The following is a 115,343-nucleotide window of genomic DNA, read 5'->3' as shown; positions in this document are numbered from 1 at the left end:
ATCGATCAAATCAAGACCAAAGGTTTCTTTTCGGATAGAGCGCAGCATTGTCGTATTGGGAAGAAATGACCCTGTTTCAATCAGTTTCTCCCAGTTTGGAATGCGTTTGCGAGATGCTCCCCAGATATCCCGGCTTACAATCGTTCCTTTCCCCCGCAGGCTTTCTACAATACCGGAAGCACGCAATTCTTCATAGGCAGCTACTATTGTTGAACGGTTTACATCTAATTCCTTGGAAAGTAAGCGTTCGGAAGGAAGGATTGTACCTGAAGGATATTCTCCATTCGTAATACGCTGTTCAAGATATTGTGAAATTTGCTTATATATTGGTATTTGACTTTTACGATTGGGTTGCCATTCCATACAAGATTTCACTTCCTTTCAAGTCTTTAGGCGTGGTGGATGGTCATAATATGATGGGACTGGACGGTTCATTTCAGATGATACATTTTTATAATGTAGAAATAGTTCTTTATGTTACTAAAACATATTATACCTATTCTTACAATTATCAGGAGCACTGAGAGGAGAGAAGATTATGAAGTATCGAAAGTTTCCGGGTACAGATTCTCTAGTATCTGAAATTGGCTTTGGAGTATGGACAGTAGCAACCAAATGGTGGGGGATAACGGATCGAAGTGTGGGGGAAAAGCTTTTGAAGTCTGCCTATCAAGATTACGGAATCACCTTTTTTGATACAGCTGATGTCTATGGTGATGGCTATGGAGAAGAAATCATTGCAAAGACATTAGGCGGTGTACGTGACAACCTATTTATAGCCACTAAATTTGGATATGATATATACAAAAATAGGGGGGAGAGAAAAGGACACACAGAGCTTCCTCAAAACTGGTCTAAGAAGCATATTATAATGGCCTGTGAACAAAGCTTGAAACGACTTGGTACAGATTATATTGATTATTATCAGCTTCACAATCCTCGGATGGAGGCAATCCAAAACGATGAAATTTTGGAAACTCTTGAGCAACTAAAATCTCAGGGGAAAATTCGTCATTATGGAGCGGCGATGGGTCCCGATCTGGGGTGGAAAAACGAATCCTTAGAGGCATGGCAAAGAGGATATGAAGCGGTTCAGGTCATCAACAATATAGTGGAGCAGGAGCCGGCTAGGGACCTATTGCAGGTAGCAGCAGAAGACGCACAAACATTAATCGTAAGAATCCCTCATGCGTCAGGGCTGTTGGATGGCACGTACGATCCCAATCTGCATTTCAGTAGATCAGACCACAGAGCTCATCGTCCCGTAGAGTGGATGAGGGCGGGCAATGAGGTGGTGAATGAATTAAAGGAGAAGGGAATATTTGACAGTAAAAATCGTACATTGGGACAATTGGCGATCCAATTCTCTCTCTACCATTCCTCTGTTCTCTCTGTTATTCCAAACATTACGAGTGAGGATCAGCTAAGAGAGTTTGCACTAGCTTCTGAGACGGCTCCCCTTTCCAAGGAAGAATATGAGCAATTGGAGCTACTTTGGGTAAATGGATATAACGAGCGTTTACGACAACCCTTATCCGATTCAAGTAGTAAACCAGCTCCTAAGCAGTAAGATACTACCTTTATCTATCTAGCAAAATGATCAAATGGTTATTACGAAAACCAGGCCCCAAAGGTTGACGAGAGCTTTACTATGTCGATCTTTGGGGCTTCTTTGCGTTGTGTATTTAGGTGATGGAGCTGGAAGTTAATTTTGTGACTATTTCTTGTCAATTTTGTTGCGAAGTATTGAACATGGATGAGAGAAATGCTATCCGACTGGATGGCGACTTTTTGGGGATCATTCATTAGGATAGGAATGTGGATCGGTTGTTATCAATTTTAAAAATCAACAGGAAAGGGGTACTTGATAAAAATGAAATGGGCTCTATATGCTTTTATTTTAGCTACTATTTCATTGCTTACAGGCTGTGGTGACAGGTTAATGGTCTTGGACCCAAAAGGACCTCAAGCCCAGACACAAGCAGACGTGATTATGATCTCCATTTGGACGATGTCGTTCATTGTCGTTGTTGTTATTGCACTTTTCGTATTTATGGTCACAAAATATCGTGCCTCTAAACAAAGAGAAGAATATGACCCTCCTTATATGGAAGGAAATTTGGTTGTTGAAATGGTTTGTGTAGGGATTCCGGTACTAATCGTCATTATTCTTTCTGTGATCTCTGTGAAAAGTAACTATATTGTGGAGTCAAGACCACAGGGATATGAGGATAAAAAACCGTTAGTTATTTATGCTTCAAGCTCCAACTGGAAGTGGCATTTTAGTTATCCGGAAGAAAATATTGAAACAGTCAACTACCTGCGTATACCAATAAACCGACCTATTGAATTTAAGCTGTATTCCTATGGACCAATCACTAGTTTCTGGGTTCCACAATTAGGGGGACAAAAATATGCCATGGCCGATATGGTTACTACCCTACATATAGCCGCTGATGTACCAGGTGATTACATGGGACGAAATGCAAATTTTAGTGGAAAAGGATTCGCTGAAAATACATTCAACGTCGAGGCAATGACTGAAACGAAATATGATAAATGGGTAGAAGAGGTTAAAACAACGGCTGAACCTCTTACGGAACAAAAATTCAATACATTACTAGAGCCGGGTCATGTTGGACAATCCACGTTTACTGGAACACATTTAGAATTTAGACCAGCTCCAGAAGGGGCAAATGGTGGACACCACCACCATCATGGTGCATCCCGAGACGAATAGTTCCTTCGTTTTTTAGACAAGACAATACATTTCAAAAAGGAGCCACAATAGTATGGATTACTTTACGAAATTTGCCGTTCCTCATCCCAGCCCTGCGATTTATGCATCGATGGTTGCCATTGTTCTGACTATGCTCGGGATTATCGGAGGATTGACCTATTATAAAAAATGGGGCTATCTCTGGCGCGAATGGTTAACGACGGTGGATCATAAACGGATTGGGATTATGTATCTCATATCAGCGTTACTGATGCTATTCCGTGGTGGTGCTGATGCGATCATGATGCGTGCCCAAACGGCCGTTCCAGAAAATACGTTGCTAGATGCTCAGCATTATAATGAAATATTCACAACTCATGGGACTGTGATGCTCATCTTTATGGCAATGCCATTCATTTACGCTTTAATGAACTTTGTTGTCCCCTTGCAAATTGGGGCTCGTGATGTAGCGTTCCCACGTTTAAATGCAGTAAGCTTCTGGTTATTCTTCATGGGAGCGATGCTGTTTAACATATCGTTTGTAATTGGAGGTTCTCCTGATGCAGGTTGGTCTGCTTATTTTCCACTGGCAGGTAATGAATTTAGTCCATCGGTAGGTACCAACTATTATGCGCTAGCTCTCCAAATTTCGGGTCTTGGTACATTGATATCCGGTATTAACTTTATCGCTACGATTCTTAAAATGAGAGCACCTGGTATAACGCTTATGAAAATGCCTATGTTTACATGGTCTGCTTTAGTTACAAACGTAATCGTAGTTTTTGCGTTTCCTGTATTAACAGTGGCACTTATCATGATGACAATGGATCGACTATTCGGAACACATTTCTTCGCATCGACGAATGGTGGTATGGATATGCTTTGGGCGAATTTGTTCTGGGTGTGGGGTCATCCTGAAGTGTATATCCTAGTACTTCCAGCATTCGGTGTTTATAGTGAGATTATTTCAACCTTTGCTCGTCGTAATTTGTATGGTTATAAATCAATGGTTGCTTCTATGGTAATCATTTCGCTTCTTTCCTTCTTAGTTTGGACACACCATTTCTTCACAATGGGACAGGGAGCACTAACGAACAGCATTTTCTCTATTACAACAATGGCGATTGCTGTTCCTACAGGGATTAAGATATTTAACTGGCTGTTCACTCTCTGGAAAGGAAAAATTGTTTTTACAGTCCCGATGCTTTATTCATTAGGATTCATTCCGATTTTCTTAATTGGTGGGGTAACTGGGGTTATGCTTGGAATGTCAGCAGCTGACTACCAATATCATAATACGATGTTTTTAGTCGCTCACTTCCACTATGTCATTATACCCGGTGTCGTATTTGCTATGATTGCGGGTCTCACTTACTGGTGGCCAAAAATGTTCGGTTTTATGCTAAATGAAAGAATCGGGAAGTGGGCATTCTGGTTTATCGCCATTAGCTTTAACGTGGCATTCTTTCCGATGTTTCTCTCTGGTTTAGATGGACAGGCCCGACGTATGTACACCTATTCTGAATCAACTGGCTTTGGACCTTTGAACTTTATTTCATTCATTGGAGCACTTGGATTGCTAGTGGGCTTCGTGCTACTTGTTTATAACATTTACTGGAGTATTCGTTATGCTCCAAGAAAGATAAAGGCCGATCCATGGGATGCACGCTCTCTTGAATGGGCAACTCATAATCCAGTACCAGCATATAACTTTGCTATTACACCACAGGCTCAGTCTATTGAAGCATTCTGGGATGCTAAGAAAAAAGGTTATACCTTATTCCAAGGTCCCTATAAAAAAATTCATATGCCAAATAACAGCGGTGCTCCGTTTATTTTGAGCGTTATCTTTTTCATTTGGGGCTTTGCCTTTGTATTTGCAATGTGGAATGTTGTAATCCTTGCAACCATCGGAATCTTTATGTGCTTGACTCACCGATCGTTTGAGCAGGACGATGGTCATTACATCTCGGTTAAAGAAATAGAAGAGACAGAAGAAAAATTGCGAGGTGCAATGAAATGAAAATAGATCACTCACTGCCACTTGAATACAGCACAGAACAAAATTCCTTAAACATTCTAGGATTCTGGATCTTCCTAGGAGCCGAAATTGTACTTTTCGGCACGCTTTTTGCTTCCTATTTCACATTGGTCGATCGCACTGGCAATGGCCCTACTGGAGCCGAAATTTTTGAAATTACTCCCGTGCTAATTGAAACCATCCTGCTTTTAACAAGTAGCTTTATCATCGGTCTTGGCATTCATGCGATGCGTATCGGCAACAAAAAAGCAATGATCACATTTTTTACGATCACATTGCTGCTCGGGCTTGGATTCCTAGGTGTTGAAATCTATGAATTTCTTCATTACGATCACATTGGAGCAGGCTTGCAAACCAGCGCATTTACAGCGATTCTATTAACAACATTGGGAACACATGGAGCGCACGTTTCCTTTGGATTATTCTGGGGATTAAATATCATTATGCAGGTCAGGAAACGAGGATTGACGCCTCAAACAGCGAACAAATCATTCATTTTCTCACTGTACTGGCATTTCCTAGACGTTGTTTGGATCTTCATTTTTAGCTTCGTCTATCTGAAAGGAATGATGCAAACATGAGAGAATTATTCCCACGCAAACAGGTAATGGGCTTTGGATTGTCGATGATTCTTACTGCGTTGGCTTTGACTGTTTATTTCTTTGACATTTCATTTGCAGTCGGGATGACAATTTTGCTTGCAACAGCATTCATTCAAGCTGCCGTACAGCTCGTTGTATTTATGCACACGGGTGAAACAGGAGACAAAATATCAATCTATACCAATCTCTATTACGCATTATTCATAGCGCTTGTTACCGTTTTCGGAACCTTACTATGCATGATCTGGGGTTATCAGTGATCGGTTATAACAAATGAAGTAAAAAGGAGCCTAATCTCGACGGATCGGGCTCCTTTTTCTATTAGAACTCTAGGTTGGTTGATCTGTGGTATCTTACTTCGTTTCCTTCAACCGATAGGTCTCAAAAAATTCCTTTTTGGCGATGCGATATACTTCAGAATAGTCCAGCGGCGATACGAGATAGTCGCCTTCCTTAACGATCATTTTCTCATCCCAAGCTGCAATAAAGTAAAATTCCTGTGTAGGAATCTGAGCTTCTTTTAGCAAGTCGGAGGTTACTTCAATCGCTTTAATTTCACCTACTGCTTGATACTCTTTAAATCCATCTTTTGCTTCGCCGATTTGTTTATATCTTTTAGCAAACTTGTCCGGTTTTAAAATGTACATCTCTTTCGCTTCGGTTTGGTTTTTCACGATCATATCCTTTGCCACGGCTGTATTTTCTGTTTCTACACCATCTTTGGTGATGGTTGCGATTTTTTCGCCTCCAACGGCTTCTTTGGCATAAACGCGAGTAAATTTTTCATAAGTAGACGCTTTTTCTAGTTTAGGCTGTAAAAGAGAAATCATGTCCTGCTGTGCGATAGGGTCATTTTCGGTAGAACGGAGGGGGTCACAAGCAGTTAAAAGAAGCATGAGGGCAAATAATGCAACTACGATTTTTTTCATAGATGTACCTCCTAGTTTATGCTGTCTTTTCAAGACTATCGTAAATGTTGGGAATAAACAATAAGTATCTCGTTACTGTTTTGCTTCTTACCTTGCGATGCATTCATCCAGAAAGTACAATAGGTAATAACTGATAATTCTGATAAAAAATAGTGAGTTTTTTCGTCAAAATCCATTCATGATGAACCAAATGGCATTTGTTTGTTGGCACTAGCGAATATCACACATTAATCTTACGAAGGAGGAAAGCCGATGCTACATCAGGCATGTACCAAATTAGAAGAACTGTACACGGAAATGGTGGACTTACGTCGGGATTTTCATATGTACCCAGAGCTGTCTTTTCAAGAGGTAGAGACAACCAAAAAAATTGCTGCTTATTTGAGAAAGCTTGGTATTGAAGTACAGGAAGGGGTTGGTGGTCGAGGAATTGTTGCTACGATCTATGGAAAAAAACAGAAGAGCTCAGGGGAGCCAGGTAAAACGGTGGCGTTACGAGCGGATTTTGATGCGCTTCCGATTCAGGATGAGAAGCAGGTGGAATATAAGTCAAGGGTTCCTGGGGTCATGCATGCATGTGGACATGATATCCATACAGCGGCTTTATTGGGAACGGCTAAAATTATCAAAGAGTATGAGCATGAACTTAGTGGAACAGTGGTATTAATCTTTCAGCATGCAGAGGAGCTAATTCCAGGTGGGGCGATCTCGATGGTAGAGGATGGTTGCCTGGATGGAGTGGATGTTATTTATGGGGCGCATGTATTCTCAGGACTACCGCTGGGAGTGATTGGCGTACAAGAAGGATATATGCTGGCTGCGGGCGATGAATTTCAAATTGAAATTCAAGGCAAAGGTGGACATGGAGCAAGTCCTCATGAGTGCATTGATCCAGTAGTGATTGGTAGCCAGCTTATTTTGAATTTACAGCAAGTGGTGAGCAGACGTGTAGATCCCTTACAGCCGGCTGTATTAACGATAGGCTCCTTTCAAAGTGGCGCTACTTACAATGTAATTCCAGATACTGCACAGATTCTGGGAACAGTCCGAACATTTAGTGAAGAAACACGTACTAGCATTGAAAAGGAAATGCAACAAATAGTCCAGCATACGGTTGAAGGCGCTGGCGCTACTGTTCAATTTACGTATCGCAAAGGCTATCCGTCTGTCTGGAATGATCCGGCGGAGACCAGGAAAGTGGAGGCTATCGCGAAGCAGCTAGTCGGGAATGAACGAGTCATTCGGGTTCCCCCACAGATGGGTGGTGAGGACTTTGCTTATTATTTGCAGAAAATACCGGGGAATTTTATCGGTGTAGGAGGCGGAAATAGTGAAATAAATGCCACATATCCGCACCACCATCCGATGTTTGATGTGGATGAACGCTCGATGCTACAGATCGGTAAGCTATTTTTGGGCTTACTTGCTGAGCATTTAGTTGTATCTGAAGATGAGGGAGCAGTAAAAACAACATCATGACCAAGAATGGATCAGAGAAAATGTGTAGGGGGAGTCTCTGATGGCATGGGTAACGGTCGTATTTCTATTTGTTTTATACATGATTAACTATCTAGATAAATCGATTGCTGGATATTCCGCTACCCAAATTATTCAGGAGATGACGCTTAGTCCAACACAATGGGGAGTGGTAGGTAGCAGTTTTTTCTGGTTGTTTGCTATTGCTGGTGTCATTGGGGCAGGCGTATCTGACAGGATAGGTACCAAAAAAATGCTGACGATCCTAGCGATTTGCTGGACAGTTATACAAGCTGGCTCACTTGTAATTACGAGCTTACCTATCTTAATAATGGCGAGGGTTCTGCTAGGAATCGGAGAAGGACCTACATGGCCAGTCATTGTTAGTCACATTAGCAAGTGGTTTCCCGCAGAGCGACGTGGCTTTATTTTTGCCTTGTTAACCTTGGGGGCGTCCATTGGTTCTAGTTTGTTTACTCCTGCTTTGGTATCCTCTATTGAACACTGGGGATGGAGATGGGCCTGGGCTGCGTTGGGAGCCGTAAGCCTCGTCTGGGTAATGTTCTGGCTAGTAGGTGGAAAGGATCGTCCGGACGGGAAAGGGGTGTCTGAAAGTCATGTATCGCCAAAGAGTCACTTTGCCCAACTCGCAACAAGCCAGTCTGTAAGTAAATCCTCCGCGTTGCATTGGTCTGATGTCCGTCACATATTATTATCAGCAGACTTCCTATTTTCTTTCCTGCTTTACTTTGCACAGATGTGGGGTGTGACCTTCGTGTTGGTTTGGTTACCAACATATCTAGTGAAAGTAATGAAGCTGAGTTCTATTCAGATGAGCACATCTATCGCCATGATTGGTACAATTGCTGGACTAATCACGTTGCTAGCTTGTATGTTAGCAGACCGTTTGTTTCAAAGAACGAAACTGGTACGCCAATCATATGTAGCAGTCGGCGGTATTGCTGTACTGACAGGCGGTATTTTGTTTAGCCTAGTTCCTTTGTTTCAATCTACGTCAATACTTCTTTGTCTCTTTTGTTTAGGAATAGGATTAACGACAACAGCAGGAAGCCTTGCTTCTGTGATTGGAAGTACACTATTACCTGAGCGAACAGGTCTAATTATGGGGGTTATGTCTGGACTAGTAACGTTGGCAGGTATGATTTCCCCCCTCGTGACAGGAGCCATCGTACAAGCTGCTGGAGCTAATCTGACCAACGGATTTCATCAGGTAGTACTTCTGAATGCGTTTATTTATGTTACTAGTAGTTGGCTGTTCCTCTTGAACGTAAAACGCAAGGAACAGGTCAAATTATCTCATACTGCTGATTGGGAGGGAAAGTAATCATGAATTCAATCATGACCTTCGTAGCTACAGGAGATTATCTTCAAACCAGACGAGTACCCAGCTATCAGGAACCAAGCTTCCAGGAGATTGCAAAGCTTATTGGTCAGGCAGATGTACGCCTGACTAATTTAGAGATGCATGTTTCTTACAATGAAGGTACCCCAAATGCGATTTCTGGCGGTACTCATGTGCAAACAACCCCCGATCGGTTGGAGGATGTAGTGGCATACGGATTTAATGTAGTGGGCACAGCTAACAATCACTCAATGGATTTTTGCCATGATGGCTTGTTACTTACTAACAAATATCTGCGAGACGCTGGACTATTGCACACGGGGATGGGGGCCAATCTGTTTGAAGCTGGCCGGCCTGTCTATTTGGATACCCCTTCAGGGAGAGTAGCGCTTCTTTCTGTGACCTCCTCCTTTCATCAAACCCATCTGGCTTCCGAACAGCGCCGCGACGGGAAAGGGCGTCCCGGTGTGAATGGGCTGAGACATGTGAAAAAACATCTAGTATCGCAAGCCGATTTTGAGGTATTGAAACGAATCGCTAGTCAAACAGAGGTAAATGCTCTATATGAAATGCTGGTGGAAGAGGCATTTCTGTCCCCATTACCAGAAGGAGTTCTACCGTTTGGCTATGATTTGTATGGATATCCTGCCATTTTTTATGCGGGGGAAAAAGAAAAATTGCTCACAATGCCGCATGAGCAGGATATGAAACGTCTGGAAGCCAGCATTGATGATGCAACACGTCAAGCGGATTATGTTATCGTAAGCTTCCACGCTCATGAAATGAAAGGGGCAAATAAGCAGCTTCCCGCTGATTTTGTGGAGATAGCTTCTCGTAGGTTTATTGATGCTGGCGCCCATGCGGTAGTCGGGCACGGGCCACATACGCTACGCGGTATCGAGATTTATCAGAATCGACCGATTTTTTATAGCCTAAGTAATTTTATTTTTCAGGATGAAACCCTGGAAGTGTTACCACAGGAATTTTATGATGCCAATTCATTCCCACAGGATATGAGCATTATGCAGGCCATGGACTCGAAAACAAATCAAGGGACAAAAGGCTTGCTGTCGATTCCTGAGGTCATGGAATCGGTCATCGCTTCATGGAGTATGGAGAATGGTCAAATAAAAGAGATTACCCTGTACCCTATTGAGCTCGGATGTGGAAAAAAACGTCATCAGAATGGTTTTCCTGAGCTAAGTAGGAATGAAGCGATTGTAAAACGAGTAGCAGAGCTATCAAAACCATATGGCACAGAGATTCAGGTTGTGGAGGGGATTGGCGTAGTACATATCACACCAAAAAAAATGGGAATAAAAGTGTAAAGTTTTACAGAAGGATTCAAAAACATGAATTTTATATTTATAATGTAAAGGGAGAGTGTCATGACTCCTATGATATGATAATTTTATCCCTAAAACACCGAATAAGGAGAACGATTATGGAAAAAACACTAATTTTCGGACATAAAAACCCAGACACAGATACGATTTGTTCCGCATTGATTTATGCAGATTTAAAAACAAAATTGGGGGCAAACGTGGAACCAGTTCGTTTAGGCAACATGAACGGAGAAACAGAATTCGTCCTCAAATACTTTAACGTGGAGGCTCCACGCTTAGTAGAAACCGTAGCGACAGAAGCTCAAGATGTTATCCTAGTAGATCACAATGAGCGTCAACAAAGTGCAAACGACATCGATCAGGTTCGCGTGGTTGAGGTTATTGATCATCACCGTATCGCTAACTTTGAGACAAATCACCCACTGTATTTCCGTGCTGAGCCAGTTGGATGCACGACTACTATTTTAAATAAAATGTATAAAGAAAACGGTGTAGAGGTAACGAAAACGATTGCTGGTCTTATGCTTTCTGCAATCATTTCTGACACGCTGTTGCTCAAATCCCCAACTTGCACGGAACAAGATGTGAAAGCAGCTCATGAACTAGCAGCGATTGCTGGAGTTGATTTGCAAGCCTATGGCTTAGAAATGTTAAAAGCAGGTGCAGATCTTAGCGATAAAACAATTAGCCAATTGATTTCTCTTGACTCAAAAGAGTTTGCTATGGGTAATTCCAAAGTGGAAATCGCTCAAGTAAATGCAGTTGATGTGAATGATGTGCTAGTTAATCAGGCTGAAATCGAATCGCATCTAATTGCTATCATTGAAGAAAAAGGGTTAGATTTGTTCCTATTTGTCGTGACAGATATTCTAAATAATGATTCCGTTGGCTTGGCGGTAGGTCGTGCCACTAAGGCTGTAGAGCAAGCATTCAACGTGACTTTAGAAGATAACAAAGCACTTTTAAAAGGTGTTGTATCTCGTAAGAAACAAATTGTACCAGTATTAACAGAAGCATTTAGCAAGATGTAATTCCAAAAAAAAAACATTCATTCAATAAAATCAAGGCTTCCTTCGCGGTGTGATCGATTGATCTCACAGAAAGGAAGCTTTCTTTCATTTGTCGAAAAATATAAAATTTTACATTTTTTGAGATTTTAGTAGCGAATTCTCTGAAATAAATGTAAAATATAGTAAAATATTGATATTTCGTTAAAAAGGAGTGTTTACATGGTCGGGAGTAATCATGTGATGGTGCGATCGATACGGTCGGAAATTGAATATCGCATCAAATCATATAACTACACGCTTAGTAAACTCAGTGAATTGACTAATATCAATGCCGGGCACTTAAGTGGATTCTTAAAAGGAAATCCTATCCGGGCATTAACCATTGATCAATTAAATGCGATTGGACGAGCTTTTGGCGAGCCTACTGGATGGCTGTACGATTTATATGTGGAGGAATGCTTCCAAAGAGGAAAGGTTTCGAAGCGACGAGTTAGACCCTATCTGGTTCAATGTGCAGAATTAGGGAGGCATGACTGTATACAGATGGTGATCCCCCAGTTGTTGGAGGACCCTAAAAACATCGAAGTTCTCTTTGCCGTAGCAGAGCAGCTGTTTTATAAGGGAAAACAGAAGGAATCCGCTTATTTTTACCAGTTGGTGGTTGATAACGAAAAAAATAGCCATTCAGAAAGATCTGTTATCAGTCAATATCGTTTATTTCGAGCGCTACTTGGAAGCAATGCTGAAGAGAATGGAAAAGCTGTTATTCGTTTTGAACCGTTTCGAAAGCGGCTCTCGGAAGGTCATCAATTGGACGCGTTATTGCAGCTAGCCAATGTGAGTTTTACTTTGCATAAGTGGAAAGAAGTAGAGAAATATGCAGACGAGTTAAGAGAGTTGGCTACCTTAGTCTACGAAAATGAACAAAATAAGCAGAAAAGTAATAGAAAAGGTGAACCTCTTAAAACAGAGCGACATTTGGTTGTCTATTATGGACAGGCCTATTTATTAAAATCAGAAGCATTAGAAAAACAAGGCTTGTATAAAAAGGCAAATGAGTACGCTGCTGGTTATGCTGATTTAGGCTGGTTTGAAAATCTTGATGAAGTAGGCCAAAAGGAGGTACAGAAGTTCCACTTATGGGCCCGAGCAAATCGATATACGTTTGACCTACTCATGGGACAATTAGATATTCTTCCAGATTATATTGCTTTCCTTGAGGATAACCCAAAGGAGCTTCTTGCTGGCCTAGTGACCATTGTAGAATCTGCAAATAAATATGATTTTTCAATAGACAACATCCTAGAGAATTTTTCATTAGAGATAGATTGCTTTGATGAATACACAGACACGATTAATGTAGAACGCCATCTTCGGTTCAGGTATCAGTTAGCGATTTACCAGTTCAAAAATGAACGTTTTCATAAAGGAATAGTCGAAACCCTACGATGTCTCACTTTATCTACTACTACGAACGATCACAAGAATTTCATACGCTGCGTAACACTTTTTGAAGCACATAGATATCACGCGACAGAGCAACAGAAACAGGATTATAAAAAAATTATGGAGGAGGTAAGGAATGATGAAAGTCTTTTTGCTTTCGCTAGTAATGATCTTTGGGTTGTGTAGTCAGGTGGCGGATGTAGCAGTGGCAAAGGCAAATGATAGAGTGATTCAATACGATCATGGGATTGGTGGATAAATAAATACTCACTGTCCTTTTTGCACAGAGCACACCTTCTATTAGGAAGGGTGCTTTTTTTTGTGTTCGCAAGAAGGAGATCAGCGAGAAAATATCGATAAAAAAATTTTTATGTTAAAAAATGGGTAAAATAGATTATTTTTACAATATTTCTCAAAATGGGTTTTTTGGGATAATGGGATATAGTGTAAATAAGACATTTGATCTAAAAAGGAGGAGGTCGATATTAAAGATCTAAAAAAGGTAGAGCACGTTCTACTCTATCATAGGAAAAGAACGCCTAGAACGAATCTGAAATACTCTGCCCCTATCAAATCCAGTAGTCCTTTAGCAGGAAAACGTATTCAAAGCTATCAGACTGAGGACGAGTTACACACAGATGCAGAGAATCTTAGAAAAAAATTAGTAGAACTGGTCTGCAAAGAAGGTACATTTTCAAGCCTTGCAGTCTTAGAGATGAGTCAACAATTAGATGAGTATATTGTCCATATGCAGAAAAGGATTAAATCCTACAAACACTAGTGCTTCCTGTTCAGATGTCAGTGATTTCTAAAGCAGTAATAAGACTTTGCCAATGCTTTGCCTACCTTCCATCCATGCATGGCTTGTGCGGTTTCTACAATAGAGGAGTGTTTACCGATTTGAATGTGTATTACTCTACCATAGGAGGCGAGACAATCCATACTTTTTTCGGACACCTCACCGGAAATAGAATCCAGAATAATAGGGGCGCCTTTCCCATCTGTCACATCATGTACCTGTTGTATAAAATTGCAATGATTCGAGCCAATAACATGGTTGGCGCCCACTTCTTGTACGATCGTAGCATTATGCTCACCGCTCACAACCCCATTCACTAGTCCCGTCCCATCCGCATGACCAATTGAAAAGCAGTTGTTCCAATTCCACCGGCTGCCGAATACATAGGCACAATTTCTCCTATTTCAACTCTAGTAACATGCGTAAATAAATGGTAGAGCGTATTTGTTATAGACTCATCAATAAGCGATAGATTTGCATCTCTATTATATATCAGAAAATTCTGGATTAAAAGACAGGCAACACTTCATAATGGGCATTTTGATTATTTACCGCATTGTGGGTAAAGCAAAAGGCCCGTATCTAGTATACGAGCCTACTTGTCATGATTTTTCTGTTTTTGTTCTGCTAGATAAGCTAGAAAACGGACATGCTCTAGTGCTTTTTGCTTATCTTCCTCCGAGAGCTTATCCAATTCAGATAGAAATAGTGCTTCAAAAGCAGAATAAGAGCTGGCCGTTTCTTTGACTAAGTCGGGACGTTTGTTGCCAAAAAGAATGCAATCAGCAGATACTTCTAGTGACTCTGCTAGACGAGAAATATCATCATGATTGGGATTTGTATAGGCTCTTTCCCAGTTAGAAATCACTTGTGATGAAACATTTACCCGAGCGGCCAACTCTTGTTGAGTCCATTTTTTCTGTTTTCGGAGAGCTTTGATTCGTAGTCCGATCGTTGGCATTCTTGTCACCTCTTTACCCAAATAATAACAAGAACTAACGAATTTAGGTAGTTTACTAACGATAATTGAGAGTATGACAAAAAATAACAATTGGAGAAACGAGTTACGTTATTCTAATGGTTATTCATTTTTCATAAAATGCATTTGTTTTCTTGGAGAAACCAAATAACTTATCAGGGATGTACCAATGATCGCGAGGTAAGCAGGAAATGTAATGGAAGCTAAAAGAGATAGACCAAGGTGTTGATATTTTCTCAACAGATATGGAACAAAATGACACTTTTCGTCAACATTCCTAATACAATAAAAAAAACAGTGTTTAGGAGTGAGATGGAAAAATGAATTGGCTTCTCATACTAGGATTTGCTGTCTCATCGAGTCTCGATAATCTCGGTGTAGGAATATCGTACGGCATTCGCAATATTCGCATTGGCTTTCTTTCCAATTGTGTGATTGCTGGTATCTGCTTTATTTTGAGTGAAATCGGGATTTATTTCGGTCAGCTGCTGACAGCTATACTTCCTGGGATACTTCCCGTTTTGATAGGTGCTCTGCTTTTATTCGTTATTGGCGTACGGATTATCTTATTGGCATTCCCACGTAAAGAACAGGTTTTGGCAATATCAAGCGAAGTTGGCGTGAACACCAGAAGCATCAAGGGAATCCTGCAAAATCCTGAAGAGGTGGACTTGGACAAATCAGGAGGAATTGGAGTAGGTGAAGCATTTATTTTGGGAATTGCCCTTGCTGCAAATGCTGTTACCAATGGTCTAAGTGCAGGCCTAATGGGCTTATCTCCGCACGCTATTTCGCTAACTGCGGCGATAGGTAGTTTCATAACACTCTGGGCAGGAGTTGCTTTAGGAAAAAAAGTAGCCTCCATTCGGATTGCTTCTTTCACCTTAGGTCAATTCGGCACCATTATAAGTGGAGTGATGCTTTTGGTGATCGCGGCCAACACTCTGTTGTAACTGATAACAAAACAAGTATGACAAGAAAAGCAACTGCTTGTGGTAAAGCGGTTGCTTTCGTTTTTACGTTACTATTTGATGATCTTTGTCCTGCTTAAAAAAGCTTATTTATGAAAAACGATAGATTCTATATATAGAAAATATAGAGCAACTTTCCTTTGGGAAGTAATTTTATTTTTTTCCCATCGTTACGAAAAGATACTTATGTGGTAAGATGCAGTACATCAGCCGAAAAATTGTACAGGAGGATATTCATGAGTACGATAGAGCCAATTGTATTGACTAAGGGAACACCAGGCGAGATATGTCCTATTGCCAAGACACTCGATGTAATTGGTACGAAGTGGACTTTTTTAATCATTCGAGACCTGCTTATTCAAGGAACGATGAGGTTTAGCGACCTGCTCAAATCAATGAATGGAATTAGTCCCAAAACATTATCACTTCGTCTCAAGGAGCTGGAGATACAAGGGGTAGTAGCAAGAAAGGTGTATCCAGAGGTTCCTCCACGTGTGGAATATACGTTAACGGACAAGGGCAAGCAATTAGAAGGGATTTTTATTGAATTGAAGCGATTTGGACTGACGTTGTAAAATCCGATACATTTTGTCAAGAAAAAGGACCAAAGGGTTCTTTTTTTGTTATCGGGAGAATTTTTGTATAAAAAATTTTAGGCCTCTATACCTTGCTACAACAAAAACTTACGAAAATGTAACTTTGTGAATGAAATATCACTCCTTCAAATCATGAGTGTTTCGAAATAAAATGATCTCAACAAAAAATGTTTTGAAACAGGAGGAGTGACAACATGTTGAATGGTAAAAAAGTTGTGGTTATTGGCGGGAGTTCTGGAATAGGCTTGGAAACGGCTACGCTTGCACTAGCAGAAGGTGCTGATGTTGTCATTGCCAGCCGTTCTGAGGAAAAGCTACAGGAGGCCAAAAAGAAGCTAGGCAAAAATGTAACAACCTATATGTTGGATCTAACACAAGAGATGCAGGTGCAATCCTTCTTCCAGCAAGTAGGTGCACTTGATCATTTAGTTATTACGGCTGCTGAAACCTCTGGTGGTCCATTCCTTGAAATGGAAGTGGGCAAGGCACGTCAATTGTTCGATAACAAATTTTGGGGGCAATACTACGCCGCTAAATATGGAGCACCTAACATAAACGTAGATGGTTCCATTACCTTGTTTTCCGGTGTGGTGGCTTATAAATCTATGATTGGATCGGCTACGCTTGGAGCAGTTAATGCAGCTGTTGCCAACCTGGGTCAAACGTTAGCCTTGGAATTATCTCCTGTGCGCGTGAATGTCGTCTCCCCAGGTATCATTGATACGCCATCACGCAGTAAAATGCCTGAAGAAGCACGTACTAGCTTTTATAAAGATGTGGCAAATAAGCTTCCTGTAAAACGAATAGGACAACCTACAGATGTAGCACAGGGCGTGATGTATTTGCTTCATAATGATTTTGTTACGGGGACCACTCTTCATATCGAAGGTGGGCATATCCTGCTATAACCTGAAATCCCCCTCTCATAGAGGAACAAAGCATGTACCTCTAAGAGAAGGGGATTGGTTGTCTAATCATCAGCTTTCATTACTTATCGAGGGATTTCCCCTTTATCTGCACGAGTTACAAAGTGAGCTAGCTGTGGGATGGCAATGCCGATGAAAATGAAGCTTACACCTATCCATTGCGACACAGAGACAGCTTCTTTTAAAATAAGCACAGATAAAATGACGGTAACAGGTAATTCCGCTGTCGCTAGAATCGTAGCAAGCCCGGAGCCGATTTTTGGAATCCCGATGGAGAAAGCAATCGAAGGGATTACAATACTAAAGGTTCCTAAGGCTAGTGCGTATTTCCATAGACCTTTTTCTAATGTTCCATCATAGAGAAAGGTCGGTGGGAAGACGATGAGTATGAGTACTAATGCACCCGCTATCAGTAATACACTCCGCGGAAATGGCGGAACGTCCACTGCCACTTTTCCACTTACAAAAAGATAACAGGCAAACGAAACAGCTGACAATAATCCGAGGAGGATACCGCTTATTTCAAAGGATTGAACGGATTGATTCAGTAAGCCACCGGAAAGAGCAGTACCGACTAATAAGAATAGTACAGAGATGATTTTTTCTTTTGATGGTAATGTCTTGGTGGAGATTGACTCAATAATGATACCGATCCAGACAAATTGAAATAAGAGAACGATGCCGATAGAAGCGGGGATCGTTTGCAAGGCAGCATAATAACAGATTCCAGTGAAACTAGCTGATGTACCGGCAAAAAATAAAACAATTGCCTTTTTAAGTGGGACTCGCTGTCTAAAAAATAATAACGTCAGTACAAGTAATAAGAGCCATCCCGTTAGATATTGGCTTCCAATTACCTCGCCAAGTGTAAAGCCCATCTGATACGCAAACTTGACAAATATGGCTAATACACCAATGCTACAAGCTCCTGCTAACACAAGAAATGAATAACGAAACAATTCGAGCCTCCGTATAGATGGAAAATTTTAATAGATAAGCTGAGAAGTCTCCCACTTCAAGCGCTACCTAAGTGGTGAGTAGTTCACGCAAGCTTTCTTATGTTGCTACGCTTACCTTCATCTTTTGTAGGCGTGCAATGACCTCTTGCAGCACTTCCATGTCCTTAACAAGTGCAATACGCACATATCCTGCACCACCTGCACCAAATCCACTGCCAGGCGAAAGGAGAATCCCCGCTTGGTCTAAAAGATAGCTTACGAAATTTCGATCGCCCATTTCTTCATACTCGCTAGGAATCTTTGTCCAAAGAAAGAAGGATGCTGGTGACTTTTGAACCTCCCAGCCTAGCTTTTGAAGCTCCGGGACAAAATAATCCATGCGTTCCTGATAGCGTTTCGTCTGCTCAGATGCGTAATATTCCATATGATCAAGTGCATCTATGGCAACACATTGAAATGGTAAGAACATGCCAAAATCAACGTTGAATTTCATCGTTCGTAACCCTTGTAATACGGTTTTATTTCCTAAAGCAAAACCAATACGCCATCCAGCTACGTTACAAGATTTGCTTAAACTATATAACTCAACAGCGACATCCCTTCCCCCAGGTAAGGAAAGAATACTAGGAACCTCAACACCATCATAGGAAATTTCGGCATAAGCTAGATCATGTATGATAACAAAGTTAAATTCCTTTGCAAGAGCAATGACCTCTGCCAAAAAGTCTTTAGATAACACGGTTGCTGTTGGATTTCCCGGTGAACAAAGGACCATCACCTTGGCTTTTTGTAGATCCTCTTTAGAAATTTGTGATAAGTCTGGTAAGAAGGTTTCTTTTTCACATGGAAAATAAATCGGTACGCCGCCCACTAAATGTAAACAGTTCGTATAGACGCTGTAGGAAGGGGAGGGGACAAGAACGCTATCTCCTTCATCTAATAGGGAAGACAGCAGGTAATAAATTCCCTCTTTTGTTCCTAGTACATCTAAAACCTCTGTTTCATCACATAAGCTGACTCCGAATCGACGTGCATAATAAGACGCAACCGCTTTTTTTAGCTTTTTCCCAACGTCTGGAGTAAAATCACCGTAGCCATGATAACTTGGGTTTGAGATGTATTCTTTTAATTTTTCCACTAATTCGGGATTGGGCGGACCATCTGGATTCCCGATTGCTAAGCTAATGACAGGTCTTGTTTGCCTTTGTAATTTCTCCTCAATAAAGCTAAATGCATCTTCTGGCAGGGTTTGGATGTAGGTTTTTGCCATGTATAGGCTCCTTTCCAAGTCATTTTTCTACCTTCCTGAATAAGAGAATTAGCGGATTGGTTTTTCTAAGAGACGATTCTCTACTCCAATTTCTCCTGAAGTCACTTTCATTTCAAATTCATGGATGCATGCTGCTAATTTACTTACAATCTTTGAGATATGATCTTCTGAAAATAAAGACATTGGATATAGTAAGAAAGCAATCTTCATGTTATCTTCTGGATTCACTTTAAATTCTGGTACAATACTAATTAAGGGAAGCTCGCGTCCTTTATTGGTTTCATTCCAACAATATTGAATGAACGTTTTGGCAATTTCGCTAAAATCAAAATGGGAGGAATGTAAGCGGATGCGATTAAATGAAATCGTAAATACTAGCTCCCATCCAAGAGAAGCACGATTAATAACAGAGATACCGCTTACTTTTTCAAGCTCCTCCTTAAATTTTATACGTAGCGTATGTAGCTGGACTAAATATTCCTGAAAACCTACTCTTCCTAATCGGTTCATTGCTACCCAGGCAGCAGCGATGCCACTAGCAGGACGAGAATTTTCAATGGTATAGCGATAGGCGCGGAAGTTACCAAATTCATAGTCGTTTTCTCCATACGTATAGGAACCTTCATTTAAACGATTAAAGCATTCATCCGTTTTGGAAACAAATAAACTTGTTGAGTATGGGCACAAACCATTTTTGTGCATATCCACGCCAAACGAATCAAACCGAGAAACACCTTGCATTTTTTCTACTGCTCGCTTAATTTTGCCACGAATTTCAGGATGTTCGATTTTCTGTTCCCATTCGTTTTCACTTTGTCCCATAAAAGTAAACCACAGCCATCCGATAACACTGTCTAAATGAAAATAGGGAAAATAGGTTTGCTTTGTCTCTGTAAAAACCTGCTCAACACACTGGTAAACCTCATTCGTATCATCACAAGCAAAGTTAATCGTGGTACCACCGCAACAGACAACGGCTGCAATGCGTTTTCCTTTAGCGAGCTGCTCGTGTAGAACCTGTTTTAGCTTGGTTACATCCATGCGCCAATCTTCTGTTGTTCCAATACGAATACATTGATCTGCTCCTAATCCAAGTATGGAACAAACATGCTCAACACAATAGTGTGCTCCTTCATTTGTTACAACCACGAGATCGTTTGGGATGCCTTCACGTCTTGATTCAGGGGCGATTTTTGAAATGGCTGATTTTATTGCGTAGAAAAGTGTTAATTTTCCGCCATTGCAAGAGATACCGTGTGATTGCTCCCAGCCTACTAAACGACCAATGGCTCTGGCTATGCGTTGCTCAAATAAGATCGTTTTGCCACCAAAAGCATCCATTAAACTATTGGAATTGTATAATTGCGTCATTGTTGTTGCTGCTACTGTATCTAACAAAGGTGAGGGAACCATGTTAAAGAGCGAATAGGGTGAGTGTGGACGAATACTGCCTTCAAACATTTCAGCAAGACTCGTAAACACTTCTTCTGTATGTTTCCCTGTTTCCGGCATATAGCTGTTTTCTAGATCTTCTTTATAATGAAATGTTTTTGTAGAAAATTTTGGATTTAGATGATTAGTCGCTTGAAGCTGTTTTTGAAGGAGGGCTGTCTTATTGAATAATGTTTCTACATTATCTTCGTGTGGAAGTAAAAATTCTGTTTCTAGCATTGTGTTTTTTATCATATCGAAACCTCCAGTAAGTACTGCTAACTATCATGTGATTTATAAATCAACAATTTCGATTTTTTATACAAGGGAGATCGTAAGCAATTCATTTTCTTTGTATAAAGTATGTTGGCTTATGTCGTATCCCTCCTATGCTAGGGTAAAGAACGGAATGGTTACATTGTGCTACGCATATAATTTCAACAAATAGGAAAGGGTTATACTATTTGGAATTATATTGTCTATAATATAACCTAAAATAGGTTATTTTGTCGATATTTGTATTTACATATAATGAAATGAATTTATTTCTGTTGAATTATTCTGAATTTTTGTGTTTATCCATGAGATGTATCGACTAGTCTCACGTATAAAAGCCCGCACATAACATGCGAGCTACTTGTCGTGATCCTGTTGTTTTTGATTTGCTACATAACGCAGGTAACGGATGTGTTCCAGCGCCTTTTTCCTATCTTCTTGTGATAGCTGTTCTAATTCAGATAAATATAATGCTTCAAAATCAGAATAGGGGCTAGAAGCCTCTTTAACCAGCTTAGTATGCTTACTGCCAAAAAGGATGTAGTCAGCAGAAACTTCTAATGATTCAGATAGTCGATAAATATCATCATGATTGGGATTCGTGTAAGATCTCTCCCAGTTAGAAATGACTTGTGGTGAGACGTTTACACGAGTAGCCAATTCCTGTTGCGTCCATTTTTTCTTTTTCCGCAGCTCTTTGATTCGTTGACCGATCAATGGCATTCTCGTCACCTCTTTTTAAAATAATATCAGTAACTAACGAATTTAGGTAGTTTACTAACGGAATTTGAGAAAGTGAAGAAAAAAGAGCATTGACAGTAACGTGTTACGTTATTATGATAGAGATATAAGCTCCTAAAAATTGGAATGAGAGGTGCTACATATGGTTCATCAGAATGTCGAGAGAGTCAGGCGGGCAAAAGGAATCACTAAGACGCATTTGGCAAAGATACTAGGACTATCATTACAGGGTTATAGACATATTACGTGCGGGCAGGTGAGGCTTGATGTAGAACGCTTGCAGATAATTGCAAATGTATTAGACGTTGAACCAGGCATTTTTTTTGATGACGAACTAACGGATTCAGTTATAAAATCTATGAACCAATCTAAAACAGCTTGAGAGCGAAAGAATCGTTAGAAATAACGGTAAAAGCTACAAAGGTGGGGAATGGATGGAAGGAACGGCTTTACAATATGAAGCGTTTGGGGAAGGGATGAGAAAACGGAGAAAGGACAGGAAGTTAAGCCTGTCACAGCTATCCAAAATGACTGGAATTAGCAAGGGGGTGATTTCAAAAATAGAGAGTGGGGAAACCCGCAAACCTGAATGGCGGACCATTAAACCGTTAGCTATTTCCCTACAGATTCCGTGGGAAGATGTCATTGGCTACTATGCAGATGTGGAACGGCGCCCCAAGATTTTACTTGATTTGCTCTCCAAATCCATTTCACTACGACAGACTCCACTGATTAAAAAAGTAGCGCTACGTTTTATTCAACTACCGACTGAGGATAGTTATGTGCTCATGGAAAAGTTGTATAAGCGATCCTGTCTGGTTGATGATCTTTCCATCCGATTTACTTTATTCAATTTTATTGTAAGCTACGCAAGGGAAAGAGGTATGCAAGAATACCTAGCTAAAGGCCTTTTGCAAATCTATCTGGCACAACGGCAGGATTTAAAACAACTGGAAGAATCCTTTCAAATCGGAGAGGAGGTGTTGCATTACATTGTGTTTTTGACGCAGGAGGAAAGGATTGATTTCCTTTACAAATTAGCCCTGCAAGCTTATGCATTAAAGAAGTACGAAAAATGTATCGCTCTTAGTAAAGCAGGGATTCGAGAGGATCAAGGCAGTAGCGAGTTTAAAGCGAGAGGCTACCTAGCTATGATTAATTCCCTGTCACGTTTAGGGCGATACGAGGCTGTAGAGCGGCACCTAGAGCAATTTCAACAGCTTCCCTATTCATTTGTAACAGAGGCTGCATTGCTAACAAGAGCTATTTTACACGCAAGGAGACAGGAGTATCAGTTTGCTATTCCCTTACTCCAAGAGTGTTTAGTCACAGGCAGTCCGTCTTCCAAAATTCATGTGGTAAATGAGCTTCTGGATATCTTCCTTACCACCAATAATGTGAAAGCCTGCGAGGAGCTATTTCATCAAGAAAAAGAATGGCTGTATATGAACTTGCAAACACCTTACAAGCATTTAGCGGTAGGGAAATATTATCGGTTTAAAGGATTTCATCAAATCAAGGTTGGTCACGTGGACGAGGGACTTGAGAGTTACAGTAAGAGTCTGCTTGTCTATGCAAAACTAAATGCCTTTTCCGAAATGAATGAATGCATCAATGATATTCTGACACATTTTGTAGCTTGCTCCAAAGCCATTACTGTAGAGCAAATGGAACAATTGCAACGCGTGTATCAACAAATTGTTTCTGAACACTATCAGATTAAGGGGGGCGTAATTTATGAAAAAAGCAATAGGAATGCTTCTAATGTCTGTAACGATGCTTGTGACTGTCACGCTTACTGACTCTGTGGCTCAAACACAAAGCGGGACAAGTCATCAGGTTCAACCATATGACTATGATCCAGGGTATTAAAAACCTGGGCTATGTAAAGCCGTAAATCAATGGAACACAGGAGCGTTTACTAAATAGCGCTCCTGTGTAAAAAAGCAATAAACGTATGGACGTTTCGGGTTATAAGGATATGCTGTACGGAAATCTAAGTGGAAAAGACCAGCCGTTTCCAGCTATCTAAGGTCCGAATAGTCCGTTCCTATTCTAAAGAAGCGCAGGAGAAAACGAAAGTAGCCTACAAATAGATATGATTGTTTAAAAGGAGTGATTACATGATTGATCGTAATCATGTTAGGGCGCGATCCATACGTACGGAAATTGAACATCGTCTCCAATTACATGACTACACCCTTAGCAAACTAAGTGAATTATCTCATATCAATAATGGACATTTAAGTGGTTTTTTAAATGGGAATCCTTCCAGGACATTAACGGTTGCACAACTAGATTCAATCGCAAATGTTTTTAATGAACCTCCTGGTTGGCTGTATGACTTGTATATAGATGAGTGTTTTCCAAGAGGAAGGGTATCAAGGAGAAGAGTATGTCCCTATTTAATTAGATGTGCTGAGATTGGTAGACATGACTGCATTCAGCCAGTTGTCTCAGCTTTATTGGAGCAGCGCAAAAACATAGAAATTCTCTTTTATGTAGCTGAGCAGTTATTTCAAAATGGGAAGCAGGAAGAAGCAAATTACTTTTATCAGTTAGTGATTGATAACGAGAAGGATAGTTATTCGGACCGATTTATTATGAGTCAATATCGCTTATTCCGATCCATACAGGAAACCGATATGGAGGAAAATTGGAAGGCTGTTATCCGATTTGAAACTTATCGAAAAAGACTATCCGAGCGTCATCAGTTGGATGCACTTCTACAGCTTGCTAATGTATGTTTTACATTACATAAGTGGAAAGAAGTGGAGAAGTACGGAGATGAATTAAGGAAATTAGCTACTCTGGTTTATCAAAATGAACTTTTCAAGCTGAAGAATAATCGAGTTTATCAGCCGCTTAGAACCGAGCGTCATTTGGTTGTTTATTATGGGCAAGGATATCTTTTAAAGGCCGTATCTTTGGAAAAGCAAGGGCTATTTGAGCAAGCCAAGGAATTTGTTTCTGGTTATGCTGATCTGAGCTGGTTTGAACTACTTGACGAGTCTGGACAAGCAGAAGTCGAAAAATTCAACCTTTGGGCTACAGCAAACCTGTATACACTAGATATGCTCATGGGAAATACAAGTGTTATTACCGACTATATCAAATTCCTTGAAGATCATCCTACGGAAATCTTATCCGGCGTAGTGACAATCATGAAATCAGCCAATCAGCATGGTTTTTTAATAGATCATCTATTAGAGAAATTTTCGGCAGAAATACGTTCTTTTGAAGACTCCCATGATCCAATTAGCGTAGATCGACATCTACGGTTCCGATATGATTTGGCTATTTACCATTTTCAAAATGAACGGTTTGAGAGTGGAATAATAGATACCCTCCGATGTCTCGATTTGTCCATCGTGATGAATAATCAAAAGAAGTTCATCCAATGCGTAACACTTTTTGAAGCATATAGATATCACGCCACAGATCAGCAAAAAAGAGAGTATAAAAAATGGATGGAGGAGGTGAGAAATGATGAAGGGATTTTTGCTATCGCTAGTAATGGCTTTTGGAGTGTTTAGTCAAGCGGCAGATGTAGAAGTAGCAAAAGTAGAACATACAGTAACTCCCTATGAACATGGAGTAGGTGGTTGATTCTTGTTTTTCATTTTGAAGCACTCCTCATACATAAGGAGTGCTTTTTTATTTATGTAACCCACTTGTTTATCATATGATGAGATGTATCTTTATTCTTTTACGACACCAAGCACAAATCCGTCATAACCTTTGCTCCCCACAGTTTGGATAGCTGTTGATTCAATGCGGGGTTCAGAAGATAGTAAGTCAATGAATTGTCGAATGCCTTGAATACGATCGTCTTCGCTCTCAGGATGAATCACTTCTCCATCACGTACCACATTATCTCCAAGAATAATGGCCCCCGGATTGCAAAGCTTCAAAGCCCATTGTAAATAATGCGGATTGTTTTGTTTATCGGCATCAATAAATATCATATCGAAGCCCGTCATCCCTTTTTCTTGAAGGGTAGGAAGTGTTTCTAGTGCGGGGCCTACAAGAATGCTTACTTTTTCAGCGAGTCCCGCTTTTTTTACATTCTCTTCAGCAATATGAGCGAACGATTGTTCATATTCGAGTGAAATAAGTTGACCATCTTGAGGTAGGGCACGAGCAAGCCAAATACTGCTGTATCCACCAAGTGTTCCTATTTCCAAGATTTTCTTTGCTCCTCTTATCTTTGCGAGTAAGTACAGTAGCTTCCCTTGGTTAGGTGCAACATCAATAGCAGGCATGCCAGCTTTAGCATTTGCTTGGAGAACCTCATCCAGAATTGGATCAGATGGGAGTAGCATACTGTTGAAATACTGGTCAACCTCAGCCCATTTTTTAGGTGATTCCATGTAAATCCTCCTCCTTTAATTTAAAAGCAGCAATTTATATACCCTGAATATGCTCCTAGTGTAATACAGGATAAAGAATAAATCGAATAAAAAGAGATTTTTTTTTGAATTGTTCGTCGTATATAAGTAAACAGGCAAAAAATCAGGAATGTCTCGTACATCTTTGAAGATTGGAGGTTGGGAATGCAGGACGATAAAAGGATCATTGAGCAGGTTCTCCAAGGCAATAAAGAAGCATACGCAGAGCTTATTGATAGATATCAGACAAAGATATTTTTTATCCTAAAAAAAAATGCTAGGTCACTGGCAAAATCACCAAGGAAGCTAGCATTGTGATAGAGGGTACTTTGGCGAAAGATATTGTCTATGTGGATGAATGGGAGGCAAAAGACGAAAAGGGCAATACGTATATTGCTGTGTTTGACAGGGGATTAAGTCGAAATTCGAATGGACATGTTGTGATGAGTGGGGAATTGAAGATTCAACAACTAAAAAAACGCCCTAAATAGCTGTAAACCTGATTTGATAAGCTTTGTTGGTTTAACACTACAAAAAAGGCGCTCATTACAAGCGCCTTTTTCTCTTCCTATTGACCAATAATAATCCGCTCTTTCGGATAGTGATAACGAACAGATGGAGCATCCTTTTTTAAGAATAGTAGCAGGTTGATAATCCCAATCCGTCCAATCACCATCATGATGATGAGAATTAGTTTACCAGGTGTGCTTAATTCCGAAGTAATTCCCATCGATAATCCAGTTGTACCAAAGGCTGAACAGACCTCAAATAGAATGGCCTGTATCGATAAGTCCTCGAACCATACCATGAAAATAACAGCTGTGAACACCATTATGATCGCGACAAAAAACACCATAAACGATTTGAGAACATCTTCTTGGACTAGCTCACGACCAAACACTTTTACATCCTTTTGTCCGCGCATATAAGTATACACGGTTGCAATTAGGACGAAGAACGTGGTCGTACGAATCCCACCCCCCACACTGCTAGGAGAGGCCCCAATAAACATCATGCCAGATAGCATAACAAGGGTAGGGATGGACAGCAGGCCGATATCCATTGTGGCTAAGCCACCGCTTCGTGTGGAAACAGATTGGAACAGGGAGTAAAAAAGTGCTTCATGCCAGCTTTTATTCTGTAGAAAGGCATCCTTTTCAAAAAAGTAAAAGAGTATTGTCCCAACCACGATCAGTGTAAAGAAAGTCAAGGTTGTTACCTTCGTGAATAAGGAAAACGTAAATCGATATTGTCCCTTTCGATGGGTTGCATAGCTAACCAGCTCGATCAGCACAGGAAAACCAATCGCACCACAAATGATAAGGATCATATTCACGCTCTGAACAAAATAATCTCCCGAAAAGCTTACTAAAGAATTACCGAAGATATCGAATCCAGCATTGGTAAATGCACTAATGGAAACAAAGTAGCCATAATAATAGGCGGTATACCAATCAGTCTGATAGCCAGTCCAAAAAAAATAACTGCCTAGCAATAAGGTACCGATTAGCTCAATTAAGATGGTTAGCAATAAAATACTTCGTGTCAATTTAACCAATCCCGATAGAGTGGGACGATTGTGATCCGTAGCAATCCATTTTCTTTGTTCTAAGCCAATTCGTTGTCCAAGCATCATCCACAAAAAGGTACCTAAGGTCATAATGCCGATCCCACCTATTTGAAAAAACAAGGTGAGTAAAATAATTCCACTCTGATTAAACACTTCACTAATTTGGATGACGGTTAGACCCGTTACGCTAATCGCACTGGCTGCAGTAAATAAAGAATCGACAAAGGATAAAGATACGCCAGGCTGGTGAAAGATGGGTAACCAGAGAAGTAATGCAGCGAGGATAACACTGCTAAGATAAAACATTACGATAATTTGTACGGAGCTTAAGCGCCGTTTTTTATAAGAGAGCAGCAACTCGCTTACCTCCTGAGTAAGTAATACAGGTAATTCTACCGAAAAATATTGTAACAAGCAAAAAGAGTTTTTAACAGTGCAAAAAAAAAGAAGCCTCTCTATTTAAGAAGAAAAAGAGGGCTTCTCATGATCATCAAATCTCTACCATTATTGTGGATTCGTTGTCCAAATACCAGAGGTTTTAATGAATACACGCTCAGGCAAACGCAGGGTGGCTAAAGCTAGTTCCGCTACATCCTCTGGCTGCATCATGTGGTCGTCTGCACCAATTTTTAGCCCAGCATTGACAGCTAGTTCGGTGTTTACTGTACTTGGAGTCAGCGCTGTGACACGAATGTTGTGTTTGCGAACCTCTTGCAATACAGATTCTGTAAAGCCCATCACAGCGAATTTCGAGGCGCAGTACGCGGAGCCTGTTGCAAAACCACGTTCTCCAGCTGTAGAAGCTACATTGATGATATTTCCACTATTTTGGGCGATCATATCTGGTAATGCAGCGTATGTCATGTAGTAGGTTCCAAACAAATTCACGGAAACGATACGCTCCCACTCTTCTGGGGACATATCTGTGACTGCACCGAAAGTAGCAGTACCAGCATTATTAATCAGGATGTCGATAGAACCAAGCTCTGCTTTTATTTTGGCATATGCTGCTTCGACATCGCTGCGTTTTGAGATATCAGCCGTTGCAATACTAACTGTAATACCGTAGGTTTTCGCAAGCTCAGTAGCCAACTCCTTCAGATCAGATTCTGTGCGGGCTACCAGACCTAGATGGGTTCCTTCTTTTGCCAAAGCGAAGGCAATGGCACGTCCAATTCCTTTTCCTGCCCCTGTAAGTAACGCTTTTTTTCCTTGAAAGTCCATGTTGGCAATCCTCCCATTTTTAACTTGTTATAACTGATGATAAGTAAAAGCCTTTTGTTATGTCAATTTTGTAAGTGCAACTAGTTGTTATAGCTGGATAAAAAGCATGATACACTATAATCCATGAGCCCATTATACACGAATTCGCATGAAGTCTTGTAGATGAACTGGGTTGAACAAGGATAGATACTGTATAAGGGAATGGTGAAATGATATGGATAAACAGGTCGTTGTTATTACAGGGGCAGGAAGTGGTTTAGGCGCTTCTTTAGCGAAACGTTATTCGGAGCAAGGCTTTCATGTTTGTTTGCTTGGACGAACGAAGACAAAGCTAGAACGAATAGCAAAGCAATTGACTGGTAGCTATTCCATCCATGAAGGAGACGTTGCGAATAAACAAGCAATCACGGAAATCATGGCGTCCATTCTCAATACGTACAATAGAATTGATGTATTGATCAACAATGCGGGGACGGGAAGCTTTGATTTGGCTGAAAACCTAACCGAGGAAGCCGTTCACCAAATGATTGATATTAATTTAAAGGGAACGATTTTTAGTACGCAGGAAGTATTAAAACAAATGAAAGAGCAGAATCACGGAACGATCATCAACATCGTGTCTACAGCCGGCAAAGTAGGCAAAGCAAGTGAGTCTGTCTACTGTGCCAGCAAATTCGGTGTGAGAGGGTTTACAGAGAGTTTAGCTATTGAGGTAAAAGAAACACCAATTCAAGTGGTTGGCATCTACATGGGAGGCATGAAAACAGAATTCTGGGATGGCATTTTCACAGAAGAACGTATGAAGCACCTGATGGAACCAGATGATGTTGCCGACGTGATTATGGCAAATGTGAAGCCAAGACAACGCCTGGTCGTATCTGAAGTAGTCATTCAAAACCAAAAGTAGAGAATCGAAAACATCGTTGGAGCTGACAGCTTATCGCATTTATACATCGCTTGTCTTAATAAGATTGGCTTACTTACGTAAATAGGACACCTTTTATTCGCTCGGAGTAATGATTTTACATTTTTCAAGTAGACAATTTTAAACAAGCCCCATCTAGGCTGACTGAGTTCGGTATTCTACCGGATTCAGTTTTTTTATTCGCCAATTTTACGTCATCATTACGAGTCGTAAATCATTACGGTTGCTTGTTGTCGGAGGTGGCCAGACGGCTATTAACTGAAAATCCTTTGAATATGTCTTTCTAATTTCACAAAAGGGAGTCTTATTTTTTGTTCACTTCCACCATAGCTTTAGATTTATTATAAAATAGGTCTTTGGTCGTTGTTATATAGAGATTAATTGGAGTTTATTAGAAAAAAGTAGTTATATTAACCTAATTCTAAAGTAGTGTTGTGCCGATATATAAATGAAGGAAATATTTTATTATCCTAATTAATGAGATAAAAAGGAGAGCAAACATGAAGCGATTTCAAACAATAGTAGCGATTGTTCTCGCCGTTGTATTTATGTATACAACGATGGGGATATCGCAGGCAGAAGCTGTGGGAGGTACACTGATCATAAAGGAACCTGTCTATTATCAGCCTCAACTACTTGAGGTAATTAGTAACAAGGATGGAAGTATCACAGGGGAAGTTATGGTGGACTCTAGATATGCAGCCAGTGTCATACTACAAGTTAGTGATGGAACGGGTGAGGTAATAAGAGAAATTGAACTTGTAAACGAATCCAAAAAAGGTATACAAGCTCCCAGTGGTATCAAAAAAAAAATCAGTACCAATACAAAACTGTTACGTGTCGATGGTGAGCTCAGATCAGTAAATGTAACGATTATTTCGTTTACCGTGCCAGCCAAAATTCTCGAATTATCTCCAAATGAATATGAGGTAAGTGTTGAAACTAGCAATACGGTTGTTAAGATGGAGCATACAGAATACCAATATTCTGAAAAACAGACCATTGGCATTCAAGGTGGAAAGGTACTTACAACCTCCTTTCCAGTTTCTTTTCCTGGCGCTCTAGAGGTGGATAATGATGGAAAACTTATTATTACGCTCAACCTTACGTCCATCTATGATAAATCTACCTTTTATCTAGTGGTAATAGATGAAAAGAGCCGACAAGTAAAACGTATCAAATTGAAAACGAAGCAACGAACGATTTCGAGCAAAGATTTAAACCTAGATACCGGTACATATACAATTTATATAGAGGTTTCTGATGTGAAAGGCTTTGCTAATTCTAATCGGGTTACGCTTGTAATACCAGACAGTAGCAAGGTAATTTCCGGAGACGATGATTTTCCTGGATATGTAAAGGTATCTGAGGATGGTATGATTACGATTAACCTAGAAATTACCGCTGAATATCAAAAGGCCAAATTTAACGTTGTTATTAAAAACGACAACGGTAAGATTGTGAAACGTATCCCGATCAGTACCAAAAATTCGAAAATATCTACAAAAGGACTAACCTTGTCTTCGGGTAACTATGAAATTTTACTTGAAATGGTGTTGCAAGGGAAAAAATATTATTCCAGTGCTGCCTCATGGTCTTATGGAACTAGCCATGTATTTTCAGTTCCGACTGGACAAGCCTTTCCTGGCGGAATTAAAGTGAATACCAATGGGACGATTACCATCAACCTGCAATGGAAATCTAGCTATTCTTCCTATCATGCTAATGTAGTAGTTTATGATATATACGGCGATGTTGTAAAACGTATTCCTATCACCGATAAAAATCCAATGATCTCTTATAGGGACTTAGGTTTATCCACAGGAGGATATAACATTGTTATTGAGATTGTTGATCCTGACAGTGAGATGTCTGCAAGTACATTGCCTACTTTCATCCCAATTAATCAAAGCAAAGATATTGTCATTTTTATTGATGGAGAGTTACAGGTTTTTAAAAAGGCACCAGTAGAAATCAATGGAAGAACTTTGGTTCCATTAAGAGCCATTTTTGAGGCCCTGGGAGCAAGAGTAGACTGGGATGAAGCGACCCAGACTGTAACTGCAATGAAGGATGGTACGACCATTAAGCTTACCATTGGTTCCAAAGTAGCTTATAAAAATGGTAAGAAGCTAAATCTCGACGTTCCTGCGCAGTTGTTTAACGGAGATACGACCATGGTTCCAATCCGCTTTGTTAGTGAAGCACTGGGTGCCAAAGTTACTTGGGATGGGTACTCGAATGCCGTCATTATTAGTAATGATTAGTACAGCTACTACCCATTTGCTGTTGTTCCTATAATAACTTCGTTTTACAAAAAGTCACTTTGATCATCATCCGGAATATAGGGTGGTGACATGTGACTTTTTTTATATTTTGTTTATTCATAACCTGTATGCATGAATATCATGCAAATACGTAAATTGAAGTCATGACAAACTTGAAGTATGATACACAAAAGGCAAAAGAAAACAAAAACGGAGACGTACGATATGGAGTGGCAACAAATTTTATATTTTCGCAAGGTCGCACAGACACAGCACATTACACGATCGGCAGAAATGTTAAATGTGTCCCAGCCTGCATTAAGTAGAGCAATTGCTCGTTTAGAGGAGGAGCTAAATACGCCTTTGTTTGAGCGAAAAGGGCGAAATATCGTGTTAAATCAATACGGAGAACTATTTTTAAAGCGAGTGGAGCGAGCCATTCAGGAGATCGAGGAAGGGAAGCAAGAAATTCAGGACTTGATTAACCCTGATCACGGCAAGATACGGATCGCTTTTCTGCATTCACTCGGGATTGAAGTAGTACCTGAGTTTATTCGTTCATTTCGTGTGCAATATCCACAGGTTAGCTTTCATCTACATCAAGCTTCCATGGGGCAGATTGTGGAGCAACTAAAAACGGGGTTAATTGATATCGCCCTGTTTTCTATGTTGGAACCGATCGACGAAGTACATTGGGAGCCTTTAATTACGGAGGAGCTGTTTCTCATTGTCTCTAAGACGCATCCTCTTGCAAATCGGACACAGATCGAGCTACAAGAAATTGCGAATGAACCTTTTATTTGCTTTAAGCAGGGCTATGGTCTGCGAACCTTGACAGATACACTATGTAGGCAAGCTGGTTTTACTCCTGATATAACCTTTGAAGGAGAAGAGATTGCTACGATAGCTGGTCTGGTGGCAGTTGAATTGGGAGTTAGCCTTGTGCCAGATGTAAACGTACTAGATAAATCGAAAATTTCATTACTTCGTGTGCTAGATCCAGCTTGTAAACGGACCATTGGACTCGCTTGGAAAGAAAAGCGTTATTTATCTCCTGTTGCAAGAAGGTTTATTTCATTTGTAAAGGGACACTATATCTAATTGGTTTGTGGCATCGACCGAACTCGTAGCTTAACCTGCATCGTTTTCTAACTGAATAAAAAGAGAGAGGATTTACACCATGAGTTATATCAAGCAAGGGTCAAGCGCATTTCGGCGAACCAACATAGCGTTGTTTGCAGGAGGATTAAATACATTTGCCATCCTATACTGCACGCAGCCTTTGTTGCCTGAATTCACGAAGGAGTTTCAGGTTTCTCCAACGCTGGCCAGTCTTTCCCTATCTGTAACCACGCTGGCCTTAGCCATAAGTATGTTATTTCTTGGTTCATTATCAGAGGCGTGGGGGCGTAAACCGATTATGATGGTTTCCTTGATTGGAGCTTCTTTGTTGGCAGTGTGTACAGCTTTTAGCTATCAATTTCAAGTCTTACTTGGCATTCGTATACTAGTCGGGATGGTCCTGGCTGGATTACCGGCTATTGCAATGGCTTATCTGGGTGAAGAAATTGATAAAAGTAGCTTAGGAGTAGCGATGGGGTTATATATAAGCGGAAATTCCATTGGTGGAATGGGAGGGCGAATCATCACAGGAACGCTAACCGATTTGTTTAATTGGCATGTGGCCTTGGTTGGAATCGGGGTGTTAAGTCTCTTGTGCACGATTTTGTTCTGGGTCATGCTGCCACCCTCTAAACATTTTTCACCACGTAAATTAGAGGTAAAGACATTAGCAAAATCGCTCTGGAGCCATTGCAAGGATCATCGTTTACTTTATTTATATGGTATTGGCTTTCTGTTAATGGGTAGCTTCGTGACGTTATATAACTACATTGGATACCAATTAGTTGAACCGCCATATTCTCTTTCACAGACAATCGTTGGCTGGATTTTTATTGTGTATTTGGTTGGTACATTTAGCTCTACCTGGATGGGAAAGATGGCAGACAGACTGGGACGCGCTAAAATGCTGTGGATGTCTTTAGTTATTATGCTTGGGGGTATTGGACTTACATTAGAACCCCATTTATTTAGTAAAATTGCTGGAATTGCGATCTTTACATTTGGTTTTTTTGGAGGACATTCCATCGCTAGTAGCTGGGTAGGAAGATTAGCTACTCATGATAAAGCACAGGCTTCTTCCTTGTATCTATTCTTTTATTACGTTGGATCGAGTTTAGGTGGGACGTTTGGCGGCTTGTTCTGGTCGTTATTTGGATGGGCCGGGGTTGTCGGCATGATTGGTGGATTTATCGTGATTGGATTCCTTTTGCTGCTGAAGCTCTCTCATGTAGAGCAGTCTCCAGCGACATTACGTATTCAGTAATTCTTCATTTTGCAAATAAAACGCGTTTCATTAGATAAAAAAGGAAAAGGATAGGAGCCAATGTGCATCCTGTCCTTTTCACATTTCTAACAAATATGGTCTGTCAACTATCTCTAGATAGAATTTACTTTACCAATTTATGCCGTAGGGCTAGTACTACAGCTTGCGTACGGTCATCGACATTTAATTTTTGTAAAATACGATGGACATGTGACTTTACAGTGCCTTCAGAAATAAAGAGATTTTGGGCAATTTGATCATTGCGGTAGCCGAATGCTAATTGTTGCAAGACATCCTGCTCTCGTTCCGTCAGTTCATCTAGGAGTACCAGGTTATTCTCTTCGTGATAAATCTCCTGTGCTTTGTCTGTATGGGTTGAGGTATTCGTTTCCGATTTTTGTTTCTTTAACACCTCAGCCAATGCTTTGGCAGCTGTCGCTGTGTGAAAAGAGGCTTCTCCATTATAAGCACGTCGGATTAAATCTAACATCTCTTGGGAATCGGCATCCTTTAGCATATAACCAACCGCACCTGCTAGAATGCCATCCACAACGTAATCATGGTTATCGAACGTTGTTAAAATGAGAACTTTTACTTTGGGTACATGTTTTACAATTTCGTGTGTTGCTTCAATACCCGTACACTTGGGCATTTGTACGTCCATGAGAATGACATCAGGCTTTAGCTCGCAAGCTAAATTGATTATTTCCTCCCCATCAGCCGCCTCTCCGATAACCTCCATATCCTCTTGTACATTTATGACATACCCAAGACCCTGTCTGATCATCTTTTGATCGTCTGCCAGCATGACTCGAATCTTTTGATGTTTGTGATCTACCATAGTAGCTATGTGTTCCCTTCTAAAGGTGTATGGTGGTAAGGAACCGTTGCTATAATCTCAAAGCCAAAGGGTTCCCTCATCTGATATTTCAACGTTCCGTTTAATTCCATGGTGCGTTCTTTCATACCAGATAAACCAAAGCCAGGTTTAACTCCTTCCTGAGAAAGATTTTGGCCGTTATCATGAATTGCTAAAACGATAGAATCAGCCATCTTAGTAATTTCAACCCAAATAGCTGTAGCATTGGAATGACGCAATGTATTCGTAATGGCTTCTTGTAGAATTCGATAAAAAACAATCGTTACCTCGTTTGTTAAATCCAACTCTTCTTCATTGGTTACAAACGTACAGGACAGATCCGTATTTTTCTCCGTTTGGGACAAAAGAGCTTGCAAAGGTGTTATGCCAAACGTTCTCTTGTCGACTGCGAGAGTATGAACGGAGCCACGGATATCCTCCAAACTTTGTTTCGCTACATCCAGCATATTATTGACAGCCATCTGTGCGTCGTTTGGACCAGACTTCAGCATATAGGTAAGCGCATGTAGCTGTACGATAAGAGAAGTAAGGCTGTGACCTAAAGAGTCATGAATATCGCGGGCAATCCGGTTTCGTTCCTCTAATACGGCTACTTGCAATGTATTTACAGTCATTTCCTGCAATTCATTATGTGCATCCTGTAATTTTGTATGTGCTTTTTGCAATTCTTTTAAATGCTGTTGATTTAATTGGTACGCTTCATGATGAGAACGATATCCGCGTGCTCCCAGATAGCATCCTATAAAGGAAAGTAAAAAGGGAACAACATGTGTGGTGTAGCTATGGGTTATCCAGATGAGTAATACACTGGTAATCACCCCAAAAAAGCTGGCTAGTGGTAGCGAATATTTTTTATCAATGCGAAGACCAATGATAATCGCAAGCAGGATGATCATACCAAACCCTTCTGGCCCCAGATAAATGCCTTTAAATAGGGTAATACCCCCGACTAGTAACAGAATGATAGTCATTTTTATGGAAGGCAGTTGAATAGAGGAGGTCCAAAATAAAATCAGATACCCACAAAACAGCATCACTGAAAAAATAAATTGTATAGGTGATTCATGATTATAGGAGTTTGGTAGCCATGTCAAAAGAGATAAGGCTAAGAACCAGACCAATAAGAGTCGTTTGCGGAGGGCCTTTGTTATGTTATCAATCAAAGATTAGCCCACCCTTCTTCAAAGTTTTCGATCGTTTGTTCACATCTATTGTAGCATGGGGTGTCATCTATCTCTAGATAGACGAGCCTGTGCTGGGTTTTCCATCCCTCGATAGATTTGCCTATTCCAACTTGCCGCTACAATGAAAACTGTGACATTTCGTATTGCGAACAATTGACCAACGGCAGGAGGTGGCTTGGATGGAAGAGTTGATTACCATGGCAAAGCTTCTCAAAGAAGCGAGTGCCCTTTTTACATGGATCACACGTGAAGAATTAGAAAGTAAAGATATCACATGGCAGCAGGTGCTGATTCTGGAGCAAATTGTGCACAGACCAAAAACCATTGGGGAAATCAGTAAGGCTGTTAGTCTTTCGTACAGTACGGTATCTGGATTAATTGATCGCCTGCAGCGAGATAACATCGTCATAAGGCTCAAGGATAAAAAGGATAAACGATTGGTTTGGGTTGCGATGTCCCAACGATTTGATCATGCGGACGATTTCGCAGAACACCAAGCGGAAATGGAGACGTTTGAGCAAAAGACAACTCAGATGATTTCATCCCTCCATGTCTTGCAAGAAATGTATACAACCAAAAAAAGAATATCTAGTTAAGACATTGGTGAGGTGAAAGAGAGTGAATATATCTGAAGTGTCGGTGAAACGACCTGTTCTAATTATCATGTTAACCCTTGCAGTCATGATTTTTGGAATAGTATCTCTGCCAAGATTGGCTATTGATTTGTATCCAGAATTGAACTTTCCGGTCGCAGTTGTCGTTACGTCTGTCGATGGCGCGGCGCCGAGTGAAGTGGAGAAGCTGGTAACGAAACCAATAGAAAGCGCGGTAGGGACTGTTTCCAATTTAAAAGAAGTATCATCTATTTCGATCCAAGGAGCATCGCAGGTTATTCTCAACTTTAATTGGGGAACTGATTTGGATCAAGCTACATTGGAATTGCGGGAAAAAGTTGATCGGGTGCGTCAACTGCTTCCATCCTCAGCTAAATCTCCACAGGTTTTGCGGATCGATCCAAATAGTATGCCGATTATGACATTTGCCTTGACAGGCGAGGATGATGTCAACCAATTGAAAAAGATAGCAGAGGACTCCATTCAAAACCGCCTGGAAAGAATTGATGGTGTGGCTGGAGTGAATCTGGTTGGCGGTCAGGATCGCGTGGTGGATGTGGTGTTGGACCCTGCTAAAATTTCGGCGTATGGATTAACCATCGACCAAATTCAGCAGGCGATTGCCAGTAACAACCTGTCTGGTTCAGGTGGTGCTGTACGCGAAGGTGACGGGAAATATAATATTCGAGTACAAGGTGAGTACGATAGTGTAGCGAAGATCGGATTAACACCTATTCGCATAGGGACTGGTTCCCTTCGCCTACAAGATATTGCTACCATCAATGATACAACGGCGAAAATAAATCAGTTCAGCTATGTTAATGGAAAGCCAAGCCTAGGTATTACCATTACAAAAGCATCTGGTGGAAATACGATTCAAGTAGCGGATGCTGTTAGTCAAGAAATGAAAGAGATTGAGAAGACATTACCTTCCAACCTAAAACTAACAACTACGTTAGATTCGTCCACGTTTATTAAAGATTCCATTTATACTACAGCAGAGCATGCTTTGTTCGGTGGTTTGTTTGGGATTATTATTTTGTTCTTCTTCTTAGGTAGCTTCCAATCGATGATTGTTGCTATCATCGTGTTACCCATCTCCATCATATCAACCTTCTTGCTGATGTATGCGACAGGTCAAACGATCAACCTGATTTCCTTATCGGGATTAACGCTTGGACTAGGATCACTTGTTGACTTCGCAGTTGTAATGCTGGAGAACATTTTCCGTCAAAGGGAAAAAGGGAAGGGTATGGTAGCAGCAGCGTTAGATGGTTCGAAGGAAGTGGGTACGGCTGTAATGGCTTCTGCTTTGGCACAGATATGCGTGTTCTTGCCAATTGCGCTTGTAGATGGCATCGCAGCAGAAATTTTTAGACCTCTAGCCCTAACAGTTGTGTATTCTCACATTGCTGCTTTGGTTTTCTCCATCATCTTAGTACCGATGTTAAGCTCACGGATACTGAAAAAAGTACCAGAGCATAACAATCGGGACGGATATCGTGGAATCAATCCAGTGATCTGGTTCAATATTGGATTCCACAAAGTAGAAAAAGGCTATAAAAAGCTGTTGGATTTTTCCCTACATCACCGCAAAACAGTAGCGATTGTTACTGTGGCTATGATGATAGGTTCTATAGCGCTGACACCATTGGTTGGAGCAGAATTTATGCCATCGATGGATCAGGGACAAGTCACAATTGATATTAAAATGCCAAACGGTACTGTTTTGGAAGAAACAAAGAAGGTAGCCCAACAAGTGGAAAAGATAGCGGCGCAAGTACCGGAGCTGGATATCCTGAGCACCTCGATTGGTAGCGGGGGATCAGCAGCTGTGGCCACCTCTACTTCTAACAAGGCAACGGTTGATTTAAAATTGGTCGAGGTAAAAGATCGCAAGCGCTCCACTGAGGAGATTATGGAAGATTTGCGTAAACAAGTAGCATCGATAGCTGGCGCTGACATTAAGGTGAAAGAACAATCTGCTGGTATGTCCACTGGCTCTCCTTTGCAGATTACCTTACGCGGTGATGATATTGAGGTTCTAAAAGATGTGAGCGGGATTATTAAACAAGAAGTAATCAGTATCCCAGGAACCAGTAATGTGATTACCACATTGGATGATACGCAGCAAGAATTTGAAGTGAAGATTGACGCGGAAAAAGCGAGTATGTATGGGCTGAGCTCCGGACAGATTTTAACGGCTGTCGGCACAGCATTTAATGGACAAACGGTGACAAAATATCGCACGGGCGATGATGAAATCAATGTGCAATTAAAATGGCCTGAACAGTACCAGGAGGATACGAATTACTTGAATAGCTTGCGAATGACTGCACCAGGCGGCGCGCAGGTGGCTTTGTCTTCTGTTGCTGAAGTTACAAAAGTAGAGGCGCCTCTAACGATTAATCGCTCCAATCAGGCTCGTGAAGTAAAAATCACTGGTGATTTAGCGGGTCGTGATTTGAACTCAGTCACTACTGATGTACAAACGAAGCTAAATAAGCTTTCCCTACCAGATGGCTATAAAATTGAGTTTGGCGGAGAGAGCAAAGATATGATGGAGTCCTTTAGTAGCCTTGGATTGGCTGTCATTTTGTCAATCGTCTTACTTTATATGGTAATGGCTGCTCAATTTGAATCTTTATATACGCCGTTTATTATCATGTTTTCCATTCCACCTACCTTTGCAGGCGTTATGCTTGGCCTGGTGTTTACCAATACTTCGATCAGTGTGTCTGTGTTTATTGGATACATTCTACTGATTGGATTGGTGGTCAATAACGCCATCGTATTAATTGATTATGCGAACCAATTGCGAGACAAAGGTATGAGTGTGAAGGATGCGATTTTGGAAGCAGGACCCGTACGCTTGCGTCCCATTCTCATGACGACATTGACTACCATTCTAGCAATTGGCCCATTAGCTTTTGCTACAGGCTCCGGTAGTGAGTCTCAAGCTCCGATGGCTATCACAGTTATTTTCGGATTAAGCTTTGCTACCCTCATTACTCTGGTGTTGATTCCAGTCGTGTATACTTGGTTCGATGATTGGTCTTCTAAACGTAAACAAAAGAAAGAACGGAAACGACTAAAGAAACAACAAGCAGCCATTTCGGTAATGGAATCGTAAGGGCGAAGAGATGGAGGAGGGGGAAATGAAATTGAAAACAAAAACAAATATCAATAAAAAAATGATTCTAGTAGCAGCTTCCGCTCTGTTTTTAGTAGCGGGATGTTCAAATCAAGCGGCGGAGAATACTCCGGCCGAACAGACAGAGAGTGTAACACCTGTTCAGATTGAAATGTCTAAACTAGGAACAGTCTCTTCTAGTGCAGGCTTTACAGCTAAATTGGCACCTAGTCAGGATGTACAACTAAGTCCAAAAATCTCTGGGAAAATTACTTCCCTACCTGTTCGTTTAGGGCAGTATGTAAAACAAGGGGAAACTTTGTTTAGTGTTGATGAACAAGATGTAATAAATTCTATCAAGCAGGCAGAAGCGGCTTATCAGGTAGCTAAAGCGAGTTTGAACCAAGCAGGCAATAGCTCCAGTCAAGGTCTCGAACAAGCAAAAAATGGTTTGAGTCAAGCACAAACAGCCTTACAAGATGCAGAACGAAATCAACAACGGATGCAAACGCTATTTAATCAAGGAGCAATCTCTCTTCAACAATATGAACAAGCAAATTTACAGCTTGCCAACGCAAAAACAGCTGTTGCCAATGCCCAAGAAGGGGTAAAGTCAGCCACTCAAATGTCAGCGGTAGGTGTATCGGAGGCTTCCGTAAAGCAAGCAGCCGTGAGCTTGGAAAATGCTCGAACGCAATTAGGAAATGCAGTAGTAAAAGCTCCGTTTAGCGGGTACATTTCAAGTGTGAATGGAGCAATCGGACAGGTGGCTTCTCCACAAAGCCCTGTAGTTACATTAGTTAATACCAATCCACTTGTTGTGAAAGCCAATTTGTCTGAACAAGATATTCCACAGGTGAAGGTGGGCGACGAGGTAAAAGTGAATATTACTGCATTGGGAGAGGAATTGACGGCTAAAGTAACGGCTGTCAGCCCGGTGATGGATCAACAGCTTAAATCCTATCCCATTGAAATATCAATCCCTAATCCAAACAACGAATTGAAAGCAGATATGGTTGTAAACATGAATCTGCTAGGCCAAGAAGGAAAAGGGCAGGAGAAGGTAGTTGTTCCTCGCAAGGCTGTGTTCGATCGCGATGGGAAACAGTATGTTTACGTTGTAGAAGGTGAGGTAGCTAAACAAGTCGCGGTAACCACAGGAGAAGGGTCTAGTGAAGCTATCGAAATTCTGACAGGAATAAAAGCAGATCAGCAGGTAGTCGTAAAAGGACAGACACTGTTGAAGGATGGAAGTAAGGTAACGATCCAAAAATAAGAGGAACTAAACGGATATAGGTAAAATGATCTATAGAAAAAGTGCTGTCACATTCCATTTGTGGCAGCTTTTTTTCTATAAATAGAGTCACTAGCAATGAGAAAATAGGATTCTATTACAACTTTTTCGGATTGAGGAAATCTCTCATTACACTCTATTCTCTTACATGTAAAGACAGGATAGTAAATATACTCATTTCTACAAAAAACATTTGTGAAAATAATGACAATAACATATAGTGGGAATAGTTGTATATTTTTACTAGATTTGCTCAATAAGAGGGAGGTTATTTTATGAAAAAAAAAGTTCTTCCCCATCTTGTGCTTACTACAGCGATTCTAGGTTCACTTGTCACGATTTCAGCACCAAGTACCCATGCTGAAAAGAGTATTGGACAGATTCCTGATCAGATGTTGGCCGGGACAGTAATTGAGTATGACGATTCTAACAACATGGTTGTGATTGAAAAAGGAGAAAAACTCACCTCAAATGAGAGAGTTCAAGCGGTTCAAAAAGAGGAACTCTCTAAATCGGAACTTGTAAAATTGACAGAAGAAGAAACGTTCGTTCAGAAGATTTTAGATGAAGCTAAAGAACTTCCAGTCTATCATATACAAAATCCAGCACCTCAGCCAGGAATGAAAGTCGTTTACGATGGAGAGGGATTCATTAAAAAAATTGTTTATCCCTCCTCAATTAAGGAAGATGACGGGGTAGAAGCACTAGCTTATAAGGCTTTGCCTAGAGGAACGCGTAAGGCGGCTGGTACATATAAGTATGGTGCTAATAATAACTCCATTGTAATTACAGGCTCATCATCTGGTAGTGTATTAGGTACAGGCAGATTTACAAATTTTACTGATACAATAGGTGAAAGTGATAATACATTGGTAAGAGGGGATTGCGCTACAAGAGGGGACATTGATAATCCAAAATATAATACCTCTATCAATGCACGTAATACAACAAATAACAAAGCAGCCACGGTAACCAAGAGGGACAATGGTGAATTACCAGATGCTGTGCTGGATATATGGAAAACAGGTGTTGAAGACTTTGGACTGAAATGGGATAAAAATCTTTCATTTAAAGGTAGATACTATTATGAGTTTTAATAAGTACAGGATAGGGGTTTTTACCCTATCCTCTTTCCCTGTAAAGAAAGGAAGGTGAACATGAGTAGAAAGAGAATTTGTTTTATAATGGTTATGATATTCACTCTCCTTCTTCCGGGATGTATGGAGCAAGTCGTAAATCAAAAATCCCAAATTATGACTACCCAAAACGAAAAAACGCATAACCTTGGGGACTATTTATCAATTACATATACAGAATATGCTAATGGTAAAGATACAACCGATGGAATGGTAATGCGGGTTATGAGCTATGATTTGCAGTCTAAGGTCATGGCAAAGCTCGCTGATATTCCTTACACATCGCAATATCCGTTATCTGTTGTGTCACTGATGGATAATAAGATTTACTATTCAGCAGATGTACAAGATAAAGGAGATCAATTATTCTCCTACGATCTACAGTCGAAAAAGACGGAACAGCTATCGAAGGAATTATTTGCCATTAACTACATTGTACCTACGACGAAAAAAGGACCTATCATTTTGGCGGCCGTGAAGAAAGGCGAGCGTGTCCTAAAAACCGTTTTGTACGACAAACAGAACCATAAATTAGATTTCATTGACGATAAAGATCTTGATAGCAACACGTGGGCGGTGTCATACAATAAGGAAGTCAATAAAAGCTATCTCGCTCGTTTTTCAGAGAATGAAAGGGAAAAGCAGAGAAACATCTCTAATAAGCAACAGATAGCCATGGTTCCACCCGACTACACAGTTGTTGAACTAAATAACGAAACGAAAAAAGAGCGCCCGATCATTTCGCTGAAAAAAGAGCAAATCATTGCTTTATCAAGTACGGGAAATCAGCTATTTCTAATTACCTCTCCTAGTATCAATCGTCCACCTATCGAGTATAGTCTTGTGGATAGCAAAACGGGTAAAAGAACGAAACTAGATCTCCCCATTTCTTCTAGAAGCGATGTCTATCTTTCCCATGACGCTAAGGGCATTTATTATCTGGGCAGTACTTCAAAAAAAGATTTTAACAAAGGTCGCGGAATATATTACTATGATTTTGCTACTAAAAAAATACAACCTATCTTTTTACAGGAGAATGGGTTTATTAATAATTTTATGCTCGTGGCTCGGTAATGAGGGAGCATACTGCCGTCGGATACCTCTGACGGTTTTTTTGTTACGATAAAATCTCCCTACAGTTCAGGTGAAAGTAATGTAAGTCATCTGATCAAAATCATGTAATAGTAGTAATGCAGAAACAGGTACTCTGTTATCAATCCAACAATCTTCCATTTCTGCTTATAAAGAGGTGGCATATCAAGCTGTTATGCTACATACATGTACCAAAAGAGGAAGAGCTGTAGGGATGCCCAAACTCTCCAGAACATTTCAATGAGGAATCATTTTCAGTCAAATGCTGATACAATAAGGGGACACTAGAAGGGGGAAGGTTATGGCAACATGGGATTTATCGAAAACAAAGCACCATATCTTGCTGTGTAATGGTGGTAGCTGTATACGAAAAGGGGGCGAAGAAGTCACTGTGGCGATTCGTCAGGAAATAGCACGGCTACAAGCGGATGAACAGATTCATACAACTCGGACCAGATGTAATGGGCGTTGCGAGGATGCCTGTGTCTTGATTGTGTATCCAGATGGAATTTGGTATCGGAATGTTCAGCCTGAGGATGCGAAAGAGATTGTAGGTAAGCTTGTTCAAGGGCAGCATTATCAGGAGAAAATTAGCCATCGATATCGCGGTGACGGATTTGTAAGAAATGAGACCGTAGCGCTTGGTGTGAAGAAATAAATGGAAAAACAGACTCCCAGATTGAGGAGTCTGTTTTTGTTTGACTAATTAAAACGATAACTACCTACTTCTAAGCAAAACTTCTAAAATAAGGTCTATGTCCAAACATTTAATAAAGCTACGTTCTCAATTCGAAATCCTTTATCTTACATCAGCGAGCTAGCTCGGAAGAAAAAATCTCACTAGAATCTTTTACTGTGATGTGATGATGGAGGGTGCCTAGTCCGTTCAATGTTTCGTTATGATGGTCAATAATGGAGATGGCATCCAGGGTAGGCGTATTTGCTGTCGAATGGCAATCGCCAACCAAGGTTACATCATAACCGCGGGAGACAGCGCTTCTGCAAGCTGTATCAATACAAAATTGAGTTTGAAAGCCAACAATAATGAGATGCTTGATATCTCGATCTATAAGTTCTTGATGTAGCGATGTTTCAAAGAATGAATCGCAAGCTGTCTTTTTAATAACTATTTCACCTTCAAGAGGTGCAACGGTAGGATGAATTTCAGTCATATGCGCCCCTTCTTCAAAAGGAGTGCCAGCTGGACCAATATGCTGAATAAACAGAACAGGGATGTTGAGCTCACGAGCTTTTGCTTGTAATGAGCTAATTTTGCCAACGATTTCTTCCCCATGATAAGAATGATAGGTAATGATACTCTGGGTGTCTACAATAACCAGTGCTGTTTTATCAATCATATAGGTGATCATCCTTCCTTATTTTGGCTTATGTAAATTATACAACAAATAAAAGTAATGAAGTACAGCTATTGCAACAAAAAAAGGAAAACGGGGAGCAAAGTGACGAAAAAGGATACTTTTACGTCAAACGATGAGAAGAGTGTAAAGGAAAGATAGATGATAGCTTTTCTTTAACAAGAATAAAGGATGAAAAAGCTTATGACTACAATCATGATTATTGAAGATGATCCGAAAATTGCAGAAATGTTGAAAGAGCATATAAAGAGGTATAAATACCATGCAGTTGTAGTTCGAAATTTTGATCTCATTATGGAAAGCTTTTTAGAATGGAAGCCAGATATGGTATTACTAGATATTAATCTACCAAGCTTTGATGGCTATTACTGGTGTCGTCAGCTTCGATTGGTATCAACGTGTCCTATCGTGTTTATATCAGCGCGCAGTGCAGAGATGGATCAGGTAATGGCACTTGAGCATGGTGCAGATGATTATATTACCAAGCCCTTTCATTATGAACTGGTAATGGCCAAAATTCGCAGTCACTTACGCAGAGCCTACGGAGACTATGCGCCTAAGATAGAGGAGCGCACGGTAGAGCATAAGGGATTATGCCTTTATCCAGAAAGATTAGAAGTGAGATTGCAGGATGAGGTGAGCTTGCTAACCAAAAAGGAAGCGATTTTACTGGAGGCCTTGCTTACTGCTTATCCCCGTGTGTCTAGTCGGACTAAGCTCTTGGACAAGCTGTGGGACGATCAGGCATATGTAGATGATAATACGTTGAGCGTCAATATCACTCGGTTGCGAAAGAAGCTTGCTGAATTAGGAATTGAGGACGCAATTGAGACGGTCAGGGGAGCTGGTTATCGCTTACAGATCACGTGGAATCATGCGGGAGGGAGAAGGTGAAATGAGCAAGGAACACAACACGAGACCCTTTGAAGGAAGTTCGGAGGAACGCGCAGATAGGAATACGTTTTTTCGTGCGGATTCGTTTTGCTGCAAACAGCATGTACGGTTATTTTTGCGAGAGCATGTCCCACTTATTTTATATTCTTATATCTTAATGCTTCTTCTCTTGCTTGTCTTTTGGTTCGATGGCTATGATCATGTGCTGACAGCTTTGTATGCTATTTTTTTAGGGACTTTTCTTTTACTGATGTATCTTACGTACCGATATGTGAGCCATCGTTCTTTTTATCTACGTCTATCCCAGCCGCTCGAGGTAATGCATGAGTTCATGTCAGAATACAACCATTCGCCGCTTCCTGAAGCCTTAGAAATCTTATTAGATGCCCAATATAGAGGGTATCAGGAGCAGATAAAGAGCTGGGAACGTCAGCATCAAGGTCATATTACCTTTATGAATCAGTGGGTACATCAAATGAAAACCCCTTTATCCGTCATTGAATTAATTACTCAGAGGGAAGATGACGAGCGGTTTGAAAGCATTGCGGAGGAGACAGATAAGCTACGCAAAGGCTTAGACATGGCTTTATATATCGCAAGGCTGGAAACGTTTGAACAGGATTTTAGCGTGGACCATGTTCATCTATTGCCGATTGTAAATAAGGTTGTTCATGACAATAAGGGCTTTTTCATCCGAAATTATGTTTATCCTGACGTAAAAATAGAATCGACATTAACAGTAGAAACGGATGCGAAATGGCTGGTCTTTATGCTAGATCAGTTGTTATCGAATGCTATTAAATATTCAGCCGGTACCCATGAAAAAGTGACGATTTCTGCTTATACACAGGGTGAGGCTGTTGTTTTGGAAGTACAGGATAGAGGAGTAGGTATTCCGACTGCTGATCTTCCTCGCGTGTTTCGCTCCTTTTTTACCGGAGAAAATGGGAGAGAGTTCAAGGAATCCACAGGAATGGGCCTTTATTTGGTCAAGGAAGTGGCGGAAAAGCTGAATCATTCGGTCGAAATCCAGTCTGAAGCGGGGAAAGGAACGATTGTACAGATCATTTTTCCTTATGCTTCTCGCCGCACTTTGAATAGGTATGGCTGAAGTGAAATCTTACAAATTTGTAAGCAAAATGAAAGAGTGTTTTATATGAACATTCTCTCTAGTTGATTACACTGGATAACAGAAGGAAAGGGAAAGGGGAGTGTACACATGGATATCGTAAAGGCTCGTGCACTTAGCAAAGTTTATCAAGGAAAGATTTCCTATGAAGCATTATCCAACATTGATTTGACCATTAAAGAAGGAGAGTTTGTTGGAATCATGGGACCGTCGGGGAGTGGTAAAACCACCTTGCTTAACATGATTTCTACAATTGATTCGCCCACATCAGGGGAAGTATTTATTAACAATCAAAACCCTCATCTCCTTTCGCCAGATCAATTGGCGCTATTTCGAAGACGGGAATTGGGGTTTGTGTTTCAATCATTTAACCTTTTACACACGTTGACTGTTAAAGAGAACATTCTATTACCGTTAACTCTTGATGGTACTAGCTTGGATAAAATGAATGATAAAGTAACCGCTATCGCTGACAAATTAGGCATTACTCCTATTTTAAATAAACGTACGTATGAGATTTCAGGGGGACAAGCCCAGCGAACAGCGATAGCAAGAGCCATGATTCATCAACCGAAATTACTGCTTGCCGATGAACCAACAGGTAATTTGGACTCAAAGGCAGCGCGGGATGTCATGCAATTGTTATCAACCTACAACGAGTACGATCAAACTACTATGATGTTGGTGACACATGATGCTTTCGCTGCTAGTTATTGCCATCGAGTTGTTTTTATTAAAGATGGAAAGCTCTTTAATGAAGTATATCGTGGTGATAATCGTCAGGCATTCTATCAGAAAATCATGAATGTATTGTCGTTATTAGGAGGAGAGGCACATGACTTTTCAACAATACGCTCGTAATAATGTAATGCGCAACAAGCGAGCTTATGCTGCCCATTTTTTAAGCTGTGCCTTCTCCGTGATGATGTTTTTCACCTATTCCCTGATCTCCTTTCATCCTGAATTGCAGGGAGATTTAACAGGCTGGAGTGTAACAATGAATTCGCTTGGAAAAATGGCGATGAAATTGCCTCCTTATTTCATCTTCATCTTCTCTTTTTTCTTTGTTTTGTATTCTGTCAGTGCTTTTTTGCAAACACGGAAAAAAGAATTTGGCATTTTGCTTATTCATGGAATGACCAACAAGCAATTAAACAAGCTTGTATTTATGGAGAATATGATTATTGGTGTTCTTTCTATGGTATCAGGAATATTGGTTGGTCTGGTATTTGCCAAGCTTGTGTTACTGATTAGTGCAGATATGCTAGCTATTACGAAAGGATTACCATTCTATTTGCCCTATAAAGCAATCGGAATTACCCTACTGGCCTTTTTCGTTTTGTTTTTAGCTATTTCTTTCTTCACCTCCAGAACCATGAGGGTCAATAAGCTGGTGGAGCTAATGCAAGCAGGTGAGAAACCGAAGCCGGAGCCTAAGGCTTCTATTTGGTTATCGATTCTTGCTGTTGTGTTGATTGGAACAGGGTATCTTTGTGTTTTCTATTTTGCGCTGGGGACTTATCTATTTACGCTATTATTTGGCGGGGTGGTACTGGTTGTCATTGGAACGTACTTCTTTTTTACTCAGTGCAGTGTATTTATCATTCGGTTTTTACAGAAGCGGGACAGGCTATTTTTTAAAAGAACCAACATCCTGACGATGTCGGAATTGGTATACCGCATGCGAGACAATGCCAATATGTTTTTTATGGTAGCGGTTGTCTCAGCAGTAGCCTTTGTAGCTATTGGAACTTGCGCAGCTATGGGAAATCAGGAACTGGCTAAAATAAAAAATCCATATGCGTTTACCTATGTTTCTTATTCGAAAAATCCACAGGAGAAGGAGCATGTTGCTCTGATTGGAAAAGAGTTAACGAACGTAGGCTTCTCTTATCATCAGGCCTATGGTGAAATATTCTGGGCTGGCAATAATTCGGTCATGTCCATCACTAATTATAACCATCTGGCACAAGCCCTTGGTTATCCAACAGAAACCTTATACGAAGGAGAATTTTTGTGGATACCAGGGAAATTTGCCCAAGAACGGGGATTTTCAAAACAAAGCATTGAGAAACAGCTCCAGATTACAAATGGAAATGTAAAGCTGGATTTATCATTAAAAAAAGCGGTTGATCATATGGTTACGCCACAAAATTTCTACGATGATTATTATGTGGCAGTAACGGATCAGGCCTACGAACAAATTCTTGCTGGTCGGTTTGAAGCTAATGCGGGTTCGCATACAGATTCCTTAGAGCCACAAAAGGATAGCGATCAATCAAGTACTTCAGACCAAGCATCGTCCCAAGATTTGCAAGAATCATCTGAATCAGAACCCGTGTCTCTTCCTATTAGAATCAATGTCTTTGTGGTAGATAACTGGGTAAATACTGTAGATGTAGCAAATCAATTGAATGAAGCATTACTAAACTATGAATCATCGTATCTGTTTTCTGCCTTAAGCTTGGAGTGGAAAGAGGCAAAGCAAGAGAATGGATTATTACTGATATCCAGCGTTATGATTGGCATTGTGTTCTTCACATTTGCTTCTAGCTTTCTATATTTCCGATTATATACGGATTTGGACAGGGAGCATGCGCAGTATCAGCTAATCGGAAAGCTAGGCCTTACCGGTAAAGAATTAAGAAAAACCGTGACAAGACAGTTGCTTATTATGTTCTTCCTACCTATCGTAATAGCGATTGTACACAGTGGAGTTGCATTTACTGCCCTACAGCAATTGCTTCCATATTCGGTGGTGACTAGTTCTGTGATTGTTCTCGGATGTTTTGTGGCTGCCCAGTTTCTGTATTTCTGGTTGATTCGCTGGCGGTATCTTAAATTGCTGCACAGAGGCATAGTTTAAGATTCATCTGGGACTTTTTGTGCCAGATGATAGATTCGGCACGTCAGATAGAGGTAAAAATATAGAGGTATAAAATAGAAGTAAAAGTAAAAAAGGCATAGGGATGAAAGATTCCTTATGCCTTTTCATATATGAATGAAATAAACTAGCTCATGAAAAAGAGCTCATGACATGCTAGGGTGGTATATCAAATCACCTAGACTTTGCCCGCTTTTCTTTCATTCTTCGAAAAAGCTCCAAGCTTTCCTTCAAGTACTCCGCCTCTTCTGCTGTTAAAGAGTCGCCACCTGTGATAAAGGCAAGTCCTGTAGCTTCTTCGCTATCATCTGAGGAGAAATGATTTTCTTCTTTCAACTGTTTGTTGAGCAAATAGTCTGTAGAGGTTTGATATATTTCAGCTAATTCCTTAAGCGAAGTAGCATCCGGCTCATAGGTATTTGATTCCCATTTTGAGACAGTGGTGTTGTCGACGCCTAGTTTGTCTGCAATCTCTTTTTGGGTCCATTTATATTCTTTTCGTTTTTCCTTTAATCGTTCTCCAAGAGTCATTCTATCACCGCCTTGTCTACCTTATGATCAATACCTAGCCTGTTTAACCCTATTATATCTATTTAGTTGAGGTATTAGCAAGTTTCAGTTGACTTTTGAGTTTTAATCAACTAATATAAAGATGAAAGTTGATTAATGCTCAAGTTTTTCGTGTATAATCCATTGTTTCCGAAGGTTCCAGAGGGGGAAGATGAGAATGCGGTCTACAGAGATGAAACTAACACTGGACATGAAACAGGTAACAATTCCGGTCGGTGAGGAAGCTAGTATGGTTCTCATCGATCCTGTTCAAGGGAAGATTAAAATAGTGCCTCTGGTTCACCACGGTGAGACTGTCGTCAAATCTAGTCAAGGAAAGATAGCCAAAATAGCATTTCAAGAAAATGAATTATTTTAACAACCACATATTAGCCTGATACCGAGATGCGGGAGGGCGCTAGATATTTCCACTATGAGTGGGAGTTTCTGGCGTCCTTTTTTGATTGGGAAAAAACGATTAAACCTGTATCGACATTTAATCAATTGAAAAGGAGGGAAAACATGAGCAAGCACAATCCAAAACAAAGAAGTCTACATCAAGTGAGTAAAGCATCAACCAGGCAAAAAAAACCTAGAGCAATCTCTGAATATGAATGGAGACGCTTAATGGGAGATACCACAAGCATTCAATTTTTGAAAGATAGAGCGGCAAGCAGACGGTGAATTTACTACAGCCCAAGCAATTAACGAAATGAACGTATATGAAGCAATTGTAATTCTTACCGCAATGGATACATAGATGCACATGAAAAAAGTACGAAAGCACAAGGGGGATAAAAGCATGACAAAAAACATGAAAAAACTAATTACTTCCTATAAAGCAACCAAGAAACAACTAAAGAGTATGTTAGCCCAAGTAGCGAATTCGGATCAACGAGCTAGTGCTGATTGTGTACATGGAACTGATCAGGAAGCATTGCGTAGTAGTCTAGCAGCAAGCATTCGCGATGTGGAGTATGCGATTCTATGGCTTGAAACAGGCAGACAGCCAGATAATCAACGTGGTATTGAAAGACGATCAAAGGAACAGCGAGAGATTTTATTAGACCCTTTTAAAATGCAGAGCTATGTGACTCCGGGAACAGGCGGATGCCGAGTCGGTGTGAGTGATGCCGAACGAGACCTAATCGATTTCTATCTTCAATTTGTCACAGAAAAAGAAAGAGAATGCTATCTGATGGTGCATGGGAATGGCTTTACTCATGAGAAAGCTGCTGAAATGCTCTTTCTATCTCGAGGAAATGTATCCACCTTGCTGTCACGTGCCCAACAAAAAATTGAGTTTGCCAAGAATCTAACAGCTATCCTTGCGATGGCTGTTTTCTTTTTAATCAGCGGAGGTGTAAAAACCCTTTATTACGAACGTTTGTTTGTGTGGGGCAGAAGCCACCTATAAGTGTAAGGACCATTTGGCGAGGCGGTAACGGTTCAGCAAGGAGGTACACACCAGAATGATCCTGCATCCAAGATTACTAGGAGCAGTCAGAGAACAATTGGCTAACAAAAGAAAGCCGTCGACTCACCAGCAGCTATCAACAGAGAAGCGATCAACAGAACAACAATCAACAGAACAAAAGGCTTATCAGACTAGGAAGCAGGTAAAGACGTATGAAGGGAGATCACCTCCCATATCCACAAAAAGCAATGAGCTAAAACCTTGCGAGGAGGTGCAATGAAAGATGGACAGAGATTTGTCCACACTAGTTGATTTGGTAGAGGAGGCATACCCCAATATACCGATCATCTCCCAATTAGGAGAGTGGATGAAGGGGACGTTTCAATTGCCATCCGCTTTTGTCATGACCCAAACAATAACGGAAAAGGGAAATAGCCTGACCAGCTACAAAGTGATTTGCGAAGCAACCATTATGTTGCACTATCCCTTGGAACAAGAAAAACATGTTCCGCTTTCTATAGCTGTCCTTCGAGATTTGTTACGAAAGCAACGTTATAGTTACCGTGGCAAAAACAAGCTCTTGCTTGACATTGACCCGAGCACTTTCACTGTGAATACAGAGAAAAAGGAACGGGCCGAAATTACGTTTCGCTATGAGTACCTCATGCCTGTACGAAGAGAGCAGGTAGATAAAATTACGATCTTTGATGTGAAGGAGGATGGACATGGCTAAATCAACAGGACAAACAAATGAAGGAACAGTGAAAAAAGCTCAACCGAAAAAGAACAACGAGCAAGTAGATCTACAGCCTCTCAACACTACTACTCAGGAGGCCAAGCGCACTCGTCAGGAATGGATTGAGAGTGCACCGTTGTTGCAAGCAGAGAGGTTTGAAGTAGCAGGAGCGTTACATGCATGTACGGATCAGCAGGTAATAAGTGAAGAACAAGTACGACAATACGTATCTACATTTCGAGGAGGTAAGTAAGTATGACAATCCAACGTGAACGACCAGGTGTAAACGTAGAATTAAAAGCGAAAGCGCAGGAACGAGTTCTACCTAAAAGTGGTGTGGTACTTGTACCATATCTAGCTGAATGGGGAGCTCCTGATCAAGTCATTACTATGAAGGGCTATGAAGAGCGCGTAGCAGAAACCTTTGGACAAATTGGAATTTTAGAGTTGGCCGCAGAAGGAGGCGCTACTGTAGTTGGCTATCGTATGACGAACGGTAAGGGTGTCGCGGCTACCTATTCGCAAGAAGGTTCCTTTGCCATTGAAGCACGTTATCCAGGCCTAGTTGGTAACGAACTACAAATCTCGATTAAAGATTCAACAGCAGAGTTAGGGAAAAAGGAATTACAGGTTAAAGGTCCGGTAAAAACAGAGAAGTTCTCTTTTGCAAATATGGACGAGCTAGTAACCAAAGCAGAACAATCCATTTATATCAAAGTGAAAAAGCTGGGTGACAAAGCGGCAGAAGAAACAACGCTGACGTCACTGTCAGGTGGAACAAGTGGCATCACTACTCTAGCGGCAAATGACTTTACCACTTTATTTAACTCCATCGCAGGTATTGATTTCGACGCGATGTATTTGCCGTCAGCTGATGCTGGAATTCAAGCAGCAGCCAAACAATTCATGGTTGATCGCGAGCTTTTCAGTAAAAAACGTAGCACGCTAGTAATCGGTGGTATGCCAGAAAAAGATAGCAACATGAACGAGCAGGTAGAGCGTTCTGTAGCCAACAATTCTCGACGTGTCGTAAACTGCGCCATTGCAGGTCAACATGTGAACGGCAAGACCTATGGAAGCCTAGAATGGGCGGCATGGCTAGCTGGTATGATTGCCGCTACACCTGCCCACATTTCTCTGAGTGCACAGCTGGTTCCGTTGAAAAAAGCGACAAAAGATTGGGGACACACCGAAATTCAAAACGCGCTTAACTCTGGTACATTGATTGCAGTTCGTGACGGTGACGTGTACCTGATTGAAAGTGCCGTCAATACCTTAACGACATTAAAAGCAGTAGAGCGTGAGGATTTTGGTAAAATTCGTGTTTCGATGACGCTCGACCAAATTGTTAATGACATTACCTCTGTAGGCAAAAAGTATAAAGGTAAACTGGATAATAACGATATTGGCGGTGCGACGTTCGTTGGTGCGGTAAAGACCTACCTCGAAGTGCGTGAAGCGCAAGGAGCTATTGACCAAGGCTGGATTTTTGAAGATAAGAAAAATGGAATTGGTGACAAACGTGGTTTCCGCCTAGCCGCCAAGCCACTTGATGCTATTGAGCTTTTCGATATTGAATGGGAGGTGCTGTAAGCATGCGTCAAAGCGATATTAAATTAAAAAATTGTCAGGTATATGATGAAAATGGTGATCCAATCTACGGTACATTGGAAGGGAAAGCTGTCCTAAAAACAGAGTATGGTGACGTAAAACGTCTGCAAAAGGGCTCGGTACAAACCATTGACTCCTGGCATGTAGAGGTTACTTTAAAGGTATCATCTGTTAACGCCCTGCTCAAATATTTTTGCGTGGATCAAATTACCGAGGGCAAAACTCCTGTAATTCCACAGCTTTTGGGCGAAATGATCGATAAGGAAAACGGTAATACAGAACGAGTTCGTTTAACGGATATCTATCTAAACCCAGAAGAAATCACATTATGGGAAGCAAAGGCGGACGGCAACGATAATGCGACTTATGAAATTAAGGGTCGCAGTAACAAAAAGCCTGATTACCTTGATAAATTACCAGAATATACAGAAGAATAGGAGGGGTTTCCATGGGGAAATTAGAAAAATTTTTAGCGCAAGCAAATGAAACAACACCACGTCATGAGGTAGAAGTCAGCATTGATGGTGAGGTATGGAAGGTACGTCAGCTTACCTTAATGGAAGGGCGTATTTGCGAGCGCGAGGCAGATAAAGGTGATAAATTCGACTGGTATCGCTACAATGATGCTCGCATTGTGAAGGCGACCGAACACGACTTTAATTGGAATGATCCAGAGCTAAAGAAAGCGTTCAAAGCAGGCGACAAATTTGAGCTTCCCGGCAAACTGTTTGACCGCAACCCAGACGCCTATGCACTCCTTTTAGAAACGGTACGCAAAGCAAATCAGGCTCAGACGGAAGAGGAAGCGATTGAAGAAGCAAAAAACTAATTCAATCCGACGCGGAGGCTTGGCATGTAGCGAAGGCTTATCTGCATGGCAGAGGTCTCCCGGCGGAAATTGTTGAATATGAAGTGGATCGGTATAAGCAAAAATTATTTATTATCGCATGTCAGATCATTGAATTAGAGGCGGAGGAGTGATATCCTCCGCCGTTTTTTTATGAAGGAAAGATGTAGCATGAACGGAGGTGAATGCAATGAGCAACGATATGGTCGTCGAGCTCCTTTCCGTCCAGAAAGAGATGTTCAAGGTAAGGCAGGGCATGATGGAATGGAAAAGAGATTCGGTCTCGTTACAAGTAGCTTGGAGACAGATGGGACGCGATTTTTTACAAGAAGCTGATAGGATGGAACGGCGTATGAAAGAGGTACGTTCTCAATTACAGCAACTGGGAACTTCTGTCCAAGCCAAGCTTCGTGTGGAAATAGATGATCAGGCGACGCAAAAAATTGCGCAGATGCGCAGTCAGTTTAGTCAACCCGTTGTGGTGAGTGGTGGAGGTAGCGGTGGAGGTAGTAAGGCTAGCGTCATGGACCCTGCGGATGAATATTTAATCAACTCCTATAATGACGCAATACCTGATTCTCAGGCTGCAGCTAAAGAACGTGGATTGTTTATGGCACGAGGAAGGACTGAATTAGAAGGTCAAGAGTTAGACCGCAGTGTAGCAAGAATGATACAGATTAACCCTGAAATGATGAAAGCAGAAGCTACAGCGATTTATAATCGAAGCGACGAGGTAAATTCAACCAATAAGGGTGAATATGCGGAAGTGGCTGCTAAATTAAGCATGAGTACCGGTTTTACTTCTGACCAAAGTATCAAAATAATGGCTCTCTTACGTGAAAGTACAGGAGTTAATGATCCTCAGCGTCTCGCTAATTCTCTCCAATACATGAGTACTAATATAAAGGATTTTAGTGACGATTTTGTTTCCGCAATGATTAAAAATACATCACAATTAGGTTTATTAATGGATACCCCTGAAAAAATGGCAATGCTAGTTGGCGAGATCGGTAACATGGGAATAGCATCAAATGGGCTACCTTTGGAAGCTTTGAAGGATCTGGCTCTGAAAATGTCTACCCAAGGTGAGATGAGCAAGTTCTTACAGCGGGGTTATGAAGCTGATGGAAAAAGTCCTGACGAAGCCAAAAGATTAGCTGCAATTGAGTCCAAAGAAGTAACACAATTATTGCATTCAAATAACAAAAGCGACAATCAAATGGCTATGGGGCGTATCTTTATGAATATTGCAGCCATAAAAGATGATAACGTCCGTCAACAGATGCTAAATGAGGTGGGTTCAGGCTCAGGTAAAGAATTATTACAATATCTAAAGCCTCTTATTGATAACGCAGGAAAAATCTCTGCTGGTTTAGTAGCTAATAAAGTTGCTGATAATGAAGCGGAGAAATCATATCAGGCAGCAAAAAATCAGAATCCCTGGTTTGAGTATATGCAGGCGCAAAATGAAGTACGATTAGCGATGACAGAGTTGGCGGGCACAGTTGCTAAAGATCTAGCTCCAGGTTTTAAGCTTTTAAGTACTGGTATTTCTTCTGTCACCCAGTATTTCAATCAATTACCACAGATCGTTAGAGTAATGATAGAAGGGTTAGCCGTAGCTTTTCTAGCGAACAAGGCTAAAAAGGCTCTACAGAGCGAATCAGGTGATTCAAAAAAAATTACAATAAAAAAAATCGATGTGAAACCAAAAATCACCATTCAAAATAAGGTAAATGTTAAATTGCAAGACAAAAAGAAAGTCATTTGTCAATGTAGTTGTTCTGGTGATAGCGATATGGGTGGACAGCAACGAAAAAAGCGGAAAAGCCCGAAAGGAAAACGAAAGGGTAAGTGGAGTCAGAACAAACGTGGCCCCTCCAAATTCGGCGGAAAAAACAATGGAGGAGCCAGCAAACCAGCCAAAAATAATCCAAGTAACCCAAGCAATCAGAAAAAACAAGCGAAACCAAAAACTCAACCTAAACCAGCCAAACCACTTTCTCGTAAAGCTACGCTCCCTACTACAGCTCCCAAAAAAGTTGGCAAGCCAGCTACCGGTTTCGGTAAACTAAAGGACATTGGTGGCAAAGCTTTTGAAGGAATAAAAAGCTTCGGTGGAGCCGCGTGGGACGGAGTAAAGAATCTGGGCGGCAAAGGCTTTGGTGGGGTTAAATCCTTTGGAAAAGGCCTGTTGAAAAAAATTCCTTTTGTAGGAGAAGCCATGGATCTCGCTTCATTAGCTACGTCTGACAATAAACCGATGGAGCTATTAAAGCTAGGTGGAAGCGCTGGGATGAAAGCCGCAGGTACGATGATTGGTGCCACAGTTGGCTCGATCGTACCGGGATTAGGAACGGCTGTTGGCGGAGTAGTCGGTGGATTTTTAGGTTCGGTTGGCGGAGACTTCCTCATGGAAAAATTGCCTGATTGGTTTGGATGGGGAAAAGAGAAGCAAGAGACACCTCCTGCACCAGTGCCACCCGCACAGCCATCGATTCCAATTAGTGATGATGCTAGTCAGATCAAACCTATGAGAAGAAAACCACAAGATACGTTAGCTATAACACCAGCACCGCCCGTAAAGCCTGTAGCTACGAATGCGGCAGATAAGAAGGAGTCAGCTCAAAATCTATCGGTAACGGTCTCAACTATGCCCATCACGCTACATGCAGATGGTGTACTTCAGGATGTGGTAGGCATGATTCGATTATTGAAAGACCCTACCGTTACGAATGAAATAAAGCGTATCATCGAGACTGCTTTCGTCAATGCATTAGAAACAAGAGGTGGAAAAGCATGATTCGTATGCAGGGAAAGTATCGGCTGACGTTTCCCGTAACCCCAGCAGAGGTGCAAATAAAAGGCTATGGGAACGATGCAGAAACATCTACCAGCATTTCGCTTGTTACCAAAAACAGACTATCTGCTAATCGAGCGAAATCAATCTCCTTTGATTTTTGGCTTCCAGGTAATATAGAGTCGCCTTTAATTGAAGTGGAAGGCTATCAGGGACCGCGTGAATGGTTAGCAGGCTTAGATCGTATCTCAGGGAAAGAAGTTTTGCTCACGATTGACGAACTGAATTTAGCTTGGAATGTATTGATTGGGCCTGTAGATGGGACGTTTAAAGGAATGAATGTGGATTATTACGGGTCTATCGAATTGCCTATTTTTATCAAAGACGAGTTTGTAGAATGGTCTAGCAACAAAGAGCTTCTACAGCCACCTGTGATCATGGCTAAACAACAAAAAGCACGTGCCAATACCACAGGAAAGACAGCGAAGAAACAGCAAGCAAACCCATATTTACTAACACCAGCCCAAAATATGATTCATCAGGATAGAGAAATCCGTAGCAAACAGCTCAATCGTATCCAAAAGAAAAATGCTGAATTTAAGAGCAAAGCCTAGGAGGGAGCGGCTATGCGTGTCATTTATGGAAAAGATGCTACCCGACTGGAACTAACACCAGCCGTGACGGATATTTCCTGGTCTTCTTCCAGAGGACAGATCGCTCAGTCGTGTCAGATTCAACTGCGCAATCCCCCGGTATTAGCTGCTGCTGGCTATCTTATGATGTTTCCTCATGAGTTAAAGGAGAGCGAGCAGCTTTTTCACGGGCCCTTAGTGGAATGGAATCGGGACGAAAAGACGAAGGATGTGAGCGGGACTGCATATGAGCTTTCCTGGTATTTACAAAAAAATGATTGCTCAAGACCCTATGTAAAAGGAGATGCAGGGAAGGAGCTGGAGAAGATTATGAAGGGGGCAGGCATTTCGTTTCAATGTCCAGCCTTTGGATTTACCATAAAGGAACGGCTCCCTTCCCAGCCTTATACTTCGTTGTTCACCGATATAGCGGAGAGAGCCTTTGAACGAACAGGACTTCGTTATTTTATCCAGCATGAACGAGATAAGCTATTCGTGCTAGCGGAGGGCAACAATCCTTATGTCCCTGTGTTTCAAGCTAACATGCTGGAGGCTAGCTCTACGGGGGAAAGCCTGGAGGAAGTGTACACGGCAGTAACAGTAGAACGCTATGAAGGAGATCGGGTGGCAGGTAGAGTCACGAAGGAACATAGTGATTTGATGAAAAAGGTAGGACGGATGCAGAAAATCATTGATGCAGGTGAGGAGAAGAACCTCGCCTCTTTGGCGTCCAAGCAGCTTGCTACGTTAGCTAAAATACCACGAACACGCTCCATAACCGTTCGTCACACAAACTCACTCATTGCTAGATTGCGGGCAGGCTGGCTGGTGAAAATTCAGGAGCTAAATGGACAACAAAGCAGTTGGATCGTGACCTCCTGCAATACGCGGTGGAAAAACAGGGAGTTTGTGATGGACTTACAACTGGAATGGAGAGGATAGGGATGCAACAAGCGATTAATAGATTGTTTACCCAAGCAAGAAGTGGCATTAGTGATACCCAGATCGAATTTGGTACCCTACAAAATGATGCCCCAGTGGTCATTAAGCTAGATCAGGACCCCTCGCCATTAAAAGAGGTGGAGGATGATTTAGTATTTTTTAAGAATGAGCTATTCACACAACTTCAACTGGGGGCGACCTATGCCCTGATGCGGTGTTCTACGGGGCAATATCTGGTACTGGGTGAGGTGAAATAAATGTTTCCTGCTTTAGAGAGTAATGTGGAGCTGACAGAGGCTACTTCCCCGATCCCCTGGACATATAAATTGGATTGGACTACGTTTCAATTTATCAAAGGAACAGATGGTCGACATGTAAAGACCAGTACTTATGCGGAGTATTTGGAAGAGATTGCGAAAAAAATTCTGCATACCAAGCGCTTCCAATATGCGATTTACAGTGATCGGATTGGGGTAGATTTTTTTGAGCATATTGGAAAGCTGCCAAAGCATGTGCCCTTGGCTCTTATCAAGCGTGATGTAGAGGATGCGCTGGAAGCTCATTCAGAGGTTGAACGAGCAGAGGTTTTGGACATTAAGTATAGAGACAATCGGATTGTCCTGAGGCTAGAAATTGAAGGAGTACGGGGAAAGACTAAGGTGGTGGTGGATATTTGGAAACGTTAGAGAAACCGCAAATGCCGATTCTTCAAGAAAGCCCAGATCATATTTATCAGCGAATAGCCAATCGTGCGATTGCTTATGCAAGAGAAAATGGACAATCTCCTCCTGCTACGGAAGAAGGAGAGATTTTTTACGATTTTTGGTATCCGTTAGCAAAAGAAATTTCGGAACAACAACAATTATCTCAATATAGTCTCTTACAGGCATTTGTGGTTTGGAGTGATGGAGAGTTTCTGGATGCCCATGGATATGCAGAAGGAGTAGACCGTAAAGAGGGGGAGGAAACAGAAGCTTATCGGCAACGAATTCTCCATAAAAAGAGAACTGAGGAGGGAAGTGGACGCGCAGAGGACTATATAAGGTGGGCTTTAGAAGTGGAGGGAGTTGGTGGCGCAGTTGCCATTGAACACGAGCGTCATGATGTATCGATTGATTTATATCTGACTGATTTGCAGGGTCAGCCTGTTACATTAGAATTTGCTTCTCTCTTACAGAATCAACTGGAGCCAAAACGTATTGCAGGTCATGATTTAAAATGTTTTCCTGCTGAAATTTTGAACCTTAATGTGAGGGTAAAGCTTCAATTAGCTGATGTATCGAAGAGATCGGAGATAACTTCACTTATTACAAATCGAATTCAAGAATATATAAAAGGCAGCACTTGCATCGTTTATCATTTGCTAGGTGCACTATTTTGGGTTGATGGCGTAAAAGACTATTCAAACTATACCCTAAATGACGGAACAGAAAATCTTAGTAAACCAATAAAAGCTGTACCGTTTGTTAATTTGGTGGTTGAACTATGATTCCTATTCGATATCGCAAGCAATTACCGTCATATTGGTATGATAACGAAGTGGCTAGGCTCCACTTGGTGTCAACAGAAGAAGAGATTTTGTTTCAAAACAATAAAATAAAAGAGCTGGGAAATCAGTATCTTTTGCCTTATGCAACTTTTGGATTAGATATATGGGATTGGATATATTTTGGAGACAAACGGAACGGTACAGTAGAAGAAAGAAGAGAAGAGATACGTAAAAAGAATATAGCAAAAGCCAATTTTACATTAGATACATTGTACGTATTAGGCAGAATGGCAGGAGATCTAAAGAAAGTTACAGAGGATTTCACTAATAAGGAAATCCTATTTGAGTTCTCAGGTTATCGATCAATAAATCTGATGCAGCTAGCAGTTGATTTTGAAAAAATACGACCTGTTCATGTTCTGAAAGAGAAAATCATTGCAAGTAGTTATGGAGGGATCACCTTTACATCAGGTCCGACAAAGTTTTATGAAACACAAAAAAGGGATTGTGGTGCTTTTTTTAGCGGAGGAGAGAATGATTTATGCTAACTGACCATCTATTAGAGGGACAGGCTAATGCCTTGGAATCTGCTTTTTATTCGGCAGAGGTAGAACTGGATGATAAAATCGTTCCTGTTAGTTTATTGAAAATACGACAAAGTGTTAATAAAGTTACTTTTTTGATCCGTATCTCAGCCTCCATGACAGGAATAGTAACGAAATGTATTGTAAAAGATGTCAACGGACAGGTAGTTTGGGAAAATCGCTTGCAAATGGAGAAACCTAACCGTGAAATAACTCTTAGCATACCAATCGAACTACAATGGAAGGCAGGTGAATGATTTGGCGTATGAAAAACAGCTCCACATCAACCGTCTTGTTGATCGCCCCAACACATACAACTTTCATCAAAATGAAGACGGCACAGTTTCCATTGTCCCTGCGTGGGAACAGATTGCAGGTACGCCTGTAGACGAAATTCGATTGAATCACATCGAAGACGGGATTTATAATGCTCACTTTTTGATTGAAAAAGCGAGTCGCCGTATTTCCCGTATTGAAGCACATTTAGACATTGATAGCCGAGGAGTATCCGGAGCACAGGCAAGGTTTGCAGACACTTACGACGGGCAAATAGACCCTGTTTTACAATTGGATGAGACGAAAACCTATGCCACCGTAGCTCTATCCTCTAGTGCTTTTGCTGTGGCTATTTCTGTTGCTTCCACAACAGGCTTCACGGTTGGACAAGAAGTTACGATTTGTGATGATGTAGCTTTTGAGAATCAGACTATCACAGCCATTGGATCAGGGAAGATAACCCTTTCTAAGCTGGTCAACAGCTACAAAAAAGGAGCTATAATCGCACGATCAACGGTGAATCGTGATACAACTGTGCAGAAGATGAGAATCGGTGGTTGGAATACACATACTGTGGCAATTACCCAGGCATAGGAGGGCTGTAAGTATGAGGAATTCTTCGGAAAGCGAACGTTTACAGAAGGGAGTGATCAAATGTATAAAGTAGAGGGTCGATCGATGGAGCCAACGTTATTTGATGGCGATATTGTTGAATTAGTATCCGAAGCATACACGGAGGGTGATGTGGTTGTTGCCGATGTTGGAGGAAAGCTTGTTGTTAAACGGGTTGTCGGTGATTGGTTACGTGGAGACAATCAGGACTTATCAAATGATTTTGAATTAGCAAAAACAGGTATACTTGGCCGAATTTCTATAAGTACAGACATTCCTATTAGTGGACATCTGGAGAAGGTATATGCTGCAGAAATTCTCCTAGAAGATATTAGTGCAAGAGTTACAGTAACCCCTGATCTAAGAAATGGAGGAAGCCCCAATCTAACAGAAACGTACAGTGCAAAAATCATCCTTGATACTTCGACGAATGAAGTATATCTAGACACTTACATTAAATTTATAGATGGCTACAATAGCAGTAGCTATCCTTATGAACGTTACGATTTCTATTATATACAGTATAAAGCCGATGAAATGTACACAGGATGGAAACATTGGATCTTCGGTTTAACGAATGGTTATAGAACGTACAACATCGGTTCGACTACGGTGGATGCAGGTACTCGTAGTATTACAAGAAGAATACCTATAAAAAAAGAGGATATCGGTAAGCGTTTTGAATTCTGGAGTAGAGATTCAATAGGAGATACAGAATACGGTTGGAACTTTGCGGTAAGCTATAAACAAATGAAAGGTACAAATAATCTGGGTGTAATCTTCCAAATAAGAGGCGAAGTCGAATCAAGATGGTTTAATAGTGCTCCGACACTAAATATATCAACTGTAAATAATCTTGTAATATCCGAAGGAAGCACTTTTACGATTTCGGGTAATACAATAGATGTTGACAACGGTAATGTCGTCACGATTAAATATCAAATCAATAAGGGAACGGCAAGGGCGGCGCAATCCGGAGTATCAAACGGTAGCACGCCTCTTTCTTTTTCCAAGGTACTAACTTACCGGGGTGGAAGACTGTACGACGGCTCCATAGATGTATCAGGATTACTGGCAGAGGGAACCAATCACACGGTAACTATATGGGCAGAAGATAACCAAGGTGGTAAATCTGATGTCGTCACCCGTACTTTTACCGTTAAGCACAATAAGGCTCCCATTATTACTGTTGATACTTTCCCTGCTGTACAATCTGGTCTGATACCACCGGATTCTATTACTGTCTCAGGTACTTCATCCGATCCCGACGGAAATACCCTCACGGTAAAGGCAAAGCTCAACAGCGGTACAGAACGAACGTTACTTAATGGTGTTACAAGTGGAAATTGGTCTTATACATGTAAAGTTAGTGATCTTAAAGCTGGGGCTAACACTGTAACCATAACGGCTACAGATCAATTTGGAGCCTATACAGTAAAGACATTTAACATCAACAACACCGTAACGGAAACACCCATGAAGAAAGCTGTTGCCCGTTATAAAATCTTAGCACCGAAAGGATCAACTAGAGAAATACTTGCTTGGCTAAAGAGAGAAAAAGGCAATCTTGTTGTTGATGCTGAAGCATCTTTTGTAGATAAGGGACAGCCAGAGCAATATACAGCTATGACTAAGGAAAGTGTTGATCTTACTACTTCAATTTCAGAGGATGAGTTGCTTGGAGCTGTAACTACAGCAAAATCCGACGCTATGTTCAAGCTTACATTGAGCAGGACCAATACGAGCACAAATGAATCAGCCGTCATGCTAGTGGGGGTGATTAGCTAGTGGAATATATAAAAAGAAGCCCAGACGGGACACTTGGTAATGTGGTAGAAACACCTGGGCATCAATTTCTATTGCCTGAGGAATTGATATCTATTCTGGAGGCAATTGTACAGTTGGATAAGCAGAACGTATCGTCACTAGAGACAATAAAACAGCTAAATGATCGAATATTAGCTTTGGAAGATGAAGTGAATTCAATGAAAGCAGGTGAGAAAAAATGGTGAAATTATACATGATCCCTGTCTATGCATACCTAGTAAAGTCAGGCGAATGGGCAATAGAACCGGTGAAAAACGCACAAAAAATTCTACCTGAAGCATACAGGCTTCCAGTGGCAGAATTCTTAGCAGATCAAGGTAATAAGAAGTAAGAAGCGCCACTCATGCGTAATGAGTAGGCGTTTTTTCATGGGAGAGTCGGTTATACGGCTCTCCAATTAACAAGGTGGTGATAGAGATGCCAGAGGTAAAAAAACCAGAGATGCCCCTGTTACGCGAAACAGCAGAAGAGATCTACCAACGGATGTATAATCGCGCAAGTGAACTAGCTCAGGCCCGTGGTGAGACGCCACCTTCCCCAGAAGAAGGTGAAATCTTTTATGATTTTCACTACCCGCTCGCTTTAGAAATATCTGAGCAACAACAATTGGACGAATATCGATTTTTGCAATGGTATCTACCATGGGCGGATGAGGAGTTTTTGGACGCATGGGGAGTGTTTTTAGATGTGAAAAGAAAGACTGCCGAGCCAGACGAGCTGTATCGCCAGCGCTTGATTGCCAAGGCTGGGGAAGAGGAGGGATCAGGCGCTGAGTATGATTACAAGCGCTGGGTGAAGGAAGTACCTAATGTAGGCGAGCTGTTTATCTGGGGTGAGGCACCAAACACAGTCCATATTGCGTTAACTGACCAGAATGGCCAACCTGCCGACGAAGCGTTAGTAAAAACAGTAACCGAGCATCTAGCACAGCTAGATAAGCATAGTTTAAACGACAAGGTAGTGGTTCAAGCTGCGAAAGCATTGGAAGTAACAATCAGCGGAGACTTGCTAGAGTGGGAGACTTCTGCATCTGTAGATGAAATAAAGCAGCAGATACAAGCTGGCATTGTGGAATATATCAATAAGCAGAGCAAGAAGATCCTTTATTCTGAAATCTATCGCTTGTTTAAGGTAGCTGGTGTGATAGATTATCGGGATGTTTTGCTCAATCATGCTCAGGAAAATATCGACTTCACTTTTTCAACCATACCGATTGTGAAAAATGTGACGGTGAATACACCATGACGATGATCCCAGAAAAATATCGGATTGTGTTACCGCCCTATTGGTATGAGAATCAGGTAGCGGTGCACCATTTTGAGGCAGGAGAAGCAGAGAGAGAGTATCAACAGGCTCACAAGTTAGATTTGGAACGGCAAATGATGATCACTACAGTTACATGGGGACTACCGTATTGGGAGTATATGTTTCAGGTTACTCCCAAGCAAGGTGATTCCTATGAGACGCGACGTGCCCGCGTAATGGCAAAGTATCGGGAGCGTTTGCCCTTTACGCCAGCGCTGGCAAGTAGTATTACCAAGCTTTTTATCAAAGAACAGGCAGCTTATCAAGTTCTCATAGAGGAAAACCCAGATACAGGCTATTTCTATATCTCGGTTCCTCTGTGGTCGATTTATGATGTAGCCTCTTGGGTGTATGACATTCATAAGCGAAAGCGGGTTCCGCATGTATTTATGCCGCAGTTGGCAGTGTCAGACGAGATTGTGTTTAGTGAAAGCATTACGATCAAGCAGAGACGTTACCACAGGGTACATGAGTTTCGAGCTGGTATGACTCCTCTTAAAGATCAAGACGAGGTGATGATTTGATGGATAAAGCTTATTTGGAACGAGTTGCGGAGGATTTAGCGAAACGAGCCTCAAGTTTGATCGTAAACAACCAAACTGTCCAATTAAGGTCTGCCAAGACAGAGGGAAGTAAGATTGTGGTTATAACAGAACCAGTGATCGGAATCACGAAAGTATCCTCTTTAAAACTACTGGATGAGGCAGGCAATCTTATTACCGGAAGAACGGCTAATGTGGATGTGTTAAGCGATCAATCTTTAGAATTTCGATTTGAATTTGAAGTGAGAGGAGCGAAAGCCTGATGCCCTACAATCCTAAACTAGATTGGAACTATGACGATCCTGTCATGGAAACGGATATTAACCGATGGGAAAAAGGAATAGACGATGCACACAAGCTACTGGATCAGCACACCGTGGCTATTTCGGCCTTGCAGATTGACGTCAAGACGATAAAAGATGCGGTGTTTAACAACTTCACGGATAACGTGTTCTTTGAAAACTTCGCAACGCTTAATGACATCACGTTAACAGAAGGTTGGTATGACGAGGCTAATAAAAGGCTGGTGGTTTTGTAGATGGCAACCATAAAACAACAAGTAAAACAATTCAACGAATCGACATCCAGTTCGCAAACGCAGACCTTGACCATACCAGGATTAAAAGGCGTTACATCTGTAAAAGTTAACACAGGAACCGTATCTTATACAGTAAATGGTTCGACTGTAACGTTTACTCTCTCAGGAGGTTCCTACACACGAACGATTCAAACAGGTGGCACCTATACACCGCCTGATAGTAAAGAGGTAACTACTACTCAGAAAAAAACAACAAATCAGACAAGTTATTCTTTTCCAAGTAGCGTTTCCTATAATAGTGATGGATATAGCGGAAATCTCAGTAAGGATGGAAGCCCAGATCGATTCCTTGCATGGGGTTCACCTGGGACCACAGCGGTTTATCAATATACGCAAAAATATCGTGGTACAGTAACTAAACCTGGAAGTGATACGAGAACCTATGCCTATTACTATCAATATACGGTAACTATCGAGTATTCCGATAACTCTAATCCGACTATCGTACTCACGTCTCCACCCAACAACCAAACCCTAACCGAAAACGCTACACTAACCATCCAGGGCACCGCATCCGACACCGACAAAGACAACGTAGTCACAATAAAATACCGCATCAACAACGGCACCACAAGGGCGTTGCAATCCGGAGTATCCAACGGTAGCACGCCTATTTCTTTTGCCAAAACGCTAACCTTCCGAACCAAACGCCTTTATGACGGCACCACCGATCTCACAGGCTCTGACCTAGCCGAAAACACCGATCATACGCTAACCATCTGGGCAGAAGATGATCAAGGTGGTATATCAACCGAAGTGACGCGCAAGTTCCGAGTCGTCCACAACCGTCCACCCGTTATCAGCGGACAAAATGTAGACCTCGGCGTATTAAGCGCTATCCCTTCCGAGAATTACACAGTCACAGAGCCAGAGGGTGACGCGTTTACCATCACGGAGAAAATCAACGGCAAAGTTATCCGCACATTCGCTGGGACTGACAGCAAGGAAAATACCGTGACCATCCCACAAGTCACATGGCTAAGTCTCTCCTTAAACGACAGTCACACTATCACTATAGAAGCAAAAGACAGCAAAGGTATGACATCTACCAGAGCATTCACTTTTCGGAGAACGGCAGAGCGACTATCGTTTCATTTGAAAAAACCATTCTCAACAGACATTGCTGCTAAACGTATTTTGGTAACTATCGATGCAACCGTTCCATCGGGAGCTGATTACAGGGTTGAAGTCTCAAATAACGCTTTCGATGAGTTACCAACATGGGAAGACGCAACGAATTTCGTCAAATTCAACCGAGGCTTCATCTTCACCAACAAGGAAAAAACAGCGGAAAAATGGGGCGTTAGCTTACGTTTTTCTTTCACCAAAGGAACGGCAACTGAGCCTGTTATCGTAAGAGGATTCGGAGGTGCATTCGATTGATCCTAACTAAACCAAAGGCATTATCTCAGATCCAAGCTGATCGTGAGCAGAAGGAAATGTCTCCAGAGCTGGTAGTAGCCTATGAAGCTATTGCACAGCTTTATGAAAAAATAACTACTCTTCAAGAAGCACTCGATGAATGGAAAGGAGGTGAAGAATAATGGTCAAAGAATACATGATTCCCGTCTATGGATTGCTTGTCAAAGCGAAGCGACGTTCCATCGATTCTCTCCCCAAAGATTATCAAATTCCCGTAGCTGAGTATCTATCGAAACAAAACGAGGAATAAAGGGACGCCTGCTCATGTTGAGTAAGGCGTTTTTATTTTCTCAAATCAGGAAATTCTCACCCAGTCGGGGCATCTTCGATAATGAAGGTGCTCTTTCTTTTACACAAAATGCGTCAAGGAGGGAAAAATGGCATGGAAGAGAGCGTACTGAACGCATTGCTCCAACAAGGTCCGTTTGCTGCTCTGTTTGTCTGGCTGTTATTCTCTACCAAAAAAGAGGGGAGAGACCGCGAGACTCGATTAGTGAAACAGGCTCAGGCACGCGAGGCTAAGCTCATGGAGCACAACGAACGCATGGTGATTCAATTGGAGCGAAACACGTCAACGCTACAGCAGATTGAACGAAGCCTATCTGGTTTGGAAATGGAACTGCAAGAATTAAAAGAAAAGGTAGAATAAAAGGAGGATATGCGTATGGCGAAACCGATTTTAATGATTGATGCAGGACACGGAGGAACTGATCCGGGTGCAATTGGGAATCAGATGCAGGAGAAGGATCTGACGCTACAAATTAGCTTGTACCAGCTACAAAGGTGCAGGGAGTTACATCTTCCCGTTGCTATCACTCGGACGACAGATACCACACTCACCCCATCCCAGCGTACTACGCTCGTCAAACAAAGCGAGGCCACCTACTGTATTTCCAACCACATCAACTCAGGTGGCGGAGAAGGTGTGGAAGCCATTCACTCTATCTTCACTACCAATAAACTAGCAAACGCCCTTGCTCAAGCAGTTGCAGCAGAGGGGCAAAAATTCCGTAGAGTCTACACACGAGTAGGCGCAGATGGGCGAGACTATTATTTCATGCATCGTGAAACAGGTGCAGTAGACACGATCATTATGGAATATGGATTTATTGATCATGCTGGGGATGCACAAAAACTAAAAGACAATTGGAAACGCTATGCGGAAGCAGTGATCAAGGCTTTTTGTGGGCATATTGGTCACCCGTATTCTCCTGCTATTGAAGAGCCTAGCGATGATTTTGATTTGGCTGTGGATGCTTTAGTACAGGCAAAAATCATAACCTCTCCTGACTATTGGAAACAGAATGCCGTCCCTAATGGAATTGTGGTTGGTGATTACGCTACCCAGCTCATTAAAAATATGGCAAACTATCTGAAAGCGGGTGCCTGAGTGAAGGAACAAGGAAATATACCGTTACTGGTTGCTGGGATAGTTGGTTCTATCAAGCTACTAGCTGATACACTAGGCTACCAAATCATTACAGATGAACAGGTGAATGCCATTGCGAACGGTGTTTCGGCCGTGGTGGCTATTATTGCTGTGTTTTTAAATAATAGAAGAGAAAAACAACAATAAAATCATGCACTCTATCATATTTTTTTATATCATTATGAATTGAGTTGAACTTGTATAGCCTTCCAGCAGAATGTTTAGCTGGGAGGCTTTTTTGGTTTCTTCAGGTACCATTAGGGAATAAAGGTAGCATTTTTTTCATGACGATAATAAGCAATTCTCTCTCGAAAAACTTGCAACCAGGTTCTATCTTTTGTAAAATAAAAACAAGAACATACATTCTGATATATCCTATAATTCTCCATAAAGAGGTACATATGCAAATAAAACTACCGCATCCGCTGATGGCCCAAGAGATCGCACTATTTTTTTATGAGAATATCACTGAAAATTCTGATTCAATTGCAAATCGTGAATACTTATGTCCAGATGGGGCTAGAGCAGCAGTCCGCAGAAACCAAGTGCTTGTGGCGTTAGATGGAGATGTGATTGCCGCAGCCCTCCGATTTTATCCTAAAAAATCTACACAAACTATATCGCTTTATCAATTTGCAGTTGCTAAAAACTATCGGGGTAAGGGATTATTGTATAGCATGCTACAAAACCTTGGTGATTATCCTATCGAGGTGCTTTGTCCCATTCAGGGCAGTTTAAATACCTACTATTCTATAAAGGGATGGCAGTGTAAAGGTCAGAATAAAGGCTGTAACCTTTGGCAGTGGAGCGTAGGAGCCACATGTAGATAACGGTTCTTTAGCGCTCGATTCTTATAGGATCAAAGAGAATTTGTATCACTGTAGAGCCTTTGTATACCTGATTCCTGACTAATCAGAAAAAGAGTAAAAGTAATCTAACTTCACACAATATCCCTATACTCATATGCAGAGCTGAATGTAGTGACAGCTCTGCGTCTGTTCCCTATTCTCTTTTACTAGTATAATGTGCTAGCGACATTAGCGAGACATTCCACCAGCCATTCCACAAATCGATGGCGGCAATAGAAAATCATATTCATTTATCTGCCTAATCAAACTACATGAAAAACACACAAATTATTCTTGTTTCTACTCATCCTTTTTCTCATATAAAAGCTCCAGTACAATCTGCCACTTTTCAAGCTTATCCTCCATGGTCTTTATGTAACGACTAGGTGTAGGACTTGTTGAAGGTAATGTCAGATAGAGACGATCGTCTGAAAAGCCACGATAATTTTTGTAGCTTTGATAAGCTTTTGTTCCATTAAATAATACAGCTTTAATAGCTGGATACTGTTCATATAAGCTGTCAAAATCATTAATCTTTTCTTGTTTGATCGCTGAGTCGAGACTACCTTCCCGCTCGCAATTTTGTATAACATCCCAGAGGGCAATCCTTTTATCTAATAAAAACGCCAGACGCTGTTCGTAGGACTCGGAAATAGGTTCTTGGAATAGTTCATACATAATGGGCCAGAAATGATTACGTGGATTTCCATAATACTCATGTTTGCGTAATGAGACGGCACCAGGCATACTGCCAAGGACTAGGAGTGTACAGGATTTAGTAATAACGGGTGGAAAAGATTGAAGCATGAGGCAAAATCCTTTCTGTAGGGACAGATGTAAAAAAATCATTCTTCTCTTACTAGTATAATTAATTTACCCTTCCGATTACAAAAGAGAGAAGAAAGCCTTTGATTTTCTTTATCATAACAAAGTTAGCACGATAATCTTTTTTCTATCACGATTAATACTCCTATCTAGACAAAGAAAGGAACAATATTATGGAACAATACATACGGCTTGATCAATCTTCGCTTTCCTTGTGGACCAAAAGGGAGGGAGGAGGAATTCCCATTCTTCTTTGCAGTGGTGGCCCAGGATGCTGTGATTACTTAGAGCCTGTAGCAGATATGCTCAGTGATCTGGCTCAGGTCATACGTTTTGACCAACGTGGATGCGGAAGATCTAATTATACTGATGCTTGCCAATTACAGACATGTCTAACAGATATAGAGGAGATTCGTAAATATTATCAGATCGAAAAATGGATAATCGTTGGTCATTCATGGGGAGCGGACCTAGCTCTGGCTTATACACTTTATTACCCGGAATCAGTATATGGACTAGTATATATGTCAGGGACGGGCGTCCAAAATGACCGTGATTGGAAAGCAGTTTATCAAAAAGGTATTGCTGAGAATAAAGAACAAATGGTCATGCTAGATTACCCTGTCAATAAGGAGGTACATCGATCTCTTATTGATTCCTGGAGAGCTTTTATCAAGGAACCAGAGCTGTTACGTAGGATAAGCGAGATTAAAGCCCCTTCATACTTTTTATATGGGGATGAGGATATCCGACCAAGCTGGCCTATCCAGCAAATCGCTAAGTTGATAAAGGATGCGCAGTTACATTACATTGAGGGAGCTGGTCACTATATATGGCTACAACAGCCGGAAAGCTTACAGGAGCTTCTGAAGGGTTTTGTCAAACAGATTGCCTTACAGTAAGGTTTCTAGCCTTTTAACGCAATATAAGCTACGAAATACTAATGTCAGTAGAGTTACACGAATAAGTAATAATGTGGAGAGAGATTACCGCTATTGGTAGTCTTTTTTTACAATCTACAGGAAGTACGAGGAATGAGCATATAAAAGCATGTAAATAGCGTAAAAGTATATAAATAACATAAAAGAGTTTTATTGCCTTAAAAGGATAAAAATAATTTTTATACTAATAAAATCACCAATAAACAACTATTTACAAGTGAAGAAAAAATCAACATAATCAATTCTTGAGAGTTCGTGTAACTTGTCGAATTATTTGTGGAAAATTCTGTTTTTTATTTGCATTATGAGGGAAAAACACTGTAATTGTAAAACTGTAAAATCGTAAATTTTTTGTAACGATTTACTGGTAATAGCGTCTTATAATCATGGTAGTTATTGTTGTTTGATCAGGAGGGAATGGGGTATCAGAATAGGGTAAGCCCATAGCATAGAGAACCATTCCTTTTGCAGATTTTGTTGGTTTTTGGCTGTTTGTTTGTCTACATATGAGTACTGTTTTTGTCTACATATGGCGAATGAAGACGCCGAATACAACGAACGAATGAGGAAGAGATCAGAAACCAGTATGATTTGGATAGTGAAAGGGTAGTGTGCATCATGGGTATCGGGACAGGTAAGAATGTAGACAGAAGTAGAGGATGGATAGAAAAAGCGAATGACATAACGCCAAAAACAACACAGCACAACACATCCACAACGAAGGAAAAACAGAACGGCAATGGGGGTGGACGTAATGCCTAAACCGCTTCAAGGTCATGGTCGCTACATGCCGGGACTGGATGGATTACGTGCGCTTGCCGTATTCGCTGTCATTCTTTATCACCTCAATGTCAATTGGGCACCAGGTGGTTTGCTGGGTGTTGGAGTTTTTTTCGTGCTATCTGGATACCTGATTACGGATATATTGATATCACAGTGGAAACAGAGAGGAAAAATTGATCTAAAGGATTTTTGGATTCGGAGAGCGAAGCGATTGTTGCCGGCTATGCTAGTCATGCTAATAGCAGTAGTTGTTTGGTTAGCTTTATTTGATCGCTCTCATCTACAGGCATTGCGAGGCGAAATTGTAGCAGCACTTCTTTATGTGAGCAACTGGTGGCTGGTTTTTCACGAGGTGTCTTACTTTGAAAGCTTTGGTCCAGCTTCACCTTTTGGTCATTTTTGGTCTTTAGCAGTTGAGGAGCAATTCTACCTCATTTGGCCGTTATTGTTACTCGTGGGGCTACGAAATACACCACGTCGAGGTAAATTGCTAGGTCTTACGTTAGCTGGAGTGGTTGTATCCGCTTTCGCTATGGCCCTTTTATATGAGCCAGGCGTTGACCCCAGCCGTATTTATTACGGAACAGATACGAGGGCGTTTGGGCTATTGATTGGAGCGGCACTTGCAATGATCTGGCCTAGCTCCAAGCTCTCTGAAAAGGTCTCACTTCCCGCACGCATTACCCTTGAGGTTTTAGGGATAGCAGGACTGGCAACCATTCTTTGGATGATTTGGTATACCAATCAATATGAGGACTTTTTGTATCAAGGCGGTCTTGTATTGTTGTCGATTGCTACAGCTGTAGTCGTAGCAGTGATTGCGCATCCGGCGAGTAGCTTTGGCAAGCTAATGGGAGCTAAGCCATTGCGTTGGATCGGCGTTCGTTCGTATGGAATGTATTTATGGCACTACCCGATTATTGTCCTGAGCACACCCACCATACATACTAATGGAACGGACATTCCTAAGGCCATATTTCAGATCGGAGCAACCATTGCGCTTGCCGCTTTATCCTTGCGCTTGGTTGAGGAACCGATTCGTCGTGGTTCATTTGTGAAACCTGCCAAATATCGGCGAATGCAAGATGGACACTGGAGATTTGTCATGTTTGGACGCTGGGTTGTTTCTATGATTGCTATTTTGGCTTTTAGCTCCACTTGCATTGCGATAGCAGGATGGGGAGGGAATGTGACAGCCAGCGCCATTCCAACAGCTAGTACGATAAACACTGAGACGAAGCATCTAGCTGAACAACCAAATGTTGAGGAAGCGAATCTGTTTATACCGAAAAAAGAAGACATGACTTCAGCAGACACGCCTGAGCAAGCGGATGAAAAAACAGCAGAAGCAGACAAAACAAAAGAAACATCAACATCAACACAAAAAAATAATTCTTCACAGCAGGAGAAGATAAAACGAGAAACGAGCGAAAAAAATAGCGCTACGCAATCTACTGCTGATAGAGAGCAAAAGCCAACAAAGACGGAGCAAAAACCACCTAATACCACAACAAATGGGGACGAAGCTGAGCAAACAACAGGCTCTGAGGAAAACGAAAGTGGCTCGTCAGCTCCAGAAACTGACAAAGATGATTCTACTGCTCATCAATCGAAGGAAAACGATTCAAAAATAGAGAAATCTTCTAAGGCAGATACAGAAGAGAAGAAGGAGTCTTCTACCAAAGCAGGAAGAGGAATCACAGTGTTTGGAGATTCCATTATGCTAGATGTTTCTCCACATCTGAAAACGCTACTGCCAGGGATTACCGTTGATGCCAAAATTGGTAGACAATTGCACCAGACCCCTGAGCTAGTAGCCCAATATAAAAAGAGAGGGAAGCTTGGAAGTCGGGTTGTTCTTGAGCTTGGTACAAATGGAGCATTTACCAAGAAGCAATTGGAGAGCTTATTGAAATCGCTTGGAGATGTGAAGCAGATCATTCTCATTAACACTCGTGTTCCACGTCCGTGGGAAGGCGTAGTAAACACTACACTAGCAGAGGTAGCGAACAGTCATCCCAATACAGTACTCGTAGATTGGTACGCAGCCAGCGCAGGCAAGGCTTCTTACTTCTCTCCAGATGGTGTTCACCTGGAGCCAGATGGAGCGAAGGCATTTGCTGCCTTACTATCTGATGTACTCAAGTAAATGATAAAACAATAAAGCCTCTTTTACTGAACGGGAATTAAACTATTGTTGCCTGTACATGAAAGGAGGCTTTTTTGTACGATCAGGAAAATTTCTAGCTATCAGTAGCGTGATGGAAGCACTTATTGTGGCTGGAATGCTTATTTTTCATACTTGTAAACAGGAAAAAAGGGTTATGATTCCTAATAAGTATTGTGACTACCACTTTTATCTTTGGGCAAAGGAGGGGGCGAAGCAGTGGAGACGATCTATAGTCAGCTACATAAGCTGGGTTTTTCCCAATATGAGAGCAAGGCCTACGTTAGTTTGATTCAGCAAGCGCCAGCCACTGGATACGAAGTGAGCAAACGTTCAGGGGTTCCGCGTTCCATGATTTATGAGGTACTAGGAAAATTGATCGACAGAGGAGCCGCTTATTTGGTACCGACTGATCCAGTTAAATATGCGCCTGTTCCTGCTAAGCAGATGCTGGAACGCCTGAGAAATAATATGGAGGAAACCATCCATTATCTGGAGCATTCACTAGAGACATTGGAAAAAGATCCTGCTATTGATGTGATTATGCATCTGAGTGGATATGATCATGTGATACAAGAGCTGTCAGATACGATTCATCAGGCGAAAAGTGAGCTGTGGCTATCCATTTGGGAGCCACAAGTAAGCGAATTATATGAGCAAATCCAACAGGCAGTCAGTCGTGATATTTCGGTATTTTCGATAGTGTTTGGTGCTGAGGGAGTAAGTCTTGGCTACACCTTTCCCCACAACTATATGTCACCAGAAGTTGTGCAAGAGAGAATGGGAGGGCAATTAACGATAGCAGCGAGAGATGGGGAAGAAGTTATTATTGCCAACTTTAATGAACGTGGTGTCCCATGGGCTATTAAAACAAGAAACCCAGCACTTGTGCTCGTAGCTACCGAGTATGTAAGACACGACATCATGATTGAAGAAGTTACGCGAGAATACGGGGCTGATAAGGTAGAGCGGCTTTGGCGTAATCGGCCTGATCTATCTCATGTAGTAACAGGCTATAAAGGAGGAGGGACCCTATGAAACCGGGAGATACGTTAACATGGACAAGAACCTTTACGGAGGAAGAAACACTCCATTTTGCAGAGATTACGGGTGACAAAGGTAGACATCATATGGAGCGTGACGAACAAGGTAGGCTCATGGTACATGGTTTATTAACAGCAAGTATTGGAACAAAAATAGGTGGTGATCTCCACTACATTGCTAGGGAGTTTAACAACGAGTTTCTGCGTCCGGTGTTTACGGGGGATACGATCACCTGTGAGCTAACAATCAATGAAATTACGCCTATGGAGGGCTTTGATAAAGTAGCGTTATCGTTTGTATATTACAATCAAGTAGGAAAAGAAGTACTAATCGGAACCAGTCACGGTATTATTCGAGGGGAAGCAGAATGAGGACAAAATAAAAAAGCAGGCACGATTGAGAAGGAAGCTACTCACGTGTCTGCTTGAGTTATTATTGGAGTGGGGCATCAACAGCTATATATATTTCAACAATAGCGTCATTAGGATTGCTAGCTCGCTCATCGTAGTGTTCAAAATCACCAGTGAATGTCCGACGAAGCTCACTATTCATGGACCACGCCCAAATGAATTGCCAAGCCTCTATGACAACCTCTGACAAAGGACCGCGTCGGGAAGTAAAGACAGCGTACTGAGCGGCAGGTAATGTGACTGTAGTGATGTTTGAACTAGTCATCGCCGATTTTTCTGCCATTCTGTGTCCAACTAAACTAGTGTATTCCCCAATTGCTCCATTCTCGTAATCTGCATAGACACCATAGATGTCCTTGGATAGACTATCCGAAGACAGTTGCTCAGCTATATTTTCAGAGAAATACCGATCCCACAACCCACTGATCACACCACTTCCAGCCAGCTCACGAGCGTTGGTTGTACGGGCAGAGATTCCAGAAATCGTAAGTTCTTCAAGATGAACGAGTCGAGGTTTTTCAAGATGTTGCTGGGAGCCTGTCGTATTATTTTCCTGTGCCCAACGTTTTAACTGAGGGAATAGTCCTGTTAACATTGTACGGGCCTGTTGCTCACTCATTTCATCTCCTACCATGTGGGGAATACATATTTCTATCATTTGCTCCATTGTACAGTCTGGTGCAGTAAACGCCCCCTTATCATAGCAGTATGAGCAATATTCCTGTGATTTGCTGTTGTCTTGCTCTGTACCTAACACTTCTTCATGAAGAGGCATGCTACAACTTTGGCAAAAGGTAGTTGTCATTTCTATCACTCCTTCTTGGTTTACTAACAGTATAAGAGGTGGAACCTGACAACTATCTGTCAGGTTTCGATCAATCGTTTTATACATATTTTTCAACGATGGCTGTTGCTAATTCTTTTATTTTAACTTTAATAGACTCAGGCTCTATTACTTCTACAGAAGGTCCAAAACTAAGAATAAATCCATAGAGCCAATTATCTTCAGGAAAAGAGGCGGATACGGTTACATACCCCCCAGCTTGATCACATAATTCTTCTACACCAAAGTACTCTTCAGCTAAATGACGAGAATCTGGGGCAAAACGTAAGATAAGGTGCACCATTTGAGTAGGATCATTCCATTTCTGTACCCATGGAAGCTCGTCTACCTCAATATTTCGTCTGGTAAATGTTGTATCAAGTACGTTGAGCCTCTTCATGCGATATAGTTTAAACAGGCGAAAATCGAGCTTGTTTTTGCAAAAGCCGTACAAGTACCAGGAACGACCCTTTACGAGAAGAATATGAGGCTCGACATTTCGGTCACTCTGTTCCCCCTGTGCATTCGAATAGGTGAAGCTTAATAAATGACTTGCTTCAATTGCCTGTCTAATGATTAGAATGGATTCTTCCAATCTTTCGTTTTGTCCCCAAGGTGAGAGATCAACGAGAAATTGCTGCGTTTTCCAATGAAATTGTTCTTTTTGAGAATGTGGAATAATACTAGTAATTTTTTCTACTAAAAACTGATGACTCTCACTTTTGCCCATGGTCGAGAGGCTCTGTAGCGAGGTGACGATCGTGGCGAGCTCGTTATTAGTCAGCAATTGACGATCTAGCCGATACCCTTGAGCTAGACCGATACCTCCATTCGCTCCCTGATAGGTAACGATAGGAATACCGGCTTGATTAATCGTTTCAATATCGCGGTAAATGGTTCGAATAGACACCTCAAATTGCTCAGCCAAATCCTTCGCTTGTACGAGATTACGGTTTAGCAAGATAATAATGATAGAAAGTAAGCGGTCTATTTTCATCTGGATGTATGTGCTCCATTTCTACAAAAAAGTGATGGATGACAAAAAAATATTTCATGTTTCCTTCATGAGGCAGGGTAGGCTGTTTCGTAGTCGACTGATTCTTTATACAGTTCGGTATGAAAGAATAGCTTTCCTTGTGGCTTTTTTTGTATTTGTCTCAGATAAACTTACCATATTACCACATGAAGCAAAAAAAGCACGGTCACAGCTTACGAGTAAGGGTGAACGTGCTTTTTTGGATATGATAGCAGTTATCTAGTTTTCCATATTAGATAGAAACGATGACTAGGCTTGTCTTTGTAAATCTGCCAGACGTACTTCTTCGGCGATTGCTCTTTTTTCTTCCTCTGATAATACAAGGCTTACTAATGGGAAAATATAATGATCCTCTTTTTCAATATGCTTTTTCAAAAGGTAAGCTAAGAAGTTCATTTTTTGCATTAACAATTCACTGCATTCCTTCGCTTTCTCTTGCTCAAACAGCTCCTTCGCATCGTTATAATGCTTACGAATGACCACATGGTCTTGTACTAATTTTGCGATGGGACCTACTTCTGTTTCAACGATGTGGTTCTGTAGCTTGCCTAAAATGAATGTTTCCTCATACAGAAAATGATGCTCCAATTCTTCTTTTATCTCTTGTAAAGCGAGGCGATATACTTCCAAATCGTAACCTTCTCGTACCTTATCCATCAAGTTTTCCAGCATAGCATGTTCAGCGACAAACGAGTGTAGGTGTGGGTCGATGATCGTAATCAATTTGTTGTATTTTTCCTGATCGGATGTAGTCCAATCTGTCATGTCCAACTGTGGTTTGTATACAGGAGTATTCATAAGCGTATCAACTCATCTTTCGTTCTGATTTCTTACAATAGTAAATCTATCGAAACAAATGAACAAACGGTGTGATTCAGATCACGTATTTTTCAAAAAATTCGAGAAGATAACGATTCAAGGAGCTAAGCCAGTAGAAATAGTAGCGGAACTAGACTGTTTTACTTTTCCGTAAGTAATCTGTTTCTTGCGCAATTAGCACTAGTTTTTTATTATTTGCAGAAAATTTGTTACAATAGAAATGTGTAACGTGCGGATTTGTATGTGAGCAAGATTTTAATCTATGGAAAAGGAGGCGAAACCATATGAATAACGAGTACATAGTAGGGTGGGGGACGCTTGCCCTCATTAATGCTGGACTTGCCCAAGGGAAAAATCGATCGGGTCTTGCATGGTTTGTCTTGTCATTGTTAGGAGGTCCTATTGCTACGTTCATTCTAGTTATTTTACCTAAGGAGTAAGGCGTACATCACTTTATGAAAGCAAAGGAGACTACTACCATGGAAATCAGAATAGCAACAGAAGAGGATCTGAAGTTTTTATATGAAAAGACACCGCAGGCCCTGCTGGAAGGCACCTTGGGTCACATCGATGTGGATTTCGAAAAAATTGAGGAGCCAATTCATAAATTGCTGGAAAAAGGAGCTTGGTATCTAGTAGGCAAGCAGAACGAGCAAATCGTAGGTTGGGTGTTAGCTGGTAGTATCATCGAGCAATTCACTGACACAGAGCTCGGTTATATTTTTGAGCTTTATGTCATGCCTGAGTTTCGTGGAAAGGGATATGCTACACCACTGATGGAAGCAGCCATTCAGAGGCTAAAAGAACAAGGGTATCCCGAAATCAGACTAAATGTCTATGTAGCTAACCAAGCGAAGGCGTTATATGAAAAGCTTGGGTTTCGGGAACGCAATGTTATTATGAGCTTGATGTAAACAGCAAAAAGTATCAAAATTTTTTATTTCCTCCTCGCTATAATGACAATACATCACATGTTACTTTCAAGGAGGAAATCTTATGCAAACCAGACAAGGCTATTTCACGTACCTAGAAGGCACAAATAAAGAAGTTGGCGAGCAACAAGCCGAAATACTGCGCCACATCCCCTACATCTATCAGGTTTATTTTTTAGAGGAGGAGGATGCGATTTCAGATCAGCGCCTATGGACTCAGCAACAGATGCTTCAACAGTATTCTCCAGGTATTTGGGCAGAGCTTGAAGCCTTTTGCAGCCAAGCTAAGATGCCGATGAATCGTTTGCGCTATCTACATGAAAGCTGCATTGTGTCTGGATGTACTCACTCTGTTGTACTTCCGGCTAAGATGCGGGATGGCCATCTGTACGTATTGCGAAATTACGAATTTACCCCTGACTTAGACGACATGAGACTATGTTCAACTCACATACAGGGAAGATATGTACATACGGGTTTTAGCGGCTTATCATTTGGACGAATGGAAGGCATGAACGATCAGGGTCTATGCATCACGATGTCAGCTTGCGGTCAACCAGTAGGGATTCATCCAAGCTTGCGTTCTCCAAAAGGGGAGGGTCTACAATTCTGGACCGCGATTCGAACCGTACTGGAACAATGTCGCAATGTGGACGAAGCCTTACAACGACTGCGCGAGATGCCCATTGTGTCAAATGTGAACCTATTAGTAGCAGATCCAAATGAAAATGCGGCTTTAGTGGAAATCATGGATGGTGACATTGCGATTAAGAAAATAGGAAAGGAGAGCGACACTCCTTACCTGGTTGCAACCAACCATGTGTTATTTTCAGAATTGGAACATACTTCTACACATAGCATGCATAACTCGCTCATTCGTCAACAGCTTCTAGAAAGCGTGCTTCAGGAAGAGGCGATGGTAGAGAAGGCAGATTTACTTGCTCTACTGAACAGTGAATATCCAAAGGGCGTAAGCACGCATTATTATCAGGAGTATTTTGGGACGTTACGCTCTATGCTCTTTGATGTAACGGCAAAAACGATAGAAGTCTGTTATGGTTCCCCTCTTCACAACGATTGGCATACGTTGTCTGTGGGAGGGAAGCTAGCTTTTCCAACCATTGAGGTCGCCCTTCCTCAAGGGATTGTTCCCGCTAATTTTTGGTAGAAAAAACAGTGTGATAAAGAGAGGAGAACCAGGCTTGGCATCCTATGACAAAGAAATTGAAGTGGCAATTGACTACATGGAACAGCACCTAGATAAGCCTTTACAAGCAGATGAGGTCGCCCGCCTGGTGAACTTCTCCTACTATCACTTTCATCGAATTTTTTACGAATGCACGGGCGAGACAATCGGTGATTATATTCGGAAGCGAAGACTTACAGAGGCCGCCGTTTGTCTCTTACAAACAGAGCGATCTATTTTAGAAATTTCACTAGACTACCAGTTTGATTCCCAAGCTTCGTTTAGTCGTTCATTTAAGAAGCAGTTTGGTGTGTCACCGTATTTTTTCCGTAAACAAAGATTGCAACCAATCTCCTTACAAAAGATGCCACTGATTGATAAACGCTTGGAGCATCGCTTGCAGCAGATTAGCCTGCAACCCAGCTTTGAACGAATTAAGACAGAACGATTGGTTATTGGCGTTAAAGAGATCAATAATCTGCATGAAAATCAGTTTAAACAAATCTGGCAACGATATTTCCAACGAGAAAGGGAGATAGCGAATAAGCAAATGATTTGTAATCCTGAGGTGAGATACGGAATCTGTACCGCGGAAGTGCCGCTTTCACTCAATCATTTGACAGAGCTGACTACCTTTTATGGTGTAGCGGCTATTGAAGTAAAGGAGATTGTAGAAGTTCCAGAAGGCATGGTCGCTCACACAATCCAGCCTGGTGAATATGCTGTTTTTCGTCATCAAGGACCAGGCAGTGAACTGAGAAGCACCTACGACTATATCTGGGGGACATGGTTTCCTAGTGTAGACTTTGAGCTTGATGCACGAGACAATTTTGAGGTATATGGGGCCGAATTCACGCACATAGAAGACGAAGATTCTATTATTTTGCTATATATTCCCGTTAGAAATAGATGAATTCCCTCATACAATAAAGAGAAATGAAATGATGTTACATCGCAGGCAGGGTAGTTGCTTGCGATTTTTTGTGTTGGGAAAATACTGTCTTAGAGATGATAGTATGACAGATCGTTCTACTAGCTTTACATAAAATGAAAATCAATGCATTTTAGTAAAATACAAGCATAATTCACAAGTCCTATCCATACTTTGATAGTAATCATTACAAATCATCCGGTGGTAAGTCGACATTGTTTTTAAAAGGACAGGAAATATCCTTTTGAAAAGTCGGAATAAACAGTCTGTTTGATATCAATGCAGGAAACAGAAGCAGGCTTGTAAGCTAATTTGGACAGAGAAAAATGGTGAACCTGTTTTGGAAATTAAATAGGAAGTCCAAAAGTAACAGGATAATGTGGTGAGAGGAGAAGATGGCATGCACAAAATAAGGCAGACCATAGTGGAAAGAGGAAAAATCTGGATAAAGATATTTCTACTGGGGGCGTTACTAATCTCACTTGTAGCCTGTTCTTCCCAAGCAGGTACGGATGATTCAGCTAAACGAAACGAGTCACAATCACAAACAAAGCAAGGCTCCCAACAACAACTGGTGATTTACACGGGACGTGACAAGAGCGTTGTAGACGATTTTATTCCCAAATTTGAAAGCGCTCATCCTGAGATAAAAGTGGATGTCTTAACAATTGGAGCGCAGGAAATTCTAGAGCGAATCCGAGGAGAAAAAACGAATCCACAAGCCGATTTTTGGTGGGGAGGTACACAATCGAGCTTGCTGACTGCCGCTGAGGAAGATTTGCTAGAGAGCTACAAACCACCCTTCGGTGATAATATTCCAGCCTTGTATAAAGACCCACAGGATCGTTGGTATGGAGAAATGCTATTGCCCGAAGTCATTATGTACAATCCCGAGATGTTACCAAAAGCAGAAGCGCCAAAGGATTGGGACGATTTACTTGATCCAAAATATAAGGACAAGATTATCATTCGTGGCGTTTTGAAATCAGGTACAATGCGCACAATCTATTCGGCGATGATGTATCGACAGGGTGTAACAACCCCGGAAAAGGGCCATGAATGGCTGGCAAAATTAGATGCAAATACAAAGGAATATGCGCAAGATCCTACCAGTTTATATTTGAAGCTAGCTCGTCAAGAGGGAGCAATATCTTTATGGAATTTACAAGATATCATGATTCAAAAGGAAACAAAAAAGCAGCCGTTTGATTACATGTATCCAGCCAGCGGTGCACCAATTCTAGTAGATGGCGTGGCGATCGTAAAAGGTGCCAAAAACATAGCTGCCGCTAAGAAATTTTATGACTTCTTATTTGATGAAAAGATCCGAATTGAAATGGCGGAAAAGTACTATCAAATTCCCACACTCTCCACGATCAGTAAAGAAAACCTACCTTCCTGGCTACAAGATGTTGAGTTAAGACCATTGGAGATTGATTGGCAGGTCATAGGGAATAAGGAAAAAGAATGGATGCAATATTGGGATGAAAATATCAAGGGAAAAGGAAAGAAATAGTCACTAGCAGCAGTCTGGAAATGTGAGCCATCCTTTGTTTTGCATGCTGCATAAAAAGAGGGGAGGAAGAGAGTTGAGTGGAGTCACGTTAGAGCATGTAACAAAAGCATTTGGCAAAGCAAAAGGAGTCCAAAACGTCCACATTGAGATTAGACAAGGTGAGTTTTTCACATTTCTTGGACCAAGTGGATGCGGAAAAACCACTACCTTACGTATGATCGCTGGTTTTTATTATCCTACTAAAGGGCGTATTTTATTTGCTAATGCTGATATGACATACGTTCCGCCACATAAGCGAAATACAGGTATGGTGTTTCAAAATTATGCCCTTTTCCCCCACATGACGGTGTTTGAAAATATAGCCTTTGGTTTACAGGTACGCAAGCTTACCAAAAGGCAAATCAAAGAAAAAGTAGAGCGAGCTCAGAGGCTCGTACATTTGGACGAATATGGAAACAGGCGAATCGATCAATTATCTGGAGGACAACAACAGCGTGTGGCTCTAGCAAGAGCCTTAGTTATTGAACCATCGATCTTATTATTAGATGAACCCCTATCCAACTTGGATGCCAAATTGCGAGAGGAGACACGCATAGAGATTAAACGGCTGCAAGTGGAGCTTGGTATCACTACAATCTATGTGACTCATGATCAAGCCGAAGCAATGTCGATGTCCGATCGCATCATGGTGATGAAAAATGGTCAAGTGCAACAGATCGGTACACCAGAAGATATTTATAATCGACCGTCTAATCGGTTTGTTGCTTCTTTTATTGGAGAAACAAATCTATGGGAAGGGGAGGTTGTGCAGATAGATGGGGATGAAGCAACTGTGCAGGTAGAACCTGATTTGTTTGTGACAGGGTATTGTGAGCATTCATCAAATAGAGAGAGTGTAAAAAAGGGTACCAAGGTATCTATTTCCATTCGACCAGAGGCTATACAGGTCGTAAGTGATCAGCAAAGTATCCAGGGTGACGATAATGACCAACCACAAGTCTACGGAGCGAATCAGATGAATGGCCAAATTAACATCTCTGAATTTACAGGGGCAAGCGTGACGTATGTTTGTAAAGTAGGCGACAAACAACATTTGAAAGTATTGTTTATTCATGCGGGCAGTCAAATCAAACAGCGAGGAGAGATGATTTCCTTCTTTATTCCGAAAGCCAGTGTTTATTTTATTACTAATAAAGAGCCTTACTAATGTACTCAACCAATGAATTCGTGCCAGTTTAAGGGCTACTAGAGCAAGCGATTTAGCTTTTCACCTAGGGTTCTTTACGGATAGGGGAGGTACTAGATGAATACTCGACCGAAATCATTGCGAAATGAACCGGTACCACAAGATACTAAACAACGCCACTTCATGTTTTTGTCCTCCAACTCTTTTGTCTATGTTCTAGTTGCTCCTTTATTTCTTATCTTACTTGCCTATGTTGTTTATCCGTTAGGGCAGACCTTTTTCCAAAGTATGAAGATAGACAAACAGTTCACGCTTGCTAATTATGCTCGTTTTTTTAGTTTGGAGCATACGGCAAATCTGGAAGCTCTTTGGACCAGCTTATACATCTCGGTACTTAGTGTGATTACCTGTGGAATCGTAGGGATAAGCTTGGCATTTCTATTAGAACGCTATGACTTTCCAGGGCGTAAAATCTTGTCTGTACTAGCCATGGTTCCGATGGCATTACCCCCTCTGATTGGGGTGCTTTCCTTTACTTTTTTATATGGAGAGAGCGGCATTATTCCCCGAGGCTTACAAGAATTATTTCAGCTTCAGCAGGTACCTTTTTCGTTAAAAGGCATGTGGGGCGTACTGATTGTCCATACTTTTACCATGTATACGTATTTTTACATGACGGTCTCAGCCGCAATAAAAGGGCTAGATCCTTCACTTGAAGAAGCCGCAGCCAATCTTGGTGCCAATCGGGTCATCGTCTGGAAGCGCGTCATTTTGCCTATGCTGACACCAGCTATTGTGGCGTCGTCTTTGCTGGTATTTATGATTGCAATGGCCTCCTATACAGCTCCGCTTATCTTTGGGATTGATCGCACGATGACAATGCAAATCTATTTATCTCGCACGAACGGCAATCTCGATATGGCAGCAACACAATCTACTATATTATCGATCGTTTCAATTTTGTTTTTGCTATTGATGCGCTGGTATCAGGGTGTACGCAATTATCAGAATCAGAGCAAAGGCATAAGTATACATCGGACAGAGGTAAAAAGTACAGCTGGTCGGTATACAGCAATGGTACTCTCTACGATTGGTGTTGTTATTCTGCTGCTACCAATCCTTGTGCTTGTGCTTCTATCTTTCTCAGTAGATGCTACCTGGACAGTACAGGTTTTACCGCCAGCTTATACGTTCTCTCATTATCTTGATTTGTTTACAGACAGTAAAACATGGAGGCCAATTTTTACTAGCTTTGAGATGAGTTTCATTGCTACCCTTGGTAATGCCATCTTTGGAGTAGCCGCAGCTTATGCTATGATCCGACTGAAATTTAGAGGGAAAACCTTACTTGATGTCCTGATTATGCTTCCGTGGGCACTGCCTGGCACCGTTGTGGGTGTTAACTTACTTGCTGCTTTTAGCCAGCCGCATCCATTTGGTTTTAATCAGGTTTTGGTGGGAACGATCTGGATTTTGCCCTTGGCTTATTTTGTACGTCATCTACCGTTAGTCTTTCGTTCCACCTCAGCTACGTTGATGCAGACGGACCATTCGGTAGAGGAAGCGGCACGTAATCTTGGGGCTTCCTGGTGGTACAGCTTCCGACGTGTCATATTTCCCATGGCGTTACGTGGAATTTTAGCAGGGACATTATTGGCATTTGTGCAGGGAATAGGGGAATTTGTAGCTTCTATCCTGTTGTTCACGACAAGCTCCACACCAATTTCCGTAGAGATATTCCAGCGCATGTATTCTTTTGAATTCGGTACAGCTTGCGCATATGGTGTTTTGCAGATTGTGTTGATTATCATTGTTCTGTTCCTTTCTAAAAAATGGACGAAAGATCATGCTGACTCAGCCGTTTAGGGCTAAGGAGGCAGGGGAGAAGCAATAATAGCCAATAGGAACTAGTTTGATTACATGGCGAACCCGCATAGGATTCCATGAAAAAGCATCAAGTATCATTACAGGTTTTTTTCAAAAAAGAATGACCTCAAATAAGGGGGGAAAATCCATTGAGAACAGGAATTTTATATCTCCGTCCGTTTTTTACATGGTTTGCAGGACTCACCAGCATAGCTCTTATGGCTTCACTAGTAACCTTACCCCCTTCACAGACCGTTCATGCCGATCGAGGTGTTGTTGATTTATGGAAAGCGATTCTACCGTTGACTACGGTGGCAAGCGCGATGAATACCGGTGCCCATCCAGATGACGAGCACAGCGCTACGCTTGCGTATCTTAGTTTAGGCAAAGGAATAGAGACAACGAGCCTGATCGCCAATCGTGGAGAAGGTGGGCAAAATGAGATCGGTGGTGAGCTAGGTAATTCACTAGGGATTATTCGGACGCGGGAATTACAAGAAGCATCCAAAATTACTAACGTAAATCTAATCAATCTCAGTGAACAAATGAATGATCCGATTTATGATTTTGGCTTTTCTAAAAGTCCTGATGAAACATTAGAAAAATGGGGTGAACAGAATACCTATGAACGTTTGATTCGTCATATCCGTCAAGTTCGCCCCGATATAGTGATCCCTGCTTTTCTCAATGAAGAGTCTACTCACGGCCATCATCGTGCAATGAATGTGATTACGGTGAGAGCTTTTGAAGATGCCGCTAACCCGGCTGTATTTCCTGAACAAGTAAAAGCAGGATTATCACCCTGGCAGGTTAAAAAGCTATATCTACCAGCAAGTGTTAAGGATTATACAGTTCGGGTTCCTATAGGTGATTACGACCAAATATATGGAGCCTCTTACAAGCAGTTGGGGGAAGAATCACGTTTTATGCACAAAAGTCAGGGGATGGGACGTCACTATGAAGAAGGACCGGACTTCGTTTACTACAAGCTAGCCAAATCAGTTGGGCCGATAAAGCAGAAGGAAGGAGATTTGTTTGAGGGAGTGTCCACTACATTTGAGGATTGGTCAAAAGAGATTGCTCAACAGAAGCAAGGAGGTCGGTTATCCCAAAAAATCCATCAGCTACAAAGCGATGCAGAACATATTCTCAGGTCATATCCTGACTTCTTGAAAGTGGCTAAGGGAATTCATCAAATGAAAAAGGATGTAACAGATACGATCAAGGAGGCTAAATCAACTGATCTAGATGCAAGAAGCATGGGGGATGTGCTTCATCGATTACAGATAAAAGAACACCAATTAAATAAAGCGAGTGCAGAGGCATTGTCGTTCGTGGGCAAAGTAAAAACTGCCAGCAATGAGCTGATTCCTGGGCAAACGACTAAAGTGACGGTAACAGCATATAATGGCAGTCAGGTCGCTATTAAAAATGTAAGGATATCGCTAAAGACACCAGAAGGATGGAAGGTGAACGCGACTGGACCTACGACGTTTGGACAGGTGGGCTACAATCAGACCATATCAGTAACTTATGACGTACGTATTCCAAAACATGCAGTCAAATTTCATCCGTACCGCTTACCGATCTTCTCTAGTGATATTACCTATAGTGCTTTTGGAGAGGAAGCGACATTACATGCTGTACCGCAAGCTACGGTGGGGATCTTGCCACCATTTTCTCTATCGCTTAGCCCGGATGCTACTGTGTTAAACACCCTCCAGCAAAATCAATCGATTCCAGTCAATGTTACGGTGAAAAACAATACGACAGGTGCTTGTGAACCAACCATCTCGCTTGTGTTACCAGCCGGCTGGATTGCGAAGCCAGCGTCGAGTAAACTCAGCTTTGCTAATAAAGGGGAAACCAAAAGTATTTTGTTTCAGGTAACCCCGTCCCAAAAAGTAAAAAACGGTACGTACGAGATCACAGCAAAAGCCAGTGCAAAAGGCTTACAGAGTCAAGAAAACGTGCAAGTCATCACATATCCACACATTGGTACCACCTATTACATCCATCCTGCTACACTTGCCATTCAAGCTTTTGATCTGCAACTGACAAAAAATATAAAGGTAGGATATATTTCTAGTGGTTTTGATCAAATCGATCAATATCTACTGCAATTAGGTATAAACGTGGTCAATTTGGATGCAAAAGCAGTAGAATCAGGCGATTTAGAGCAATATGACACAATTGTGCTTGGTATACGCGCTTACGGGTTTCGCCCAGAGCTGATCCCAAGTAATAAGCGTCTACTTCAATACGTAGAGAATGGTGGTAATCTTGTCGTTTTGTATCATAAACCCGAGGATAAATGGACACCTGATCTGGCTCCTTATCCCATTACAATTGGGCAACCGCTTATAAAGTGGCGTGTTACGGATGAAAATTCCAAAGTGACGATGCTACAACCAGAACACCCTTTATTTACAACTCCTAACAGAATTACTGCACAGGACTGGAATCATTGGGTTCAGGATCGCTCTGCCTACAATCCATCTGCTTGGGGCAAAGAGTATATCGAGTTATTAAGCAATGGAGATGCCAAAGAGAAGGAGTTCACAGGTACCTATCTTACTGCGAAATATGGCAAAGGAACCTACACGTACAGCTCCTTGGTCTGGTATCGTCAAATACCTAGTTTAGTGCCAGGTGCAATTCGCATGTTTGTTAATATGATCAGTTTGAAGCAATAAAGCAGTCTATTTATTTACATCCGTGAGGGGTCTCAATCTAAAGGAGACCCACGGATGTGGAATACAAGACCCAGTAAAATAGACAAGGAGGTATCAAAATATGAATTTTCAAGCTCAACAAGCGAAAATGTACGCTAAGGAAGGAACCAGCTTCCCAGGGAAAACCTATGCTAAGGTAGTTCTAGAACCAGCCTTTGAAGAAGCTAAAGTTCATCTGTTAGCCCCCATGATGGCCATCAATAAGGCTCACCTAATTATGCTAAAAGAAGAGGGCTTACTTTCTATGGAGGAAGCGAGACGAATCGCGTATGCATTACAGAAGCTAGATGTAGACATCCTACGTCAGTCTCGTTACACAGGTGAATATGAGGACCTATTTTTTCAGGTGGAAAGCCAGTTGCTAGAGCTGGCAGGTGACATCGCTGGCAATTTACATATTGCTCGTAGCCGCAATGACATGGGAATTTGCATTTATCGGATGGTACTAAGGGAGAAGCTACTGGTAACGTATTCATCTGGAATGCTTTTGCATAAACATTTGTTACTAGTTGCACAGGAGAATATTGATACCATCATGGTTGGTTATACTCATACCCAACAGGCACAACCAACCACTTTGGCTCATTATGTAATGGCGATGGCAGATTCCTTGGAACGCGACCTACGTCGATTACGTTCTGCTTACGAAAATTGTAATCGAAGTCCAATGGGAGCGGCTGCCCTGACCACTTCTGGCTTTGCGATTAGTCGTGTTCAAATGAAAGAATTATTAGGTTTTGATGAAATGGTGGAAAATTCTTACGATGCCATTAGCGGAGCAGATTATCTTGGTGAGGCGATGCTGGCAGTTCAATTAGCGGCGATCAATCTTGGCCGATCGGTACAGGATTTCCTGCTGTGGTGCACACAAGAGTTTAGTGCTGTGAGAGTGGCCGATCCATATGTGCAAGTCAGCTCCATTATGCCGCAAAAGCGAAATCCCGTTTCATTGGAGCATATGCGTGCCTTATTATCCAGTTGTGTAGGTACAACCAATACTGTGCTTTCGATGATGCATAACACCCCGTTTGGTGATATTGTTGATACAGAAGATGACATGCAACCATACGTATGGAAAAGTTTGTCCATTTTGGATAACATGTATCATTTATTGATGGCTGTTATTACAACGATGCAAATCAATAAAGAGGTTCTCATGGCACGTGTTAAGGGAAGCTTTGCCACAGTGACCGAACTAGCGGATACATTAGTCCGTACGGATAAGCTGTCTTTTAGAACCGCGCATCATATTGTCAGCTATGTAGTGCAGCAGGCGATCAAACAAGGAATGACAGCCGATCAAGTAACACTTCATATGGTAAATGAAGCAGCTCAACAAGTGATTAAAAGAGAAGTACTACTAACTGAGGCAGAGCTTGCTGAAGCGCTTGATCCTGTACATTTTGTTACCATTCGTTCTTTACCGGGGGGTCCTAGCCCTAGAGAAATGATACGTATGATTAAAGCTCGAAAAACAACACAGAAGCTGATGCAAGATTGGTGGCAGACAGCAACATTGCGTTGTCAAACCGCCTTGTCGCAATTGGATTATACCCTGTCAACATGGAGTGAAAACACATGAATCAATGGCATATTCCTCTTCTAGCAGTAGATGGAGGAGGCACAAAAAGCTTGGCGATGCTACTAACCTACAACCAGCAGGTACTGGGAACGGGAAGGGCTGGATCATGTAACTATCATGGAAAAGGTGTAGAACCAGCTACATATGAGTTAAAAATGGCAATTCGAAGAGCAATGAATGAAGCCATGCCTCCACAGTTACAAGATCACTCTCAAACAAACGCTTCTCTACACGTAGACTGCGCTGTTTTTGGCTTAGCTGGTCTGGATACTTCCTACGATCGAGCGATCATATTGAAGCTAGTGAACCAAGTGCTTTTTGATCTGAACATTCAAATAAAGCAACTGGTAGTTGAAAATGATTGTGTTGCTGCCCTTATAGGTGCCACAGGTGGTAAGCCTGGTATATTGGCCATTGCTGGTACAGGGTCCATTGTTTGTGGTATTGGTACGGATGGAAAGAGAGGCAGAGTAGGGGGCTGGGGGCATCTAGTAGGTGATGAAGGAAGTGGTTATTGGATCGGTAATCAAGCGTTAACCGCTATATTTCGAGCATCAGATGGTCGCTCGGATACTACATTGCTAACAGATGAAATCCTTGCTTATTTGCAAATGGATGATGTAGAACAGCTTTTTCGCTGGGTCTATAATGAGAGGACATATTCGGTGGACAGAGTGGGTGAACTCTCCCGCCTTGTAAGTAAAGTAGCGCAACAAGGGGACCAGACGGCACATAAGATTTTGGAAAAAGCCGCAGATGAGTTGTTTACAGGTATAAAAACTGTCATGGGTCAGCTTGATCTACAAGAACAAGCTTGTCATATTATTTTACAAGGAGGCGTGCTGAAGCATGAGCCACTTGTGAGACAAAGGCTTATTCAATTGATTAGTGAGCATGCTCCAAAAGCAATCGTGGATGATAACGAGCAAGAACCCATTAAAGGCGTAATTGCTATGGGGTTTTCTGCCATGAGGAATCACTAAGATTCTACTGTCATTCAAATGAAATAAGGGTAGCAAAGGAAGGAAGTAGCATGGGTTATTTTATCGGAAATTCGAAAAAAAGACGCCTCCTGTTTCTTTTTCCACATCCTGATGATGAATCGTTTGCCTGCGCAGGAACCATGGCGAAATATAGTGAATTAGGGCATCATATTTATTTGGTGACAGCTACATCAGGAGATAAAGGTAAGTGCGGACCGTATTCGATCACCTGCCAAAAAGAACTAGCTGTCTGGCGTGAGCACGAATTAACCAATGCCATCCGCTGTTTGGGAGTATCCGATTTGTTTTTATATCGCTATCCAGATGGCGGGCTTGCGCAGATGGACCAAAACGTGTTGGCAGAGCGTGTACTTCAGACGTTACTTTCTATGAAACCGGAGATCATCATCACCTTTCCACCAGATGGAGTTACAGGGCATCCTGATCATATTGCGCTTTCTCTTGCGGTAGAAAATGCGGTAAAACGCTTTGAAGCACAAGCATCCCCACAAGACTATCCCGATTTGTATTATGTCTCCATACCACATTATTATGATCATTGTACAGAGTGTGCTCCACAAGTAGCTTTCCCGATTACCGCGAAGGTTGATATTTCAAAATATAAAAATCAAAAAGGCAAAGCATTGCAGGAATACAAGAGTCAGGAATACTCAGTTAATAAAGCATTTCCTGGGGTGCTACAGGGTGATTTTTCTGTAATAGACCCTTATGAATATTACACACTTATACGTTCACAGGGACGAAATGAGTTTGCCAATCGATCAATCAAGCATATAAATACAGTAGAGGCGTTTACTAAAGGTGAGCATGATCCCAAGCTACAGGTCGCCAGTGTCCCGACCATTTGTTTTTTTAAGAATTGGGATGAGTAAGCTAGCACTACGCATACCGCAGACAGATAAAGGAAGTGAGACAGCATGAAACGTACTCTGGTAATGAGCGATATTCACGGAGAATTAGATAAAATGGAGCAATTGCTGGCGAAAGCTAATTACCATGTAGATAAGGATCAACTCATCTTGTTGGGTGATTACGTAGATCGTGGGCCCAATGCCAAGGGAGTCATTGCTAAAGTAAAGGAACTAACTCAAGCAGGAGCTATTGCCCTAAAAGGAAATCATGAGGATATGATGATTAAAGCTTTAACCATCGCCAATGAATTCTGGATGGGCAGGTGGATGCGTAATCATGCACCTACAACATTACGTGCCTACGGTTTCGAATTGCCATTAACAGAAGAAGAAGCCTTACAACAGGTGATCAGACCAGGAATAGGCTCAAATGAGCCACCCAAAATATTACCAAAGAAAGAGGCACCTGGGGTTAAACTGGAATTACCCGAGCAGTTAATAGAGGACATTCGTTTCCTAGAACAATTGCCACTCTATTATGAGACAGAGGAATACATCTTTATCCATGCAGGAGTGAGTCCAAACAAATCATTGGAGGAAATGGACGAGCAAGAAATGATCTGGATACGTGAAGAATTTCATAATGGATATGCGGGAGAAAAGACGGTGGTTTTTGGTCATACATCTACGAACTATTTGCATCCAGATGGTAGTACGGATGTTTATTTTGGGAAAAATAGGATTATTGGAATTGATGGAGGCTGTGTGTACGGCGGTAAATTACACTGTCTGGAATTGCCAAGTCGCAAGGTATATACGATCTAATCTTCATCATGATAAGAGGGAGGGGGCTGTTTTCCTAAATGGGAAAGCAGCCTTTTCTTTATGAAATCACCCCGAAAATCAACATCTGCAAATACATGCAAAAGGTAATTTTTTGAAAATGAATGACTAGACCTCATAGGTCATCCGTCTCTTATAGACACTGCTCTTTGAAAGGAAAAAAATTGAAAATGACGAATATGTATCCAGAGAATGTAATAGAAGTAAGTTTGATAGCATAGTGGAGGTGTCGACTAAGTGGAGGAACGAAAGCAACACCTGCTTGAGCGGCAAAGGGAAAATCGAAAAAAGCTCATAGAGCATTTCCCTAGCTTGATGCATCAAGGATTTCTGGTAAGGGACGAATGGTTAAAACTGTTTGGGGAGGATACCTTACACGATGATGGATACGGGTTGATTTGGCCAAACAAGAAGACTGCTTTACAGGAGGCATCTCAGAAGCCAGCTTTTTTGTCCACTCCCATGCTGAATGTACCACGCTCTAAAAATGCTAGCAAAACAGAAAATCTGTATATAGAAGGCGATAATTTAGATGGATTACGACTTCTATGCAACACATATACAGGTAAAATCCAATGCATCTACATAGACCCGCCGTATAATACAGGTAAAAACTTCATTTATAAAGATAATTACCACAGGAAAACGAAGAGCAATATCATCGCCCATAAACACTCTTCTAGGTTTGATCAACAATGGCGAGAAAATATGCATAACGATTGGCTTACGATGATGTACCCCCGCTTGGCGATTGCACGTCAACTATTAACAGAAGACGGGGTCATTCTCATTAGTATTGATTCAAAAGAATTTGCAAATCTGCGCCTTATCTGTGATGAGCTTTATGGTGAGCAAAATTATCTCGGTGAGTTTGTTTGGAGTGGAGGGAGAAAAAATGACGCTAAGTTTATATCCATCTCACATGAATTTATATTGGTATATGGAAAAAATGTAAGCTATCTTCAACAACACCGAAAGGTCTGGCGCGAGAAAAAAGCGGGGTTGGCGGAAATTTATAAGCAAGGGAAGCAGCTCACTAAAAAGTATAAAGGACAATTTCGAGACGCAAGTCTTGAATTAAAAAAATGGTTCCGGGCATTACCAGACGATCATCCCTCGAAGCAACACAGCCATTATTCCGCAATTGACGCTAACGGTGTTTACTTTCCAGGAGACATCTCTTGGCCAGGCGGAGGGGGGCCTGTCTATGATGTATTGCATCCAATTACAAAAAAACCAGTTAAGGTTCCATCGAGAGGATGGGCTTATACTGAAAAACGAATGAACAAATTCTTACAGGAAGATTTGATACATTTTGGTATAGATGAAACAACGATCCCCTGTATAAAGCGTTATCTACATGACACAGAGTATCAGGTTCCGTATAGCGTGTTTTATCATGATGGCAGAAGGGCGATGAAACGCTTGCGAAAGCTAATGGGTGGTCAGCTTTTTCCCTTTCCTAAAGACGAACGATTAATGAAAAAGGTGTTGGAGATTGTAACGCATAAAGAATCCATTGTCTTGGATTTTTTTGCAGGCTCATCCACTACGGCCCATGCTGTGATGCAGCTTAATGCAGAGGATAATGGAAAGCGTAAATTTATCATGATTCAACTGCCAGAAGCTATACCGGTCACTTCCACAGCCTACCAACACGGCTACCGAACCATCTGTGAGCTAGGTCAGGAGCGTATTAGACGTGCAGGAGAACAGATTTTACAGGAAACAGGGAGCCAGCAGACTGATTATGGATTTCACGTCATTACTCTTAACGGTGTTGATACAGATACAGTAGCCGATTAAGGCACTCTTGTTTGCCTTGTGGATGGTAATCACCATAACAAATAAGGCTGTGCAAATAACTTTGTTCCGCTTGCGTAAACTCATCTAATTGCTGATAATATTGACCTAGTAAACGATAAAAATGGCCATAGCTTCTTTTTTCTAAATAGGTCTCGGGTTGGATGTTCCAAGGGGCTTTATCTTCAAGCAAAGAGGAAATATTCGATATGTGACCATAGTCTAAGTATATTTCGATGAGCTGATTGACTACTACTAGACTGGTTTTACGACTAGCAAGCGTTAGACATTTTTTTAACTGCCGAATAGCAGTTGCCTTGTTGCCTATTCGATACTCCAGTAATGCTCTCATTAGTCTATAATGCTCAGAGGAGGAGGTACGGGAGATTTGGCTATAGCACATAAAAGCCTCTTTCGCACCCTGGAAATCTTCCAATGCATACGATGAGTAAAATAAGGTGCTGTACGCATATATCGAGTGAGCAGGCTTACGTTGAGCAATCTGCAATAGCTCCTTACTATACAAGATGGATTCATCGTAACGGCATAACAGATAGGCATGCATACTAATATGTTGATATAGCTGGATTTGTTGTTCAACAGGTAGGAGAGCTGCATAAAATAACACATTTTTTCCTAGGTAAAAGGCGGATTCGAAGTCCGCTTCTTTTTGTTGTGCCATCAAATATAACTGGAGAAAAAGCTGGGCCAAATGCTGGAGCAAGCCGTGATCTCTCGCATACTGAGCCATAAGATCGTATAGAGTTTGTTTTAATACAATGTCTTTTACTTGTTGAGTTTGTTCATATAGCTTTCTAAGCAAACGATCGGTCTCTTCCTGAGGAGACTTTAAATAACTTAGTGCAACTTTACGAACGAGCTGCAAATTACCTATGAAGAGGGCATCCTCCAACAGTTCCTCTAAAATTTCAAGCCGTGGTTCCACCAATAAATAGGCCTCAATAATTTCTGTATAGGGAATGTGGAGATGTTCGACGAGGGGTTTCAATGTTTTTAATTCTGGCCGCCTAGTATCAGCATTTTCAATTTTTGAGATAACTCCCTTACTGATCCCAGTCATGTGGGCAAGCTGTGTGATTGAAAGGTTGGCTTGTTGCCGATAATTGCGAATGATTTCGCCGATAGTGACGTAATACATACTATCTTGAAATAAAGTACTCATGAGTCGACCCCTTCTTTCCTCACAGATTTTTACCAAAAAGTAGCCCAAACAAGGTATACAATCCTTAAATTTGTTTATAACAAGGCTAAGAAAGTAGATAGAGGAGGTGTGAAATCGTTGAGTGGATTCTGGATAAAACTTGTGGCGACTCCTTTTTTATTCCTGCTACTAGATAATGTATATGGTGGCATTTATTATCCTTATTGGTGGGAACCTGTGGTAGCAGGTGTGGTGGTAGCACTTCTTGGTCAGTTAATGGAATTAATGTTTTTGCAACCTGGTACATTATGGTTAACGACTTTTCTTGATATGATCATGTGTCTGGTTGTCGTCTTCTTTACTAAATTTATCTTTAGTGGAACTAAAATGGGTATGGACGGTATTTTCTTTTACGCTGTCTTTTTCGGGATAACCGAGTATTTTTTGCATCTTTGGCTTATTCGCAGTGGACGAGTGGAGAAAGTATAAGCTAGAAAGCCGGAGCTTATTATTCTGTAGCGATCTTGTGCTATAGTGCCAAGATCGCTTTTTTCATAGTGTGAAAATACAGGAATATATGTTCTTTTCGGTCATAAAAGAAAGGCCTGACAAGCATCAGGCAATAACAAGGTATGGTTACGAACCAAATGCCACTAATAAAGTTCCAACGGCAATTAGTCCAATGCCGATACCACCAATTAAGCTAACTCGTTCGCCGAGAAATACAAAGGCTAACCCAACAGCCACCACGACGCTTAATTTATCAATGGGACCAACTTGTGCGACCTTCCCGTACTTTAAGGCCACAAAATAAAACAACCACGATAATGCTCCAGCTACACCGCTTAGTACGATAAAGGAAAGAGCTTTTTTGTTGGCAATAACTTCGCCAATGGCATTCCATTTTCCTTCAAAAAGAACCACACCAAGTAAAAATAAGGCCATAATAACAGCTCGAATAGCAGTTGCTGTATTTGCATCCACTTGATTTAAACCAATTTTTCCAAAAATAGATACCAATGCTGCCATTAAGGCAGATAACAATGCAAAAATCAACCAAGCCTGCATAGAGGGAACCACCTTTGTATGTATAAAATGAGAATTACTTATGTATAGCACTTAGGTTGTTTGACGTTCAAATGTCTGAAGCATGTGCCCTAAAAGGTGAATAAATTCTGTTTTTGTACAATAATAGCATTGATCGAGCCAAAATGGGTGAAGATTGTGCCAAACTGTTGGCTCCGACACATGACGAAAACGCCCAAATAGCTGACGTGGGTAGGCTGTATGTGTAATTGAAATTTCATATTGATCATTTACATAGATGGTGTGTTCGTCGGTTGACTCACGTAAGAATCCGCGAGATATTAATGATTTATCCGCAATGTCAAGTAAGAGATCACGAGGTGAAAATACCTCTAGATTATGATCGATTTGCTGGAAGAAAGCGGGGCCATATTCCACAAATAGATGGGCCACTTCATATAAATATTCCACCAGCTCTTGTTCGTCTGCATAGCTTCTCCACTGAGCAACACCGTGTGTACGACCCCATTTCCCTTCAGACCAGGTCCAAAGATCAATACTGCCATAGCTCGCATGTTGTAAAAGAGCCGTGAACTTCCGTTGTCGTTTGTGAAACGTTAAGAGCAAACCAGTATTCGTTATAGCAGGAGTTGCACGATAAAAAGCAAACTGTTCGAGGGCATCCCTTCCTTTTTTTCCACCCTCTTGGTTTGGCGTAGGTACCGCTTCAGACAGAACAAATCCAGCTTTGAGTAAGTGTTCCTGCAAGCAAGCCTTGATCATTTTTTTTACTCGAACAGGTGAGCGCCGACACTTATTTATAAGGATACGATGCTGTTGCAGAAATTGAGATGTTTGTCTGGATAGATATGCGAAGGACCAGCCTTCCACATCGGCTATATCAAAGGCTTGAAGAAATAGTGCTCTAGCTTCTCCATGTGCCTTCTCCGCTGATTCATTTTGTAACGTGTAGTTCATAAACCTCTCAAAGCTTGACGGGGATGTTACCCAATCAGACAAGGTGGATAGTGTACCTTCCAATTGAAGATCACAAGCGACATCATTATATTGAATGAACCAGGAGACCAAAGCTTCACCGTTTAAATAGCAGGAAAATCCCCAAGCCTGATTGGGCAGACTAGCTACATACATACTTAGTTGTCCAGTAATCTCCGAGATGTAAGCAGCGAATTCGTCACTTCCATCTTCTTCATCTGATAACATAACTGCTGTCCAGCTCTCATTTATCGGATAGAGATAGGATTTGATGTTATTTTGCTTTAGAATCGTTTGCACATGTTCTTTATCTATCTGATAAAGCAATGTGGCATAAGTAGTGTAACCCATGCCGTCATTCCCTCCCGTCATTTACACTAGTTCTCTATTGGAAATCGTACCATATGAAATCAAGTGGTTTCCAGCTAGTAGCCCCTTTCAGGCAATTGGCCCTTTTATCGCTTTTGCTTGTGTTCTAATTTCGGATTGCGTTACACTACAAAATGATAGAACATCAATGATGATGTAAGTCGAGTCATTACACATTTGTGGATGCTTTACAGAGGGAAAGGAGATTGTCATGACAAGATATCAAGTAGCAGAACGAAAAGTAGACGATTACATAACATATGTCCTGACTGATGCAGAATATCCAGCGGAAGCTCATCTAGTGCCGGGGCTCGGAAATAATTTATTTCGTTTTACAGTGAATAACCAAGAAGTATTTGTATCACCTGAAAAAATATCCATGATTAAAGATGCTTCTGCCCGATTCGGGAATCCGATTCTGTTTCCGCCCAATAAAATTAGACACGGAAGCTTTTCCTTTAACGGGAAAAAATATCAACTAGGCTTAAATAAAGGGGAGCACCATTCTCACGGAGAATTACGCGTACGCGCTTGGAACGTTATAGATCGCGGTGCAAAAGCTGATCGTGGAGCATTCGTCGTATCCGAATTTGATTTTGCGGATCATCCAGATTTATTGGAAGCATTTCAGGCACGTTTGGTGTTCCGATTTACTTATGTTTTACAAGATGGCGTACTGCGTTTGGAAGGGGAAGTGAGGAACGAGAGCGAAGTAGCTGCTCCGTTTATGTTAGGATTCCATCCTTATTTCAACGTGAAGCAAGGTCACGAACAACAAACAGTGATGCAGGTTGATTCAAAGCTAGAGTGGCCGGTAAACGAGGAAGGATTCGTAGATGGTGCTCCCACCCCAACTGACCTGTGCCAGCAATTAACTAAGGGGCTTCTCTATCCTGACATGCCAAAAGGTCGCGATCATGCCTTTGTCACAGTAAAGGATGGGACCACCAGCTGCCAACTGATTGACCAACAAGCTAATCATAAAATCATTTATGAATTTGGTGATCAATTCCCATTCATGTTAGTCTTCCAACCAAGCTGGAATACAAGTGTGTCTCTTGAGCCATATACGGCTGTCACAGATGCTTTTAACTTAGATGTAGCAGAACAGACGGGTGCTCGTGGTCTAGGGCCAGCGGAACAATTCGTCTTTACACATTCTTTCCGTGTAGAGAAACTGTAAGTATTTCTTGTGATATTTGGAAGGTTGTCAAATTACATTTACTTGGTACATGTAGGCGAGGAATGCGATATAGATGTATTCCTCGCTTTTATTTCGAAAGGGTAATTACAAGAACAAAAAGGAGGAAGGGACATGCCTCAATTATTATTACGTGGGATTTCTACCGAACAGGCATGCAACATGAGCGAGTCTTTGCTTCGTGAGTTAGCAGAGATTTGTGATTGTGGAACAGACAATTTCATCATGGAGTGCATACCAACTATCTCTATCTTTGAAGGAAAGAGAGTAGAGACATATCCTTTTATTCACGTGTATTGGTTCGAGCGTGGAACAGAAGTAAGGGATCGCTTTGCGGAATGCGTATCTAGACATGTTTTGGCGCAGGGGATATCGGAAGTGGAAATTGCCTTTAGTACTTTTGAGACCAATAGCTATTATGTAAATGGAAAACGCTGTTTTGATTAAGTGATATAGTTAAAAGCCTGCGGAATATGATATCCCTCAGGCTTTTGATTTTTAGAGTCATAGTATGTAATGAACTATTTCTGTAGCATTCGAATCAAAAATCCATTCTGCTCACCCATGTTCATAAGGTCAGCTCCAAAATATCCAATAATCATTGCTAGCCCTGTCCATGCAGCAAGACTAATACCAATCCACAGCAACATTTTTTGTCGGGTTGCCCCAAAGGACATTCCCATTATTGCAGTAAGATGACTTCCGACTAGAGCAGGTCCTAAAAGGCATAGCCCAGGTAATCCATACTTCTTAAAGAGCTGTTTTGCACGTTGCTGACGTTTGCTAGGTTCTTTGTCACCACGCTTTTTCTGCAACCATATTTGAACTTTTTCCATTAGTAAGATAAGTAGAAAAACGGTAATTGCGTTCCCAACCAGCGCTACTAAGGAAACCAAAATGGGATTCAGTCCAGCAAAAATCCCAATCGGAATCATGGCAATAAGCTCAAACATGGGAGTAGCGGCAAATAGGAAAATAATGAAATAGGGCCAAAGTAGATTCATAGTTGATAGTTCCTCCTGATCTGGGTGATCATCTAATGTTGAATGTTGTTTGAATTACCGCGAATATCGATACAGAATTGAAATAGATCTTCTACTGACACCTGAAAGACATGTTCCATTTTTAGAGCCATTACTACTGAAGGAGCGTAGTCACCTTTTTCGATCAGACCAATCGTTTGACGTGTCAGGCCTATGGCAGTAGCCAAATCCTGCTGAGACCATTTCAGACGAGCCCGGTGCTCCCGTACTCTGTTTTCTAACATTCAGAAAATCATTTCTGTTTCAAATCTTATGTTTAATGTAAATAATCCTTTACATTATGTCAACAATCAGTTACATATTGTTATGTTTTCTTGTCATAAACGTAAGATATACACCTGGAGGGGACACAGGATTGAAATAGGTTTGAGGCTTACTATATTTTAGGATGAAAGCTTCCATTTTGATACGGTATGTCTTTAGACTGTGAAGGATTGTTTTCCTTGTTTGGATGTTAGGATTGGAATAAATTTGGAAGATAAAAGTTTTTCTTTTGCTGAAAAATAAAGCTAAAAACCTTAATATTTACAACGTTCTTACCGATATAAAGAAATGGGTATGTTTTTCTTTGAGGAGAAACACACAGCAAAAATAGAGGAGGGGAACGAATGACCAGAAGGATATTGCACGCACTGTTAGCGTTAGTCATGATGCTGACCGTGATTCCGTTTTATCCGAATGGCGTAGGTGCGGCTAGTAGCGGGAATAACTTTATATTTGAAAATCTCCCTGAGATCGTTAATTACAAGTATCTATCTCTTGAGGGAACATTAAATCAGGTTTCTCCCATTGGCGTTAGTTACACGGTAACACCGAAAAACGGAACAGAGGGTCCACAAAAGACGACGGGAGTTATCGTTTCAGATGACGGTAGACGGATTCGTGTTGCAAACATTGAATTGTTCCCAGGTGAAAATACAATTACGTTTCGTGGGAAGAATGGTGCTTCCGAGATAACTTCTTCGATTAAAGTGACCTATATTGATACGCCACTTTTGTATAACCTACAGTTCAAATCGGGTTCACAAAAACTACCTTTGAACGAACAAAATGCAACGGTTGTAACAAAGCGTTTTACAACTAGTAACGACATTTTTACAATTGAGGGGAATGCTCCTAACGTTACAAAGGTAATCGTGGAAAGCGACGGAGACTCACGTTCAGCATTTGTAAATGAATCAGCAGATAACTACTTTATTATCAGTCAGTTGAAATTAAAAAAAGGAAAGAACGTCCTTACATTCAAATTGACCAATAAAGATCAGGTTATTGAATCAAAACGAGAAGTCATTTATTTTGATGGATCGGCTACTTTTTTTGATACAAAGGTATCCGTACCCGATTCAACAAGTAAAGTAAATGAATATGATTTAAAAGATTTTCCAATGATCTTGTCTAAAGGTACACCACAGCCTGCTGACTTTACCTTCACAGGTGATTTGATGATACCTGTGGACAGTAGCTTTACTCCGGCTGCGAGTACAGTAGAAATTATGAAGGTTCGCTTCTTTGAAGGTAGCCTATCTGGTACGGCATTAGCGAACATCACGTTTAAACATGCAGAATTAACTAAACAGGCGGACGGGGCTGAGTATCATCATTACCGCTATAGCTTTAAAGGTAATCAGTTACTTGCAGGAAATCCACCTGATGATCCATTAGCACCAAAGCCAGGAGCACCAGCAGTATTCCCATTTGAGATTGGCAAACGCTATACAGTGGCGATGGATGGATTTAATCCAGTGCAGTCAAATAAAGAGGCTTCTAGCGTATACGATACAAACAGCGATTTTGGCTATACCATCAAGGATGATAGCAAGTTCCAAATTACAGGTGCAGAGTATATCCAATCGGACAAAATACCGACCGGAAATGACGAAGGTAATAAATTTGATGCGAATACTACCATCAATAAATTGCCATTCTCAATTGCTCTATTAACTAAAAATCTAGGTGCTGTTAATAAAATCACCGTTCATGCGATTGGACAAGGCGGTGGTAAAGTTCCAGTTACTGTTAGTCCCGCTACGGGAACAATTCGCGGTGAGCGTCTCTGGTTCACAATTAGAGAATTGCCAGTTAATGGGACACAAACGTTAGAGATTGAGGTTGAAGGCACAACTGGTAATGATAGCTATTCCATTCAAGTGACATCAGCTTCTGGACCTGTTCAAGAATTCGCCAAGATCAAAGATGGTCAGGTTTTTGATTATGATCCAACGATTACTGGTTACGAAGACAAGCTGGTTTCTAGTATGAAAGAATTTGAGGGTACTGTTAGTAATGTGGAGCTTGATGCAGCTAGCTATACAAACGGTACGATCAAGCTGACTTTGAATAACAGCGATATTCCTTTAGAACCAAAAGGTGACAACTATCACTTTAAAATGAAATCTGGTACAAAGGTTAGCTTTATTGAGGGTCAAAATACCTTGGTCTTCAAGTACAAAAAAGGCAATGTCCTGTACGAAAAAACGTACAAAATTACACTGTTATCCAATAACTATCCTGAAATTCCAAAAGGCGGTACAGAAGGGATTTATCCTTATGCAACAGAGAAGCCTTCTAAAGACAATCGCTTTACTGGAAAAGACGGAGTGTATACAACCAAAGAAAAGAAAATGAATATCTTTGGTACCTTTGATTTTATTGATCTGCCAGATACGACTGCCGGTATCGAAGCCAGACTTAATGATATGGAGAAAGATATCGATGGTGGTAATGAACCAAAATATGTACTTGAAATCAAGTCTTCTGATGATAAGTATGACAAAAAATGGATTTTAGGGAAGAACAAATTATTAATTGATGGAAAAGACACTTGGGGAAGCAAAGAAGTCGACAATTTGGAAGTTAAGTATTTGAAGGACAAAAAATACTTTACGTTCATTCTATCAAATATTGAATTACCTAAGGATGGCACAAAACTAGTTTATACCTTTACTGTTTACAATAACGGGGTAAATGGTACTTCCAAATCAACTGCTCGCTTGGAAGTTCGTGCGCCAGGCTTAATGTATGACATTGTTCGACCTATCCTGCCACGTCAAGCAACCTTGAATCAAAACTTTGTTGAAGTAGTAATTGATGCACCAGGAGCGGATAGTATTACATTTGGCAAAAATAATGTTGCGACAAAAGTGGACTATGACAGCGATATGGACGGAAAAATTGATTACCCGAATGCCTTTAGAGCGATCATTACTGATCTAAAGCCTAACAAGGCCAACAAAATTAGCTTTACGGTGAAGAGTGCAAGTGGCGATGTCGTAAATGACTCGTTTGAGGTATTCTATGCATTAAGTACGATTCCAGGCTCACAACATATGGCACCAATGACTGCGAAAACAAATATTTTTGAGAAGCAGTTAAACCTGACGTTCCCGAAAGATACGTATCTAGTTCGCTACGATTATAACGTACCAGAGAATTTGAGAGGTCAAGTTTTCAAAGGCCATAACATCCTATACGGAATTGCTAACAAAGAAGATGGCGTTGTAGACCGTTTTGATTATTTGCAAGAGAGACCAAAAAACTTTGATGATGTGATTGAGGACTTGGGTCGTGATTTCGAACATTCCTTTGATTCACATTTTATAAAAGCATCGAATGTATTCTGGATGGATGCAGGTTTAGCTGATGATCCAGGTACAAAGGAAGACTACGATCCGTACCCATATGGTATGTTGCCAATCATGCCACGTGCGTTAACTGACAGCTTGAAGCTGTATAACTTTAACGATGTTCCTGTAAATCGCGTGCTTGTACCAAACAAACGCGGTACGCTAGAGCTTGCATACGATCCGAATGTTGTCTCGGATGCATCTAATCATCTAACTGTAATGAGATATGACCCGAATAAGTTCTTCTGGGAAAATCTTGGTGGTAAGGTGAATGTGAGCAAGAAAACCATCTCTGTTCCATTTGATAAGTTTGGTTATTATGTAGTAGCCAAACTAAACGATTCCTTTGTAGATGTTGTGACTCATCAATATGCTCGCAACCAAGTAGAAGCAATGTTTGCTAAAGGTGTTGTTAAAGCGGATAACGAAGTGGAATTTAAGCCAGATACAGATACGACACGCGGTGAATTTGCGGCAATGGTCGTACGTGCCTTGCAGCTTCCATTAGTAGATAACCCGCCAACACAGTCGTTTGTGGATGTGCCGTTTGATTACAATGGTACTCAAAAGTACGACTACCGTCACATTGAAACAGCAGCACGTTTGGGAATCGTTCGCGGTAAAGAACCGAAGATTTTCGAACCGAATAGTAAGATTACACGTGAAGAGGTTGCTGTTATTTTAGCGCGTGCGCTGAAATTGAAAACGGAAACCAACGCAGCAAAAACAAAAGCAAACTTAACAAAATTGTTCAAGGATGCGCCATTGGTTGACGCATATGCAGCTCCAGCTGTAGTGGAAATCGCCAAGAAAAAACTGATCATTGGTTCTCCAGTAGATCCGAATGATACGAAAAAAGGCTATGTATTTGAGCCAAAAGCTAACATGCTTCGCGGTGATGCAGCGATTTTAATGGCTCGTGTCATGGCGATGCAAAAACTGATTCCTGCTGTTACAGAAGTTAAGTAGGAGCTAGATGAAACATAGCGAAAACCTTCCTGGCCATTTAGGTTATAAGGAAGGTTTTCTGCTAATCACAGGGAGGACATTGTATGAAAGGAATGAAATTAATCGCCTTATCTACCGCATTACTTGCACTTGGTGGCACAACCGTTTTTGCAGCTACGCAATTAGTGAGTCCATATGGGCAAGAGGGAAACTACCAAAAGGTTGCTCTGACGGTAGATCGTTCACCAATTAACGAACGTGGTATTGTAATAGAGGGCAAGGTATATGTTCCAGTCGAGCCATTGCAGAACCTGCGCAAACTAGCTTATTCTCAGGACGATGCCTCTTTTGTAACACATTTGTTCTTTGGAGGTTCGGGAGGTTCCACGACTCTTACGCAAGAAGCACAACGCGTGATGGGGAATAAAGATGTATTAAACACCTTAATGCAAAGCATTCCGTATGAATCTAAGAATTACCATTCAGGCATGATGCTCCAAGATTTACAGAACATTGCCTCGCTAGCAACCCAGATGAAAAAGACAACGGATACGTTAAATAAAGCGATCTACAGTAAATTAAATCAAAATGTTACTCCAAATGTGGGTATGCTAAAACAGACATACACGTATGCAACAGTTCCGATCGAAATTATGCGTGATCGAATGGAAGCTTTGTCTGATGAAATGGCAGACAAATTAAGCAAAAGTGATAGACGGAGAATGGATGATGTCATTGAATTGCTAAATGATGCAGTAAAATATAAGCAAAAATCAGTACGCACTTTTGAGGATTGGCTGGAAAGCTCTGATGAGGACGATTTAGAAGACATGCGTGACTATGAAAAGGATGCCAATAAATACATTGATGAAGCCATTAAGTATTTAAATGGATTTGACGCTAAAAAACCAGGTAAAAAATATTCCAACAACTTGCGAGATAGTGTATTGGAATGGATTCGTAAAACAAATAAATAAGCAACAGACAGGCGCGGCTCTTAACGAGTGGCGCCTGTATTTTTATCACTTATCAGTCTCATTTGCAACACTTCCTCTATATCCCCGACCTGAAGTACAAACTGTCTAATTTCTTGATGATCCACCCCATGCCTTTCAGCCTGTTCTTTCAAGGCTCTGAGATTAATCCCAAACTTTCCTGGCTTTTCAGGATGAACCAGCAAATCTCCTAATGTGACAGTAAGTCCTAATAAATCTGGATCGAAGTCTTCTGCTTCTTTTCTTTGAAAAGGGGCTGTAATCGGTATATAAGCTCGCTCTTTGTTCCAATCAAGTTCTGTTTCCCGAAAAGTAATGACATACCAGAGAGGAGCTAAACGATTTTCCAAGTAGTCGTAATAAACATTAATTTTCATGATGTAAATATCCTTTCCCGGGAAACGTTTCGTGTTTTCCCCGTAAGCATCCATCTTTTTCAAGAATTTGCCTGCTTTTGAAAAGCTTAAACATGTAATACCTTTGCCAAGTAAACCACCATGGTGAAAGTAATACAACTAAAAAAGTCGAGAGTAACACCGCATGAGTTCATTAAAACGGTCTATGCTCAGTCCGTTTACCTGATACAAGTTCGGAGCTCATGAATTTAAATTTAGAAAATTTTTACAATTTCCTAATGCTAGCTTTGTCTAAAATTCACATTACCATTTTATACTAACAGTGAGAATGATCGTAAAAGTTTCATTTTTTGAAAAAATCCTACCAAATGATCATGTAAAAAGTGAAACTCTACCATATAGTGAAAATACCAGAATATTTTTTCCTATTTTTCTGAAATAGGGAATATACTGGCAGATCTCATTATCGTTATTTTTCAAAAAATTGATCCAAAAGGAGTGAATGAATTGTCACAGCGAAAAAGGCATTTGAAATGGTTGAATGTTTTCATGGTTCTCTGTATGGTATGTTCATTTAGCCTACCTGTTGCTGTACAAGCGGCAGACACATCGGAAGTGCAAGAAGAAGTCGCACCTCAAGGAGTAGTAACATCCCAAGAAGAAATAGCACCCCAAGAAGTGATGGAACATGTAAAACAAAAGAAGGTGAAGGTGAGGGATGTATCTGCTGTCAATGGGGAGATGACAATCACGCTATCTGATATCCCAGAAGATACGCCGGAACCAGGGAATTTTCAGCTTTCAGTCAAAGAGAACATCTTTGAAGGCTGGTCTTCATTAGAAGCGACTGACTTCGTTTGGGATGAATCCAGCAAAACTGCCCGTGTCCATTTTGAATCAATAAAAGGCGGGGAGCTGGATAAACGGGTGACTGTGCGTGTTGAGGCGTACGGCTCGAACAAAACAGCAAGACCATTTCTTGTACAGGCTACCTCTAGCAAAGTGTTTGCTGTGAAGATAAACAACCTAGCAGACGATAATATCCTAGAGATCGATTCTGCTTTAGATGGAAGTCTAACTTTGAAAGCGGTTGCAATTGATAGTAGAGGAAGAGAGATTGAAGGAAAAGCAGTGAATTGGAGTTCTTCAGACAGGCGAGTTGCTACTGTGAATGAAGAAGGTGTTGTTACAGCAAAAGCAATTGGACTAGCCATTATCCAAGCGGAGGTAGATCATCGAATTGCACTGTTTCCAGTCGTAGTAAAGAAGCCTGGTCCATCCATCACCTTGTCTACTAGTAGCATACATGAATCAGATGCTAATGATGGAGGTATTGCCGACTCACTTCTAGTAGAGCTTCATCATGCCAAGTTCCTGCCTCTGTTCTTTAAATCAAGCGTACAAGTAAAAGATTTACCGGAGGGACTCAGCTATACAGCTAAGCTGGAAGGAGACGATCAGCTTAGAATCACCTTCTCAGGAAAAGCAGTGAAACATGAGGTAAAAGACAGCGTTGATCATGTGTACGTGATTGTGAAGCATGATATGGTATTTGGTGCTCTTGCTCATTTGGTTTCTCCAGAATTTTCCATAAATTTCAAAGATTCCAAAAACACAAAAGTACCTACGTACTTGGATGCGAAACTAGATGAACATAATAAACGAATTACCTTACGTTTTGATGAAGAAATTACCTCGGCTGTTTCCGAGAACGAGTTACGTGGGGCTATTCAAATAGCAAGAGACGGAAGTGACTTCGCTCCTCTTAAAGAAGGGGATCATGTTTCCTTTGATGGGCAAAAACTAATCGTTACATTGGCTCAAGGTCTGCGAGGAAGCGATAATAAGATTCGTCTTCAAGCCAATACGATTCAAAATGTAGCTGGTAATCGGTTAACAGAAGAAGTTGTATCGGAGTCGTTGGTAGCTAGTATTGCTTCGATCGCAGACTTGAAACAACGAGTAAATGAAGTTGTAACTCTCCAAGGTATCGTAACAGCGGATAACGCTTCGATTGGCGGTGGAAAGCTGTCCACGTATATACAGGACGAGACAGCAGGCATTAATTTGTTTGCAAGTAAATGGGCCAGTTATCCAGATTTAAAAGAAGGAGATTTGGTTCAAGTAACAGGTAAAATTGTTGTTTATAAAAATTTGACAGAAATCACCCCAGAAACATCAGCGGATATCGTGGTGATAAGCACAAGGAATCATGTGCCTGAAGCAAAATCCTTGACAGTAGCCCAACTTAATGAAGCAGCTCTAGCGGAAAAATACGAAGGAATGCTGATCTCCTCACAAGTATATTTACTATCTGTTCCAAGCAGTGAATCTGGTGGGGGCTATAACTTACGTATGATTGATGAGAATTTCCAAGGGATTACAGTTCGTGTTATGAAAGAGAGCGTAGACGTAGCACAGCTCACGGCAGGTAAGTGGTATCAAGTGGAGGGTGTTTTAGCTCAATATAATGATCTGCATCAAATACTTCCACGTAAACAAACGGATTTGAGCGTATTACAGGATCAACCGCCAGCTCCTCAGCCAGGAGAAGCTTTTCCTTCTATTGTGAAGGATGTGGTGGATGGCGATACGATTCACTTGTCTCAGCCGGTTCTTGGGATAGATACGGTTCGATTTGTAAATATGGATACGGCGGAAACCTACCATATGAAAGATCCTAATTTTGACTATACCAAGGTTTACAACGGTACAGACGATAGCAGTAAAGATAAAAACCAAAAAGCTCATGGCGAACGAGCTAAACACCATTTAAAAAAATTAATAGCTCCAGGGGACTCGATTACGATTAAACCAGCATCCACGCCCATTGATGCATACGGTCGTCTTTTAGCAGAAATAATTCTTGCAGATGGTCGCAACGTTAATTTGGAAATGGTGAGAGATGGATATGCCAGCATGTATATCATCTGGCCAGTCAAGGATGAGACATTTAAGCAGTACTCTAAAGCCGTCAAGGAAGCAAAACAAGCAGGAATTGGTATTTGGAATGCACAAGACCCGTTGACTGAATTACCGTTTGAATTCCGTGCTCGTGAACAGAAAAAGACACTAAGCCGTCCTGTTGGAGATGCTAGTACAAAAACCTATGTACAGCCTTTCGATTTTCAGAAGGTTGCTGTAGAAAATCGTCTGTTCTTTACTAGTACGCAAGAAGCAGAACAAGCTGGTTATACTTCGGCACCTACTGAAGAAAAAAATAGCTTGTCAACCATTCGTCAATTACCAGACAAAACCCCGATCGTGACAGCTACAGGTGTGGTAAGCACGGTTTCAGACAGTCGAAACAGTTTTTATATACAAGATGACAAAGCAGGTATTCTGGTATTCCAACCTGCAACACAAACTTCAGTGAAACCAGGAGATATGATTACCATTTCAAAAGGCTTGAAGGATACGTACAACGGAGAAGTAGAAATTATGCAAGCTGAATTCTCCATCACAGGTACGGCCACTGAACCTCAAGCTATTTCTGTAGAAGCAAACCAACTAGTAGACAAGCAAGGAATGCTGATTCGCTTGGCAGAAGCAACCGTTTCACAGGTTTCCCCTAGTAAGCTTGTAGTGACGACCTCGACTGGTTCAATCGAAGTTTTTTTAGGGAAGTACGGCGTCAGCTTGCCTGAATTACGTGAAAAAGACGTGGTGGATGTAACTGGAATTGCTTCTATCTTTAAAAGCACCGCTCAGGTATACCCACGATCTGTAAAAGATATTGTTATTTTACGCAGTGGACTTACTGATGTAGATCGAGTTGCCGCAGATAAAGCTTCTCTATTCGTAGGAGATGAGAGTGACACAGTTCGTACTGATGTGATTTTGCCTACAAATGGTGCTTATGGATCGGCAATTACCTGGGTATCTGATCAACCAGCTATTATTTCGGAGCAAGGAAAAGTAACTCGCCCAACAAAGGGTTCGCCAGATGCAAAAGTGACCTTAACAGCTACCCTCAAAAAAGGGACCAGCAGTGATACGAAAATGTTCTTACTTACCGTACCTGCTCAAACAATCACGGACGAGGAAGCAGTAGAGACAGTGAAAGCAAGTCTGAACGTAACCTATGATGGTACGGCTACAAGCGTTTCTTTACCAAAGATGGGTGCAAACAATGTTTCGATCCAATGGAGTTTGCAGGACAACGCCCATTCAACCATCGTGCAGATTGAAAACGGACATGTGAACAGAGCTGCTGTTTCTAAGGCCACAGACGTGGTGCTAATCGCTACTATTAAGTTAGGGTCTGCCCAATTACAGAAAGTATTTTCTATTAGAGTAACTCCTTTAGGGGATGTACCTGTTGTTCATCCGATTACCGCAGCAGACACGCAAATAACTGGCACAGCTAAACCGGGAACAGACGTAACAATTCGTACAGGAACGATAGTAGTAGGCACTGGCAAGGTAGACCAGCTAGGAGCTTTCAATGTGAAAATTCCAGCGCAGCCAGTGGGAACTGTACTCGAAATCATTGCCAGCAATTCAGCAACTCAGTATGAGAGTGAAGCAGTCTATGTATTGGTAACAGAATCAACAGGAGCACCAAGCATCATCAGTGTTGACGATATTACTGCTTCCGTGCGAAAAGGAGCGAATTACACCTTACCTACGACCGTATTGGCCTCGATGAGCAATGGCAGTAAACAGCAAGTACCAGTAGGGAGCTGGAATCCGAATGTAGCAGATACAAGTAGCTTAGGAACATTCAGCTTTGAGGGAACAATCGAAGGGTATACCCAAAAGGTTCGTTTAACCTTGCAGGTGACAGAGGAGGAAGCGGGTCTGACAGTAGCTCAAGCCTTAGCTCTACCACAAGGTACGACAATTACACTTGAGGCGTACGTACAAACGGTTGAGCCAAATGCGCAATTTGCTGGTTATGGTATTTATCTTGCTGATCAACCAGGAGACGAAACTACGAATGCGCTGATCGTAAAATTTGCTAATGCAGACCATAATGGACCGTATGCTGTGGCAAATGCTGCTGGTAAAAAAGTAAAAATCACTGGGATACTACATGATAAAGCGTATTTTAGCAAAAAAGGAATCGCCACCTATACACATATTCAGCTCGTACCATAAGGATAAGGAGGAATTACGATGTTTCGTTCATCTTATTTTCTAGCTAAGAAGGTTTGGAAGGGGGCTATTGTTCTAACACTAGCAGCTTCCACTTTGTTCACAAGTTCAGTATGGGCTGAAGGTCCTCAAGATCCAGCTCCGTTTATCTCTGCAAAGGGTACCCCTCTCGGCAAAAAGGTGTTATTTGACAATACACATGGACAAACAGCAGGAGCGGCAGATTGGGTTATTGATGGCGGTTTCTCTGACTTTGCTAATGCGATTGCTCAATCCGGCTATGATGTGAAGGAATTACGCAAATCAACGCCGATTGTATATGACGATCTGAAAGAATATGCTGTGTTTGTCATTGGTGAGGCCAACATTCCTTATAAAGTATCCGAACAAGCAGCAATGATTGAATTTGTAAAAAATGGCGGTAGTATCTTCTTTATTGGTGATCACTATAATGCGGATCGTAACAAGAATCGGTGGGATGCCTCAGAAGTGATGAATGGATATCGTCGTGGAGCGTGGACTGATCCGGCTAAAGGAATGAGTGACGCAGAGCGTAATTCTGAAGCAATGCAAGGGGTAGCTAGCTCCGATTGGCTGGCTGATAACTTTGGCATTAAGTTTCGCTACAATGCGCTTGGAGATATAAATGCAAACAACATTGTGAGCCCTGCGCAAGCTTTAGGAATTACAGAAGGTGTGTCTAGCGTAGCAATGCACGCGGGTAGTACACTTGCTATTGTTGAGCCGACAAAAGCGAAAGGAATCGTTTATCTGCCAAAAACGAATGCGAAATGGGCAAATTCTGTTGATAAAGGTGTATATAAAGGCGGTGGAGTGGAGGAAGGACCGTATGTAGCCATCGCTAAGCTTGGAAAAGGTAAAGCTGCTTTCATCGGTGACTCCTCTCCGGTAGAAGATGCTACACCGAAGTATCTACGTGATGAAAATGGTCAAAAGAAGAAAACCTATGATGGTTTTAAAGAGCAAGACGACGCTGTGCTACTTATTAACCTAATAAATTGGTTAGCCAAACAAGAGAATTACGAAAATCTTCAACAGGTGCAAGGCTTAAAGCTGGATACGATGACCCCGCTCATTACGACTGGTCCAGAAAACGAAATTCCTTCCCAAACGATTGAACCACAAAAAGAGCCATGGTCAGCTCCTGCCGCTGGTTATAAATGGTGGGATCCTAGTACTTTTGCTAAGGGTTCTTACGGAAAATAAAAATTGTCACAAAAAATCTCCTACTGTTGGTGGGAGATTTTTTGTACGATTAGAGAGGAGAAAAAATACTCCAAATGCTTGGTGAAGTTCGACTCCTACTTTTTTCTGAAAATGAGTAACTTGAACAAAAAAACATCTAAGGAGATAAGCAAAATGCTTCAATTTACTGAACAAGAAAAACAAGGCGTGTATAAAGCGATTGAAGGGAGACGGGATATTCGAAGTTTTTTGAAGACACCATTACCTGAAGATGCTATTCAACGAATTTTAGAAGCGGGGCATCATGCTCCTTCTGTTGGTTTTATGCAACCATGGAATTTTATAATGGTCACAGAGCAAGAAATTAAAGATAAGCTAGCTTATGCTGCAGACAAAGAACGACGTGCACTGGCTATTCATTATGAAGGTACAGATCGAAGTGATCGTTTTATGGGGATCAAAGTTCAAGGGCTACAAGAAGCTCCCCTGACCATCTGTATTACAAATGATCCGACGCGGGGAGGTGCGCACGTCCTTGGTCGTAATTCAATTCCAGAAACGGATGTCTTGTCAGTAGCATGTGCGATTCAAAATATGTGGTTGGCTAGCTGTGCAGAAGGAATTGCACTTGGATGGGTTAGCTTTTATAAGAAAGCCGATGTCCGTGAAATCCTGGGAATACCTCCACACATTGAACCAGTGGCCTTACTTTCACTAGGTTATACAAATGAGTACCCAGACCGTCCGTTATTGGAAGTTCTTCAATGGGAGAAACGGCGTAATTTGCAGGAATTAATTTTTCAAAACGAGTGGGGCGTACAAAAATAAAGATGTAGTGGCAACCAAGTCTTTGGAAACTAGAGCGGTCTTAGTTATAAGAATTAGAATGTACGTTAGGTTCTTGTTTAGTAAAAAAGAAGCCAGGATTTATATCCCGGCTTCTTTTTTGTATCTATTAGTGAGGCACAGCGATTAGCTGAAAAGCAAATAAAACGCCAAATAGATAGACCAAAGGATGAACTTGACGCCAGTTACCTCTTAGAATTTTCATCAGTGGGTACGAAATAAACCCTAGTGAGATCCCAGTAGCGATACTGGAGGTAAGCGGCATGCTCAACAAAACTAAGAAAGCAGGAAAAGCTTCATCGGGTAACTCCCAATTAATGTGACGAACACTGCCAACCATCAATGAGCCAACGATAATGAGCGAAGGAGCGGTGATCGCAGACAATCCTGATACAGAGCTAATTAATGGACCAAAAAAAGCACCAATTCCGAGTAACAGGGCAATAAATACGGCAGTAAGTCCG

At 41.3% G+C, this 115,343-nt stretch carries 118 protein-coding genes and 1 pseudogene (2 of these 119 only partly in view); 93 read left to right on the top strand and 26 right to left on the bottom strand.

The window, feature by feature from the left end; all coding sequences use genetic code 11:
- Window positions 1-363 carry the 5' portion of a PLP-dependent aminotransferase family protein gene (locus ACQV1I_RS19205; RefSeq protein WP_116334880.1) on the bottom strand. The gene continues 1,080 nt to the left of window position 1, outside the view, so 363 of the gene's 1,443 nt are visible here — the first part of the coding sequence; the start codon lies at window positions 361-363; its stop codon lies beyond the left edge, outside the window.
- Between the two features lie 175 nt (window positions 364-538).
- Between ACQV1I_RS19205 and ACQV1I_RS19200 the strand changes: the two genes are divergently transcribed.
- The 5 genes from ACQV1I_RS19200 (at window position 539) to qoxD (ending at window position 5,622) form a co-directional block, all read left to right on the top strand.
- Window positions 539-1,570, top strand: coding sequence for an aldo/keto reductase (locus tag ACQV1I_RS19200; RefSeq protein WP_116334879.1), 1,032 nt, complete (start codon window positions 539-541; stop codon window positions 1,568-1,570).
- A 303-nt stretch (window positions 1,571-1,873) separates the two neighbouring features.
- Window positions 1,874-2,740: a cytochrome aa3 quinol oxidase subunit II gene (gene qoxA / locus ACQV1I_RS19195; protein ID WP_116334878.1), complete on the top strand. Its 867-nt coding sequence runs from the start codon at window positions 1,874-1,876 to the stop codon at window positions 2,738-2,740.
- Between the two features lie 52 nt (window positions 2,741-2,792).
- The gene (qoxB, locus tag ACQV1I_RS19190) at window positions 2,793-4,742 is read left to right on the top strand and encodes a cytochrome aa3 quinol oxidase subunit I (protein WP_116334877.1); all 1,950 of its coding nucleotides are present in this window, start codon (window positions 2,793-2,795) and stop codon (window positions 4,740-4,742) included.
- A complete protein-coding gene (gene qoxC, locus ACQV1I_RS19185) occupies window positions 4,739-5,341 on the top strand; it encodes a cytochrome aa3 quinol oxidase subunit III (protein WP_116334876.1) in 603 nt (200 codons plus the stop codon). The genes qoxB and qoxC overlap by 4 nt, the downstream gene beginning before the upstream one ends.
- Window positions 5,338-5,622 (top strand): cytochrome aa3 quinol oxidase subunit IV, encoded by a 285-nt coding sequence (gene qoxD, locus ACQV1I_RS19180; RefSeq protein ID WP_094700836.1) that lies wholly within the window; start codon window positions 5,338-5,340, stop codon window positions 5,620-5,622. Before qoxC ends, qoxD begins: the two co-directional genes overlap by 4 nt.
- 93 nt (window positions 5,623-5,715) lie before the next feature.
- Here qoxD and ACQV1I_RS19175 read toward each other — a convergent pair whose 3' ends face one another.
- Entirely contained in the window at window positions 5,716-6,291 is a 576-nt protein-coding gene (locus tag ACQV1I_RS19175; RefSeq protein ID WP_104032258.1) for a hypothetical protein, read from the bottom strand.
- 252 nt (window positions 6,292-6,543) lie between these two features.
- On the opposite strand from ACQV1I_RS19175, the gene ACQV1I_RS19170 reads away from it, so the two are divergent.
- The 7 genes from ACQV1I_RS19170 (at window position 6,544) to ACQV1I_RS19140 (ending at window position 13,713) form a co-directional block, all read left to right on the top strand.
- The gene (locus tag ACQV1I_RS19170; RefSeq protein ID WP_116334875.1) at window positions 6,544-7,770 is read left to right on the top strand and encodes a M20 metallopeptidase family protein; all 1,227 of its coding nucleotides are present in this window, start codon (window positions 6,544-6,546) and stop codon (window positions 7,768-7,770) included.
- A gap of 40 nt (window positions 7,771-7,810) precedes the next feature.
- Window positions 7,811-9,112 (top strand): MFS transporter, encoded by a 1,302-nt coding sequence (locus ACQV1I_RS19165; RefSeq protein ID WP_438769664.1) that lies wholly within the window; start codon window positions 7,811-7,813, stop codon window positions 9,110-9,112.
- Between the two features lie 2 nt (window positions 9,113-9,114).
- The gene (locus ACQV1I_RS19160) at window positions 9,115-10,458 is read left to right on the top strand and encodes a CapA family protein (protein ID WP_116334873.1); all 1,344 of its coding nucleotides are present in this window, start codon (window positions 9,115-9,117) and stop codon (window positions 10,456-10,458) included.
- Between the two features lie 116 nt (window positions 10,459-10,574).
- A complete protein-coding gene (locus ACQV1I_RS19155; protein ID WP_094700840.1) occupies window positions 10,575-11,507 on the top strand; it encodes a manganese-dependent inorganic pyrophosphatase in 933 nt (310 codons plus the stop codon).
- Window positions 11,508-11,705: 198 nt separating this feature from the next.
- Window positions 11,706-13,118, top strand: a complete 1,413-nt coding sequence (locus ACQV1I_RS19150; RefSeq protein WP_116334872.1) for a DNA-binding protein — start codon at window positions 11,706-11,708, stop codon at window positions 13,116-13,118.
- Window positions 13,069-13,191 (top strand): hypothetical protein, encoded by a 123-nt coding sequence (locus ACQV1I_RS19145; RefSeq protein WP_255193678.1) that lies wholly within the window; start codon window positions 13,069-13,071, stop codon window positions 13,189-13,191. Before ACQV1I_RS19150 ends, ACQV1I_RS19145 begins: the two co-directional genes overlap by 50 nt.
- A gap of 225 nt (window positions 13,192-13,416) precedes the next feature.
- Window positions 13,417-13,713 carry an aspartyl-phosphate phosphatase Spo0E family protein gene (locus ACQV1I_RS19140; protein WP_308470847.1) on the top strand — a complete coding sequence of 99 codons (297 nt, stop codon included), beginning with the start codon at window positions 13,417-13,419 and terminating at the stop codon, window positions 13,711-13,713.
- A 17-nt stretch (window positions 13,714-13,730) separates the two neighbouring features.
- Here ACQV1I_RS19140 and ACQV1I_RS19135 read toward each other — a convergent pair whose 3' ends face one another.
- Both ACQV1I_RS19135 and ACQV1I_RS19130 read right to left on the bottom strand, forming a co-directional pair.
- On the bottom strand, window positions 13,731-14,048 hold the full coding sequence (locus ACQV1I_RS19135) for a zinc-binding dehydrogenase (protein ID WP_161555118.1): 318 nt from the start codon (window positions 14,046-14,048) through the stop codon (window positions 13,731-13,733).
- 278 nt (window positions 14,049-14,326) lie between these two features.
- A complete protein-coding gene (locus ACQV1I_RS19130) occupies window positions 14,327-14,692 on the bottom strand; it encodes a helix-turn-helix domain-containing protein (RefSeq protein ID WP_094700843.1) in 366 nt (121 codons plus the stop codon).
- A 338-nt stretch (window positions 14,693-15,030) separates the two neighbouring features.
- Here ACQV1I_RS19130 and ytaF point away from each other — a divergent pair, with 338 nt between their 5' ends.
- The 3 genes from ytaF (at window position 15,031) to ACQV1I_RS19115 (ending at window position 17,185) form a co-directional block, all read left to right on the top strand.
- Window positions 15,031-15,663: a sporulation membrane protein YtaF gene (gene ytaF, locus ACQV1I_RS19125; RefSeq protein WP_094700844.1), complete on the top strand. Its 633-nt coding sequence runs from the start codon at window positions 15,031-15,033 to the stop codon at window positions 15,661-15,663.
- A gap of 254 nt (window positions 15,664-15,917) precedes the next feature.
- Complete coding sequence (locus ACQV1I_RS19120; protein WP_116334870.1) at window positions 15,918-16,256, top strand: winged helix-turn-helix transcriptional regulator; 339 nt, start codon at window positions 15,918-15,920, stop codon at window positions 16,254-16,256.
- A gap of 215 nt (window positions 16,257-16,471) precedes the next feature.
- Window positions 16,472-17,185, top strand: a complete 714-nt coding sequence (locus ACQV1I_RS19115) for an SDR family oxidoreductase (RefSeq protein WP_116334869.1) — start codon at window positions 16,472-16,474, stop codon at window positions 17,183-17,185.
- 83 nt (window positions 17,186-17,268) lie between these two features.
- Here ACQV1I_RS19115 and ACQV1I_RS19110 read toward each other — a convergent pair whose 3' ends face one another.
- The 4 genes from ACQV1I_RS19110 to ACQV1I_RS19095 all read right to left on the bottom strand — a co-directional run bounded on the left by ACQV1I_RS19110 (window position 17,269) and on the right by ACQV1I_RS19095 (window position 21,862).
- Window positions 17,269-18,162 (bottom strand): EamA family transporter, encoded by an 894-nt coding sequence (locus ACQV1I_RS19110; RefSeq protein WP_018674348.1) that lies wholly within the window; start codon window positions 18,160-18,162, stop codon window positions 17,269-17,271.
- Window positions 18,163-18,259: 97 nt separating this feature from the next.
- On the bottom strand, window positions 18,260-19,432 hold the full coding sequence (locus tag ACQV1I_RS19105) for a pyridoxal phosphate-dependent aminotransferase (protein WP_116334868.1): 1,173 nt from the start codon (window positions 19,430-19,432) through the stop codon (window positions 18,260-18,262).
- Between the two features lie 48 nt (window positions 19,433-19,480).
- Window positions 19,481-21,118 (bottom strand): pyridoxal phosphate-dependent decarboxylase family protein, encoded by a 1,638-nt coding sequence (locus ACQV1I_RS19100; protein ID WP_116334867.1) that lies wholly within the window; start codon window positions 21,116-21,118, stop codon window positions 19,481-19,483.
- 378 nt (window positions 21,119-21,496) lie between these two features.
- Window positions 21,497-21,862: a helix-turn-helix domain-containing protein gene (locus ACQV1I_RS19095; RefSeq protein ID WP_116334866.1), complete on the bottom strand. Its 366-nt coding sequence runs from the start codon at window positions 21,860-21,862 to the stop codon at window positions 21,497-21,499.
- A 160-nt stretch (window positions 21,863-22,022) separates the two neighbouring features.
- On the opposite strand from ACQV1I_RS19095, the gene ACQV1I_RS19090 reads away from it, so the two are divergent.
- The 4 genes from ACQV1I_RS19090 (at window position 22,023) to ACQV1I_RS19075 (ending at window position 25,489) form a co-directional block, all read left to right on the top strand.
- Window positions 22,023-22,262, top strand: a complete 240-nt coding sequence (locus ACQV1I_RS19090; protein WP_018674344.1) for a helix-turn-helix domain-containing protein — start codon at window positions 22,023-22,025, stop codon at window positions 22,260-22,262.
- 52 nt (window positions 22,263-22,314) lie between these two features.
- Complete coding sequence (locus tag ACQV1I_RS19085; RefSeq protein WP_116334865.1) at window positions 22,315-23,682, top strand: helix-turn-helix domain-containing protein; 1,368 nt, start codon at window positions 22,315-22,317, stop codon at window positions 23,680-23,682.
- 321 nt (window positions 23,683-24,003) lie between these two features.
- On the top strand, window positions 24,004-25,416 hold the full coding sequence (locus tag ACQV1I_RS19080) for a DNA-binding protein (RefSeq protein WP_104066730.1): 1,413 nt from the start codon (window positions 24,004-24,006) through the stop codon (window positions 25,414-25,416).
- Window positions 25,367-25,489: a hypothetical protein gene (locus ACQV1I_RS19075; RefSeq protein ID WP_255193680.1), complete on the top strand. Its 123-nt coding sequence runs from the start codon at window positions 25,367-25,369 to the stop codon at window positions 25,487-25,489. Before ACQV1I_RS19080 ends, ACQV1I_RS19075 begins: the two co-directional genes overlap by 50 nt.
- A gap of 92 nt (window positions 25,490-25,581) precedes the next feature.
- On the opposite strand, the gene ACQV1I_RS19070 is transcribed toward ACQV1I_RS19075, so the two are convergent.
- Window positions 25,582-26,253 (bottom strand): O-methyltransferase, encoded by a 672-nt coding sequence (locus ACQV1I_RS19070; protein ID WP_094700851.1) that lies wholly within the window; start codon window positions 26,251-26,253, stop codon window positions 25,582-25,584.
- A 332-nt stretch (window positions 26,254-26,585) separates the two neighbouring features.
- Here ACQV1I_RS19070 and ACQV1I_RS19065 point away from each other — a divergent pair, with 332 nt between their 5' ends.
- Window positions 26,586-26,762 (top strand): hypothetical protein, encoded by a 177-nt coding sequence (locus ACQV1I_RS19065; RefSeq protein WP_201747434.1) that lies wholly within the window; start codon window positions 26,586-26,588, stop codon window positions 26,760-26,762.
- 77 nt (window positions 26,763-26,839) lie between these two features.
- On the opposite strand, the gene ACQV1I_RS19060 is transcribed toward ACQV1I_RS19065, so the two are convergent.
- Window positions 26,840-28,198: a TrkH family potassium uptake protein gene (locus ACQV1I_RS19060; protein WP_094700852.1), complete on the bottom strand. Its 1,359-nt coding sequence runs from the start codon at window positions 28,196-28,198 to the stop codon at window positions 26,840-26,842.
- 147 nt (window positions 28,199-28,345) lie between these two features.
- Window positions 28,346-29,065, bottom strand: coding sequence for a 3-ketoacyl-ACP reductase (locus tag ACQV1I_RS19055; RefSeq protein ID WP_094700853.1), 720 nt, complete (start codon window positions 29,063-29,065; stop codon window positions 28,346-28,348).
- Between the two features lie 214 nt (window positions 29,066-29,279).
- On the opposite strand from ACQV1I_RS19055, the gene ACQV1I_RS19050 reads away from it, so the two are divergent.
- The 4 genes from ACQV1I_RS19050 to ACQV1I_RS19035 all read left to right on the top strand — a co-directional run bounded on the left by ACQV1I_RS19050 (window position 29,280) and on the right by ACQV1I_RS19035 (window position 34,643).
- Window positions 29,280-29,972, top strand: coding sequence for an SDR family oxidoreductase (locus tag ACQV1I_RS19050; RefSeq protein WP_094700854.1), 693 nt, complete (start codon window positions 29,280-29,282; stop codon window positions 29,970-29,972).
- Window positions 29,973-30,490: 518 nt separating this feature from the next.
- Window positions 30,491-32,257, top strand: coding sequence for a copper amine oxidase N-terminal domain-containing protein (locus ACQV1I_RS19045; RefSeq protein ID WP_201747433.1), 1,767 nt, complete (start codon window positions 30,491-30,493; stop codon window positions 32,255-32,257).
- A gap of 225 nt (window positions 32,258-32,482) precedes the next feature.
- Complete coding sequence (locus ACQV1I_RS19040; protein ID WP_116334864.1) at window positions 32,483-33,358, top strand: LysR family transcriptional regulator; 876 nt, start codon at window positions 32,483-32,485, stop codon at window positions 33,356-33,358.
- A 79-nt stretch (window positions 33,359-33,437) separates the two neighbouring features.
- Window positions 33,438-34,643 carry an MFS transporter gene (locus tag ACQV1I_RS19035; protein ID WP_094700855.1) on the top strand — a complete coding sequence of 402 codons (1,206 nt, stop codon included), beginning with the start codon at window positions 33,438-33,440 and terminating at the stop codon, window positions 34,641-34,643.
- Between the two features lie 124 nt (window positions 34,644-34,767).
- On the opposite strand, the gene ACQV1I_RS19030 is transcribed toward ACQV1I_RS19035, so the two are convergent.
- Together ACQV1I_RS19030 and ACQV1I_RS19025 are read right to left on the bottom strand one after the other, a co-directional pair.
- The gene (locus ACQV1I_RS19030) at window positions 34,768-35,484 is read right to left on the bottom strand and encodes a response regulator transcription factor (protein WP_094700856.1); all 717 of its coding nucleotides are present in this window, start codon (window positions 35,482-35,484) and stop codon (window positions 34,768-34,770) included.
- 5 nt (window positions 35,485-35,489) lie between these two features.
- Window positions 35,490-36,686 carry a sensor histidine kinase gene (locus tag ACQV1I_RS19025; RefSeq protein ID WP_104032234.1) on the bottom strand — a complete coding sequence of 399 codons (1,197 nt, stop codon included), beginning with the start codon at window positions 36,684-36,686 and terminating at the stop codon, window positions 35,490-35,492.
- 200 nt (window positions 36,687-36,886) lie between these two features.
- Between ACQV1I_RS19025 and ACQV1I_RS19020 the strand changes: the two genes are divergently transcribed.
- The 6 genes from ACQV1I_RS19020 to ACQV1I_RS18995 all read left to right on the top strand — a co-directional run bounded on the left by ACQV1I_RS19020 (window position 36,887) and on the right by ACQV1I_RS18995 (window position 44,634).
- Window positions 36,887-37,303 (top strand): MarR family transcriptional regulator, encoded by a 417-nt coding sequence (locus tag ACQV1I_RS19020; RefSeq protein WP_094700858.1) that lies wholly within the window; start codon window positions 36,887-36,889, stop codon window positions 37,301-37,303.
- A 22-nt stretch (window positions 37,304-37,325) separates the two neighbouring features.
- Window positions 37,326-40,454 carry an efflux RND transporter permease subunit gene (locus tag ACQV1I_RS19015; protein WP_094700859.1) on the top strand — a complete coding sequence of 1,043 codons (3,129 nt, stop codon included), beginning with the start codon at window positions 37,326-37,328 and terminating at the stop codon, window positions 40,452-40,454.
- A gap of 25 nt (window positions 40,455-40,479) precedes the next feature.
- Complete coding sequence (locus ACQV1I_RS19010) at window positions 40,480-41,730, top strand: efflux RND transporter periplasmic adaptor subunit (protein WP_116334863.1); 1,251 nt, start codon at window positions 40,480-40,482, stop codon at window positions 41,728-41,730.
- Window positions 41,731-42,023: 293 nt separating this feature from the next.
- The gene (locus ACQV1I_RS19005; RefSeq protein ID WP_201747432.1) at window positions 42,024-42,845 is read left to right on the top strand and encodes a hypothetical protein; all 822 of its coding nucleotides are present in this window, start codon (window positions 42,024-42,026) and stop codon (window positions 42,843-42,845) included.
- A gap of 123 nt (window positions 42,846-42,968) precedes the next feature.
- Window positions 42,969-43,958, top strand: coding sequence for a hypothetical protein (locus tag ACQV1I_RS19000; RefSeq protein ID WP_255193682.1), 990 nt, complete (start codon window positions 42,969-42,971; stop codon window positions 43,956-43,958).
- Between the two features lie 319 nt (window positions 43,959-44,277).
- A complete protein-coding gene (locus tag ACQV1I_RS18995; RefSeq protein ID WP_094700861.1) occupies window positions 44,278-44,634 on the top strand; it encodes a (2Fe-2S) ferredoxin domain-containing protein in 357 nt (118 codons plus the stop codon).
- 151 nt (window positions 44,635-44,785) lie between these two features.
- Here ACQV1I_RS18995 and ACQV1I_RS18990 read toward each other — a convergent pair whose 3' ends face one another.
- Entirely contained in the window at window positions 44,786-45,334 is a 549-nt protein-coding gene (locus ACQV1I_RS18990) for a cysteine hydrolase family protein (RefSeq protein ID WP_018674063.1), read from the bottom strand.
- A 201-nt stretch (window positions 45,335-45,535) separates the two neighbouring features.
- On the opposite strand from ACQV1I_RS18990, the gene ACQV1I_RS18985 reads away from it, so the two are divergent.
- The 4 genes from ACQV1I_RS18985 (at window position 45,536) to ACQV1I_RS18970 (ending at window position 50,241) form a co-directional block, all read left to right on the top strand.
- Window positions 45,536-46,246, top strand: coding sequence for a response regulator transcription factor (locus tag ACQV1I_RS18985; RefSeq protein WP_094700862.1), 711 nt, complete (start codon window positions 45,536-45,538; stop codon window positions 46,244-46,246).
- Window positions 46,247-46,403: 157 nt separating this feature from the next.
- Window positions 46,404-47,357, top strand: coding sequence for a sensor histidine kinase (locus tag ACQV1I_RS18980; protein ID WP_176452420.1), 954 nt, complete (start codon window positions 46,404-46,406; stop codon window positions 47,355-47,357).
- A 108-nt stretch (window positions 47,358-47,465) separates the two neighbouring features.
- The gene (locus tag ACQV1I_RS18975) at window positions 47,466-48,236 is read left to right on the top strand and encodes an ABC transporter ATP-binding protein (RefSeq protein ID WP_018674066.1); all 771 of its coding nucleotides are present in this window, start codon (window positions 47,466-47,468) and stop codon (window positions 48,234-48,236) included.
- A complete protein-coding gene (locus tag ACQV1I_RS18970) occupies window positions 48,211-50,241 on the top strand; it encodes an ABC transporter permease (protein WP_116334862.1) in 2,031 nt (676 codons plus the stop codon). The genes ACQV1I_RS18975 and ACQV1I_RS18970 overlap by 26 nt, the downstream gene beginning before the upstream one ends.
- Before the next feature lie 192 nt (window positions 50,242-50,433).
- Here the strand turns inward: ACQV1I_RS18970 and ACQV1I_RS18965 are convergent, their stop codons facing one another.
- A complete protein-coding gene (locus ACQV1I_RS18965) occupies window positions 50,434-50,790 on the bottom strand; it encodes a helix-turn-helix domain-containing protein (RefSeq protein ID WP_116334861.1) in 357 nt (118 codons plus the stop codon).
- 196 nt (window positions 50,791-50,986) lie between these two features.
- On the opposite strand from ACQV1I_RS18965, the gene ACQV1I_RS18960 reads away from it, so the two are divergent.
- The 33 genes and pseudogenes from ACQV1I_RS18960 to ACQV1I_RS18800 all read left to right on the top strand — a co-directional run bounded on the left by ACQV1I_RS18960 (window position 50,987) and on the right by ACQV1I_RS18800 (window position 70,707).
- Complete coding sequence (locus ACQV1I_RS18960) at window positions 50,987-51,187, top strand: XtrA/YqaO family protein (RefSeq protein ID WP_094700865.1); 201 nt, start codon at window positions 50,987-50,989, stop codon at window positions 51,185-51,187.
- 143 nt (window positions 51,188-51,330) lie between these two features.
- Window positions 51,331-51,492, top strand: coding sequence for a hypothetical protein (locus tag ACQV1I_RS18955; protein ID WP_018674070.1), 162 nt, complete (start codon window positions 51,331-51,333; stop codon window positions 51,490-51,492).
- Window positions 51,493-51,610: 118 nt separating this feature from the next.
- Window positions 51,611-52,225, top strand: coding sequence for a sigma factor-like helix-turn-helix DNA-binding protein (locus tag ACQV1I_RS18950; RefSeq protein WP_116334860.1), 615 nt, complete (start codon window positions 51,611-51,613; stop codon window positions 52,223-52,225).
- 55 nt (window positions 52,226-52,280) lie between these two features.
- Window positions 52,281-52,505: a hypothetical protein gene (locus tag ACQV1I_RS18945; protein WP_094700867.1), complete on the top strand. Its 225-nt coding sequence runs from the start codon at window positions 52,281-52,283 to the stop codon at window positions 52,503-52,505.
- Window positions 52,506-52,508: 3 nt separating this feature from the next.
- Window positions 52,509-52,958 carry a hypothetical protein gene (locus ACQV1I_RS18940; protein WP_018674073.1) on the top strand — a complete coding sequence of 150 codons (450 nt, stop codon included), beginning with the start codon at window positions 52,509-52,511 and terminating at the stop codon, window positions 52,956-52,958.
- Window positions 52,951-53,214, top strand: a complete 264-nt coding sequence (locus ACQV1I_RS18935) for a hypothetical protein (protein WP_116334859.1) — start codon at window positions 52,951-52,953, stop codon at window positions 53,212-53,214. The genes ACQV1I_RS18940 and ACQV1I_RS18935 overlap by 8 nt, the downstream gene beginning before the upstream one ends.
- 2 nt (window positions 53,215-53,216) lie before the next feature.
- Entirely contained in the window at window positions 53,217-54,554 is a 1,338-nt protein-coding gene (locus ACQV1I_RS18930) for a phage tail sheath subtilisin-like domain-containing protein (protein WP_094700868.1), read from the top strand.
- Between the two features lie 2 nt (window positions 54,555-54,556).
- Window positions 54,557-55,009: a hypothetical protein gene (locus tag ACQV1I_RS18925; protein WP_018674076.1), complete on the top strand. Its 453-nt coding sequence runs from the start codon at window positions 54,557-54,559 to the stop codon at window positions 55,007-55,009.
- Between the two features lie 11 nt (window positions 55,010-55,020).
- Window positions 55,021-55,401: a hypothetical protein gene (locus ACQV1I_RS18920; protein ID WP_116334858.1), complete on the top strand. Its 381-nt coding sequence runs from the start codon at window positions 55,021-55,023 to the stop codon at window positions 55,399-55,401.
- A 208-nt stretch (window positions 55,402-55,609) separates the two neighbouring features.
- Window positions 55,610-58,222, top strand: a complete 2,613-nt coding sequence (locus ACQV1I_RS18915; RefSeq protein WP_116334857.1) for a hypothetical protein — start codon at window positions 55,610-55,612, stop codon at window positions 58,220-58,222.
- Window positions 58,219-58,833: a hypothetical protein gene (locus ACQV1I_RS18910; RefSeq protein ID WP_116334856.1), complete on the top strand. Its 615-nt coding sequence runs from the start codon at window positions 58,219-58,221 to the stop codon at window positions 58,831-58,833. The genes ACQV1I_RS18915 and ACQV1I_RS18910 overlap by 4 nt, the downstream gene beginning before the upstream one ends.
- 12 nt (window positions 58,834-58,845) lie before the next feature.
- The gene (locus ACQV1I_RS18905; RefSeq protein WP_116334855.1) at window positions 58,846-59,793 is read left to right on the top strand and encodes an XkdQ/YqbQ family protein; all 948 of its coding nucleotides are present in this window, start codon (window positions 58,846-58,848) and stop codon (window positions 59,791-59,793) included.
- A gap of 2 nt (window positions 59,794-59,795) precedes the next feature.
- Window positions 59,796-60,050, top strand: a complete 255-nt coding sequence (locus ACQV1I_RS18900; protein ID WP_116334854.1) for a hypothetical protein — start codon at window positions 59,796-59,798, stop codon at window positions 60,048-60,050.
- Entirely contained in the window at window positions 60,051-60,479 is a 429-nt protein-coding gene (locus ACQV1I_RS18895) for a DUF2634 domain-containing protein (protein ID WP_116334853.1), read from the top strand. It abuts the gene before it with no gap.
- Window positions 60,467-61,282, top strand: coding sequence for a baseplate J/gp47 family protein (locus tag ACQV1I_RS18890; RefSeq protein ID WP_094700874.1), 816 nt, complete (start codon window positions 60,467-60,469; stop codon window positions 61,280-61,282). Before ACQV1I_RS18895 ends, ACQV1I_RS18890 begins: the two co-directional genes overlap by 13 nt.
- Window positions 61,279-61,830, top strand: coding sequence for a hypothetical protein (locus ACQV1I_RS18885; protein WP_018674084.1), 552 nt, complete (start codon window positions 61,279-61,281; stop codon window positions 61,828-61,830). Before ACQV1I_RS18890 ends, ACQV1I_RS18885 begins: the two co-directional genes overlap by 4 nt.
- A complete protein-coding gene (locus ACQV1I_RS18880; protein ID WP_094700875.1) occupies window positions 61,824-62,123 on the top strand; it encodes a hypothetical protein in 300 nt (99 codons plus the stop codon). Before ACQV1I_RS18885 ends, ACQV1I_RS18880 begins: the two co-directional genes overlap by 7 nt.
- Complete coding sequence (locus ACQV1I_RS18875; protein ID WP_116334852.1) at window positions 62,116-62,736, top strand: integrase; 621 nt, start codon at window positions 62,116-62,118, stop codon at window positions 62,734-62,736. The genes ACQV1I_RS18880 and ACQV1I_RS18875 overlap by 8 nt, the downstream gene beginning before the upstream one ends.
- Before the next feature lie 39 nt (window positions 62,737-62,775).
- Window positions 62,776-62,928 (top strand): annotated as a pseudogene (locus tag ACQV1I_RS18870) (S24/S26 family peptidase); the annotation flags it as partial.
- Between the two features lie 363 nt (window positions 62,929-63,291).
- Window positions 63,292-64,542 carry an Ig-like domain-containing protein gene (locus ACQV1I_RS18865; protein ID WP_438769984.1) on the top strand — a complete coding sequence of 417 codons (1,251 nt, stop codon included), beginning with the start codon at window positions 63,292-63,294 and terminating at the stop codon, window positions 64,540-64,542.
- Window positions 64,542-64,766, top strand: a complete 225-nt coding sequence (locus ACQV1I_RS18860; RefSeq protein WP_116334850.1) for a hypothetical protein — start codon at window positions 64,542-64,544, stop codon at window positions 64,764-64,766. The genes ACQV1I_RS18865 and ACQV1I_RS18860 overlap by 1 nt, the downstream gene beginning before the upstream one ends.
- The gene (locus ACQV1I_RS18855) at window positions 64,760-64,912 is read left to right on the top strand and encodes a CD1375 family protein (RefSeq protein WP_201747431.1); all 153 of its coding nucleotides are present in this window, start codon (window positions 64,760-64,762) and stop codon (window positions 64,910-64,912) included. Before ACQV1I_RS18860 ends, ACQV1I_RS18855 begins: the two co-directional genes overlap by 7 nt.
- Before the next feature lie 86 nt (window positions 64,913-64,998).
- Complete coding sequence (locus ACQV1I_RS18850) at window positions 64,999-65,826, top strand: baseplate J/gp47 family protein (RefSeq protein ID WP_116334849.1); 828 nt, start codon at window positions 64,999-65,001, stop codon at window positions 65,824-65,826.
- Complete coding sequence (locus tag ACQV1I_RS18845) at window positions 65,823-66,410, top strand: putative phage tail protein (protein WP_116334848.1); 588 nt, start codon at window positions 65,823-65,825, stop codon at window positions 66,408-66,410. Before ACQV1I_RS18850 ends, ACQV1I_RS18845 begins: the two co-directional genes overlap by 4 nt.
- Entirely contained in the window at window positions 66,410-66,691 is a 282-nt protein-coding gene (locus tag ACQV1I_RS18840; RefSeq protein ID WP_116334847.1) for a hypothetical protein, read from the top strand. Before ACQV1I_RS18845 ends, ACQV1I_RS18840 begins: the two co-directional genes overlap by 1 nt.
- The gene (locus ACQV1I_RS18835; protein WP_116334846.1) at window positions 66,691-66,966 is read left to right on the top strand and encodes a hypothetical protein; all 276 of its coding nucleotides are present in this window, start codon (window positions 66,691-66,693) and stop codon (window positions 66,964-66,966) included. Before ACQV1I_RS18840 ends, ACQV1I_RS18835 begins: the two co-directional genes overlap by 1 nt.
- Window positions 66,967-68,409, top strand: coding sequence for an Ig-like domain-containing protein (locus ACQV1I_RS18830; RefSeq protein ID WP_438769649.1), 1,443 nt, complete (start codon window positions 66,967-66,969; stop codon window positions 68,407-68,409). It begins immediately after the preceding gene.
- Entirely contained in the window at window positions 68,406-68,570 is a 165-nt protein-coding gene (locus tag ACQV1I_RS18825; protein ID WP_187350172.1) for a hypothetical protein, read from the top strand. The genes ACQV1I_RS18830 and ACQV1I_RS18825 overlap by 4 nt, the downstream gene beginning before the upstream one ends.
- Complete coding sequence (locus tag ACQV1I_RS18820; protein ID WP_018673615.1) at window positions 68,570-68,698, top strand: CD1375 family protein; 129 nt, start codon at window positions 68,570-68,572, stop codon at window positions 68,696-68,698. Before ACQV1I_RS18825 ends, ACQV1I_RS18820 begins: the two co-directional genes overlap by 1 nt.
- Before the next feature lie 132 nt (window positions 68,699-68,830).
- Window positions 68,831-69,097 carry a BhlA/UviB family holin-like peptide gene (locus tag ACQV1I_RS18815; RefSeq protein ID WP_018673614.1) on the top strand — a complete coding sequence of 89 codons (267 nt, stop codon included), beginning with the start codon at window positions 68,831-68,833 and terminating at the stop codon, window positions 69,095-69,097.
- Window positions 69,098-69,112: 15 nt separating this feature from the next.
- Window positions 69,113-69,838: an N-acetylmuramoyl-L-alanine amidase gene (locus ACQV1I_RS18810; RefSeq protein WP_116334845.1), complete on the top strand. Its 726-nt coding sequence runs from the start codon at window positions 69,113-69,115 to the stop codon at window positions 69,836-69,838.
- Window positions 69,839-70,024: a hypothetical protein gene (locus ACQV1I_RS18805; protein ID WP_018673612.1), complete on the top strand. Its 186-nt coding sequence runs from the start codon at window positions 69,839-69,841 to the stop codon at window positions 70,022-70,024.
- Between the two features lie 254 nt (window positions 70,025-70,278).
- Window positions 70,279-70,707 (top strand): GNAT family N-acetyltransferase, encoded by a 429-nt coding sequence (locus ACQV1I_RS18800; RefSeq protein WP_116334844.1) that lies wholly within the window; start codon window positions 70,279-70,281, stop codon window positions 70,705-70,707.
- A 318-nt stretch (window positions 70,708-71,025) separates the two neighbouring features.
- Here the strand turns inward: ACQV1I_RS18800 and ACQV1I_RS18795 are convergent, their stop codons facing one another.
- Window positions 71,026-71,532 (bottom strand): DNA-deoxyinosine glycosylase, encoded by a 507-nt coding sequence (locus ACQV1I_RS18795; RefSeq protein WP_116334899.1) that lies wholly within the window; start codon window positions 71,530-71,532, stop codon window positions 71,026-71,028.
- A 191-nt stretch (window positions 71,533-71,723) separates the two neighbouring features.
- Here ACQV1I_RS18795 and ACQV1I_RS18790 point away from each other — a divergent pair, with 191 nt between their 5' ends.
- From ACQV1I_RS18790 to ACQV1I_RS18770, 5 genes are all read left to right on the top strand, one after another.
- Window positions 71,724-72,452 carry an alpha/beta fold hydrolase gene (locus tag ACQV1I_RS18790; RefSeq protein ID WP_116334843.1) on the top strand — a complete coding sequence of 243 codons (729 nt, stop codon included), beginning with the start codon at window positions 71,724-71,726 and terminating at the stop codon, window positions 72,450-72,452.
- Window positions 72,453-73,109: 657 nt separating this feature from the next.
- Window positions 73,110-73,253, top strand: a complete 144-nt coding sequence (locus tag ACQV1I_RS18785; protein WP_201747430.1) for a hypothetical protein — start codon at window positions 73,110-73,112, stop codon at window positions 73,251-73,253.
- Window positions 73,246-75,423 carry an acyltransferase family protein gene (locus tag ACQV1I_RS18780; RefSeq protein WP_116334842.1) on the top strand — a complete coding sequence of 726 codons (2,178 nt, stop codon included), beginning with the start codon at window positions 73,246-73,248 and terminating at the stop codon, window positions 75,421-75,423. Before ACQV1I_RS18785 ends, ACQV1I_RS18780 begins: the two co-directional genes overlap by 8 nt.
- 237 nt (window positions 75,424-75,660) lie before the next feature.
- On the top strand, window positions 75,661-76,479 hold the full coding sequence (locus tag ACQV1I_RS18775) for a TrmB family transcriptional regulator (protein ID WP_018673607.1): 819 nt from the start codon (window positions 75,661-75,663) through the stop codon (window positions 76,477-76,479).
- Window positions 76,476-76,856, top strand: coding sequence for a MaoC/PaaZ C-terminal domain-containing protein (locus ACQV1I_RS18770; protein ID WP_116334841.1), 381 nt, complete (start codon window positions 76,476-76,478; stop codon window positions 76,854-76,856). Before ACQV1I_RS18775 ends, ACQV1I_RS18770 begins: the two co-directional genes overlap by 4 nt.
- 61 nt (window positions 76,857-76,917) lie before the next feature.
- Here the strand turns inward: ACQV1I_RS18770 and ACQV1I_RS18765 are convergent, their stop codons facing one another.
- The 3 genes from ACQV1I_RS18765 to ACQV1I_RS18755 all read right to left on the bottom strand — a co-directional run bounded on the left by ACQV1I_RS18765 (window position 76,918) and on the right by ACQV1I_RS18755 (window position 79,552).
- Window positions 76,918-77,700 (bottom strand): zinc ribbon domain-containing protein, encoded by a 783-nt coding sequence (locus ACQV1I_RS18765; RefSeq protein ID WP_116334840.1) that lies wholly within the window; start codon window positions 77,698-77,700, stop codon window positions 76,918-76,920.
- 79 nt (window positions 77,701-77,779) lie between these two features.
- Window positions 77,780-78,715, bottom strand: a complete 936-nt coding sequence (locus ACQV1I_RS18760; RefSeq protein WP_116334839.1) for a helix-turn-helix transcriptional regulator — start codon at window positions 78,713-78,715, stop codon at window positions 77,780-77,782.
- A gap of 288 nt (window positions 78,716-79,003) precedes the next feature.
- Window positions 79,004-79,552 (bottom strand): hemerythrin domain-containing protein, encoded by a 549-nt coding sequence (locus ACQV1I_RS18755; protein WP_116334837.1) that lies wholly within the window; start codon window positions 79,550-79,552, stop codon window positions 79,004-79,006.
- Window positions 79,553-79,857: 305 nt separating this feature from the next.
- Here ACQV1I_RS18755 and ACQV1I_RS18750 point away from each other — a divergent pair, with 305 nt between their 5' ends.
- From ACQV1I_RS18750 to ACQV1I_RS18690, 13 genes are all read left to right on the top strand, one after another.
- Entirely contained in the window at window positions 79,858-80,013 is a 156-nt protein-coding gene (locus tag ACQV1I_RS18750) for a hypothetical protein (protein ID WP_018673602.1), read from the top strand.
- 39 nt (window positions 80,014-80,052) lie between these two features.
- Complete coding sequence (locus ACQV1I_RS18745) at window positions 80,053-80,487, top strand: GNAT family N-acetyltransferase (protein WP_116334836.1); 435 nt, start codon at window positions 80,053-80,055, stop codon at window positions 80,485-80,487.
- 82 nt (window positions 80,488-80,569) lie between these two features.
- Window positions 80,570-81,673, top strand: a complete 1,104-nt coding sequence (locus ACQV1I_RS18740) for a C45 family autoproteolytic acyltransferase/hydolase (RefSeq protein ID WP_116334835.1) — start codon at window positions 80,570-80,572, stop codon at window positions 81,671-81,673.
- A gap of 34 nt (window positions 81,674-81,707) precedes the next feature.
- Window positions 81,708-82,604: a GyrI-like domain-containing protein gene (locus ACQV1I_RS18735; protein ID WP_116334834.1), complete on the top strand. Its 897-nt coding sequence runs from the start codon at window positions 81,708-81,710 to the stop codon at window positions 82,602-82,604.
- Between the two features lie 418 nt (window positions 82,605-83,022).
- Window positions 83,023-84,138 carry an extracellular solute-binding protein gene (locus tag ACQV1I_RS18730; RefSeq protein ID WP_116334833.1) on the top strand — a complete coding sequence of 372 codons (1,116 nt, stop codon included), beginning with the start codon at window positions 83,023-83,025 and terminating at the stop codon, window positions 84,136-84,138.
- Window positions 84,139-84,211: 73 nt separating this feature from the next.
- Complete coding sequence (locus ACQV1I_RS18725; RefSeq protein WP_116334832.1) at window positions 84,212-85,345, top strand: ABC transporter ATP-binding protein; 1,134 nt, start codon at window positions 84,212-84,214, stop codon at window positions 85,343-85,345.
- A gap of 162 nt (window positions 85,346-85,507) precedes the next feature.
- Complete coding sequence (locus ACQV1I_RS18720; protein ID WP_116334898.1) at window positions 85,508-87,190, top strand: ABC transporter permease; 1,683 nt, start codon at window positions 85,508-85,510, stop codon at window positions 87,188-87,190.
- Window positions 87,191-87,408: 218 nt separating this feature from the next.
- Window positions 87,409-89,886 (top strand): NEW3 domain-containing protein, encoded by a 2,478-nt coding sequence (locus ACQV1I_RS18715; protein ID WP_236645884.1) that lies wholly within the window; start codon window positions 87,409-87,411, stop codon window positions 89,884-89,886.
- 100 nt (window positions 89,887-89,986) lie between these two features.
- Window positions 89,987-91,507, top strand: a complete 1,521-nt coding sequence (argH, locus tag ACQV1I_RS18710) for an argininosuccinate lyase (protein WP_116334830.1) — start codon at window positions 89,987-89,989, stop codon at window positions 91,505-91,507.
- Entirely contained in the window at window positions 91,504-92,490 is a 987-nt protein-coding gene (locus ACQV1I_RS18705; RefSeq protein WP_116334829.1) for an N-acetylglucosamine kinase, read from the top strand. Before argH ends, ACQV1I_RS18705 begins: the two co-directional genes overlap by 4 nt.
- Window positions 92,491-92,540: 50 nt before the next feature.
- Window positions 92,541-93,383: a PIG-L deacetylase family protein gene (locus tag ACQV1I_RS18700; RefSeq protein ID WP_116334828.1), complete on the top strand. Its 843-nt coding sequence runs from the start codon at window positions 92,541-92,543 to the stop codon at window positions 93,381-93,383.
- A 45-nt stretch (window positions 93,384-93,428) separates the two neighbouring features.
- Window positions 93,429-94,187 (top strand): metallophosphoesterase family protein, encoded by a 759-nt coding sequence (locus ACQV1I_RS18695; RefSeq protein WP_116334827.1) that lies wholly within the window; start codon window positions 93,429-93,431, stop codon window positions 94,185-94,187.
- 255 nt (window positions 94,188-94,442) lie between these two features.
- Window positions 94,443-96,011, top strand: coding sequence for a site-specific DNA-methyltransferase (locus tag ACQV1I_RS18690; RefSeq protein ID WP_116334826.1), 1,569 nt, complete (start codon window positions 94,443-94,445; stop codon window positions 96,009-96,011).
- Here the strand turns inward: ACQV1I_RS18690 and ACQV1I_RS18685 are convergent.
- Complete coding sequence (locus tag ACQV1I_RS18685; RefSeq protein ID WP_116334825.1) at window positions 95,977-97,191, bottom strand: helix-turn-helix domain-containing protein; 1,215 nt, start codon at window positions 97,189-97,191, stop codon at window positions 95,977-95,979. The two genes, ACQV1I_RS18690 and ACQV1I_RS18685, sit on opposite strands and share 35 nt — an antisense overlap.
- 108 nt (window positions 97,192-97,299) lie before the next feature.
- Here ACQV1I_RS18685 and ACQV1I_RS18680 point away from each other — a divergent pair, with 108 nt between their 5' ends.
- Window positions 97,300-97,659: a hypothetical protein gene (locus ACQV1I_RS18680; RefSeq protein WP_094700904.1), complete on the top strand. Its 360-nt coding sequence runs from the start codon at window positions 97,300-97,302 to the stop codon at window positions 97,657-97,659.
- 147 nt (window positions 97,660-97,806) lie between these two features.
- Here ACQV1I_RS18680 and ACQV1I_RS18675 read toward each other — a convergent pair whose 3' ends face one another.
- Both ACQV1I_RS18675 and ACQV1I_RS18670 read right to left on the bottom strand, forming a co-directional pair.
- Window positions 97,807-98,238 (bottom strand): EamA family transporter, encoded by a 432-nt coding sequence (locus ACQV1I_RS18675; RefSeq protein ID WP_116334824.1) that lies wholly within the window; start codon window positions 98,236-98,238, stop codon window positions 97,807-97,809.
- A 51-nt stretch (window positions 98,239-98,289) separates the two neighbouring features.
- The gene (locus tag ACQV1I_RS18670) at window positions 98,290-99,543 is read right to left on the bottom strand and encodes a hypothetical protein (RefSeq protein WP_116334823.1); all 1,254 of its coding nucleotides are present in this window, start codon (window positions 99,541-99,543) and stop codon (window positions 98,290-98,292) included.
- Window positions 99,544-99,772: 229 nt separating this feature from the next.
- Between ACQV1I_RS18670 and ACQV1I_RS18665 the strand changes: the two genes are divergently transcribed.
- Together ACQV1I_RS18665 and ACQV1I_RS18660 are read left to right on the top strand one after the other, a co-directional pair.
- Window positions 99,773-100,744, top strand: a complete 972-nt coding sequence (locus tag ACQV1I_RS18665; RefSeq protein WP_116334822.1) for an aldose 1-epimerase — start codon at window positions 99,773-99,775, stop codon at window positions 100,742-100,744.
- Between the two features lie 132 nt (window positions 100,745-100,876).
- Window positions 100,877-101,209, top strand: coding sequence for a DUF1904 family protein (locus ACQV1I_RS18660; RefSeq protein WP_094700908.1), 333 nt, complete (start codon window positions 100,877-100,879; stop codon window positions 101,207-101,209).
- A gap of 74 nt (window positions 101,210-101,283) precedes the next feature.
- Here ACQV1I_RS18660 and ACQV1I_RS18655 read toward each other — a convergent pair whose 3' ends face one another.
- Window positions 101,284-101,766: a small multi-drug export protein gene (locus tag ACQV1I_RS18655; protein WP_094700909.1), complete on the bottom strand. Its 483-nt coding sequence runs from the start codon at window positions 101,764-101,766 to the stop codon at window positions 101,284-101,286.
- Between the two features lie 32 nt (window positions 101,767-101,798).
- Window positions 101,799-102,029 (bottom strand): helix-turn-helix transcriptional regulator, encoded by a 231-nt coding sequence (locus tag ACQV1I_RS18650; RefSeq protein WP_116334821.1) that lies wholly within the window; start codon window positions 102,027-102,029, stop codon window positions 101,799-101,801.
- A 384-nt stretch (window positions 102,030-102,413) separates the two neighbouring features.
- On the opposite strand from ACQV1I_RS18650, the gene ACQV1I_RS18645 reads away from it, so the two are divergent.
- Window positions 102,414-106,397, top strand: coding sequence for an S-layer homology domain-containing protein (locus ACQV1I_RS18645; RefSeq protein WP_116334820.1), 3,984 nt, complete (start codon window positions 102,414-102,416; stop codon window positions 106,395-106,397).
- An 83-nt stretch (window positions 106,398-106,480) separates the two neighbouring features.
- Window positions 106,481-107,353 (top strand): hypothetical protein, encoded by an 873-nt coding sequence (locus ACQV1I_RS18640; protein WP_094700912.1) that lies wholly within the window; start codon window positions 106,481-106,483, stop codon window positions 107,351-107,353.
- 20 nt (window positions 107,354-107,373) lie between these two features.
- Here ACQV1I_RS18640 and ACQV1I_RS18635 read toward each other — a convergent pair whose 3' ends face one another.
- Complete coding sequence (locus tag ACQV1I_RS18635; RefSeq protein ID WP_094700920.1) at window positions 107,374-107,802, bottom strand: hypothetical protein; 429 nt, start codon at window positions 107,800-107,802, stop codon at window positions 107,374-107,376.
- A gap of 432 nt (window positions 107,803-108,234) precedes the next feature.
- Between ACQV1I_RS18635 and ACQV1I_RS18630 the strand changes: the two genes are divergently transcribed.
- The 3 genes from ACQV1I_RS18630 (at window position 108,235) to bluB (ending at window position 114,861) form a co-directional block, all read left to right on the top strand.
- Complete coding sequence (locus ACQV1I_RS18630) at window positions 108,235-112,830, top strand: immunoglobulin-like domain-containing protein (protein WP_116334819.1); 4,596 nt, start codon at window positions 108,235-108,237, stop codon at window positions 112,828-112,830.
- 18 nt (window positions 112,831-112,848) lie between these two features.
- Window positions 112,849-114,054, top strand: coding sequence for a DNA-binding protein (locus ACQV1I_RS18625; RefSeq protein ID WP_116334818.1), 1,206 nt, complete (start codon window positions 112,849-112,851; stop codon window positions 114,052-114,054).
- 153 nt (window positions 114,055-114,207) lie between these two features.
- Window positions 114,208-114,861 carry a 5,6-dimethylbenzimidazole synthase gene (gene bluB, locus ACQV1I_RS18620; RefSeq protein WP_018673576.1) on the top strand — a complete coding sequence of 218 codons (654 nt, stop codon included), beginning with the start codon at window positions 114,208-114,210 and terminating at the stop codon, window positions 114,859-114,861.
- Between the two features lie 127 nt (window positions 114,862-114,988).
- Here the strand turns inward: bluB and ACQV1I_RS18615 are convergent, their stop codons facing one another.
- Window positions 114,989-115,343, bottom strand: partial view of an NCS2 family permease gene (locus ACQV1I_RS18615; RefSeq protein ID WP_094700915.1) — the end only. 947 nt of this gene lie beyond the right edge of the window; 355 of the gene's 1,302 nt are visible here — the last part of the coding sequence; its start codon lies beyond the right edge, outside the window; its stop codon occupies window positions 114,989-114,991.

The sequence above is a fragment of the Brevibacillus sp. JB24b genome (assembly GCF_051713385.1).
Classification (GTDB): domain Bacteria; phylum Bacillota; class Bacilli; order Brevibacillales; family Brevibacillaceae; genus Brevibacillus_B; species Brevibacillus_B laterosporus.
This window is presented reverse-complemented; position numbering and strand designations above follow the sequence as displayed.

Excerpts from the sequence above, each read along its gene's own strand:
- ACQV1I_RS19200 (WP_116334879.1), top strand. The coding sequence starts at position 539 with ATGAAGTATCGAAAGTTTCCGGGTACAGATTCTCTAGTATCTGAAATT.
- qoxA (WP_116334878.1), top strand. The coding sequence starts at position 1,874 with ATGAAATGGGCTCTATATGCTTTTATTTTAGCTACTATTTCATTGCTT.
- qoxB (WP_116334877.1), top strand. The coding sequence starts at position 2,793 with ATGGATTACTTTACGAAATTTGCCGTTCCTCATCCCAGCCCTGCGATT.
- qoxC (WP_116334876.1), top strand. The coding sequence starts at position 4,739 with ATGAAAATAGATCACTCACTGCCACTTGAATACAGCACAGAACAAAAT.
- qoxD (WP_094700836.1), top strand. The coding sequence starts at position 5,338 with ATGAGAGAATTATTCCCACGCAAACAGGTAATGGGCTTTGGATTGTCG.
- ACQV1I_RS19175 (WP_104032258.1), bottom strand. The coding sequence starts at position 6,291 with ATGAAAAAAATCGTAGTTGCATTATTTGCCCTCATGCTTCTTTTAACT.
- ACQV1I_RS19170 (WP_116334875.1), top strand. The coding sequence starts at position 6,544 with ATGCTACATCAGGCATGTACCAAATTAGAAGAACTGTACACGGAAATG.
- ACQV1I_RS19165 (WP_438769664.1), top strand. The coding sequence starts at position 7,811 with ATGGCATGGGTAACGGTCGTATTTCTATTTGTTTTATACATGATTAAC.
- ACQV1I_RS19160 (WP_116334873.1), top strand. The coding sequence starts at position 9,115 with ATGAATTCAATCATGACCTTCGTAGCTACAGGAGATTATCTTCAAACC.
- ACQV1I_RS19155 (WP_094700840.1), top strand. The coding sequence starts at position 10,575 with ATGGAAAAAACACTAATTTTCGGACATAAAAACCCAGACACAGATACG.
- ACQV1I_RS19150 (WP_116334872.1), top strand. The coding sequence starts at position 11,706 with ATGGTCGGGAGTAATCATGTGATGGTGCGATCGATACGGTCGGAAATT.
- ACQV1I_RS19145 (WP_255193678.1), top strand. The coding sequence starts at position 13,069 with ATGATGAAAGTCTTTTTGCTTTCGCTAGTAATGATCTTTGGGTTGTGT.
- ACQV1I_RS19130 (WP_094700843.1), bottom strand. The coding sequence starts at position 14,692 with ATGCCAACGATCGGACTACGAATCAAAGCTCTCCGAAAACAGAAAAAA.
- ytaF (WP_094700844.1), top strand. The coding sequence starts at position 15,031 with ATGAATTGGCTTCTCATACTAGGATTTGCTGTCTCATCGAGTCTCGAT.
- ACQV1I_RS19120 (WP_116334870.1), top strand. The coding sequence starts at position 15,918 with ATGAGTACGATAGAGCCAATTGTATTGACTAAGGGAACACCAGGCGAG.
- ACQV1I_RS19115 (WP_116334869.1), top strand. The coding sequence starts at position 16,472 with ATGTTGAATGGTAAAAAAGTTGTGGTTATTGGCGGGAGTTCTGGAATA.
- ACQV1I_RS19105 (WP_116334868.1), bottom strand. The coding sequence starts at position 19,432 with ATGGCAAAAACCTACATCCAAACCCTGCCAGAAGATGCATTTAGCTTT.
- ACQV1I_RS19100 (WP_116334867.1), bottom strand. The coding sequence starts at position 21,118 with ATGATAAAAAACACAATGCTAGAAACAGAATTTTTACTTCCACACGAA.
- ACQV1I_RS19095 (WP_116334866.1), bottom strand. The coding sequence starts at position 21,862 with ATGCCATTGATCGGTCAACGAATCAAAGAGCTGCGGAAAAAGAAAAAA.
- ACQV1I_RS19090 (WP_018674344.1), top strand. The coding sequence starts at position 22,023 with ATGGTTCATCAGAATGTCGAGAGAGTCAGGCGGGCAAAAGGAATCACT.
- ACQV1I_RS19085 (WP_116334865.1), top strand. The coding sequence starts at position 22,315 with ATGGAAGGAACGGCTTTACAATATGAAGCGTTTGGGGAAGGGATGAGA.
- ACQV1I_RS19080 (WP_104066730.1), top strand. The coding sequence starts at position 24,004 with ATGATTGATCGTAATCATGTTAGGGCGCGATCCATACGTACGGAAATT.
- ACQV1I_RS19075 (WP_255193680.1), top strand. The coding sequence starts at position 25,367 with ATGATGAAGGGATTTTTGCTATCGCTAGTAATGGCTTTTGGAGTGTTT.
- ACQV1I_RS19070 (WP_094700851.1), bottom strand. The coding sequence starts at position 26,253 with ATGGAATCACCTAAAAAATGGGCTGAGGTTGACCAGTATTTCAACAGT.
- ACQV1I_RS19055 (WP_094700853.1), bottom strand. The coding sequence starts at position 29,065 with ATGGACTTTCAAGGAAAAAAAGCGTTACTTACAGGGGCAGGAAAAGGA.
- ACQV1I_RS19050 (WP_094700854.1), top strand. The coding sequence starts at position 29,280 with ATGGATAAACAGGTCGTTGTTATTACAGGGGCAGGAAGTGGTTTAGGC.
- ACQV1I_RS19045 (WP_201747433.1), top strand. The coding sequence starts at position 30,491 with ATGAAGCGATTTCAAACAATAGTAGCGATTGTTCTCGCCGTTGTATTT.
- ACQV1I_RS19040 (WP_116334864.1), top strand. The coding sequence starts at position 32,483 with ATGGAGTGGCAACAAATTTTATATTTTCGCAAGGTCGCACAGACACAG.
- ACQV1I_RS19035 (WP_094700855.1), top strand. The coding sequence starts at position 33,438 with ATGAGTTATATCAAGCAAGGGTCAAGCGCATTTCGGCGAACCAACATA.
- ACQV1I_RS19030 (WP_094700856.1), bottom strand. The coding sequence starts at position 35,484 with ATGGTAGATCACAAACATCAAAAGATTCGAGTCATGCTGGCAGACGAT.
- ACQV1I_RS19020 (WP_094700858.1), top strand. The coding sequence starts at position 36,887 with ATGGAAGAGTTGATTACCATGGCAAAGCTTCTCAAAGAAGCGAGTGCC.
- ACQV1I_RS19010 (WP_116334863.1), top strand. The coding sequence starts at position 40,480 with ATGAAATTGAAAACAAAAACAAATATCAATAAAAAAATGATTCTAGTA.
- ACQV1I_RS19005 (WP_201747432.1), top strand. The coding sequence starts at position 42,024 with ATGAAAAAAAAAGTTCTTCCCCATCTTGTGCTTACTACAGCGATTCTA.
- ACQV1I_RS19000 (WP_255193682.1), top strand. The coding sequence starts at position 42,969 with ATGGAGCAAGTCGTAAATCAAAAATCCCAAATTATGACTACCCAAAAC.
- ACQV1I_RS18995 (WP_094700861.1), top strand. The coding sequence starts at position 44,278 with ATGGCAACATGGGATTTATCGAAAACAAAGCACCATATCTTGCTGTGT.
- ACQV1I_RS18990 (WP_018674063.1), bottom strand. The coding sequence starts at position 45,334 with ATGATTGATAAAACAGCACTGGTTATTGTAGACACCCAGAGTATCATT.
- ACQV1I_RS18985 (WP_094700862.1), top strand. The coding sequence starts at position 45,536 with ATGACTACAATCATGATTATTGAAGATGATCCGAAAATTGCAGAAATG.
- ACQV1I_RS18980 (WP_176452420.1), top strand. The coding sequence starts at position 46,404 with ATGCTTCTTCTCTTGCTTGTCTTTTGGTTCGATGGCTATGATCATGTG.
- ACQV1I_RS18975 (WP_018674066.1), top strand. The coding sequence starts at position 47,466 with ATGGATATCGTAAAGGCTCGTGCACTTAGCAAAGTTTATCAAGGAAAG.
- ACQV1I_RS18970 (WP_116334862.1), top strand. The coding sequence starts at position 48,211 with ATGACTTTTCAACAATACGCTCGTAATAATGTAATGCGCAACAAGCGA.
- ACQV1I_RS18965 (WP_116334861.1), bottom strand. The coding sequence starts at position 50,790 with ATGACTCTTGGAGAACGATTAAAGGAAAAACGAAAAGAATATAAATGG.
- ACQV1I_RS18960 (WP_094700865.1), top strand. The coding sequence starts at position 50,987 with ATGCGGTCTACAGAGATGAAACTAACACTGGACATGAAACAGGTAACA.
- ACQV1I_RS18955 (WP_018674070.1), top strand. The coding sequence starts at position 51,331 with ATGAGCAAGCACAATCCAAAACAAAGAAGTCTACATCAAGTGAGTAAA.
- ACQV1I_RS18950 (WP_116334860.1), top strand. The coding sequence starts at position 51,611 with ATGACAAAAAACATGAAAAAACTAATTACTTCCTATAAAGCAACCAAG.
- ACQV1I_RS18945 (WP_094700867.1), top strand. The coding sequence starts at position 52,281 with ATGATCCTGCATCCAAGATTACTAGGAGCAGTCAGAGAACAATTGGCT.
- ACQV1I_RS18940 (WP_018674073.1), top strand. The coding sequence starts at position 52,509 with ATGGACAGAGATTTGTCCACACTAGTTGATTTGGTAGAGGAGGCATAC.
- ACQV1I_RS18935 (WP_116334859.1), top strand. The coding sequence starts at position 52,951 with ATGGCTAAATCAACAGGACAAACAAATGAAGGAACAGTGAAAAAAGCT.
- ACQV1I_RS18930 (WP_094700868.1), top strand. The coding sequence starts at position 53,217 with ATGACAATCCAACGTGAACGACCAGGTGTAAACGTAGAATTAAAAGCG.
- ACQV1I_RS18925 (WP_018674076.1), top strand. The coding sequence starts at position 54,557 with ATGCGTCAAAGCGATATTAAATTAAAAAATTGTCAGGTATATGATGAA.
- ACQV1I_RS18920 (WP_116334858.1), top strand. The coding sequence starts at position 55,021 with ATGGGGAAATTAGAAAAATTTTTAGCGCAAGCAAATGAAACAACACCA.
- ACQV1I_RS18915 (WP_116334857.1), top strand. The coding sequence starts at position 55,610 with ATGAGCAACGATATGGTCGTCGAGCTCCTTTCCGTCCAGAAAGAGATG.
- ACQV1I_RS18910 (WP_116334856.1), top strand. The coding sequence starts at position 58,219 with ATGATTCGTATGCAGGGAAAGTATCGGCTGACGTTTCCCGTAACCCCA.
- ACQV1I_RS18905 (WP_116334855.1), top strand. The coding sequence starts at position 58,846 with ATGCGTGTCATTTATGGAAAAGATGCTACCCGACTGGAACTAACACCA.
- ACQV1I_RS18900 (WP_116334854.1), top strand. The coding sequence starts at position 59,796 with ATGCAACAAGCGATTAATAGATTGTTTACCCAAGCAAGAAGTGGCATT.
- ACQV1I_RS18895 (WP_116334853.1), top strand. The coding sequence starts at position 60,051 with ATGTTTCCTGCTTTAGAGAGTAATGTGGAGCTGACAGAGGCTACTTCC.
- ACQV1I_RS18885 (WP_018674084.1), top strand. The coding sequence starts at position 61,279 with ATGATTCCTATTCGATATCGCAAGCAATTACCGTCATATTGGTATGAT.
- ACQV1I_RS18880 (WP_094700875.1), top strand. The coding sequence starts at position 61,824 with ATGCTAACTGACCATCTATTAGAGGGACAGGCTAATGCCTTGGAATCT.
- ACQV1I_RS18865 (WP_438769984.1), top strand. The coding sequence starts at position 63,292 with ATGTACACAGGATGGAAACATTGGATCTTCGGTTTAACGAATGGTTAT.
- ACQV1I_RS18855 (WP_201747431.1), top strand. The coding sequence starts at position 64,760 with ATGGTGAAATTATACATGATCCCTGTCTATGCATACCTAGTAAAGTCA.
- ACQV1I_RS18850 (WP_116334849.1), top strand. The coding sequence starts at position 64,999 with ATGCCAGAGGTAAAAAAACCAGAGATGCCCCTGTTACGCGAAACAGCA.
- ACQV1I_RS18845 (WP_116334848.1), top strand. The coding sequence starts at position 65,823 with ATGACGATGATCCCAGAAAAATATCGGATTGTGTTACCGCCCTATTGG.
- ACQV1I_RS18840 (WP_116334847.1), top strand. The coding sequence starts at position 66,410 with ATGGATAAAGCTTATTTGGAACGAGTTGCGGAGGATTTAGCGAAACGA.
- ACQV1I_RS18835 (WP_116334846.1), top strand. The coding sequence starts at position 66,691 with ATGCCCTACAATCCTAAACTAGATTGGAACTATGACGATCCTGTCATG.
- ACQV1I_RS18830 (WP_438769649.1), top strand. The coding sequence starts at position 66,967 with ATGGCAACCATAAAACAACAAGTAAAACAATTCAACGAATCGACATCC.
- ACQV1I_RS18820 (WP_018673615.1), top strand. The coding sequence starts at position 68,570 with ATGGTCAAAGAATACATGATTCCCGTCTATGGATTGCTTGTCAAAGCG.
- ACQV1I_RS18815 (WP_018673614.1), top strand. The coding sequence starts at position 68,831 with ATGGAAGAGAGCGTACTGAACGCATTGCTCCAACAAGGTCCGTTTGCT.
- ACQV1I_RS18810 (WP_116334845.1), top strand. The coding sequence starts at position 69,113 with ATGGCGAAACCGATTTTAATGATTGATGCAGGACACGGAGGAACTGAT.
- ACQV1I_RS18800 (WP_116334844.1), top strand. The coding sequence starts at position 70,279 with ATGCAAATAAAACTACCGCATCCGCTGATGGCCCAAGAGATCGCACTA.
- ACQV1I_RS18795 (WP_116334899.1), bottom strand. The coding sequence starts at position 71,532 with ATGCTTCAATCTTTTCCACCCGTTATTACTAAATCCTGTACACTCCTA.
- ACQV1I_RS18790 (WP_116334843.1), top strand. The coding sequence starts at position 71,724 with ATGGAACAATACATACGGCTTGATCAATCTTCGCTTTCCTTGTGGACC.
- ACQV1I_RS18785 (WP_201747430.1), top strand. The coding sequence starts at position 73,110 with ATGGGTATCGGGACAGGTAAGAATGTAGACAGAAGTAGAGGATGGATA.
- ACQV1I_RS18780 (WP_116334842.1), top strand. The coding sequence starts at position 73,246 with ATGCCTAAACCGCTTCAAGGTCATGGTCGCTACATGCCGGGACTGGAT.
- ACQV1I_RS18770 (WP_116334841.1), top strand. The coding sequence starts at position 76,476 with ATGAAACCGGGAGATACGTTAACATGGACAAGAACCTTTACGGAGGAA.
- ACQV1I_RS18765 (WP_116334840.1), bottom strand. The coding sequence starts at position 77,700 with ATGACAACTACCTTTTGCCAAAGTTGTAGCATGCCTCTTCATGAAGAA.
- ACQV1I_RS18760 (WP_116334839.1), bottom strand. The coding sequence starts at position 78,715 with ATGAAAATAGACCGCTTACTTTCTATCATTATTATCTTGCTAAACCGT.
- ACQV1I_RS18755 (WP_116334837.1), bottom strand. The coding sequence starts at position 79,552 with ATGAATACTCCTGTATACAAACCACAGTTGGACATGACAGATTGGACT.
- ACQV1I_RS18750 (WP_018673602.1), top strand. The coding sequence starts at position 79,858 with ATGAATAACGAGTACATAGTAGGGTGGGGGACGCTTGCCCTCATTAAT.
- ACQV1I_RS18745 (WP_116334836.1), top strand. The coding sequence starts at position 80,053 with ATGGAAATCAGAATAGCAACAGAAGAGGATCTGAAGTTTTTATATGAA.
- ACQV1I_RS18740 (WP_116334835.1), top strand. The coding sequence starts at position 80,570 with ATGCAAACCAGACAAGGCTATTTCACGTACCTAGAAGGCACAAATAAA.
- ACQV1I_RS18730 (WP_116334833.1), top strand. The coding sequence starts at position 83,023 with ATGCACAAAATAAGGCAGACCATAGTGGAAAGAGGAAAAATCTGGATA.
- ACQV1I_RS18720 (WP_116334898.1), top strand. The coding sequence starts at position 85,508 with ATGTTTTTGTCCTCCAACTCTTTTGTCTATGTTCTAGTTGCTCCTTTA.
- ACQV1I_RS18715 (WP_236645884.1), top strand. The coding sequence starts at position 87,409 with ATGGCTTCACTAGTAACCTTACCCCCTTCACAGACCGTTCATGCCGAT.
- argH (WP_116334830.1), top strand. The coding sequence starts at position 89,987 with ATGAATTTTCAAGCTCAACAAGCGAAAATGTACGCTAAGGAAGGAACC.
- ACQV1I_RS18705 (WP_116334829.1), top strand. The coding sequence starts at position 91,504 with ATGAATCAATGGCATATTCCTCTTCTAGCAGTAGATGGAGGAGGCACA.
- ACQV1I_RS18700 (WP_116334828.1), top strand. The coding sequence starts at position 92,541 with ATGGGTTATTTTATCGGAAATTCGAAAAAAAGACGCCTCCTGTTTCTT.
- ACQV1I_RS18695 (WP_116334827.1), top strand. The coding sequence starts at position 93,429 with ATGAAACGTACTCTGGTAATGAGCGATATTCACGGAGAATTAGATAAA.
- ACQV1I_RS18685 (WP_116334825.1), bottom strand. The coding sequence starts at position 97,191 with ATGAGTACTTTATTTCAAGATAGTATGTATTACGTCACTATCGGCGAA.
- ACQV1I_RS18675 (WP_116334824.1), bottom strand. The coding sequence starts at position 98,238 with ATGCAGGCTTGGTTGATTTTTGCATTGTTATCTGCCTTAATGGCAGCA.
- ACQV1I_RS18670 (WP_116334823.1), bottom strand. The coding sequence starts at position 99,543 with ATGGGTTACACTACTTATGCCACATTGCTTTATCAGATAGATAAAGAA.
- ACQV1I_RS18665 (WP_116334822.1), top strand. The coding sequence starts at position 99,773 with ATGACAAGATATCAAGTAGCAGAACGAAAAGTAGACGATTACATAACA.
- ACQV1I_RS18660 (WP_094700908.1), top strand. The coding sequence starts at position 100,877 with ATGCCTCAATTATTATTACGTGGGATTTCTACCGAACAGGCATGCAAC.
- ACQV1I_RS18655 (WP_094700909.1), bottom strand. The coding sequence starts at position 101,766 with ATGAATCTACTTTGGCCCTATTTCATTATTTTCCTATTTGCCGCTACT.
- ACQV1I_RS18650 (WP_116334821.1), bottom strand. The coding sequence starts at position 102,029 with ATGTTAGAAAACAGAGTACGGGAGCACCGGGCTCGTCTGAAATGGTCT.
- ACQV1I_RS18645 (WP_116334820.1), top strand. The coding sequence starts at position 102,414 with ATGACCAGAAGGATATTGCACGCACTGTTAGCGTTAGTCATGATGCTG.
- ACQV1I_RS18640 (WP_094700912.1), top strand. The coding sequence starts at position 106,481 with ATGAAAGGAATGAAATTAATCGCCTTATCTACCGCATTACTTGCACTT.
- ACQV1I_RS18635 (WP_094700920.1), bottom strand. The coding sequence starts at position 107,802 with ATGGATGCTTACGGGGAAAACACGAAACGTTTCCCGGGAAAGGATATT.
- ACQV1I_RS18625 (WP_116334818.1), top strand. The coding sequence starts at position 112,849 with ATGTTTCGTTCATCTTATTTTCTAGCTAAGAAGGTTTGGAAGGGGGCT.
- bluB (WP_018673576.1), top strand. The coding sequence starts at position 114,208 with ATGCTTCAATTTACTGAACAAGAAAAACAAGGCGTGTATAAAGCGATT.